Origin of the sequence: Lonsdalea britannica (assembly GCF_002111595.1) — a bacterium.
Classification (GTDB): Bacteria; Pseudomonadota; Gammaproteobacteria; order Enterobacterales; family Enterobacteriaceae; genus Lonsdalea; species Lonsdalea britannica.
In genome coordinates this window covers 1-97080 of record NZ_LUTN01000018.1, presented here as the reverse complement: position 1 = coordinate 97080, position 97080 = coordinate 1, and the positions used below count along the sequence as shown (strand labels likewise).

The window sequence follows — 97080 nt, the reverse complement described above, 5'->3', positions numbered from 1 at the left end:
ATTAAGGATGCACTGGATAATATCTGATTCGTAGGGCCCGAACTCGTCAGGCAAGTGTAATGAGAATCCTTCTGCATCCGGCAGAAACATGGAGGTTGTTTCACCATCCTTGATAAATCCTTCTTTTTCCAGATGCTTGAATATGGCAGAGGATATCTTGAACCCCAGCATGTCATCTGTCATCGCGCCATGAGGATCCCGCTTCATCAGCTTGGCAAATTCATTGAGTCGTAGCTGTCCGATGGCTACGCCCGCGTCTTTGTATTCGGCTTGCAGATTCTGAGCGAACGTAGCATAAGATTCGTTAGCCACCACCGTAAGCTGTGCAATGCTGCGATCGGCAACACGCTCATAGCCTTTTACTGTTTTCGCTACCGGCAGGCGCAGACCACGCCCCAACGTCTGCCGACGTTCCGTTTCCGCGCCCATTTCACGCAGCGTACAAATCTGAAACACGTTGGGGTTGTCCCAGCCTTCACGCAATGCAGAGTGGCTAAAAATAAAGCGAACCGGTTCATCGCCGTCCAGCAGACGCTGCTTGTCTTGCATAATGAGTTTGTAGGCATCGTCATCTTTCGCCGTTGTACCGGACGAATCCACAGCGGTCGTTCCGCCACGCGTTTTCAGTTGGGAAAAATACGCCAGCCGTAATTCACAAGGGTCCTGCGGCAGCAATTTTTGGTAAAGGTTCGATTTGTTACGTTCTTCCCTGAACACCTCATCGAACCACTTCGTGAACTCGCCGTTTGCGTCTTCGTTGTTCACCCCATCGCCGAGAAAACTCGCCACCTTGTCTACGAAAAACAGACTCAATACTTTAATCCCATACGGGCGTAACATCGCTTCCTTGCGCATATGTTCACGCACGGTTTCCCGAATCATCTCTTTGTAAATTGCGCCCGTTGCTCCCCCAAGAGACTCACCTTCGTACAGCAGACTCCCGTTCGGCGTCAGTTCAATACTGGCCGGGTTACCGAACGCGGCGATGCTTAAAGCATTAATACGCCAGCCAGCGTAAGCAGGATTTCCAGTGACGTCGGACAATTCCTGATGCGGTTTGACCTTTTTGATACCACGAGTGATGGATCCATCAGCCTTACGACAAGCCAGTTCAAGTTTCGCGGCTTTCGTGTCTTTCACTTCTATCAGCTTGACGTATGGCGCCACGTCCGCGCCATTTTGAGCAACTTCCGCTACGACGATCTGTTTCACTAAACCAAGATCGTGCGCGTCAACCGGATCGAGCCGATAGACCAGATTTCGCCGCTGCTTGTGCGTGGCCGAGTAGCGCAGCGTGAATATAGGATCGAGTTCGCCCACTGCGGACTGCGATAGCCGTGATTCCATATTCTGAGGTTCATCCATAATAACCACGGGATGCGAGCCTTTCAGGTAATCCAGAGGACGCAATCCATTGAGTTTGTCACGCTGCTGGTGGATGATGCGCGTATTCTTGTTACCGCGTATCGCATCGATCGTCATCACCAGTATTTGCACGCTGGTTGCAGTAGCAAAGGCCTGTACTTCCTCGGCTTTGTCGCCGCTGTAGACACTTGCGTCGAAAGGCTGCGCCGGATAGAGGCTGCGGAAGTGCTCGCACATAAGGCGAATACTGGTGTTCACGCCTTCGCGGATGGCGACGCTGGGAACCAGAACAATAAACTTGGTGAAGCCATATTTCTTTGCCAATTCGAAAACGGTACGCAGATAAACGTAAGTTTTACCCGTACCGGTCTCCATTTCGATGTCGAAATCCAGTTTATCATCAACAAGTTTTCCACATACCTCCAGCCCGTTGCGATCCTGTACCGCTTGTAAGTTAGCAAGGATAGTGCCTTCATCCAGTACCAGATGATTGCCGATAGCGCCAACCTCCTCTTCAATGCATAAATCCAGCTCCCCCTCCCGGCTGACAGCGCTGCCACGCAAGGCAATCGCGATCTTGTCGGCCTCCTTTGGCTGACCATCGAACAAATCCACCACGGCGTTGATGGCATCAAGCTGATATTGCTGATGCGAATCAAATTGAAAGCCCATATTTTGAGAATGACTGTTCATCACGCGGTCCTCAGCTCAATACCTTTGCTCCTGGCATATTGAGCAATATTGGTTTTCAATTCATCGTCGCCGTGGAAGGCATCCTCCAAAATGATCAGGCGCGTAGGTTCGGCATTCACCAGTTCCCGCAATTGTTCCAATGAGGGTTTGGTTCGCTCGTTTAAGTAGGCCAGCAGACGCGGCTTGTCGGCATCGCCAGCGATGGCATGGATGTCCAGCCCGGCGATAGTCTGTATGCTGAGATGTTCGTTCAACGAATAGCCAAGTTTCAACAGCAGCTCAGTAAGCAGATCATCGGGACTGGCATCATCAACGCTACTACCACGCAGGTCGAGCAAATGCTGGGTTAGCTTGTCAGGTTCGATATCGCTGGTGACGCGCCATTTGGTGAAATTGGTGTCCGTCAGCTTATAGGCGCGGAAGCCGGTATCTATATTGCTTTCTGCAACATCGGATTTTATTTTCTCGCCCGCTAGTTCGATACGCTTGCGTGAGATATCAGCAATAGTGGCAAAGCCTGCCTTGCGCGCTTCTGAAGCTTCAGGCGTAGGTTCTGGCAGTTGTACCATGATAAAACGACGTTTGCCGTTGTCTTCAGCATTAAGCTGCATTACGGCATGAGCGGTGGTGGCACTGCCAGCGAAGAAATCCAGTACAGTAAAATTATCTTCTTTTGAAGCTATAGTGAGAATGTGCTCAATTAACCGAACAGGCTTAGGACTATCAAAATAAGCTTTATCATCAAATAGAGCTTTTACTTCCTGTTTAGCTTCTTGATTATGCCCTACATCTGAATGCATCCAGATAGTATTTGGTCTAAGTCCATCTTGAACCTCAGAAAAGAAAGTTTTGAGCCTTGGTGTACCACTCCCCTCTTTACCGAACCAAATGCGTTTACCTCTCACCAGCTCGTCGAATTTTTGTTTACTTACGCTCCAAAAACGCCCATCTGGGGGTGGGCAAACTCTACCACTAGGTGTAGTTATGTCATAGCGAAGCTTATCTGTACCTGATTTAGCAGATAAAACAACAGAGGTCCAAATCCCTCTAGGGTCGTTATCAGGATTCGAGTAACCGGCTGGTATTTCCTTTCCCCTTGGAAGTAAGTTCAGTACCCACGAATTTTCAATACGTGTCAGAGAGCTCGACTTTACATAGCACAATATATGATCATGCATTGTGGAGAAGTACCTAGCATCATTCGAACGACTAAACTTTTTTTGCCAAATTATATTTGCAACAAAATTATCCTCACCAAAGACCTCATTGCAGAGTTTCTTGAGATTATCCGCCTCATGATCATCAATACTAATAAAAATCACCCCATCATCAGCAAGCAGATTACGGGCTAATTTAAGGCGCGGATACATCATGTTCAGCCAGTTGGTGTGATAACGCCCTTCGGTCTCGCTGTTGGTGGAAACTTTCTTACCTTCCTCATTCACCTGCCGCGTCCACTCCAGATAACTGTCCAGCCCCTCCTTGTAGTTATCGGGATAAACAAAATCCTTGCCAGTGTTATAAGGGGGATCGATGTAAATCAGTTTGATCTTGTTGTGATAGTGTCGTTGCAGGATCTTCAGTACCTCAAGGTTGTCTCCCTCGATAAACACATTCTGCGTCTTGTCCCACTCTTTCGAATTGGCGAAGTCTGGTTTTAGGGTAGCGGTAGTCGGTGCTTGCGCGGCACGCAGCGCGCGCTTTTTGCCCGGCCAGAACAATCCAAAGCGCTCGCTACTGTCAGCCACATCTTCGGCCAGCAACTCACGGAGTTTTTCAACATCCAGCTTGCCATCAGCAACAGCTTCAGGAACCATTTCGGCAAGCTGACCAGCCAGTTCGGTGCGGAAATTCGGGGTAGTGTTCGGGATCTCAAAAAGGTCGTTGCTGAGATCGGAAAGTGGGGAACAACACTCATCCTGTCTGCGTTCAGCCAGAGCATCAATACTGTAACTCGATTCAGCATTTTCAATATGCCCATAGCCATGCCTAGCAATACGTTTATTTGCCATACTTATAATCCGATATGTGTAGTGTTTGTTGCACTGGCCTAAAGCAAGGCCTTCAAATTTGATACCGCATTCTTTTTCAAGCTATGTCTTTAATTAAAAACTGTTTTCTACGGCTTGTTGGTGAGTCACACAAAACTCAATGAACTCATCACAGATACTTTTATCCATATGGGCCATTTGGTACATATGATAAAATCGGTCATCGCTGACCAGTCGATAACGTTTAACGATCCTTTTCAAGGCTTCTGGGCTAAAGATATGATCAAATTCCACTTTGGAAAAAACAGTCGCTAACCCGCCTTTTACAGAGAATGCATTTTTAACGCCCAGCGTGGTACTGATGTTATTAGCCAGATAGCTCGCTAACAAAATACCTTTATTGACGCACTCAGTGATCTCGCTTTTTTGAATATTGCTCAGCCTTTCATACACGACCCCGGCGCGAAAACCATCCCGGCTGCCATAGACCGTCACGTCATCCTTATTTTCAAACAGCTCTATTTTATTAACCTGTTGTTTAAATGCCTCATAGACCTTCCATCGCGAAATAAAGATATTGGATGGCATAGGCACCCCGATCACTTTATGGCAACTCACCGTTAAAGATGAAATAGATGGATTGGCGAAGGTGTAGTCCAACCGGTCAGGAAAATCTTTATCCTCGATAAACAGCAAAATAAACCCACCCAGCGCGGCATCTAAGTGCAGATAAAAAGGGCAACTTTTCTCTTTTAATGTATTGATAACACGGTTGATATCATCGTAGGCCGACGTAATGGTTGTTCCCGCCGTCAGGACGACCACCAGTTTTTCATTCTCGGTAATACGTGCTGCAAGGTCGTCGATATCAATACTTCCCTCTTGCGTCGTTTTTATCACTTTGACGTTATTAAACTTAAGCATGGAGCCAAATTTGGGGATACTGTAGTGCGCCTGGTCGGTGAATATCAGGGTGGCGTCTTTATTCAATGCCATCCCCATCCACATGCCCTGAAGATTACCAATTGATGACCCTTCCCCGACATACCCCCATGTTTCATCTTTATTTAAATTTAACCACCCCGACACTAATTCAACGGCGGCTCTTTCTTCGCTCATCGTATTAGGAAGCGGGCAAACTTCTTCTTCATAACAATCACCCAGATTATTGGTCAATCGATGCAGGGCGTCTATCGTCCTATCGGAAATATTCAACCTCCTAAGATTAACCTGAATGCCAGTGTAATGCTTAACAGGATCATTATTCATATTTAATAGACCACATCTCGTTTACTAAATAGGGAAAAAGTATAGTCCGTTAAAATAAACCCATATTTAGAACACAAGCTAATCGTGATGAAATAGTGAATGACATGATCTGAAGAACGCATAAAGATAATGATGGCGGGGAAAAAGAAGGCGGCATTTTAGCTTTTGAATTCATACGCTACCGTGTTTACACGACATCCCCTTCGTAATTTAAAGGATGGAATGACGTGAAATAAGAAATTGATATGGATAAATACTTACCTTGTCGATAAACCCCATGTCATTGCAGTGACAAAAAGAGTGCGGCGATCCTCTTACCGCTCAGAGATAACCGGTCAGTAAAGAATACGACGCCGCTCCCGCTCTAGGGGATAGGTTTCTCCACGTCCGCGCGTTTCAACAACCTCCCCCGCCGCTGGTGTACGCGGCCCTGCTCATAACTCACCACGCCATTGACCACCACCAGATCAATGCCCGGCGCGATTCGGCAAGGATCGCTGTAAGTCGCGACGTCCTGGATCGTCGCCATATCGACCAGCACGACATCAGCGAACGCCCCTTCCCTCACCACGCCGCGATCTTGCAGCCTAAAACGCGCGGCAGACAGCCCCGTCATTTTGCGCACGGCCTCGGGAAGCGCAAACAGCTTTAAATCCCGGCAATAATGCGCCAGTACGCGTGGAAAGGTTCCCCACAGCCGCGGATGAGGATTGGGATCGTTGGGCAGCCCGTCCGAGCCCACCATCGACAGCGGATGCGCCAGGATCTGGCGCACATCGTCCTCGCTCATCATGTGATAGATCGCCCCCGCCGGACGCAAACGCTCGGTGGCCTCCCACTGATCGACGCCCCACTGTTCGGCGATCGCGTTGAGCGTCTGGCGGGCCATCTCCGGATGGGGATCGGACCAGGTGATGAAGATCTCCATCTTGCCGTCGACGCGCCAGGCGTCCAGCGTGGTTGAGCTGGCCGAATAGGGATAACAGTCGCAGTTGCAGGATTGCTCGTCAGCGGCCTTTTCCAGCGCGGCCAGCGCCAATGGCGCGCGCCCCCAGTTGCCCGCACCCGCGCATTTAAGGTGGGAAATCACCAGATCGGCGCCCGCCCCTCGGGCGGTGCTGAACGACTCCTGCAACGAATCCAGCAGGCCGTGATGTTCGTTGCGCATATGCGTGGTATAGAGCGCGCCGCGCGCGCCGACGATATCCACCAGACGCTGCATCTCCGCCATCGGCGCCTGCTTCGCATTGGTGTAAGCCAGCCCGGAGCTGAGGCCGATGGCGCCCGCGTCGAGCGCCTTTTCCAGCGTCTCGCACATCCGATCCAGCTCGGATGGCGTGGCCGCGCGATCGAAGCGATCCATCACGTTGGCCCGCAGCGCCGTATGGCCGATCAACGCCGCCACGTTGACGCTGGGACAGGCGCATTCGACGGCGTCGGCATAGTCATCGAAGGTCGGATAAATGAACGCGTCTTCGCCCCCCAACAAATTCATCGGGTCCGGCGGCGCGCCCGGCAGTATCACCGGCGATGCGCTAATCCCGCAGTTGCCGACGATGACGGTGGTGACGCCCTGCGAGATCTTCGCCAGCATGTCTGGCGTGCGGATGACGTGCGTATCGTCATGCGTATGGACATCGATAAATCCCGGCATCAGGCAGCGGCCGTCGCCTTCGATCGTCCGCACGGCGTCATGTCCGGCCAGCGGCCCAATCGCTGCGATCCGATCGCCGCTGATCGCGACGTCAGCGATATAGGGATCATTGCCCGTTCCATCGACCACGGTGACGTTCAGGAACAGCAGATCGTAGGCCATCGTCACATCCTCCGTCCGGCGGCGAAGTCCCATCCCTTACCGGGGACCGCTCCATCAGTTGCTGGGTATAAGGCTGCTGGGGATGAGCCAGCACATCGGCCGCCGGCCCATATTCGATAACCTGACCGTACTGCATGACCAGCACATCGTCGCAGACCTGAGCGGCCACGCGTAAATCGTGGGTGATGAACAAGATGGCGACCTGCATGCGTTCCTGAATGTCCGCCAGCAGTTGCAGCACCTGCGCCTGTACCGACACGTCGAGCGCAGAGACCGCCTCATCGGCGACGATGACATCCGGCTCCATCGCCAGCGCGCGGGCAATCGCGATACGCTGCCGCTGACCGCCGGAAAACTGATGCGGAAAGCGGTCGATGGCGTCCACGGGCAGCCCGACCAGCTCCAACAGTTCTTGCCCTCGCGCCCAGGCCTGCGCGAACGGCACGCCGAAATTCACCGGTCCTTCCACCAGACTCCGGCCAATGCTCATGCGGGGATTCAGCGACCGGTTCGGGTCCTGAAACACCATCTGGATCCGTTTGCGATGCGGTTTGAGCCCTACCGGCGTCAGCTCGGAGATATCTTTGCCGGTCACTCGCACCGCGCCGCAGGTCGGCGTCAGCAAGCGCATGACGCAACGCGCCAGCGTGGACTTGCCGGAACCGCTTTCCCCAACAATCCCCAGCGTACGGCCGCGCTTGAGCATAAATGACACATCGTGCACGGCCCGCGTACCTTGCCGCCGTTTCCGAAAGAGTGACCACGCGCTGCCCGCCGCAGGATAGGTTTTACCCAGCTCGACGACGTCCAGCACCACCTGTGCGCTGGCGGCCTCGCGCCGCGCCGCCCGGGGAGCCAGACTCGGCACCGCCGACAGCAAAGCCTGGGTATACGCTTCTTGCGGCGCCGAAAGCACCTGCTGTACGCTGCCGGACTCCACGATATGTCCCTGACGCATCACGCAGACACGGTCGGCGATATCCACCACCACGCCCATATCGTGTGTGATGAACAGCACCGCCGTACCGTGCTTCTGCTGTAACTCGCGGATCAGTTTGAGAATTTGCTGCTGGGTCGTGACGTCCAGCGCGGTGGTCGGCTCGTCGGCAATGAGCAGACGCGGTTCTAGCACCAGCGCCATGGCAATCATGATGCGCTGACGCTGGCCGCCGCTCAGCTGATGCGGATAGGCTGCGTACACTCGCTCAATGTCCGGCAGATGCACCTGAGACAGCGCGTCCATGACCCGCGCCTTACGCGCCTGAGCGTTCAGATCCGTGTGGGTCTGCAACACTTCGTCAATCTGCCGCCCGACCGTCAGTACCGGATTGAGCGCGGTCATCGGCTCCTGAAAAATCATCGCCATGCGGCTGCCGCGCAGCGCTTTGAGGCGACCGTTGCTGACCTGCAACACATCTTCGCCATCCAGCAGGATCCGTCCGCCGGTCGCGCTCAGCGCGCCTTTGGGCAACAGCCCAAGGGTCGCCAGCGACGTCACCGACTTGCCCGATCCGCTCTCTCCCACCAGGCAGACCGTCTCTCCCGCCTGAATCTCGAATGAGATGCCTTGCAGGATGGGCGCGCCCTGCGCCGTATTCACGCAGAGGTTTTCTACGCGCAGAATATCTTTCCGGTCTTCGCTCATGCGGCTCCCCTTTTCTTCAGGCGCGGGTCGAGCGCATCGCTCACCGCATCGCCCAGCAGGTTGATCGACAGAATACACAGCGACAGAGCCAACCCGGCCCACAGCACCAGCGAAGGCTTAAGCTGGAAGTACACGCGCCCTTCGGAAATGATGTTGCCCCAGGTCGGGATCTCCGTGCCGATGCCCGCGCCGAGGAACGACAGGATCGCCTCGGTGAGGATGGCGGAAGCGCAGATATAGGTGCTTTGTACGATAAGCGGCGCCAGCGTGTTCGGCATCAGATGCCGGGTGAGCACCTTGAACGTCGAGGTACCCATCAGCACCGCCGCCTCGACATACGGCTCTTCGCGAGTCGACAGTACCCGCGAGCGCACCAGACGCACCACCTGCGGGATCTCCGGCACCATGATCGCGACCATCACGGTCCAGATACCGGCGCTGCTGAGGGAGACGATCGCGATCGCCAGCAGGATACCGGGGATCGCCATCAGGCCATCCATCACACGCATCATCAGCGCATCAATGCCGCGGAAATAACCGGCCAGCAGGCCCAGCGGCAGGCCGATCACCACGCTCATCACCGTGACGCCCACGCCGACGATCAGGGAAATCCGCGCGCCATAGACAATGCGCGAAAACAGATCGCGTCCGTAGGCGTCCGTCCCCAGCCAGAATTCCGCGCTGGGCGGTTTCAGGCGCATGGCCGGCGACAGCGCGACCGGATCGTGAGGGGCGATCCAGGGCGCGAAGATCGCCATCGCGACGATGAGCGTCAGGATCACCAGCGCGATCGCCGACGTCAGCGGCATGCGCGGCAGTGTGATCCATCGGTATCGGGGCGCGGGCAGGGTCAGAGAATCAGGTTTGCTCATAGCCGGGCCCTCAGTAACGAATGCGTGGATCGCTGATCGCATAAGACAGATCGATCAACAAGTTGATGACGACATACACCCCGCTGGTCAGCAGGATCATGCCCTGAATCACCGGATAGTCGCGCGCCAATACGGCATCGACGATCAGCCGTCCCAGCCCCGGGATGTTGAACACGCTTTCGGTCACCACGACGCCGGAGATCATCAGCGCGAAGCCGGTGCCGATCACGGTGAGGATCGGGATCATCGCGTTGCGCAGCGCGTGCCGGAACAGCACGTGGATCTCCGCCAGCCCCTTGGCGCGCGCGGTACGGATATAGTCTTCGCCCAGAACTTCCAGCACGCTGGCCCGGGTCATGCGCGCCACCAGCGCGATGTACACCGACGACAGCGTCAGCGCCGGCAGCACGATGCGCTGGGCGAAAGGCCCCACGCCGCGCGTGATACTGCTAAATCCCTGCACCGGGAGCCACCTCAGCTCAAGCGAAAACACCGTGATCAAGACATAGCCGATGACGAACACCGGCACCGAAAAGCCCAGCACCGAAGTCGACATCACCAGATTGTCGATCCAGCTGCCGTGCTTCCATGCCGCCAGTACGCCCAGCGGCACGGAGATTAAAATGGTGAAGGCGATCGCCACCAGCGCCAGACTCAGCGTCGGCTCCAGCCGCTGGCCGATCATGGTCAGCACCGGCGTGTGAGCCATCAACGACGTGCTGAAATCGCCGCGCAGCAGCTGTGAAATCCACACGAAAAACTGCTGATACAGCGGCTGATTCAGACCCAGACTTTCGCGGATCGCCTCCAGTTGCTGCGGGGTCGCCATGTCGCCGGCGATGATCGCCGCCGGATCGCCCGGTGACAGCCGCAACAGCAGGAAAACAAACAACGCGACCACCAGCATCACCGGGATCGCCGCCAGAACGCGGCGAATGAAGTAACCAAGCATAGGGACCTCCGAAGGCATTAATCACACAGTAATCAGTCGCTTTTTTCGACGTTCCAGAACACCGTGGACGGCCCTGTCATCAGGTGGCTGATGCGGCTGCTCCAGACCGCCACATCGTAGAACTGGCCGAGCGGGATATAGCTGACCTGATCCATCGCGTGTTTCTGGATGTCTACCGCAATCGCTTTCTGTTTGGCGGGCTCGGTGGCGGTAGCGAACGCCACGCGCAGCTCGTCCATTTTTGGATCGGTCGGCCAGCCGAACCAGGCGCCCTGCCGTCCGCCGCCGTCCAGCATCGGGTTCACCACCGGGTTCCAGATGGTTTCCGCGTTCCAGTAGGTAAAGAACAGGTTCCATCCGCCTTGAGCCGGGGCGTTCTGATTCGCCCGGCGCGAAACCAGAGTCTGCCAGTCCATCGGCTGCAAAGAGACGTTGAAACCTGCCTTGCGCAAGGCCTGCGCCACCACCACCGGCTGCGGCGCCTGGCTGGGAACATCGGTCGGCTGCATGATCACTACCGGCGTGCCGTCATAACCCGCTTTCTTCAGTAGCGCCTTGGCTGCTTCGATGTCTCCGCCTTTGAGCAACGACTCGCCGCCCGCCTGCGTCTCCAGCGCGGTGCCGCAGCCAAACACGGAGGCGCACAGCTTGAAGTATTCCGGATTGCCCACCAGCGCATCGAGCACGTCTTTCTGGCTCATCGCCAGCATCGCGGCGCGGCGAATATCTGGGTTATCGAACGGAGGATAGAGGAAGTTCATACGCCCGCCGGTCAGCGATCCGAGCTTGCTCAGCACCCCGGACTTCAGTTCCGGATTGGCCTGCACCATCGGCAACAGATCGATCGGCAGTTGTTCGATGAAGTCGATATCGCCGGAGGAGAGCGCGTTGATCGCCGTCATACGATCCGGCATGTTGATCCACTCCACCCGATCGACCTTGACCACTTTGCCGCCTGCAGTGCCGCTGGCTGGCTCTTTACGCGGTACGTATTGCTGGAACTTCTCGTAGACCACGCGGTTACCGGGATCGAATTCGCTGGCGACGAACTTATACGGGCCGGAACCGGTGTAATCGGTGATCATCTTGCCGTCAGGCGTATTGGCGACGCGCTCCGGCATCATGAAGGCCGCGACGGAGGAAGGTTTGGCTAACAGTTGCAGCACATAGCCAAACGGTTTGGACAGCGTCAGGACGATCGTTTTGTCATTGGTGGCGGTGATGCCGGAGGTGTACTTCATCATCAGCTGACCGCCCACGTCGTAACGCGCCCAGCGCTTGAGGGAAGCGACGCAGTCCGCGGCGGTCACCGGTTTGTCGTCATGCCACAACAGACCGTCGCGTAACGTGAAAGTATAGGTCAGGCCGTCGGGAGACACGGTCCAGTCGGCCATCTGCGGTTTAGGGACCTGATGCTCATCCATGCCGATCAGCGTGTCGTAAATCATGTAGCCGTGGTTACGCGTGATCTGGGCCGTGGTCGCAATAGGATCAAGCACGCGCAGGGAGGAGGACATCACCGCGTGCAGCGTTTTCTCCGCAGCCAGCGAGGACGTGGAAAACAGCGCGGCGCTCAGGCCGATCGGCAACAGCAGAGAGGCAATCAAGGAACGGGATGGATACTTTTTCATTCTCAACACTCCTTAAAAGGGCAACGAATGGTGTCGGGACTTGCTGTGTGGTCACGTTAAAAGAGAGCGGTTTGCCGGAAGCCGTGGCCTGCCGCTCGGTTATGTCAATGCGCTCAGCGCATGGTCGATATAGAGACGGCGTAACCGCTGGGCCAGCGGCCCGGGTTTACCGTCGCCGATTGGCTGGCCGTCCAGCGTCACCACCGGGTATACAAACGAGGTGGAGGAGGTAATGAACGCTTCGGCGGCCTGTTTGACTTCATCCAGCGCAAAGGCGCGCTCTTCGAAACGCAGCCCTTGCGCCTTCAACAACGCGAGCAGGGAACCGCGCGTGATACCGGGCAGCAACGCGTGCGACAGCGCCCGCGTGACCACCGCGCCATCGCGGGTCACGATGAACGCATTGTTGGATGTGCCTTCGGTTATCCAGCCGTCTTTCACCAGCCAGGCGTCATCCGCGCCCTGCGCGCGCGCCTGCTCTTTCGCCAGACACGGATACAGCAGCTGCGTGGTCTTGATGTCGCAGCGTCCCCAGCGCAGATCCGGCAGGCTGATGATGTTCATCCCGCGCTCCGCCATCGGGCTGTCGATCACGGCTTTCGCCTGTGTATACAGCACCACCGTCGGCGGCGTTCCTGCGGGCGGGAACTGAAAGTTGCGATCTTTCACCCCGCGGCTGACCTGCAAATAGATGAGCCTTCCTGCAAATCATTGCGGGCGATCAGCATGCGATGGATCGCCAACAGCGCGGCGTCATCCAGCGGGAGCGTCAGTGACAGCTCGCTCAGCGAACGGCGCAGACGGGCCAGATGCAGTTCTGCATCCACTAACCGGCCTTGCAGCACGGCGGTGACCTCGTAGATCGCGTCGGCGAACGTGAAGCCACGGTCAAAGATCGAGATCTTCGCTGCGTTCTCCGGCACAAACTCCCCGTTCAGGTATACGGTGCGCATGGCTTAGTCTCCAGGTCAGGAACGCTCAACGCCGGTCTGGCGGGTGATGATGCCGTAGTGTTCGATGCGCCGGTGACGGGCAAAGTCGAAGATCGTGGTTTTGCCGAACTGGCACAGATCCATGTCGCAGCGATGCACAATCAGCTCATCATCCTGTCCCTTGGCGCGCGCCACGACAAAACCGTTCGGATCGATGATCGCGCTGCCGCCCATCAGCGGAAAACCATCTTCCACCCCGGCCTTGGCGACGCCGACGACCCAGGTGGCGTTCTGGTAAGCGCCGGCCTGCATGCACAGCTCGGAATGGAACAGGCGGTGTTCTTCGCCCTCGCCGCGATTCTGCGAGTTCACCGACGGCGTGTTGTAGCCCAACGTCACCAGCTCAACGCCCTGCAATCCCATCACACGGTAGGTTTCAGGCCAGCGACGATCGTTGCAGATGCACATGCCCATCACCGTGTTCTGCGTTTCCCAGGTGGGGAAGCCGAAATCGCCCGGTTCGAAATAGCGCTTTTCCAGATGCTGGAAGTCACGCTGGGTGTCGAACTCGACGTGCCCCGGCAGATGGACTTTGCGATATTTGCCGACGATGTTGCCCTGGCGATCCGTCAGGATCGACGTGTTGTAATGATGGCCGTCCGGCGTCAGCTCCGCATAACCGAAGGTGATAGCAATGCCGTGTTCGCGGGAAAAATCAAACAGCGGGCGGGTCGCGTCGTTCGGCATTTCACGCTCGAACCAGCTATCGACCTCCTGCTGATCTTCCATGAACCAACGGGGGAAAAAGGTGGTCAGCGCCAGCTCGGGGAAAACCACCAGCTCACAGCCTTGCTGCCGGGCCTGCTCCAGTAGCGCCAGCATGCGCTGGACCACGCTTTCTCTTGAGTCGCTTTTTTGGATCGCCCCGAGCTGGGCGCCGCCGATAACGATGTCTCGCATGCCGTATTCCTCCACAAGACCGACCCGATGTCGGTCACCATTTACAGTGTGTAGGGCCATTGTGGGAGCTACGGCAGCCCCTGTCGTATGCCTATTTGTCGGTAGGGATTAACCTGATGTTAATCCAGGTTGAACAGGTGAAAACCGCCCTCTTCCAGCGTACCGCGCAGGTTGTCGACAAAGACCTGCGCAAACTGTGCCAACGGCTCACGCCGCAGGTGAACCAGACTGATCGTCAGGCGTTCTTCGTTGAGGATCGGCAGCACCGCCATCCGCTCAGAGCCGGAGGCACGGAAAGAGATCTCGTCGACGACGGAGAAACCGGTGCCGTTTTTTACCAGCGCGCAGGCGTGATGCGGAGAGTCGACGTCGATGCTCGGCCGGTAGGGCAAGCCCACGCGTTCGAACGCCTGCTTCATAAAGCTGTGGAAGGGGGTATCGGCGGCGTAACCGATGAAGGGCGTCTCCGCCAGCGCGTCGGGCAGCTCATTGGCCGACACCCGCGTCAGCGGATGATCCGCCGGGCACACCACCATCACCCGGATATAGCTCAGCGGCACCGCGCGCAGATTGGGGTGATCGATAGGAAACAGAGAAATGCCGAGATCCGCCTGCTGGTCGAGCAGCCTGTCGCGCAGCAGGACATGGCGCAGACATTCCAGGCTGACGAGAATATCTTCGTTGCACCGTCGGAAGGCAGCGATGGCGTCAGGCACCAGCTGATGCCCCAGACTGGGGCTGCTGGCGATGCGCAATACGCCGTGACGTTGCTGAACCAGATTGTGCAGCGTGGTGTTGACCCGCTGTATATCGCGGTAGACGGACTCGACGTCACTGAACAGGCTGCGCGCCTCAGGAGAAGGGTACAGGCGCCCTTTGACCCGTTCAAAAAGCTGGAAGCCGATCCGTGCCTCGGTATGAGACAACATGCGGCTGACGGCGGGTTGGGACACGTACAAGAGTTGAGCGGCGCCGTTGATCGAACCGGTGATCATCACCGCCCGAAAGACTTCGATCTGACGTAGGTTGAGCGACTGCATAGGCGAACCTCGTGGGCATTTCGGCGTCGTCGTCCCATCGAACGCTTAACAATAGGTTATAGAAAGTTAGCAATTTGTATGCCAAAGGGCCAAACGGGCCAAAAATCGCGCTGACAAGCGACGCCGGAGTCGCTATTAATAACCTTCCGCCATGTTGAAAAGGAGGCGCCCGCCGTGGCCATCCCACAAACGATCCTGCCGATCTTTCTCTTGATCCTGCTCGGCTACGCGCTGGCCCGCCGAGGCGCGCTCGATCCCCACGCCAATAAAGCGCTGGGCGTGCTGGCTTTCAAGCTGTTCATGCCGATGGTTCTGTTTACCGGCATGATCCATGCGCCGCTGCACGACGGTCTGAACACCACGCTGCTGGCCGCCTACTTCGTTCCCGCGCTGCTGATCTTCGCCGCGGTCAATCTCTTCGCCCACCGCAGTCTGGGTCGCCCGACGCCTTTCGGACTGACCGCCTCCTTTGGCAACAATGCCTTGATCGGCCTGGCGATGGTGGCGGGTCTTTACGGCAGCGAAGGCTGATATTGCTGTTTACCGTCCTCGCCGTACACAGCCTGCTGCTGTTCAGCGCTCAGAGTTTCTATGACAGTTTCGCCGGCAGCGAACCATTCAAGCCCGGTATTCTGGTCGCCAGCCTCGCCAACCCGATGATTATTGGCCTGCTGCTGGGGACGGCGGTCAATTTGTCGAACCTGACGCTGCCCGGCTGGAGCATGAAACTGGCGACCTGGCTGGCGCAGGCGGCGCTGCCCTGCGCGCTCATCGTGCTGGGCGCCAATCTCTCCGGCTACCAGTTACGTCCCAGCGCTCATGCCGTCGGCATCGCCGCCGCCAAGCTGGTGTTGATGCCGTTACTGGTGCTGCTGACCTGCTTGCTGCTCCACATTGACGGCATCCCGCGCGGCGTACTGGTGCTGATGGCCGCAAACCCTTCCGGCGTCAACGTGCTCGGCTTTGCCCGTACGCCCGAAGATATTCAGATCGGCAGCTCCGCGATTTGCCTCACGACTTTGCTGTCGATGGCGACATTGCCGCTGTGGATGTGGGTAGCGAGTCTGGGGTGAGCCGTCATGACACGCTCGGTGAACGGAAGACAATACGTTTGAAAACGCAGACGCGGCGAACCGCCATCAGCGCGGAGGCCGCAGGCGCTGAGAAGATGAAAAGTATTTAGGAACGGCGGGACTGACGACGGATCCGCAGGGCGACGACGCGCTTTGCCGCCGCCGCCCTAAATCCGAGCCGTCACAAAAGGAATCGACGGATGCGCGCTGCGTTCGCCGCGAGTTTATTAGCGGATGGGTTGAAGACCCAGATTTTCGCGCAGGGTCGCATGTTCATACGCTTCCCTGAACAAACCGCGTCGACGCAGTTCCGGGATCACTAACTCAACGAACAGATCCAGCTGTTCCGGCACCACGGCGGGCATGATGTTGAAGCCGTCCGCTCCGCCCTGCTCCAGCCACTGCTGAAAATCATCGGCAATATCCTCCGCCGTTCCGACGATCACGCGGTGACCGCGCGATCCCGCCGCAATGGCCGCCAGTTCGCGCAGGGTCAGATTGTCGCGTTTGGCGAGATCCGTCAGCAATTTGACGCGGCTTTGGTTCCCCTCGCCGAGCGGCGCTTCCGGCACCGGTCCGTCTAACGGATAGTCACTGAGATCGAGGCCAAACCGCGCCGACAGCTGGCGCAGACCGTTATCGATATCCACCAGCGCGTTAAGCTGCTGCCAGGTCGCCTTCGCCTCTTCGCGCGTACGCCCGACGATCGGCATCACCCCCGGCAGGATCAGCACCCGATCCGGATCCCGCCCCGCCTCAGCCACCAGTGCTTTCTGGCTCCGGTAAAACGCCTGCGCCTCTTCCAGCGAGGCCGAGGCGGTAAACACGACTTCCGCCGTGGCCGCCGCCATTTTCTGACCGTCGGCGGACGATCCGGCTTCGATAATCACCGGGCGCACCTGAGGCGAGCGGGTGATGTTCAGCGGTCCCTGTACCTGAAAGTGTTTACCGCGATGATGGATAGATCGGATTTTGTCGTCAGCGAAGTAGCGCCCGCTCTGTTTGTCCGGATCGACCGCCCCCTCCTGCCACGCGTCCCAGAGCTGAAAAGCGACCTCAAGAAATTCATGCGCACGTTCATAGCGGTCGGCGTGGACCGGCATGTTCTCCTCACTGAAATTTTTCGCCACGTCGTCGGAATAGGAAGTGACTACGTTCCACGCCACGCGGCCGCGGCTGATATGGTCAAGAGAGGCAAAGCTGCGGGCGAGCGTGAACGGATCGCTGAAGGTCGTCGATGCGGTGGCCGCCAGGCCGATGTGCCGGGTGGAAACCGCCAACGCCGCCAGCAGCGTTAGCGGCTCCAGCCGCGCCATCGTGGAAGGCAGCCGATGAATGGACGTCGCCAGCGCGTCGCCGACGAAAAACATATCGAACGTGCCCTCTTCGGCTTTTTGGGCAATACGAATCAACCAGTCGATATCCGTCGGCGAACCCAATGTCTCGCTGATGCGCCAGCCGCTAACGTGATGGCCCAGCGGCTGTACGAACAAACCGAGACGCAGTTGGCGAACGGGGGAAGAGTGCGGCATAACGCCTCCTTGTGGTACTGACGTTGGGTATGGAACGCGTGCGATGACGCGAATGACCGAGCAAAACGGATGATCAAAGAAGCGGCTATCGGACGGCCCCTTTCTACGATGGTCTTCGAAAGAGACGCTGCCCGTCCATCATGTTGTCTTGCTAGAGTAATGCGTTCTTTGCAGTGTTCAAGAGGGAAGATAGGACGAGAAAGGTTATCAAACGGTATTTTTAGGGAGTAAAACCGAGCCATTGCCCCCCGCATCATACTCGCCCCCACATTCGCCATGGTGGAGAGCGATAAATAGATCAATTTTTCATAAGGTTATATATTTATATCCGTTGATTATCCTATGCCGAGCCACAGCACTTAGCGCGCTATGCGCTGGCCTGTGGATATCTCAACTACCGCCTTGGGCTCAAAGATGAGGGACGAAAACATATAAGCGATAGCAGAACGTCCACCCGTCGTGCAAAAGGAGACATGTCTTCACGCCGGTTTGATTCAATGAGATCGGCGACAGGCCTAACGGTCAACTGAGCCACGGAAATGTCCATTTATTATTCCTCACATTATCGCTGTATCCCGCTGTCAGGGAGAGCATCGCCCCTTCCCCCCATGTGAATGCCGGGTATGTGGAAATTCAGGCTGACCGAGCGCACTTTAAGAAAAAACCCGCGATGCCCTGATTCGCGTCCCTTTTCTGTCTGTCCTCATGAGCATCACTTAACCGTCCTAAGCGCCATCAGTGCGTGAGGAAAACCACACATGATCTCCCTTTTGAATCACCCCTGCGCTTTGTTCACAGATTAATCGGCCAACGGTAGAACAAGCAGGGGGAAAATACCGATATCGGCGGGAGTGCATGGCATGGCGATGTCACCCATCAGCTTGACGAGGGAGGACGCTTTTTCATTGGCGGCAGGACGGCTCTGACGCGTGATGACAGGGGTTGCGCATCTCGGGGATAGGCCCTTTTCCACGGGTTACTCTGGCTCAGTATTATCTCTGCGGGTGGCTCTCGTTTTTTATCCATTTTATCCCCTCGCACCACTCGCTAGTTTCCCCATGTGGCGTGCGATCCATGAAGCGATTTTCACGGTGCTGACAGGCGAAAAGTTCGAGCGCAAAACAATAGCGCTCATCCTGCATTCATGTTTTCATACTCACCCTGACCTTTTCTTACCTTTTATTACATGCCACTTACACTATGGATGGGTGGTCTACGTCTGGGGATCAGAGTTTGAAAGTGAAGCATTTACGGAAAGCCACCGTTCTCGCCATGATTGTCTCCCTAACTTCCAGCTGTTCCAGCATGCACAATATGGGTCAATCCTACGGAACCGCCATTGGCTGCGTCGGCGGTGCGGCATTGGGCGGGGGTTTGACCTATCTCGTCACCCGCAACGCGGAAAAAGCCGTTGCCGGCGGCATTATCGGGGGCATCGCCGGTTGCGCGCTCGGCAATGTCTGGCAGAAACGCGAAAGAGCGTTGGCAGAGATTGCCGCCGATGAAAAAATCGCGATCCATACGGAAACGCTGAAAACCGATCCATCATCCGGCAGTGATACGGTGGGGATCGTCGCGCAGGTGGAAGATAGCGCCATGTTCCCGACGGGAAGCGCCGAGCTAACGCCCGACGGGCTGCGTCAGGTGAAAAAGATCGCCGCGGCGATGAAGGGCGGAGACGGCAACGAGGCCGGACTGCTACTGGTCGTGGGCCACACTGACGCCACCGGCAGCGCCAGCCTGAATCAGCGATTATCCGAGCAACGGGCGCGCAATGTCGGCCGTATCCTTGAGCAGGCCGGCATCAGCGCCAACCGCCTGTATTTTCAGGGTGCAGGGTCGTCACGGCCCATCGCGGACAACGAAACGGACCAAGGCCGCGCCGCGAACCGCCGGGTTGAACTGGTCGGACTCACGAGCGAAGCCCTGCTGAAACAACGTTTGCAGCAGGAGGGCAACAACCCTCGTTACCTGGAACACGGCACCGCCAGCACGGCGAGCGCCGTCGCGAAGCGTCCATCGGCAAACACGAAAACCGCTCCCCGCAAGGCAGAACCTGCCATGTCCATCCCCTCGACGCCATCCATCACCGCGACGGCGGCCCCTCGGCCCGCGAAAACGATTGAGAGCAAAAATTACGTCGATTTCGGCGGCGATGCGGTCAACGCCAGCTTGCCGAGTCTCGCGGCCAATCTTAAACCTCAGCATCGCGGCTTTAGCCTGATCGGCGAAGCTCACGCCAGCGTCATTGCCAAAAGCTGTATCGCCGACACGGTACGCGTCAGCGGCCAAGCCCGGAATCTGGCCAGCGGCAAACCGGTCGACGTCCATGAAACGCGGGAATATCTGCCGGGCATGAACGGACGCGCCTGGGCCGGGCTGGTGAACGGCCATCTGGTCACACTGTCTCCGGTGCGCGTATTGCGGGAAAACGTCAGCGTGACGGAAGATCCCAAAGTCTACATCACGCGTAACTATATGAATAACAACCATAAAGCCGATGCGCCGCTGAAAGCGGTCGCGAATGCGTGGGAAGGCGAAGACAACATTCTCTATCGCGTTTACCTCCAGGATGGACAGCAGCAAAACCTGTCCTGCATCGACCTGCTGGTCGCGAAAGACAAACCTAAAAGCCAGCAGGGGCAACTGTTCTACTTCGGTAACGGCGACAACAAAGAATATATGGCGGCCTACACGCCAGCACGCAGCTAATTTAAGGATAATGATATGGAATTATTTCAGACTATCGCCGAGGCCATTGCGACTTATAGCTACATTTTCTGGCCCCTGTTCGGGTTGATGGCGCTCACGCTGGTGGTGATCCGCTGGTGGAACAACGTCAGCTATTTTTTCCTCAATCTGGCCGCCAGCTTTCCGCTTATCGGCCATATCGCTCGCCTGTCGCGCAGCCATGAACCCCGCCGACCCGGCACCGGTAAGCAAGACTGGTATCCCTCGGAAGAAGCCCTGTGCGCCAAATATTACGCCTATCACCAAACCACCAGCCGCGACGCGAGCTTTTACCGTCGCTGCGTCGATTACCTCGATAAAGTCGAGGAGCGCGGACGCAAACCCACCGGCATCATTCTATGGCTGTGCAGCATCGCCTTGGTGATTCTGGAAGCCTTTATTTTCGCCTGGTGCTCTCCCCCTTCATCGCCAACAACATCTCTGCCAATCAGGCTGAGTTTTCCGCGCTGGTCATCTCTGTCCTGATCGGGGTGATTCTGGTGCCAGCCACCCATCTGATGGGGGCGGAACTGCACAAAAACACGCTGCTGAAAAAAATCCGCTACTGGCACTCCCAAGCGCGCCATAACAGCACCGCCAAAGACCTGATGACCAGCCACCGGATCACGCTGGAAAATAGCCGCGACGACGATAACGAACCGAACTACATCCAGATCCTGAACCGTATTAACCACAGCGTTCAGGTCAAGCCGCAATACTGGTGCACCGTCGTCGCGTTGGTCCTGATCACCACGTTCGCTTTTGGCGCCTATTTTATTCGCGCCTCAACAATTAATGCGATGGAGACCCAGGCCGTCAACGCCTCGCCGTTTAGCCAGAGCAGCGCAGAAAGCGGCGGTTCGCCGTTCGAGCTGCCTGCTGCCGCGGTCGAGGACAACCATGCTGCGGATAAACAGGCCGTCGCCGAAGTCGCCAGCAATCGCGTTTTCGCCTCGAAGCTGACCTTCATCATCCTCTCCGTGATTTTTGTGGGCGTGCAACTGATCGGGATCCTTATCGGGATCTTCCGCTCGTTCGCGGGTATTGACTCCGCCAAGGCTGCCAAATACATCGGTCATTTCAGCGGTTCGGATGAGTTCGCCGCCTACCATGCCGCGCGCCGCGAACGCGTAGAGCGCGATGCGCAGCAGAAGCTCGCCACGCTGCAAAACCGACTGATGATGCAACGGCAAAACGGCCGCAGCGAACCGCTGTCCCAGATGCCGACCTTTGACGACTACGTGCACGGCAAGCAATCAGCTCGCGAACACACCCCGCATCAGCAGAGCCATGAGCCAGCCCCGACAACCACGCCGCAGGCTGCGCCGGTCGTCGCCTCTCCGGCTCCCGAAACCGCCAGTCCGGTCGCGACCGCAACGTCTGATTCATCGCCTGCAACACCTGCGGCTGCCGAGCGCGGTGACAGCGCGCAGATTGAATCCCTTGGCGATCTGACCACGCTGAGCGCAGAAGAGCTGGCGCAGGTGTCGAAAGCACTGGGACTGTCTCTGGATGCGCTGGCGAGCCGCCAACGTGTACAGGCGATTCTCAACAAAGCGCGCGCCTAACAGAGAAGAGGAAGCTGCCATGAAACATTGCCTTGCCCTGCTGCTGTTGGGGCTCAGCACAGCGGTCGCCGCCGCGCCGCGTAACGATATCCCCAGCTGCTATGACTATGCGCATATGCCGCAGTATCGCCCGGCGGAAACCGGCCGGGAACTGGTCATCATTGTCGACCAAACGGTCACGGTGCCGCTCGAACTGAAGAAATCCACCTGGAATCAGGTGCTGCGTTTCGTGCAGCCGGGCGACCACATCATGCTGTATCAGTTCTCGGCGCTGCTGCAGGACAACTACATGAAGCGGGTATTCGACGGACGGCTGGAGATGCCGTTCACCGATCAGAAAACCCGCAACGGTATCGGCATGGACAGCCTCAAATCGCTGGACGGTTGTCTGGTTCAACAGCAGCAGTTCTTCGCCAAGACCCTAGGCGGACACATGGCGGCGAGCTTCGCCGATAGTCAAACCCGCATCGCCAAAAGCGAAATTCTCGATAGCCTGAAGCACATCGCCAGCGATCGGCAGCACAGTCCATCTTCGCAGACCACGGTTTTGCTGATCTCGGACATGTTGGAAAACAGCGATTTCGATAGCTTCTATCGCCAGCAGGCTATCCGTGAACTCTCGCCGAAGGATGAGCTGCAACGTGTCACGCGGCAAGGGCTGCTGGCGGACTTCGGCGGCGCCAACGTGTATGTCGCGGGCGCTGGCCTTATCGACATCAATGCCAAAAACAGCTATCGCTCGGGGAAAGTGTTGCAACAGTTGAAAGCCTTCTGGCAGGCCTATTTTGAGGCATCGAATGCCAAACTGATGGGCTTTGGGACGCCGGAACTGACTGTAGATCTGCGTTAATCGTCGTCCGGAAAGACGGCGGGGCGCTCCCCCTGCCGTCTTCTCTCCTTCCCCGTCGCGGTATCATTTATCCCGACGATAAATTATGCTTTTCACTACCGCTTTCTCGTCGCTCCCCTTAACCACTAAAAAAACGCTATGACGCCATCTTCCGATACCGCAGTAAAAACCCCGGCCGGTTCCGCTTCGGTGGCCGCCGTATTACGCTCCCCCTCCGCGCTCACCCGTGAGTGTCTGGCAGGATCATCACCGCGCTCGCGCTGATCCCCGAGGTGATCTCGTTTTCCGTCATTGCCGGCGTGGATCCCAAGGTGAGCCTGATCGCCTCCGTCGTACTGTGCCTCACGCTTTCCGTGCTGGGCGGCCGTCCTGCGATGGTGACCGCCGCCGCCGGTTCGGTCGCGCTGGTCATCGGCCCGATGGTGCATGCCCACGGCGTGGGTTATATCCTGCCCGCCGTCATTCTGGCGGGTATCATTCAGATTGTGTTCGGGCTCGTCGGCCTGTCGCGCATGATGCGTTATATTCCGCGTTCGGTGATGCTCGGCTTCGTCAACGCGCTCGGGATACTGATCTTTGCCGCGCAGGTGCCGCACGTGCTGGGCCAGTCGCCTGCCGTTTGGCTGCTGTTCGCGGCGACGATCGCAATTGTCGTCTTGCTGCCTTATCTGCTCAAAAGCGTGCCGTCGCCGCTGATGGCGATAGTGGTCATCACCCCCATCGCGCTGCTGGCCGGGCTGCATGTCCCGACCGTCGGCGATGCGGGACCGATGCAGGCCGGACTGCCGGGGTTCACCCAGCTGACGAAGCCGCTGAATCTGGAAACGCTGTCCATCATCTGGCCGACGGCGCTCAGCGTGGCGTTTGTCGGGCTGATGGAATCACTGCTGACCGCCAAAATGGTGGACGACATCACCGATACGCACTCCAGCAAACAGCGCGAGTGCTGGGGGCTGGGCGTCGGCAATATCCTGGCGGGCTTTTACGGCGGAATTGCGGGCTGCGCGATGATCGGTCAGACGGTCGTCAACGTGGAGATGGGCAAAGCCCGGAGCCGGATTTCCACCGTGGCCGCGGGGCTGGTCCTGCTGATTCTCGTGACCGGTTTAAGCCACATCATGGCGCAAATCCCGATGGTGGTGCTGGCCGGTATCATGATGATCGTCGCGTTAAAAACGGTGAACTGGCACAGTTTGCAGCCCGCGACGCTGCGGCGGATGCCGCTGTCGGAAACCCTGATTATGATCGTCACCGTGATGGCCACCGTGTGGACCGGCAATCTGGCGATTGGCGTCGCAGGCGGCGTGATCTTCGCCATTTTGCTGTTCGCCCGCCGCGTCGCGCATGTGATCGATGCCGAGCGGGAAGTCAGCGCAGATGGGAAGTCAGTGTGTTACCGCGTGAAAGGTCCGCTGTTTTTCGGCAGCAGCAACGATCTGTTCGAGCATTTCCAGTATGCCGAAGATCCGCAGCAGGTCACCATCGACCTCACCCTCGCCCAAATCTGGGACGCGTCCAGCGTGGCCGCGCTGGACGCCATCGAGAATCGCTATCAACGGTACAACACCCGCGTGTCGATTGTCGGACTAGATGCCCACAGCACCCACATGCATCAGCGTCTGTCAGGCCATCTGTAAGCGACACTGCGGCGTTGGAGCATGGCGTTGATGCGCCTGCTCCAGCGCATGCCTGACATTCTCCAGACAGTGATTCTTTTCGCCGTATTTCTCCTGAATACGGCGGCATTGCTTACGCATGTTTTCGTCTGTCATCACGCGGGTTAAATCGTCAGAAAATTTCTCCGGCAGACGGCTTTTGGCCTGAATCCCGCAGCCCAGTTGTTCGACCCGGTAGGCATTATCAAACTGATCGAACGCGCTGGGGAAAATCAGCTGCGGAACGCTCTGATAGAAGCAGTGCGAGATGGTGCCAATACCGCCGTGGTGTACCGCGGCCACGCAGTGACGAAGGCAGGACTCCAGATCGACCTCTTTTCTGACTAAAACCCCCGGCCTCACAGGGACATCGTCCGGATTCACCCCCACGACCAGACATTGCCGCCGCTGCCGCGTCACTTCGGCGATAACGGCATTGAAGAAGTATTCGTCGAACTGCAGCGACCAGCCCGGAGAGAACATCACCGTTTCACTTTCCAGAAAACGGGCCAGCTCTTCGTCGGCGGGCGCGTCTTGCGCTTCAAACAACGGCAGTCCCACGAGGTTGGCATTGCGCGGCCAGTCTGGCTGCGGATGGACGAACCACTCGGGAAACAGACAAATGAGCCCGTCCGCGGACGAGTGAACCCACTGCGACAGAATCCGTTTGATCGGTGGCAGGCCCACGCGCGATCTCTGCGCGTTGACCTCTGCGCAGAGCCGTTTATCCAACACCTTTTTTTCGAACAGGGAGACCATGCCTTTACGCAGCGGCATCGGGAGCTTGTTCGCCAGCGCCAGTTTTCCATGCTGCGGCAGGTTGTAGCACGACAAAAACGTCGAAGGCCCCACGCGTACCGGGAGCGTACAGCAGCCTTTCTTCTCCCCTAACGCTTTGGCGGAAAAAGACCAGAGCGACGTGAGCAGCACCGAAGAGCTATCGATGACCCTCTCCAACTGCTGATACATCTCCTCCTGCTGGTTCAGCATGTAGCGGCACAGGGTATCTAAGGCCGTTTTTTTGTCCCACAGCGCTCTTGAATGCACCCCTGCGATATATTCCTGGGTTGAGCCTACGCTAATAAAATTCAACCCGCGAGACTCGGCCAAACCTTTGAAATAAGGGTTGGTGCACAGAAATACCTTATGGCCACGTTTGGCCATGTGCTCGCCAATCAAAATAAAAGGAAATACATCACCCGACGATCCAAGGGTCGCCAAAAACACATTCATACGAACTCCTGCTGGTTAATAAAAATCTCTTCGAATATCGATTTCACCCCTAAAGAAGCCGCCTTACTCTCTAGGTCAAGAAAGTGACCGGCATCCTTCAGGGTATAGAATCGAGCATCATCGAGGTATTTATCAAGATTTCTGACCTCTTTAGCCGTGGTGTATTCATCCTTTTCGCCGTTAATAAATACGACCGGAATGGATATCTTGCTAATAAATTTTTCGTAGTCGTAATCCCTTAACATCAGGATTTGATCGAGGTGAAAACACGCCTGCCGATATTCATGCTCATCCAGATGAGCCACGTGGTTAAAATTGGTTCTTTTAAATAATCTCGGCAGGTATTTTCCCACCTCATTGTTCAACAGATTCGCTACCGCTTCGAACTCATGCTGATAAACGTACTCACGGGCTTGGAGAATATAACGTTCCATTTTTTCATTGATCGTCATAGAGAAAGCCGCGATCACAGCCATCTCAAGGATGTCATTGTTTTGTGAGGCAGCCATTAGCGCCCCAAGGCCGCCCCAGGAAACGGACATGATGATCTCAGGCCGATAACGTCTTATCAGGAAGTTGATAATATCCACCTCCTGTTCTTTCGTGATGATATCCAGTGAATTATTTAACGGCTTGGATTTACCGGCAAAAGGGAAATCGAAAAGAATCGTATTTACCTTTCCTTTTAGGTGTTTTACCCAAATAAGAAATGAAGACGATGTGGCTAATGCGCCATTGATAAAAATCGCTGTCTTTAGTTCCGGGTTGTATATGTTTTTATCAACATGGATTTTATAACCTTTATAAATGACGATCTCACTCTCAGATGCCATAGCTCTCTCCTCGCAATGTGTGCAAAATATGTCAATGAAATTATTGTTTTGAATAGGTAATGTAACGGTTGTATTTTAATATAATACAATAGTATTTTTAATTCTGCGCGATTCATGAATAAATATTTTAAATACAAGGCCATGTAAAATGAGATCAACGAAAATAAATAATTAAAAATAAGTCATTTTTATAAAAAATAAGGAGGCTAATAAACATTGGTTAATATTCAATGTGTTCCTCTATATATGCCTATTTCACTTAGCTAAATAAATCGAAATAAACGTGTTATTTGGTCAAGGAAATAAAGGAATTAAGCCCCCCATCCATATCATTCTATTGAGCTTTGGTCGCATAACCTGTCGCAGAAGAACGTCTGGCCTTTTCGCGCAAAAAGAGAGGGTAAAGACATTTTTGACAGCACTGTCGTCGTCAGTGGAGACGGCGTAACGGAACGCGGCTTAAACGAGAGCTGACGACGTCGTCGTCCCTCCTACGCTCGCAACGTCACGACGCCCCGACGATGTCGTTTAGAACGGATATGATGCGATGCGATAGAGGCACCTTCCTTAGAACATCGGGCAGAGCGTTGCCTTCCTCGATTTACTAAAGAACGCTCACCTTTCATCGCCGTTTTTTCGCGAGCCATCACGGTCTGATATTAAATAATCGTGATAATAATTCGCATGCAATTTAATAAAGAAAATAACAGGAAGTGTGTCAAGTCCAAGGGGGATTTTAAAAATTAAAAATGGAAGGTGATGATTAATATAGGGGAAATGTCATCCCTGACAGTTTTGTTATTAGAGTTAGTTTTTTATTATTAAAATAGCCAGGCATATTCCTGATTTTTTAACTCGATGAATCAGTTGTAATTAATAACCATGGACTTCACTCCGGGTTCGAGCGTTGTCGTTTTCACATAACCAATATTCTGAGGTAAAATATTGGACTGCGATTGGTTATTTACCTGAATTACCTGGTTTTTCCCAGCGCGGAAGCAGCTAACCGCGATGTGCTGGGCATCTGGGACCACTTCACAAGGAGACTCCACAATCGCTCCCCGGAAATGAATAACGCCAGAGTCAGCAAACGTTTTTGGCAAAACCATTATAAAGATAACGGGTAATACGATTTTGAAAAAAGAATGAATGTGTTTCATGGTGCGTTCCCTATTTGTGTTGGCGAGTCTGTATAAACGGTATTATTTAATAAAACTTTAGTGGGTAAATCAGTTATTTTTCGAATTGAGCCTAGATTTACACTCTGCTGACGCGAATAGGTTAAATTGGTAAATAATTATATTAATTCATTTCCACCAAAGACGGCCCTTATCCCAAAAACCTATAAAAAATAGCACTTGAAAATACGATTAAATCTAGGGATAAAATATTTAAAAACGAGAACTCGATCGTATTTATTTTTAATAATAGCGACTCAGTTATAACAGCAGCAAATTGATAGAAGAAAAAGAAGCAATGCAATGTTACCCCCGTAGGTCCGACGAAAAAGCCCGTGGTGACGATGCCCTCGTATTGGGCATGAAAGTGCCTGTATGAGGCGATTCATTGATTAACGGACGTTCTTTCTGGCCGATACAGGTCATCACTGTTCAGCACGCCTGTATCGCTGTTTCTGGCAGGGGGTTTGGCCGACCATAATGTCAGTCGCTTTTGCTCCATCATTCTTTTCAGCTCTGATATTCCCCCCCAATCCCTCCGTTCTGCATTTCACGGGGATTAACGAGTAAATGTGCCGATAAAAGAGATATCGATCTTCGGCGTCAGCGATATGACTCAAGGCGTTAAACACGCTCAAACGCGTAATAAGGCGAAGAGAGGGGCTATTCAATGCCAACGGCTAGAGGAAAAATGGAGGCCTCAGAGGGCCGTTTTGTCGCTCGGTGGATAACGGCGGGAGGTTAGCTCAAGACTTAACGCGGTTTGCAACCCTGTGACACGCCCCTTAGGCCACGTCTCTCGCGATCCCTTATCAGACGTGTTGACCCCTAAGAACCAACAAGACTAAAGATCTCGCGACGCGTTGGATACAGACGAAAAAAAACCGCCCAGCCAAGCTGAGCGGTTCTTCAGACACAAACACAACAAGGATATTGTTTACGGCGCCCCAGCGCCGTACAGACGGTTATGCCGACTGCGTTCTGATCAGGTAATCAAACGCGCTCAGCGAGGCTTTCGCCCCTTCGCCGGTGGCAATGATGATTTGCTTGTACGGCACGGTGGTGCAGTCGCCCGCCGCGAAGACGCCTTTAACGCTGGTTTCGCATTTCGCGTCGATCTCGATTTCGCCGATGCGGTTTCTCGCCACCGTCCCTTCCAGCCATTGGGTGTTCGGCAGCAGACCGATCTGAACGAAGATCCCTTCCAGAGCCAGCTCGTGTTCAGTTTCGCTAACGCGATCCTTATACGACAGTCCGGTCACTTTCTGGCCGTCGCCTTTCACTTCCGTCGTCTGCGCGTTAACAATGATATCAACGTTCGGCAGGCTACGGACTTTATCCTGCAGCACGGAGTCTGCTTTCAGTTCAGGCGCGAATTCCAACAGCGTCACATGTTTCACCACGCCAGCCAGGTCGATGGCCGCTTCGACGCCAGAGTTACCGCCGCCGATGACCGCCACGTGCTTGCCTTTAAACAGCGGGCCGTCACAGTGCGGGCAGTAGGTCACACCACGGGTGCGATACTGATCTTCGCCCGGCACATTCATATTTCTCCAGCGAGCGCCGGTAGAGATGATGATGGTGCGAGACTTCAGTACCGCGCCGGAGGCAGTTTCAATCTGATGCGGCATGCCGGGCTCGGCACCGGGGATCAGCGCCGTCGCGGTCTGCGCGTCGATCACATCGACATCGTAGTCATCGACGTGGCTCTTCAGCGCGGTCGCCAGTTTTGCGCCTTCTGTTTTCGGCACGGAAATGTAGTTTTCAATGTCTACGGTATCCAGGATCTGGCCGCCGAAACGTTCGCCCATCAGACCGGTGCGGATCCCTTTACGCGCAGAGTAGACGGCAGACGCCGCTCCGGCAGGGCCGCTGCCGATGATCAGGACGTCGTAGACCGAACGCTGGTTCAGCTGTTCAACCTGCTTAGCGCTGGCGCCGGTATCGATCTTGTTGACGATTTCGCTCAGGGTCATACGACCTTGGCTGAAGTGTTCGCCGTTCAGGAACACGGTCGGAACGCCCATGACGTTACGGCTCTCGATTTCGTCCTGGAATACGCCGCCATCGATCGCGCTATGAGTGATATTCGGGTTCAGCACTGACATCAGGTTCAGTGCCTGAACGACATCGGGGCAGTTGTGGCAAGACAGCGAGTAGTAAGTTTCGAAATGGAACTCGCCATCCAGACCGCGAATCTGGTCCAGTAATTCCTGGGATTCTTTAGACGGGTGCCCGCCCACCTGTAGCAAGGCCAGCACCAAGGAAGTAAATTCGTGTCCCATCGGTACGCCGGCGAAACGCGGACCGCTCTGAGAACCCGGATTGGTAATAAGAAAAGAGGGTTTACGCACTGGCAGGTCGTTGTTTTCGGTGAAACTGACCTGTGCGGATAATCCGGCGATCTCAGTCAGCAACTCTCTGACTTCAGAAGATTTTGCTGAGTCATCCAGCGTCGCGACTAACTCAACAGGTTTGGTTAATTTTTCCAGGTAGGCTTTCAACTGGACTTTCATTGTATTGTCGAGCATTGATTATCCCTCAGTGCGAAAAAAATCGGGTGCTGAGCACCCGATAAAAACATCAATAGAGTATTAGCGAGAGCAGGCTTAGATTTTGCCGACCAGGTCCAAAGACGGAGCCAGAGTCGCTTCACCTTCTTTCCATTTGGCAGGGCAAACTTCACCCGGGTGAGCGGCAACGTACTGTGCGGCTTTCACTTTGCGCAGCAGGTCGGATGCGTCACGGCCGATGCCTTCAGCGGTGATCTCAACTGCCTGGATGATGCCCTGAGGATCGACGATGAAGGTACACGGTCTGCCAGGCCTTCAGCTTCACGCAGGTTTTCGAAGTTACGAGTCAGCTGGCCAGTCGGGTCGCCGATCATGGTGTATTTGATCTTGCCGATGGTTTCTGAGCTGCCGTGCCACGCTTTGTGCGTGAAATGAGTATCGGTAGACACAGAGTAGATTTCTACGCCACGCTCCTGGAATTCGTCGTAGTAATCAGCCACGTCGCCCAGTTCGGTCGGGCAGACAAACGTAAAGTCAGCCGGGTAAAAGAAGAACACACTCCACTTACCTTCAATGTCTTTTTCAGTAACTTCGATGAACTCACCGTTTTTGAAAGCCGTGTTTTTGAATGGTTTAACTTTGGTGTTAATTACTGACATCACTTTATCCTCATGCGTGTTGGTATGGGGCTAAAGTACAGAAGTGCGCCGTGACGGGCTAATGCGTTGTCGTTATCGAATCAATAAGCGATACCTTGCATGATAACGATGCGTCGTGATGGGAAATGGGCTGAGGGGAGCAGGATACCGTGCCGAACCGCGGCACAGAGCCGCTTCGGCACGGTATTCATTATTAGGAATGTCCTCGCGGGACCGGGCGTGTCGCTTATGATTTCGCCAGTTCAGTGGTGCGTTTGACCGCCGCCAGCACGCTACGCTGCAGCCCGGCGGCAAAGTCGCTGTTGTTCAACTCGTACAGACCATGCATACCAACACCCGCCGGCGAGTTATTGATGTCCAGCAGCTGGCGCGGATGTTTGCCGCTGATATTGAGCATCGCGACCGCACCGACCAGATTTTCATAGGCGACCTGCGTCGCCTGTTGGCGTGGCAACCCGGCCAAGACACCGGCATCGACCAGCGACTCGATGAAATAATAGACGTAGTTAGGACCCGCGACGCCGAAGCCGGTAAAAATATCCAGCAGCCGCTCTTCCAGTAGCATCACCTTGCCAAAGCTTTCGAGGAATTCGCAGAGCGGCGCTTCTTCGACCTGTGAGTTCAGCACCGCGCCGCTGTAACCGTAGCCGGTATCCGTCAGCGTATTCGGGATCACGCGCGCAATGGGGCGTGTTTCGCCGAGCTGTTCGGTCAGGGTCGCCAGCGTGACGCCAGCGATGATGGACACCACTGTCGCCTCGGGTGCCGCGTGCTGACAGATGCGAGCAGACACCGCGGCGATATCATCCTGCGGGCGAACGCCCACCACGATGTAGTCGGCTGCAGCCAGCGCGGCATCCCCACTCAGGGATGATGTCAGCTGGTAACGTTCCGTGAGCGTGGCGATCCGTGAGGCGTCGATATCCTCCAGCGTCACAGCATCACGCGCCAACTTGCCGCTGTTCAGCGCCGCCCGAATAATGGCTTCCGCCATTTGCCCTGCCCCGATAAAGTGAATTTGACTCATGATTTTCCCCTAAAAATGACGTAACAGATTCTGTGTGATTAACGGGCGCGTGGCCCGAAGCGGCCCGATTCCCTTTTTACCCGACCGCAGACAGGGCTCGGCAACATCCGCCAACGTCGTCTAATGGCCCAGAACGTTGCCCATTCAAACGGTCTTTCGGTCATCCAGTGAAGCGGTGCTTTGTTTTGCGCGGTATCACTGTTTGGCGCGCGCCGCTTTCTCAGCAAAGAGACACGCCCATCGTCAACGACGTGGGCACCAATAAGCTAAACGAAAGCATCAACTTTTCTTTTGTGGCTATTTCATGGCCGCGATAGTTCTGCGATGGAATAAAGCAAGACCGCTTATCTTTGTATATTTTGGCGCATCACCCCTAAAGGCGCTTTATTCGGGATGTTCCCGCAGAGATTATTTAAAATGATCTAATTTTCCGAAATAAATACGCGCCAGCCCTTCTTTTGTTACCGCGATAGCGTGATCGGCGCTGAGCGAAACATGTTTTTCCATTAGCGCCGCGCCGCGTTCAATATCACGCTGACGCAACGCATCGATAATACCGATATGTTCATCGTAGGCATTATTACGACGGCTGGGCGTTTCCAGATCGATTCGGCGGAAAAAGCGGATCAGGGAGTTCAAACTCTCAAGCGTTTCGTACAGTCGACGGTTACGCGTGATGCGGGCAATAGCCAGATGAAAAGCTTCATCGTCCTCAGCCACTTTGGTCCAATCCGAGATGGTTTCCGGGTCTGGAAGCGCCCGGCAGCTCTCTTCCCAAATCGCCGCCGTTTGTTCTATTTCTTCCTCGCTGGCCCGCTGGCAAGCCAGTCGGAATGCAGCCTGTTCGACAATCGCGCGCATTTCATAGAGGTCGTGTACACCTTCGGGCGTAATGTCGCGAGAGTAAAAACCGCGGTTGGGGACGAAGCTCATAAAGCCATCCTGCGCCAGACGATTCAGCGCCTCCCGGACCGGCGTGCGAGATACGCCCAGACGCGCAGCCAGCTCAACTTCGTTAATTCTTTCGCCCGGTTTAAAGTGATAATCGATCGCCAGCGCTTTCACCGCTTCATACACTTTTTCCACGCTGTCCGCACTGCGCACTGTTTTCGAACTCACCGGCACGTTATTTCCTCTCGACAGCCGACACGGGGTTGGCACGGGATTTTAATGATTCATTACCGTATTCGGGGATGAGCGCCCTATTAAGTACGGCGTAAATGAGCTTAATTGAATTGATAACATGCCTGAATTCATAACACAACGGCGATGTGCATACACCTCTATCCACACCTAAAACCAAGAATGAAAATACAATCCCAACCTTGTTAATAACGAGAAACAGAAAATAAGGCGATAATGATGAAACAATGAAATCTTGCACAACGGTGAATCTACATGCACCAATCTGAAGCAATTTCGTACAGAACAACGGTTTTATTCCATCTATTTATTATCTATTCGTATTCCGTATAAATAATAAAGGTCCCGTTTCTCTCTTTGAATTTATAACGTGACTCCTTGTTATTACTGTAAATATTATTTATCCGAAAGAAAAATGGCTTCCCGCTTTCCCGCCGAAGCTCGTTTTTCGACCGGGGTGGCATAGCAATTGCTCCAACGTTTCTGGCAAAGTGTATTCACTTCATCATTCACTATGTCATTCACTTGGTGAAGCCCCGGATTGCGGGGTGTTCCGCCCTGACGGTGGCAGTCTCAAAATATTAATAACAACGCCAGGGATGAAGCCCACTACAGCTCCGCCTTATTGATGATTCCGACCAGGAGAAACAGGTATGACCGTGCATTTTCGTCAGGCTTTCTTAGCTTCAGCGCTGCTCGGCGGCGCACTCTTCGGCGCCACCCTGCCCGCACAAGCGGATGTGACCATCGGCGCTATTCTGCCGCTGACCGGCGTCAGCGCCACTATCGGCGAAGACATGCGTCGGGGAATCGAATTAGCCGTGGATCAGGTTAACGCGCACGGCGGCGTTAACGGTCAGAAACTGGCTGTGATTATTGAGGATTCCGCGGGTAGTCCGGTCACCGCGCTTGATGCCGTACGCAAACTGACGCAGGTCAACAACGTGCCGCTGGTCGCCGGGGAGTTCTCCTCCAGCGTCACCCTCCCTGTCGGGCAATATCTGGTGAAAAATCAGCGCGTGCATATCAATATCACCTCTTCCAGCACCGATATGCGCAACGTGGGTAAATACTCCTATAGCGTGATCGGCCTGGCCGACCTGGCGACGCGATTCTCCGCCAAAGACGTGTATGAGATGGGCTACCGCAAAGTGGCGTTCGTCGCCCCCAATGGCGCCTACGGCCAGAGCATGCTGGATCAGTTCAATAAAGATTTTCAGGCGCTGGGCGGCAAAGTCGTCGCCAAAATGCTCTACACCGGCGGCCAGTCCTCCTACCGCCGCGAGCTAAGCCAGCTCTCACGCGCCAAACCGGACGCCTACGTCTACACCACCTACGGTCAGGATGCGGTGGTGCTCAACCGCGAATCCTACGAGCTGGGTTTGAACAAAACGCCGTGGTACGGCATGTATCTGACCATGAGCACCGCCAACACGCCGGCAGAGTACATTGAAGGCCGAGTGGGGATGGAAGTCGCCGGTACTGGCGATCAGGGGCAAGGTTACATTGACCGGTTTAAACAGCGCTATGGTACTGCGCCGCAGTCCGCCTACAGCAGCTATGCCTACGACAGCATCACGCTGGCCGCCGCCGCGATCAACAAAGCGGGCAACGCCGACCCGGCAGCATTGCAGGCAGCCATGCAGAGCATCGCGCCGCATTTTGACGGCGTGACCGGACCGCTGAATCTCGGCGCCGATAACCAGCGCCAGACCCAGCCGTACAAAAAGGTCAAAGTCGTTAACGGTATTCAGGAACTGCGCTAAGCGTTAGTGGGCGTTCGCGCCCCGGTTCCCTTTCAGGAAGAGTCTATGCTTCAGTTCATTCTCGATACCTTGCTCCGCACTGCGGACCTGGCGCCCATCGCGCTCGGCCTGAGTCTGGTTTACGGGCTGGTGCGGTTCGCCAACGTGGCGCACGTGCAATATGCGATGGTGGGTTCCTTCATGACGGCCGCGCTGCTGCGGATCGGCTGTCCGTTCCTGCTGGCTATCCTACTGGCTAGCGTACTGACCGGTGCGATGGCGACGCTGCTGCATCATGGGATCTTTCGTCGCCTGGCGCAGTCCGGGCCGGCAAGCGCCATGATCGGATCGCTGGCCGTATCGATGATCCTGATCGCCCTGATTCTGGGGATCGCCGGATCGTCGCCCGTCAGCTACAACCTGCCGCTCAGTCCGACGATCTCGCTGGCCGATAGCTTCGTTTCCCGTAACCAACTGTGGACGCTGGGCGTCACAATGGTGTTGCTGGTCGCCTTCGGCGCGCTGCTGTTCTATACCTCGCTCGGACGCTCCATTCGGGCTCTGGCGAGCAACCGCGATCTGGCCGCCGCATCGGGCCTGAACGCCGATGCGCTGGTGCATACCGTCAATTTCATCGCCGGTACGCTGGCAGGACTCGGCGGCTCCATGCTGGCGCTTAACTCCAGTGCCTATGTTAATCAGGGCAGCGATCTGCTGCTGCCGATTCTGGCCGCCGCCATTCTGGGCGGGCTGGGTAATCCGCTAGGCGCCGTCTTCGGCGCGCTGCTGATTGCGGCTACCGAAACGCTGGTCACTAACCTCGACTTCGGCTGGCTATTCGGCAGTGAACTGGTGTTCATCCCCGTCACCTACATCAATGCGGCGTCGTTCGTCATTCTGCTGCTGGCGCTGCTGCTGCGTCCTTACGGCCTGTTTAACCGGGAGGTGCGCCGTGTCTGATTTCCTGCTCCATCTTATTAGCATCACCGGCATCTACGCCTGATTGCGCTTGCGCTGAATATCCAGGCGGGCTACGCTGGACTGCTCAACTTCGGCCATATCGCCTTTGTCGGTATCGGCGCTTACTCCGCCGGAATTGGCGCTCGGTTGGGGCTTTCTTTTGTCGAAGCCAGCGCGTTCGGCATGGCGCTTTCCCTGTTGATCGGCGCAGGCATGTCGGTGCTGGGCCGCCAGCTGGCAGCGGATTACTGGGGAATTGCCACCCTGGCCGTCGCCGAGATCATTCGCACGATCGCGATCAATGAAGACTTGCTGACCGGCGGCGCGCAAGGACTGGGCAACATCGTCCCAGCATGGTCCACCGGCTCTACGCAGGGCGACGGACTGATTTTCGCCGTGGTGATCCTGTTGTCCGTCGCGTTGGTGGCAATCATCTCCCATCGGTTGGGTAAAAGCCGCTTCGGCCGGGCGCTACGTCTGATGCGCGAACAGCCTCAGCTGGCGACATGCATGGGCTATCACCTGCAATGGCTGAAATGCCGCACGCTGATGTGCAGCGCGGCGATCGCCACCGCCGCGGGGATCCTGATGGCCTATTACACCAGTTACGTTAGCCCCGATTACCTTCTGCCCTCCGAAACCTTCCTGATCTGGAGCATGGTGATGATCGGCGGTATCGGCAATGTCGCGGGCGTGCTCTTGGGCGTTCTGGTCGTCGAATGCCTGTATACCTTCATTCCTTTCGCCAAAGACCTGTTTAATATCGGTTCCGATATCACCGGCGCGCTGCGTCTGGGCACGGTCGGCGTTATTCTGCTGGCCTGCCTGCTGTGGCGTTCCGGCGGATTGCTGCCTGAAAAATTAAGGAAGGTGCCGTCATGACGCCACTGATGCAGATCGAGAATGTCAGTAAAGCCTTCGGCGGTAACCGCGTACTCGAGGGCGTCAACGTTACCCTGCATCAAGGAGAGATCCTCGGTCTGCTGGGGCCAAACGGGTCAGGAAAAAGTACGCTGCTGAATGCGATTTCAGGATTCACCCCGATAGATGGCGGCGCTATTCACGTCGCCGGGCAACGTATCGATAAGTTGCCGACGCATCGCATCATTCAGTCCGGTGTTGCACGCACTTTCCAGCTCCCCGCTATGCCGCAAAAAATGACGGTGATGGAAGTGGTGATGACGGCGGGCACGCGGCATCACGGTTTCTGGAGCAGTCTGCTGTCGCTACCGGCGACTCGACGCGCCGAACAGGCAGACCGCGCCAAAGCGCAGGCGTTGATTGACGCGCTGCTGCTTAATCCCGTCCGCGACCTGCCCGCCGCAGCGCTGTCCGGCGGTCAAAAAAAGCTGCTGGGCATCGCCTGTGCGCTGATGGGCGATCCGCAGATTCTGATGCTGGACGAGCCGATGGCTGGCGTTCACCCCAACCTGCGACGGGATATTGTGGAGACGCTACTACGTTTGAATCGCGAGGGGCTGTCGCTGGTGATTATTGAACACGATATGCACTTCATTCGCGAGCTGTGCCAGCGCTGTATCGTACTGGATCGCGGGCACATCGTCGCCAGTTGCCATCCGGACGAGTTGGCGAATAATCAGCAGGTGCTGGACGCTTATCTGGGCCGCAGCGCCCAGACTCAACAGGAGGCCGTATGATTACGTTGCACGACGTCGTGGCTGGCTATACCCCCGGCATCGACATCCTTCAGGGCATCTCCCTGCAGGTGGATAACGCGGAAATCGTCACGCTGCTCGGCCCCAACGGCTGTGGTAAGTCAACCTTGTTGAAATGCATCGCGGGCTACCTGACGCCACGCGGCGGGCAGATTCTGTTGGACGATCGTGACGTGGGCAGAATCCCGATCCATCGCAAAGTTCGTGAGTGCTCACTTGGCTTTGTGCCCCAGACGGACAACGTCTTCAACAACCTGACTATCAAGGAAAATTTGCAAACCGGCGGTCAGTTTCTGCCGGACAGACAGCGCCGACAGCGAATGGAAGAGCTGTGCGAACGCTATCCGTTGCTGCGCAAGAAATGGCGCGCAACGGCATCGGCGCTTTCCGGCGGGGAGCGTCAGATATTGGCGCTGACTCGCGCCTGATGCCCCGGCCCGCAACCCTGCTGCTGGACGAGCCTTCCGCCGGGCTCTCGCCCAAAATGCTGACGGATGTCTTCGACGCCATTCAGGCAATTCGTCGGGAAGAGAACGTAGCGATATTGATGGTGGAACAGAATGCCATGGAAGCCCTGCATATCTCAGACCGGGCCTATGTGCTGGCGTTGGGAAAAGTCGCACTGACAGGCAACGCGAGCGAGCTGCTCAACGATCCACGTATGCGAGAGCTGTATCTGGGCGGACGCGCCGCGTAGCGTTCCTGAAACAGGCTGATGATGTAAGGCTCATAAGTAAGTGAGCATTCACTAAAAAAAACAGGCGGAACCGAAGTTCCGCCTGTTTTGCATCTCTTTTTCGAATAACGGCTTTCGCGAGGTCACTCCGCCTCTGGCGAATTGAAAGCCTGAAGCAGCGCGTCGTAGCCCTCACTGCGCGGCGCGTCACGCAGCGGACGAGCCCGCGCGACGACAATCTCCTCTGACTCGGGATTCGCCTGCAACAATGCCATCGTCTCATTGATAAACACGTCCAGCGGCATCGCCCGCGGATCGTGCCCTTGCTCACCCTGCAAACCTGTCTGCACCCAAGGCGGGATCACCTCTATGACCTGCACCGCGGTATCGCGCAGCTGAAAACGCAGCGATTGCGTATAAGAGTGCAGCGCGGCTTTACTCGCGCAGTACGTTGGCGTGGCCGCCTGCGGCATAAACGCCAGTTCGGACGTCACGTTAAGGATCGCCGCACGGGGTTGCTGAAGCAGATGCGGCAACAAAGCGGTGGTCAGGTAAATCGGCCCCAACAGATTGGTGGATATCGTCTCCTGCACCGTCTGCCAGTCACGTTCGGTCACCTTTTCCCGCCGCTGGATTCCTGCGTTATTGATCACGCCATTCAACGTGGGAAAACGCGCCGTCAGCTGCTGGACGAAAGCCGCCACGCCGTCCGGAGAACGCTGGTCAAGCGCGAGATACGCCATGCCCGGATGGGCAGAGGCGACCTCGCGCAAACGGGAGACGTCGCGCCCGGCAATGACGATCTGGTTGCCCGCGCGATGAAAGGCTTCCGCCAGTCCGCGACCTATCCCAGAACCACCGCCGGTGATTAGCAACGTGTTCCCCGTCATCTTCATCGTCGACTTCCTTCGAGCGTGCCGTTATCCATTATTGGTGATAAATAAACGTGATCACATCCTGCTCTCGCAGTTGATACGTCCCGCTAAAGCGCCGCCCCCTCGGGAAGTCGGGCGACAGGTCGCACAACAGTTCCAGAGTGAAGGTGTGCCGGACGCTGTCCAGCGTCACAAGTTTGACATCCAGAAAATCAAAATAGTGTTTCACCTGCGGATACAGCGCCTTGTACAAACTCTCCTTGGCGGAGAACGCCAGCGTCAGCAACGTCGAGAAACGACCGGGGAACGTCTCATGCAACCAGTCGAACTCTTCATCGTTGATGATCCCCGGCCACAGGCTGTTCGCCCGCTCCTCGCTCATGACCGTCTCGACATCCAATCCGACGTAGGAGGCCGTATCCTGACGCATATGGGCCGCGCAGAGCGCGCAGTCTGCGTTATGGCTCAACGACCCAACGATAAAGTCGGGCCACTGCGGCGAACGATCCTCGCCGTTTTTCAATGTGTATCGCTCAACCCCCAGGCGTTCGAGCACCCGGCGGGCGAGATGACGTCCGGCCAGATACTCAGCCCGACGCTTAGGCACTGAGCGTGCAATTTCTGCTGTAAAAGGAATCCCTGCGCGAAAGAACAAATCATCACGATAAGTCCGCAGGGAAAAATGACAGCGCGCCCCTACCCCAGGGTAAATAGCGTCGCTGTCAGCCTGGCGGAACGTAACCCACTCGATATCTTCTATAAAAACAGAAAGCATATTCTTTAACTCTTCAAGCGGAACATAGCGCATGTGCCACTAGTTCACAGTACAGAGAAGCAGCGGCGCTACCTCCCTGTAAAACACGACTCACAAAGCCAGAAAGAAACCGGCGATACTGGCGCTCATCAGATTCGATAGCGTCCCTGCCGCAATGGCTTTCATTCCGAAGCGGGCAATGTCCGGACGTCTATTCGGCGCCATGCTGCCCAAACCGCCAATGAGAATGGCAATAGAGGACAAATTGGCGAAGCCGCACAGTGCAAAAGAGACAATCGCTTTCGTGTGTGTAGACAGTACCTGTAAACCGGAGGCCGCAACCACATCGTCAGGTTTGAGGTAGGAGCTCAAATTCAAATAGGCCACAAATTCATTAACAACCAGCTTCTGACCGATGAATGAACCTGCCACCGTTGCTTCACTCCACGGCACACCGATCAGGAATGCCACAGGTGCAAAAATCCAGCCAAGAACCAGCTCCAGAGACAGCTGCGGATAATCGAACCAGCCGCCAACACCGCTGAGGATACCGTTAAGTAAAGCAATCAAAGCGATAAAAGCCAGTAACATTGCGCCAACATTTAGCGCCAATTGCAAACCTGACGCCGCACCGCCCGCCGCCGCGTCGATGACATTGCTCGGTTTTTGTTCTTCACCGTCGAAATGTTGAACCGTATCACGGTCATGCGTCTGTTCCGTTTCCGGCATGATCAGCTTGGCAAACAGCAGGCTGCCCGGCGCGGCCATAAAGGAAGCGGCGATCAGATACTCCAGCGGCACGCCCATCTGCGCATAGCCCGCAAGAACGGAAACGGAGATAGAGGCCAGCCCGCCGCACATGACGGCAAAGAGTTCGGACTGCGTCATGCCCGCAATGTAGGGACGCACCACCAATGGCGCCTCGGTCATGCCGACAAAGATATTCGCGGTGGCGGAGAGAGATTCGGTGCGCGACGTCCGCAACAGCAGCTGTAGGCTGCCGCCCAGCAGACGAACGACCCACTGCATGATGCCGAGGTAATACAGCACCGCGATAAGGGAAGAGAAGAACACAATCATCGGCAGTACCCGCAGCGCAAAGACAAAACCGCCGCCGCCGAAGATCTCGAACATTTTATCCGAGGCCAGGCCACCGAACATAAAAGCGATCCCGTCATTGCCATAGCCGATGACGTTACCTACGCCGGAAGTGATACTGGCAAGAACCTGTCGGCCCAGGGGAACATATAGCGCCAATACGCCAATACAGATCTGGATCAAAAAAGCGCCGACAACCGTGCGAACGTTTATTGCCTTACGGTTATTAGACAGCATGATTCCGACCAGGATGAGTACGGCCATCCCCACCAGACTCATTAATATTTCCATGGAAAATCCCTTTAGTAGAGAAAGTAATAAATAAGAAAGCCTATGCTACTGCCAGGGTGCGCCCCTTCTCTTTAGAAAACTTAACAAACGAAGAAGTTGGGCGATAAAAGGCCTATCGGCAGCAACCAACGATGCATACAACATTAAATGAATAAAAACGTCAAATATTCTGAAATATTGTATATTTTGGGATAAAAGTGCATTATTTCTCCTCTTTCTACCCACTATTCATCACGTTACCTATTGTCATAAAACAATAAAACGTCATCTAACGGCAGTGGGTAGAGTGGGTCAGAAGAAGAAAATGGATAAGTCTGGCGGGAAGAAAAAAGGACTATTCCGGCATTATCGAACCGGATGTTAATTTTTTTATCATTGATAACATGTGATTAGGATTTACCCATCGTTCTAACGCGCCGATTATTCGTTCAAATTTGAAATAAACGTCGCGAATTCGCCGCCAGGGCCGTGACGAGCTCCATCGGCATTTCCTTCCGCAGTTCACACAACGACGCAAATACGTCGCGTATACGTTCCGGCCGATTGGGCGAACCCTGATGACCCGATACGGGCATATCCGGCGCATCCGTTTCCAACAGCAGGAATTCCAACGGCAATTTCGCTATCGTTTGACGTGTTTTGCTGGCGCGCGGATAGGTGATAGTGCCGCCAACGCCGATATAAAAACCCAGCCGGATAAACACCATCGCCTGCTCATAGCTACCTGAAAAACCGTGCACCACGCCCGTGCGCGGCAGAGGGCACCGCCGAAGTATCGCCGCCAAACGATCATGTGTCCGCCGGGAGTGCAGGATCACCGGCAGATCGTGACGACGAGCCAGCGCCAGCTGTTCGCCGAGAAAATGGCACTGGCGATCGAACTGGGGATTATCCATATAGAGATCCAACCCCATCTCGCCGACCGCGACTACGCCTTCCCGATGCGACTGCAACCGGGCGTCCAGCAACGCTAAATCCTTTTCGTCATGACGATCGATATATAACGGATGCAATCCCAGCGCCGCATGCAGGCCAGGCCAACGTTGGGAGAGTTGAAGGATAAGATCGAAGTGATGGGCGTCCACCGCGGGAATGATGATATCGGTGATGCCCGCGTCCTGAGCGCGTCGCACGCTGTCAGACTCGTCATTCAAAAACAAAGGAACGTCAAAATGGCAGTGGGTATCTATCAGCGGACCCGGCGCGTCAGAGCGCAGGTCGGTCTGGCTGGCGGTCAGTTCAAAACCCGGCATAAGCAAATACGACCTCCATGCGGAATGAGAGGCTGTGAGGATAGCAGTTACTCGCCCATCGCGACATGTGCCTGCAACAGACCGGGCCACCGGCCTTATATCGAATGGGAGCCGCCATGAACGCAGCGCAAGGCGTCGCCCCGAGGGATGACGCGAAAAGACAGGCGAGCCTTTCCGTTAAATACAAAACCGGCCCGCACATCCTTGTGGATGCCGGGCCGGCGGTTGATAGACGTGATACAGCACAGACTCCACATTCACGTCCTTAGCGACACCTACAGACTGCTATCGCTATGGACGCCTGCGTCCCATGAAGAGACTGATCAGGAATAGAATGATACCGATCACGAAGACGATTTTAGCTGCACTCGCCGCGACACCCGCCAGTCCGCCGAAACCCAGCGCGGCGGCGATCAGCGCGACAATCAGAAAAATAATACCCCAACGAAACATACGCTCTCCTTCAATATCGGGTGATTAAAGTGATGTTGTTGCAGCCAGCGTCTTAGAACGCAACGCGGCTATCCGACGGGGCAGAACCATGAGCCCGAAACCGCGCTCATTGGTCTGATGGCGCCGAAGCCGCCCTGAGCGAAGATACCGTCGGTGAGTCGTCCTGACAGGCGCGGCGGCGAGATAGCCGCCGCGCAGATGTGATCGCGGGTTACCCGAGGAACGGCATAACCCGGAGTCGGAGCTGAATTAGGATTTCACCGTCAGGTCATTCTTGACGCTTTTGACCCCTTCAACAGCCTTGGCCAAACTTTCCGCCTGAGCAGACTGTGCCGCCGTCGATACCTGACCGGTCAGCTGCACAATGCCGTCATGCGTTTCAACTTTGATGTGGCGAGACGGAACGATGCTGTCCGCCAGGAATTTCGCTTTGACTTTGCTGGTGGTTACCGTATCTCCGGCATAAGCGCCGACTGTCTGGGAACCTTTTTCATCTTTGACCTGCAGCTTATCGCTGACGGACTTCACGCCCTCGGTCTTGCTCGCGATGCTGACCGCGTGCGCGGAAAGATCCTGGCTTGCGACAAAACCGCTCAGGGTTACGACGCCTTTAGATGTCGCGACGGAGATGTCTCCGCTATCAATGGTTTTATCTTCCAGCAGCGCGCTTTTCACTTTTGCGGTGACCGTGCTGTCATCCAGATAATTCCCTGCAGAAGTCATGGAGCTATCGACTTTCTGTCCGGTGGTATCGGCCACGTTCTTCACTTTCTGGCTGAACGTTTCTTCTGCCATCGCCTGACCGCCCAGCAACATAGTACCCAGAACAACGGCCATTACTGATTGTGCAATCTTGGTCTTTTTCATCTAGATCTTCCTTTTTGTTGCCACTACCACTGTTCCACTGCACGGGATGTGCTCATAAAGAGTCAATCACGGGGCTAGCGCATCGTAGCCGGCATCGGCTACCGAATAGATTGTCATGCCGTAAATTACCAACACTTCAATACAACCCGCTGCCTCTCGTTAAATTAACAGTGAAACAAACTAGAAATATCGTACACACTGTTAACTATAGCTGACTGCGGGTAAAAACCCAGGCAACGTGATGAAAAAGACAGCAATTTCGAGAGATTCGGATTTGTCCGTGCGGTAAATCAAGAGCTGACGCCGGGGATATGGGGGATAATTATCTGAAATATAATAATAAAATAGCAAAAAGCCAGGCGTGAGCCTGGCTTATGTCATCTGCGTAAATCTTAAGCAGAATATTAATGTTCGCGTGTTTTGTGGAACTGTACGTCAGGGTAACGTTCCTGAGTCAGATTCAGGTTGACCATCGTGGGGGCGACATAGGACAGGTTGTCGCCGCCATCCAGCGCCAGATGCTGCTCATTCTTACGCTTAAACTCTTCCAGCTTTTTGACGTCGCCGCATTCTACCCAGCGCGCGGTGGAGACGTTGACCGACTCATAAACCGCTTCCACGTTGTACTCCGTCTTCAGACGGGCAACGACCACATCAAACTGCAGTACCCCTACCGCGCCCACGATCAGATCGTTATTGATCAGCGGACGGAATACCTGCACAGCCCCCTCTTCGGACAGCTGAACCAATCCTTTCAGCAGTTGTTTCTGTCTCAGCGGATCGCGCAGGCGAATGCGGCGGAACAGTTCCGGCGCGAAGTTCGGAATACCGGTGAACTTCATGTCTTCGCCCTGCGTGAACGTATCGCCAATCTGGATGGTGCCGTGGTTATGCAGGCCGATAATGTCGCCGGGATACGCTTCTTCCACGTGAGAACGGTCGCCCGCCATGAAGGTCAGCGCGTCCGCGATCGTCACATCTTTGCCGGTCCGTACCTGACGCAGCTTCATACCTTTCTCATATTTACCCGACACGACGCGCATGAAAGCAACGCGGTCGCGGTGTTTCGGGTCCATATTGGCCTGGATCTTGAAAACGAAGCCGGAGAATTTTTCTTCCGACGCGACCACTTCACGCACGTTGGTTTTACGCGGCATCGGCGTCGGCGCCCAGTCGACCAGGCCGTCCAGCATGTGGTCCACGCCGAAGTTACCTAGCGCGGTGCCGAAGAAGACCGGCGTTAAATCGCCGCTCAGGAAAGCCTCTTCTTCGAACTCATTGGAAGCGCCCTGTACCAATTCCAGCTCTTCACGCAGCTGGGCCGCCAGTTCTTCGCCGACCGCGCTGTCGAGCTCAGGGTTATCCAGCCCTTTGATAACGCGCAGTTCCTGGATGGTATGCCCCATCCCGCGCTGATACAGGTAAGTTTCATCTTTATAAAGGTGATAGACCCCTTTAAACAGCTTGCCGCAGCCGATAGGCCAGGTGATGGGCGAACAGGCGATGTTCAGCTCGCTTTCCACTTCATCCAGCAGCTCCATCGGATCGCGAATGTCGCGGTCGAGCTTGTTCATAAAGGTCAGAATCGGAGTATCGCGCAGACGGGTGACATCCATCAGTTTGCGGGTACGATCTTCCACCCCTTTCGCGGCATCGATCACCATCAGACAGCAGTCGACAGCGGTCAGCGTACGGTAGGTATCTTCCGAGAAGTCTTCATGCCCCGGGGTATCCAGCAGATTGACCAGGCTATCCCGATACGGGAACTGCATCACGGAGGTCGTGATGGAGATACCACGTTGTTTTTCCATTTCCATCCAGTCGGATTTGGCGTGCTGGTTAGAGCCGCGGCCTTTTACCGTACCGGCGGTCTGGATCGCCTGTCCGAACAGCAAAACCTTTTCCGTGATGGTGGTTTTACCGGCGTCAGGGTGGGAAATAATGGCAAAAGTCCGTCGTTTCGAGACTTCGCGGGCAAATTCACTTGGAGACATGTTGTTCAGGCTTCTTCAGGTTAGCACCCGGCGTCAGCATCAGATCGCAGCGATGTCACGTCAGGCAGAGCGGAAATCAATCGTTAAGCGGGGCATTTTCTCTGATTTACCGGTCATAAACAATCGGTGACTGAAAGACGCGCCTTTTCTTTGCCGTTTATCGGCCCCACGGCGGTGAACGAGCCTCTCGTCAGCAGCGCCTCCCACAGCGCTCACGGTGGGAGACGTTTTTATGAAGCATGGCGCAAGATTGAGGAGCCCGCCTGCGCTCAGCGACGAGCACCGGGCTCGTGCGGCGTCTCGCCACTTTCGTCATCGTTATCCGGATCGTCGTCCTCCACCGGCGTATTGGCAGTCAACAGATAGGGCGACTGCTGCCAGCGGGAACGGCGGTGCTGCAACAGCGTCCGCGCGAGAATGATGCCAATGGCCAGCGCCAGCAGGATCATCAACCTAAGAATATTGGTCGTGTTATCGACCTGTTTGGCTTCGGTCGCCAACACGTGGGTATCCAGCGTCACGCGGAGGAAGCCAATCGGCCCATCTTTACCGTTGATCTGTTCGACCAGTTGATGGTTGAAGTAGCTACCGGCCCGGTTGCCATCCAACGCCAACCGATCGCGTAACGGGATCTGCTCCCCGGCCCGCGATATCAGCGTGCCGTCCAGCGCATAGATGCCCGCGTCCAGAATCCGGCTGCGGTCGGTCAGATTGCGCAACACGTCGTGGATCCGCTGGCTGTTGTCATCATTACCTTCCAGCAACGGGGTCAGGCTAAACGCAACCTGACGGGTCAGCGTCCGCGTCAGCTCTTCAACTTGTTCAGAGCGCGCCATTTGGTGACTGAGGCTAAAGTACGACGATCCCTGCATAAGGATCACCAGCAACGCCAGACAGATCAGCACAATAGCCGTACGATGTAAGCGAAATTTCAACCGAGCCCGAACCATGGGAACACCTGAGCGATTTGGAGAGTTTCATGTTGCCAGAAGCGTTGACGATAGGATAGCTTGTTGCGTTGTTTTATCATTGTCCTCTTTATGACCGTTCTACGTCGTCAACACAACACCCGCAGGAAAGGATTTACCCCATGTCGAACCGTTTGACCTATCGCGATCTGCCCGTTGAGATCAATTGCTGGCCCAATTTGCCGCTGTCACTCAGCGGTGACGAAGTCATGCCGCTGGACTATCGGGCGGGCAACACCGGCTGGCTGCTCTACGGCGACACGCTCGACAAAAACGCGTTATCCCGTATGCAGCGCCTGCTGGATGAACCGATGGTCATCGTGAGCGCCTGGAGCGTAGGCGACTATCAGGTCGTTCGACTGGCGGGCATTCTGACGCCGCATATCGCCGAGTCCGCGCACACGCTGGGGCTGGACGTGGCCGCGATGGGGAATCACCCCACCCTGCGCTCGCCCGGTTTGCTGGTCATGGATATGGACTCCACGGCGATCCAGATCGAGTGCATTGATGAAATCGCCAACCTGGCGGGCGTGGGCGATCAGGTGGCGGCGATCACCGAACGCGCGATGCAAGGCGATCTCGACTTCTCTTCCAGCCTGCGCGAACGCGTAGGCACACTGAAGGGCGCCGATGCGAATATCCTGCTGCAGGTGCGTGACTCGCTCCCGCTGATGCCCGGTCTGGAACAGATGGTCAAACAGCTGCAGGAAGCCGGTTGGCATCTGGCGATCGCCTCCGGCGGATTCACCTTTTTCGCCGATTATCTGCGCCAGAAACTGAATCTGGTGGCAGCGGTCGCCAATACCATGGGCATGCGCGATGGCAAACTGACCGGCGACGTGGAAGGCCCGATCGTCGACGCCCAATATAAGGCGGACACCTTACGGCAATTAGCCGACAAGCTGGAGATCCCCCTGGAGCAGACGATCGCCATCGGCGACGGCGCCAACGATCTGCTGATGATGAAAGCCGCAGGACTCGGGATCGCCTATCATGCGAAACCCAAGGTCTATGCGCAAACGTCCACCAGCATCCGCTATGCGGACCTGACCGGCGTGCTGTGTATTCTCAGCGGCAGCCTGCGACACGAACAACGTTAAATAAAGAAGTGAGGTAAACCGTGGCAAAAGCCGCTAAACGCGCCTTTGTCTGCAATGAGTGCGGCGCTGATTATCCGCGCTGGCAGGGGCAATGCAGCGCCTGCCAGGCCTGGAATACCATCACGGAAGTCCGTCTGGCGGCCGCGCCGTCGTCAGCACGCAGCGACCGCTTCGCCAGCTATGCGGGCGACAGCGCCGGGGTCAGCAAGGTACAGAAACTGTCGGACATCAGCCTCGAAGCGCTTCCTCGCTTCTCCACCGGCTTTCAGGAGTTCGACCGGGTGCTGGGCGGCGGCGTCGTGCCCGGCAGCGCCATTTTGATCGGCGGCAACCCCGGTGCCGGTAAAAGTACCCTACTGCTGCAAACGCTGTGCAAACTGTCCGAACAGATGAAAACCCTGTACGTGACGGGCGAAGAGTCGTTGCAGCAGGTCGCGATGCGCGCGCACCGGCTCGGCCTTCCCGCCCAGAATCTCAACATGCTGTCGGAAACCAGCATTGAGCAGATCTGCCTGATCGCCGAGCAGGAACAGCCGAAGCTGATGGTAATCGACTCCATTCAGGTGATGCACCTGTCCGATATTCAGTCCTCGCCGGGCAGCGTGTCTCAGGTGCGTGAAACCGCCGCCTATTTGACCCGCTTCGCCAAAACCCGCGGAGTGGCTATCGTGATGGTCGGCCACGTCACCAAAGATGGGTCGCTGGCGGGGCCAAAGGTGCTGGAGCACTGCATTGACTGTTCCGTGCTGCTGGACGGCGACGCGGACTCTCGTTTCCGCACGCTGCGCAGCCATAAAAACCGTTTTGGCGCCGTCAATGAGCTGGGCGTTTTCGCCATGACGGAGCAGGGTCTGCGTGAAATCAGCAATCCATCGGCCATTTTCCTGAGCCGAGGCGATGAGATCACTTCCGGCAGTTCGGTGATGGTGGTATGGGAAGGCACGCGGCCGCTGCTGGTGGAAATTCAGGCGCTGGTGGATCACTCCATGATGGCCAATCCCCGGCGGGTGGCGGTCGGACTGGAGCAGAATCGCCTGGCGATCCTGCTGGCGGTACTGCATCGCCACGGCGGCCTGCAGATGTCCGATCAAGACGTGTTCGTCAACGTGGTGGGCGGCGTAAAAGTGACGGAAACCAGCGCCGATCTGGCGCTGCTGCTGTCGCTGGTCTCCAGCCTGCGCGATCGCCCGCTGCCGCAGGATCTGGTGGTCTTCGGCGAGGTCGGTTTGGCGGGCGAGATCAGGCCGGTGCCGAGCGGACAAGAGCGGATCACCGAAGCGGCCAAACATGGCTTCAAGCGTGCAATCGTCCCCTTCGCCAACATGCCCAAGAAGCCGCCAGCCAACATGCAGGTGTTCGGCGTTAAGAAGCTGGCGGACGCGCTCGCCATTCTGGATGATCTGTAACGGCAGATAGCTTTGGATCATGACCCGGCCCCTGTGGTATTTTGTTTAGTAAGCTAAACAAGGAGCGCCGGATCATGTCACCATTCGATTACCTCAAATCGGCTATCAAACAACAGGGATGTACCCTACAGCAGGTTGCCGACGCCACCGGGATGACGAAAGGCTACCTTAGCCAATTATTGAACGCCAAAATCAAAAGCCCCAGCGCGCAGAAGCTGGAAGCGCTGCACCGCTTCCTGGGGCTGGAATTCCCCTACCATCAGAAAAGCATCGGCGTCGTGTTCGGTAAATTTTACCCGCTGCATACCGGTCATATCTATTTGATCCAGCGCGCCTGTAGCCAGGTGGACGAACTGCACGTCATCATGGGGTTCGACGAAGAGAGGGACCGCACCCTCTTCGAACACAGCTCCATGTCGCAGCAGCCGACCGTCAGCGACCGCCTGCGCTGGCTGCTGCAAACCTTCAAATATCAAAAAAATATCCATATTCACGCCTTTAACGAAGAAGGTATGGAACCCTATCCGCACGGCTGGGACGTCTGGAGCCAAGGCATTAAAAAATTCATGGCGGAAAAAGGTATCGAACCTAACTTCGTCTACACCAGCGAAGAGCAGGATGCGCCCCAGTACAAGCCCCATCTCGGGATCGACGCCGTACTGGTCGACCCGAACCGTTCCTTTATGAATATCAGCGGCTCTCAGATCAGACAGAACCCGTTCCGCTACTGGGAATACATTCCCACAGAGGTGAAACCTTTCTTCGTTCGTACCGTGGCGATTCTGGGGGGCGAGTCCAGCGGAAAATCAACGCTGGTCAATAAGTTGTCCAATATCTTTAACACCACCAGCGCCTGGGAATACGGCCGTGACTACGTATTTTCGCATCTGGGCGGCGACGAGATGGCACTGCAGTATTCCGACTACGATAAAATTGCGCTAGGCCAGGCCCAATACATTGATTTTTCAGTTAAATATGCCAACAAAGTGGCATTTATCGACACCGACTTCATCACCACGCAGGCATTTTGTAAAAAATACGAAGGTCGCGAGCACCCGTTCGTTCAGGCGCTGATTGAGGAATATCGATTCGATCTGGTGATTTTGCTGGAAAACAACACGCCGTGGGTGGCGGACGGTCTACGCAGTCTAGGCAGCACGGCGGATCGCTCGGAGTTCCAAAATCTCCTCAAGGAGATGCTGGCGCAGAATAACGTCGACTATGTCTATGTCACCGAATCGGACTACGACAGCCGCTTTCTGCGCTGCGTGGAGCTGGTGCAGAACATGCTGGGACACGACGGCCGCAGCATGAACTAAACCCAGCATGCCTTACGTCGGCCAGCGCCACTCGCGGGACGGCGTGAGGATTTCCGGGAGCGGGACGTCCCAATGGGCTGCCGGCACCTGCTCCACCTGCTGACAATCGTGAGCCAGACCGATCGGATAAGGCCCGCGCGCCTGCCAGTGTTCCAGCGTGCGATCGTAGAATCCCCCGCCCATCCCCAGTCGCTGTCCCTGATCGTCGAACGCCACCAGCGGTGTAAACAGAATATCGAGCTGGTGAGTCGGCAACACCTGACGCACGTCTAATCGCGGCTGCAAAATATTCAGCCGGTTAAGCGTTAGCGGCGTGTCATGTTCATAGCACAGGAACAGCAACTGACCGGCGCTGAACGGATGCAGAACGGGAAGGTAGACCTGCTTGCCCTGACGCCAGAGCGCGTCAATCAACGGAGCGGTATCCAGTTCGCCATCAAATGAGAGATACGCCGCTACATGTCGGGCTTGCTGAATTCGGGGATGATCGATAATGCGTTGCGCCGCCTGTTGAGAGAAGCTCGCCTGCTGTTCGGCGCTAAGCGCGCGGCGACGTTGGCGTATACGCTGACGGAGGGTCTGACGGTCAAGATCGGCGGAGCGATCGGCAGAAGAAGTGAGCGTCTGCATATCGGGTATCGGCCTGTTGGAAAGGATGTAAGAAAAAGGAAGGAATCTCCGAGATGCCGCCGCAGGCTGTAACCCTTGAACCCTTGGTTCAAGGTGAACGTCACGTCGCAGTTTTTAGGCTTCTCGGACGGACCGAGCATGCGCACCAACCACAAGCACAACATTCTGTTGGTTGTAAATATCGGCTCAGGGGACTGGCCCGCTGGCAAACATCTCAGAGAAATTTTATTCGTTACTCGCTGTTACCCTAACATGTCTAACAGCGTTTTGTTACCCGTAATCCCCAACCTCTTTACCAAAATGCGCACTTATTCAAACTGGGCATCCTGACGGTCGGTAATGCGGCCTTGCTCCAGCAGCGCCTGTTCAATGGTCTGCTGCAGCATGCGAATCCGTTGTTCCATATTGGAGGCATAGTCACGGGTTTTTGTCCGTTCCTGCGCCAGCTCATGGCACACATTGAGCGCGGCGATAAAGACCAGCTGCTCCGTGTTTGTGACTCTAGTGCGAACTTTGAGATCTTGCAACCGCTGGTTAAGATCTTCCGCAGCCTGATTCAACGCATCCTGTTGTTCTGGCGGACAATTCACTCTTAACGAACGGCCAAAAATTTGAATATCTACCGGTTGTGCAGACATGCCACCTTCCTGCCCTTGTGTCGTTTCGCACCCGCGCGGATTGATTACCTGGCGCTGCCTGGCAGCCTTTCCAGGTAAAAAGCGGGCGCTACTATATATACCCCAAATAGAAGATACAAGCCCTTTCTGGTATAGCAACGGAGCTTGGTGGTAGCATAACACGAACTCCCCGCAACGACGATGAATGCGCATGTCTATAGAGAACAAACTCCCTGGCTATGAAGCCACTGAACAACTACTGAAACAGCATCAGGTCGCCCTGACGGCAGCGGAAATGCACGGCCTGATCAGCGGCATTTTATGCGGCGGCAATCACGACGACAGTTGGAAAACGCTGGTGTCGGAACTGACCAACGACGGCCTGTCATTCCCCCAGGCGTTGGCTCAGCCGCTGCTGGAGATTTACCAGATCACCCGCAGTACGCTGGACGATGAAGGCTTCATGTTCCAGCTGTTCCTGCCGGACGATACGCAAGACAATGTGACCGTTTTTGAACGCGCCGACGGTCTGGCGGGTTGGGTCAACCACTTCCTGCTCGGCCTCGGCGTAGTGCAGCCGCGTCTGGAAAAGACGCAGGGCGAACTGAAAGAGGCGATTGGCGATCTGCGCAACATCGCTCAGCTTGGCTATGACGAAGATGAAGATCTGGAGCAGCTGTCCCAGTCGCTGGAAGAAGTCGTCGAATATGTGCGGGTTGCTGCCATAATGTGTCATAACGAGTTCACTCATCCGGTGGTAACCGCCCCCGAACAAAAGCCGACGCTGCACTAACGTTCGGCTATCCGCCTTACAGGTCAGCGCCCGGCGCTGACAATTCAGGAGCAGGTGATGAATCAACAAGAATATCTCCGTCGACGGCAGGCACTGCTGGAAAAAATGGCGCCTGCCAGCGCCGCGATTATTTTTGCGGCCCCCGAAGCGCAACGTAATGCCGACAGCGACTACCCCTACCGGCAGAGCAGCGATTTCTGGTACTTCACCGGCTTTAATGAGCCTGAAGCCGCGCTGCTGCTGGTCAAGAGCGATGAAAATCATCACCACAGCGTCTTGTTCAACCGGGTCCGCGATATCAACGCCGAAATCTGGTTCGGACGCCGTCTGGGACAGGATGCCGCCCCAGCCAAACTGGGTGTGGATCGCGCGTTGCCGTTTGAAGAGATGGGCGAACAGCTGCATCTGTTGCTAAATGGACTGGACGTGGTTTACCACGCGCAGGGCCAGTACCGTTACGCCGACAAACTGGTGTTCGCCGCGCTGGAAACGCTGCGTGAAGGCACGCGTAAAGGCTACTCCGCGCCGTCGACGATCACGGACTGGCGCCCGTGGGTGCATGAAATGCGTCTGGTTAAGTCGCCGCTCGAAATCGACCTGCTGCGACGCGCTGGAGAAATCACGGCGCTGGCCCATACCCGCGCGATGCAAACCAGCCGTCCCGGTCTGTATGAGTATCAGCTGGAAGGGGAAATTCACTACGAGTTCACCCGCCACGGCGCTCGCTACCCGTCATACAACACGATTGTGGGCAGCGGCGAAAACGGCTGCATTCTCCATTACACCGAGAACGAGAGCCAGATGCAGGACGGCGATCTGGTGCTGATCGACGCTGGCTGCGAGTACCAGGCTATGCGGGTGACATCACCCGAACTTTCCCGGTTAACGGAAAATTCACGGCGCCTCAGCGCGCAATTTACGACATCGTGCTGGCCGCCGAAAAACGCGCCATCGAGCTTTATGGTCCGGGACGCAGCATCCGTGAGGTTAATGAAGAAGTCGTCCGCATCATGCTACAGGGCCTGCTGGATCTCGGTATTTTGCACGGCGACATCGACGAACTTTATACCGCCGAAGCGCACCGCGACTTCTATATGCACGGCCTGAGCCACTGGCTGGGTCTGGATGTCCATGACGTCGGCGATTACGGCACCGGCGATCGCGGACGCATCCTGGCGCCGGGCATGGTGCTGACGGTAGAACCGGGCCTCTACATCGCCCCGGACGCCGACGTCCCGCCGGAATATCGCGGCATCGGCATACGCATCGAAGACGATATTGTGATTACCGCCAGCGGTAACGAGGTGTTGACCGCGGGCGTGGTAAAAGATCCGGACGATATCGAAGCGCTGATGGCGGCCGCGGCGAGCAACGCTTCATGAGTATCCTGATCGTCGGCGGAGGCATGGCCGGCGCAACTCTGGCGCTCGCGATCGCCACTCTGTCGCAGGGGAAGATCGCGGTCGATCTTATCGAATCCCGCGACCCCCAGGATCGCCAGCATCCCGGCTTTGATGCGCGCGCCATCGCCTTATCGGAAGGCACCCGCCAGCAGTTGGAAACGATCGGTATCTGGCCTGCTCTGGCGGATGCCGCCACGCCGATCAACACCGTACACGTCAGCGATCGCGGCCACGCGGGCTATGTCTATTTGCACGCCCGGGACTACCGAGTCGACGCATTAGGCTATGTCGTTGAGCTGCACGAAGCGGGCAAACGCCTGTTCTCACTTTTGGAGCAAGCGCCGGGGGTACGTCTCCACTGCCCGGCGACGGTGGTCAACGTCGAGCGCGATGCTAACGGCGCGACGCTGACGCTGGACAACGGCGACGCGTTGCGCGGACAGCTGCTGGTGGCCGCCGACGGCTCCCACTCTCAGCTAGCCCATGCTGCGGGGATTCGCTGGGAAGATCATCCTTATGAACAGGTGGCGGTCATCGCTAACATCACTACCTCGGAGCCTCACCGCGGCCGCGCCTACGAGCGCTTCACGCCGCATGGCCCGTTGGCACTGTTGCCGATGAGTCAGGGCCGCAGCTCGCTGGTCTGGTGCCACCCGCAGGCGCGGCAGGCCGAAGTGGATAGCTGGAGCGACGACGCGTTCCGGCGTCAGCTACAGCTTGCCTTCGGCTGGCGGCTGGGCGCGATGACGCACGTCGCGAACGCCACAGTTATCCACTCGCGCTGCGCACCGCAGAGCGCCACATTAGCCACCGGCTCGCGCTGGTCGGCAACGCGGTGCAAACGCTCCATCCTATCGCCGGTCAGGGTTTCAACCTCGGGCTGCGCGATGTGATGACGCTGGCGGAAACCGTCGTGACAGCCGTAACGCGCGGGGAAGATCCCGGCAGTTATCCGGTGCTGGATCGCTACGAGCAACGGCGTCAGCCGGATCGCCAGACGACCGTCGCGATTACTGACGGGCTGGTGAGGATCTTCGCCAACGCGTATCTCTCAATGGAAGTGGCGCGCAATCTGGGCCTGATGGCCATGAACAGCCTGCCCGCGCTGCGGGATAGTCTGGCACGCAGAACGCTAGGCTGGGTGGAACGATAACCGTCGCCGACGGCAACAACAGGAATTCACGCTTTATGCAATCATTCGACGTGGTAATCGCCGGCGGAGGCATGGTCGGTCTGGCGCTCGCCTGCGGGCTACAGGGCAGCGGGTTACGCATCGCCGTACTGGAAAAACAGCCGGTGAATGCCCCCGCCGCCCAGCAGGATCTGGCGCCGCGCGTGTCAGCCATCAATGCCGCCAGCGAACAGCTGCTGCGAAAGCTCGGCGTGTGGCAAACCATCGCGGCCCAACGCATCAGCTTATAACGAGATGTACGTGTGGGATCGGGATAGTTTTGGCAGCATTAGCTTCAACGGCGAAGAGACCGGTTTTTCCCATCTTGGCCACATCATCGAGAACGAGGTGATCCAACAGTCGCTGTGGCAACATGCGGAACGCGCGCGCGACGTCACTCTTATTGCGCCCGCGGCCCTAAAGCAGGTGGCGTGGGGGGAGAACGAGGCCTTTATCACGCTGGAAGACGGCAGCATGCTGACAGCGCGGCTGGTGGTCGGCGCGGACGGCGCGCACTCATGGCTGCGGCAACATGCCGATATTCCGCTGACCTTCTGGGATTACGGTCATCATGCGCTGGTCGCCAATATCCGTACCCAGCGTCCACACGAGTCTGTGGCGCGGCAGGTCTTTCACGGCGACGGCATGCTGGCGTTCCTGCCGCTCAGCGATCCGCATCTCTGCTCCATCGTCTGGTCTCTGCCGCCGGAACGCGCGCAGACCATGCTGGAAGCGCCAGCGGAAACGTTCAATTCGCAGCTGGCCGCCGAGTTTGATATGCGTCTGGGCCTGTGTGAGCTGGAAAGCGAGCGACAGTCTTTCCCCCTGACGGCACGCTACGCCCGTAGCTTTGCCGCACACCGACTGGTGCTGATGGGCGATGCGGCGCATACCATTCACCCGCTGGCGGGACAAGGCGTGAATCTGGGTTTTATGGACGTTGCCGAGCTGATTGCCGAGCTCAAGCGCCTCCAGTCTCAGGGCAAAGATATCGGCCAGTATCTGTATCTGCGCCGCTACGAACGTCGCCGCAAGCACAGCGCTGCGATGATGCTCGCCAGCATGCAGGGGTTCCGCGAACTATTCGCCGGTTCACACCCGGCCAAGAAATTGCTGCGCGACGTGGGGCTGAAGCTGGCGGATACCCTGCCTGGCATCAAACCCACGCTCGTACGTCAGGCTATGGGGTTCCACGACATGCCTGAGTGGCTGGAAGAGCAACGCTAATCCGCCTTCATACCTCCAGGAGCGTCTCTGACGCTCCTGAACGCTTTCGCCTTTCACCGGATTGACGCCCGACATATTGCAACGATGCTCAGCACAGGAATACACCGACCCGCCCCTGTTTTACCCGTAAACCGACAGAGAACCGATTAACGTTTTATCGAAGGAGCGTGACGGAGATAAAGGCGGGATAAAAATACCGCACAATAAAGCGGCGACCTTTTTTCAACATCATGTTAAAAGCGATATCGCTTATTTCTCATTACCGAAATAATATAAAAAAGCTATTTACATGATATTTCTGACTTAAAATATCCGGCTATAAAATAATAGTGGTTATATTTCTCAGGTGTTGCATTACACTAACTATATTGCGCCCTTCCATTAGCATTTCCGCTACACTATCAAAGCGTGACGGCAAGCAGATAATGTCGACACCTTTCCTAGGTAGGTATATGATTGCAAGCACATATAATCACAGATCTTCAGTTTCTGCCGGGGGGTTCCCAGCGGGGAGATCTGCCGTTTTCGTTCCCTGTTTTTGCGCCGTTATTGAGGAGAAAATAACATGCTGCAAGCGCGTACCGTTAAAGAGAAAGTATTACTGGCTATATTGGTCGGTATTATTGCGGGCATTATTTGTGCCATTACAAAATTCGGCTGGGAAATTCCTTTTCCACCCAGAACACCCGCACGTGATCTGACTAACCCGCCACAGGAATTGCTGCAACAGCTGGGTATGTCCTTTGAGCTTTCTCACATTAGCTACCTGTTCAATGGCAACCCGCGCCCGATCATGAGTTTCATCATGCACTTCGGTTTCTCAATCACCTTTACCGTGCTGTACTGTATCGCTGCCGAATTCTGCACCAAAATCAAACTGTGGCAGGGCGCATTCTACGGCCTGGTACTGTGGGTTGTGTTCCACGTCGTTCTGCTGCCGCTGTTCGGTACCGTGCCTGCACCTTGGGATCAGCCGTTTGCTGAACACTTCTCCGAACTGTTTGGTCATATGTTCTGCTTCTGGGTTGCTGAGCTTGCTCGCCGCGATCTGCGCAACCGTATGACACACCTGCCGGACGCTGGCGAAACGCGCTAATTCGCCGTTTAACGCCCGTACAATTCTGCCGCTACCCGCTCCGGGTAGCGGCATTTTTTTCGCCCCTCACCAACCGTTGTCCTGTCAAACGTCCAACAATGTATTGACGCAACGACTGTTTATCACCAATGTCTCAGCCGCCGTCGAATCACAACAACGACCCGTAAAATCCGCCCCTATAAATATATTGAAAAAAATTGACGTTAATTTACATACAAAGGACACCTAAGCGACTGGAAGTGTCTCAAATGGACTCTATGGCCAAGGACAATAAGGGTCACAAGAGACATAGCTTGTTAAAGCTGGCCATTCTGATGGCTGAATAACCTCGTATACATTTTGATTAAACCCCTTATTTTCATACCGCAAATTGAATCGGGGATATAACCAGACTCAATATCAGGGTATTTTCCATGCCGAACTAAACTGGCGAAAAATCGAGGACATTGCTATAGGTATATAAATATCGAATGCGTGCCATCGCAGCGGAAATACTGGCGTCGTTCTATATCATTAAAAAAATGATATAAATTTAAAAAAATAAGTGCAACATCAGGGAATATTAAACTCACCAGTGATTTACTCAAAAAATAAAAATAAATTAAATCAATAAGTTAAATACATAAATCCGATAAAAAATGGTCCCCGCGCCCAACATCAGCGCAGACCGGCCAGCTTACCTACACAGCTATTATTTAATAACAAGATGATTCCCTTTAATTAACTAAATTAATAGCCACCTCCATAAAAACAGCGATAAATCATAAGATAACCACTGAGGTAAATAATCTGATTTACGTTTTTTCAACTGGTGAATAACTCTTTTTTTCTTACAATCACAACACGTTATTTATTTTTATCAGCACGACGCCTCAAATTCAGGCGATATCCATAATCAGTCATTCGCCCCATGCTTTTCATTTTCGAGGTATGTATTACTGGGGAAAGTTAACGCGTGTCCACAAGCTCAACTGACATTCAATTTTTTTCACAGGAGAGACCTATTTTGACGACTTTGAAACCCTTGCTCGCCAAAAATCGCAGTTGGGCGCTGCAACGCCGCCAACGGCACCCCCACTACTTCAAACAGCATGTTTCGGTGCAGAAGCCACACTCGCTATGGATCGGCTGTTCAGACAGCCGCGTTCCCGCCGAAGTCCTGACGGGCTCCAGCCCCGGTGAACTGTTCGTGCATCGCAACATAGCCAACATGGTAAGCCACGAGGACGATAACTTCATGAGCGTGCTGCAATACGCCCTTGAATACCTCCGCGTCTCGCGCATCGTACTGTGCGGCCACTACTGCTGCGGCGGCGTTCAGGCGGCCATCGAATTACCGACGATGGCGCTGGATCAGGAAAACTCTGCGCTGTCTCGACGGATCACATCCCTGCGTTCGACGCTGCTCCCCCATCTGTCTGATCACGTAGGTCAGGGAAGAGAGGAAACGCCGGATGAACAGAGAAACCGGCTGGTCGAAGCCAACGTGCGCGAGCAGTTCACCCGGTTGGTCCATGCGCCGCCGGTAGTCAAAGCCTGGGAAGACGGCATGGAACTGAGCGTGTTTGGCTGCGTCTACGACCTGCATAACGGTCATCTGAAGGAGTTGATTCACCAGAGTCACGGGGAGGGCGCCGCATGAACCTCTCAACGCTTCGCCAAGATATCCCCGCCGGTATTGTCGTCTTTCTTGTCGCGCTGCCGCTCTGTCTGGGCATTGCGCAGGCCAGCGGGCTCCCCCCCTTTGTCGGCCTGGTAACCGGCGTCATCGGCGGTCTGGTGGTCACGCTGCTCAGCCCGTCGCGCTATGCCGTCAGCGGCCCGGCCGCAGGACTGGTCACGATTGTGTCCGGGGCCATTGAGTCGCTGGGTTCGTTCGCCGCTCTGCTGTTCGCCATCATGCTCTCCGGCGTGCTGCAATACCTGATGGGCATGGCCCGCATTGGACGTTTCATTTCAGTGGTTCCCAGCAGTGTGATCCGCGGTATGCTAGCCGCCATCGGCCTCCTGTTGATCATGCAGCAGATCCCGCTGGCATTGGGTTTTCCGGATGCAGAGCAGATGAGTTCGCTATGGCGCGATCCTTCCCTGCTGCCCTCGTTTAGCGCGCCTTTTGTCGCTCTCTCGGGACTACTACTGCTATGGTGTTGGGACCATCCCGCCATCAAACAGCACAAAATCTTGAGCTGGTTCCCCGGACCGCTGGTCGCCGTTCTCTTTGGCGGACTGTGCGCGCTTTTTGGCGATCGCGTTGTTGCCGATTTCGCCACCACGCTGCCGCGCATTCAGCTTCCATCCTTCGAAAATCTCGGCCAGTTGGCGGCTGAAGCCATCCGTCCTGACTGGCAGGTTTGGAACAACCCCACCGTTTACGTCGTCGCCGTCACGCTGGCGCTGGTCGCCAGTCTGGAAACGCTGCTCAGTCAGGAAGCCCTGAAGAAAATCAAGCCGCAGACTCCGCCGCCATCGCCGGATAAAGAGCTGCGGGCGCAGGGCGTCGGGAATTTGCTCAGCGGTTTTGTCGGCGGTCTGCCCATCACGGCGGTCATCGTGCGCAGTTCCGTCAACGTTAACGCAGGCGCGCGCAGCAAAATCGCCATCCTGTTGCACGCCGTCTTACTGCTGCTCAGCGTGCGTTACATGAGCCAGTTGTTGAACATCATTCCTCTGGCCAGCCTCGCGGCCGTACTGCTATATACCGGATACAAGCTGGCTGCTCCGGCCCTGTTTGTCTCTCAGTGGAAGAATGGCTGGCAGCAGTTTGCTCCGTTCATCATCACCATCGCCGGGATCATCGTATTCGGCATGCTCGCGGGGATTGGGTTGGGGATAGCCGCTCAGCTCGCCATCAGCAGCTATAAGAGCCACCGTAATGCGCTGCAGCTCACCCGCTACGGCAACCATTTCGTGCTGCGCTTCCAGAAGAACCTGACGTTCGTCCACAACCCGCATCTTCAGTCGCTGCTCAACAAGATCCCGTCTCATAGCGTGGTTATCGTCGAGCATGACAATGCGGACTACATTGATGCGGACGTCAAAAACATGCTGCTCGAGTTCCGCGAAGAGGCGACGCAACGCGGCATTCGTCTGGCACAGTGGCCGCTGTAATGCGATGAAGTTTCATGCTGTACGTGTGGTGCAGCGTTTTACATGCTCCTACAACCCGGGCCGTTCAGGCGGCCTGGGCTACCTACCCAGACTTCGCCGGTTCAAACGCAACCGTTGAGCGAAACCGTTAAAATAATAAGTCCGCAAATTATCCCTGCACGAATTGACATAAATCGGGAAAAAATAGATTAGGGTTTACTTTATGTCAGCCACATCATTATATTGGTGCATCAATAGGCTTTAGGCTTATTTATCATTACGCTTCGGCACGGATTCCCTCTATGGGCGTTTTAATAAAAATTTTTTAATTTAAAAAACGACCGTAATATTATTCAGGATGAAGTTATACATGAATCCTATCCCGCTTTTTTTTGTTTCTTTAGTCTTTATTGCAGACGGCCTGATGGTATTTTTGATCCCCATACTGGTCTATGCGGAAACCCAAAGTCTGACCTATTCGGGGCTCGCCTACGCCCTGTGGTGGCTGCCCAGGATTGTACTGACCCCGTTGCTGGGAGCCGGCATCGACCGCTGGGGCGTGCGTACGCTTTCCATTGCCTCGGATGCGGTCAAAGCGTTGGCCTGCCTGCTACTGTGCCTGGTGCTGCACTTCACACGGGACCCACTGATGTTATCCCTTTGCGCGGGGGTGTTCGGCACCGTCGTATCCGCGGGCAATGCACAAACCACCCTGGCGTTCGAGAAACTGATTGCCACCTTCAGTCGGAATGTGAATAAAGATGCCAACTTGCTGACCCGTGCGGATTTATTAGGCTGTGTTATCGGCCCGTTGCTCGGCATATTATTTTATGACTCAGGCTACATGACGATTTTATTTATTGCCGCCACCGGTTATTTAATCAATGCCTATTATTTTCTGACAACTCAACACCTCACTCTCGCCACAAAATCTACAACGGTCGCCACTCAAAATTTAATGCCTTCTTGGAACCTATTAAAAAGTCCACTTATTATTTTGATGTTATTTCTGGCGGCGGGAAATAATTTCTTCGCTGGATTAATGGCTTCCAGTGGTCCCGCTATTATCGAGACAAAAATGGCGCTGCCCATTGAATATTTCGGACTGGTTCAGATTTTTGCGGGTGCCGCCGGCATGGTCACGACAGGTATCTACGGCACCGGGATGCGACGTGTTAGCAAGGAGGGACAGCTGACGCTCGGCATTCTCATCATCACGCTGTCATCGCTTGCGCTCTCCCATACGATGGACAGACTGATACCGTTTATCACCTTTTACTCGCTGTGCATTGCCGGAAAAGTCTTCACCGATAACGTCATGCGTACGCTGCGTATTACCCTGATCCCTTCACGACAACTGGCTGGCGCCTCTTCGCTGATCGTCATGCTAAATCAGTCCATCCTGCCGTTCATGTGGCTGTTTCTGTTTATCGCTGAACATTATCACCTGCCTATTCAGGACTTTATGTACATTGCCGTGGTGATCTCTTTGCTCTCGGGGTTGGGGATCGTGCTGGGAATGCGTAAAATGCAGCAACATGCACATATCTCGTCATCGCAGACCGAATAGCGTCAGAGGCTCATCGTGACGAGCGCATGGACCTCACCCGGATAGACATATCCCCTATCTCTAACAAGGAGCTACCATGTTACGGAAAACGATGCTTCTCACCCTCGTGTTTTGTTGCAACGCCATCGCCGCAGGCACATCGCCGGTCGCCGATCTTATCAATCAACGACTCAGCTACATGAAGGATGTCGCCGCCGATAAAATGGCGCATCAGCGCCCCATCGAGGACTCAGGGCAGGAGCACAACGTGCTTGAAGTTAGCCTGCGTCAGGCGGAGAAAGATGGGCTGGATTGCGCTTCCACCGCGCCGTTCGTTCAAGCGCAGATGGATGCCGCCAAGGCGATTCAGTATCGCTACCGCGCGGACTGGCTCTCCTCTCCCGAGCTGAACTATCAACCGCTTCCGCTGGACACAGTTCGAGCCCGTTTAATCGATATCAACACGCAGTTGCTGCAACAAATTACCGTCATGTTGCAGCAGGACGGCAGTCTGCATCGACTGTCCTATGCGCAGTTCTCTCAGTCGCTTACGGATAAAAAACTGAGCGTCGGCGATAAAAAACGCCTCTTCACCACCCTGCAACAAATCCGCCTGCATCACTGATCGGCAAGGCGCGCGGTAAAACTCCGGCGCGCCATTTTCCCCGCCCATTTTCGCTATCACGCTGTGACGCCGTGCGCTGACGCCGCACAGTGAGAAAATCGTAATATCGAGGGTATTGAGGACGGGGAAGTCGGTCGCTTAGGGGACAGACGTCAGGACTTCCCCAGAACGTAAAACAGCGCCCCCGCAGAAGACAATGGAGCGGCAACCGCAATACCATTTCTCTACGAGGGCGCTGTATCATCCGTTGGCGACAGGCTGTCGACGGCGGTTTAGATAAGCTCGGCGAGAGGGGATGACGCCATTCCCTCATCACCGCCCTCCGTGACGACATCGACTTGGGTCAGATGCCGTCTCGAAGGCGTCGGCGGTCAATCGACCGCTCGGATCAGGCCGTTTTTTTCACGTTATCCTGATTCTGCGCACGCAGGAACGGCAGCAGGAACAGCGCGGACAGGCAGGCCGCGATGGAGATCACGACGAAGAAACCTGACCAGTGCCATTTTTCAACCACCTGCGCCACCGGGTAACCGGACAACGCCGCGCCCAGATAGGCGAACAGGCCGACAAAACCGGTCGCCGCGCCAGCAGCATCTTTATGAGAACACTCTGCCGCCGCCATGCCGATCAGCATCTGCGGACCAAAGATGAAGAAGCCGATAGCGAAGAAGCAGCCGGCTTGCAGCACGTAGCTGATGCCCGGCATCAACCACAGCGCGGCCACGGACAGGAAGATACCAATGGCGAAAATCAGGTTCATCGGACCACGGTTGCCGTGGAACAGTTTGTCAGAACCCCAGCCTGCGACCAGTGAACCGATAAATCCGCCCACTTCGAACAGCGCCAGCGCCGAGTTGGCCGTCATCAGGGAGTAGCCTTTCTCCTGCGTCAGGTAAAGGTTACCCCAGTCATTCAACGCCGTACGGACGATGTACACCAGCACGTAGGACACCGCCAGCAGCCAGATGTACTTGTTGGTCAGCACGTAGCGCTTGATGATCTGACGGTTGGTGAGGCCCTGACCTTCAGACTCCTGCACCAGCTCCATTTCGTCGTTACGCCATTGACCGACGCTAGGCAGGCCCATCGTGTTCGGCTTGTCGCGCAGTCTCCAGCACAGCAGCAGACCCAGCGTAATCCCGATGATACCAGGGATGATCATGCCGTAACGCCAGTTGAAGTGCAGGGAAATAAAGCCCACCAACAGCGGGATCAGCGCGCCACCGAAGTTATGAGAGGTGTTCCAGATCGCCCACCATCTTCCGCGCTCAGAGCGGGAGTACCAGCTGGTCAAAATCTTGGAGCACGGCGGCCATCCCCAACCCTGGAAGAAGGCGTTAATCATCCACAGCGCGCCGAACACCAGCAAAGAGGAGCTCAGGCCGAAGACGATGTTGATAACACCGGTCATAATCAGGCCAATCCCCATGAAGTAGCGCGGATTGGAGCGGTCGCTGATCATCCCGGAGATAAATTTGGAGCAGCCGTAAGTGATATAGAACAGCGTGCCCAGAATACCGATGTCCGACATGCTCAGACCCAAGTCGGCCACCATGGCGGGCATGATGAAGTTGAAGCTCTTGCGTGTGAAATAGAACGCGGCATAGCGACATACATGACCCACATCAATTGAATGCGCCAATATTTATAGGCGGCATCGATCTGGGCGCTGTCCTTCACCTGAGGGGCGTCAGGACGGCTTTTTAAAATGAACCACATGAAAACCTCGTTATACTGCTGTAGCGTTAGTGGCGCTTATGGTGCCTCGCGCGCGCTTGATCCGACCAAGCCAATGGCGCATAGAAACTAAGACTTTTTCCTAGTTTTGGGTATTTTTTCCGAAAATTGCGGGGAGGATCACAACCAGACGCGTTCCGCCTTCGTTACGCAGAGCGCATTCGCCGCCGATGGCGCGTACGCGATCTTGAATTCCGCGCAGCCCGTAGCCCGGTTTGACGCTCTCCACGTCCACGCCCCGCCCGTTATCCTGAATACTGACGCAGTACTGCCCGGCCGCATTCAACTGACCGCTCACGCCGATATGCGTCGCCTCCGCATGACGGCATGCGTTGGTCACGCCTTCCTGACACAACCGATAAAGAATGATCTTCAGCGTATCGTCGAGATGCGCGTCCGGGATTTGCCAGTCCAGCGAGGTCGTAATCCCTGATCGGGCGGCACCAGATCGCGTAGCAGCGCCGCCAACGCCCCAGACAGGGAAAGCGTACTGAGCGCGGCGGGCCACAGCTGCGCCAGCAGATCGTGAATACCGTCATACACCCGCAGGGCGTAGGACTCGATCGCCGATGCGCTGGAGAGCACCCGAGGCTCCTGCGTCAGTTTGCGGATAATGCCGGAGTGGGTACGGATTACAGTGATGGTCTGCCCAACCTCGTCATGCAGCTCGCGGGCGATCTTACGCCGGGTGTCCTCTTCCGCCGTCACCAGCGAACGGGCCAGTCGTCGATTCTCTTCCAGCCGGAGCGCCAGCTGATGATTCAGGTGACGTTGACGTTCAATGCCCGCGCCCAACAGCATACCGGTCAAACTCTGCGCCAGCAGCGACAACAGCAGATCGCGATGGGGGCCCATGCCGTGGGGTTCGGACGCAATCAGCACCACGCCGTTGAGCAAGGTCGCCAACAGCGCGCCCTGCCAGCCATAACGGTAGGACATGAAAACAATCGGGATCGCCAGACAAAACGGCGCGAAGCGCCGCAGTTCAACGTCATCGGCCTGACGCTGCAACCAGACGCTAAAAGCGAACAACACCAGATATCCGCCCAGATGATATAACCGCATATTCAACGGCTGATGGATCAACCCCGGCTCCAGCGGCGCCCAGCGCTGCCGGGACAAATATTGCCAGATAAGCAGACAGGTCGGCGCGACCGTCAGTCCGCCGCTCAACCCCAGCAGCAGCGGTTGCACGGGAGCCGCGCCCATCACCAGCGACCAAATCACCGCCTGCAACGCCGCCGCCAGTACGACGACGGCACCCTGTTGCAACGGCCACCGCCACTCCGCTTCACTCTGCAAGGAGCGCTGTAGCCACCCGGCCGTTAACCGTAATAGCGCCAGACACGCCGGCAACGTGCACAGCAGCGCCCACAGTTCAGCGCTCGCGCCAAACTGCTGATACAGCACCCACAGCATCACGGCTTCCGCGAACAAGATCCCGCTCCAGCATCGACGCGGCGTTTGCAGCAGCACACCGACCCGCAGGCCGAAGGGGAACAACATCACGGCTTCCAGCGGGTTGGCGACCAGCGCGGTGCCGATCCCCCACAGGCAAAACCAGGCGGCGGCATAGAGGAAGAAAATGGAAACGGCAAAAATGACGCGCTGCATCAGTACCCCAACATGCGCTGCGCCAGCTCGACGTTATTGTTGACGCCCAGTTTGGCGAACAGGTTGGCGCGATGAACGTGTACGGTCTTCGGGGATAGTCCCAGCTGCAACGCGACCTCGCGCACGTCGTGTCCCTGCGCCAGCAGCATGGCGACTTCGCCTTCGCGACGCGTCAACGGGTCGACCTGCGAGCGCGTCAGCTGGCGGGCGATCTCCGGCATCAGATAGACGCCGCCCTGACCCACCGTGCGCACCGCCGTCACCAGATCTTCCGGATGACAACGTTTGGACAGAAATCCGCGCGCGCCCCGCTCCAGCGCCAGCTCGACCATCGCCGGGTTATCGTGCATCGACAGCATAATCACCGCCAGCCCGTAGGGCAGGTCGGCCAGCAGATCCAGCCCGCTTTCATCAGGCATAGAGATATCGCAAATACAGATATGCGCTTGTAGCCCCGGCAATCCCTTGCGCGCTTCGGCGGCCGAGCTGAACTCGCCCACGACGTCGATATCCTCTTCCAGCGCCAACAGCTGCACAAATCCTGAACGCACGATGTAATGGTCATCAATGAAGACAACGCGGTAAGTCATATCAGGCTCCGGGGAATGAACGGCAAGGCGGGGATTATACATAATGCCCGGCGCAGGCCACAGTACCCACTCATCTCACTGCCGCCCAGTCGAGCCCCCCCTTTATAGAGCGACTTCGACCCGCTCCTTAGAATTATCCCTTCGCCTGAAAGATATGCTGGCGATGGTAGGCCATTTGCGCCATGTCCGGCGGGAATTCACTCGGAAGACGGAGAGACTGCCCCTCGTACTGTGCGAAGTAGATCTCGCTGACCGGGCTTTTTTAGTTTTTTGATTCGGGGAGAAAGCTGTAGCTCTAATGCCTCGTTAAAGGTGATCAGCCCGGTATCGAAGGCTTTGTCGTGCAGATTGGACAGGCACAGGCCGTTGCTGGGATTCAACCGGTGCTCCTCCGCCGTTTTCCACGGTCGAATATGGCTGGCCACCAGCAGCATCGGTTCGTCCAGACCGGTGACGCAACAGCGTTCGCCGTAAGCCCCGAGCACACGCTTGCGGAACAGCTGTTGGCCGATGCGCGTTTTCACTGACGTCAAACGCTCCCCACCGCGAAAATCTTCCGCCGCTTCTACTTCCTGCGCCTGTGAGGTGATCGTCGGCGAAGTGAGACTCGCCACGGCCTGCTCACACTGCTGTTCGAAACGCACCGGATCGCCGTTCATCTCCTGCCACAGCGCACGGTCGGCCTTGGATGCCCCGCGCAGGCCGGTCCGTCCGGAGTCGATGATAAAGGGATCGAGACTCGCCAGATTGACCAGCTTCATCGCCAACGCCGAAGGGGTCCGATTCAGCAGGGCGGCGTAACGGATAATGTCCGGATTGCGCGAATGCAGCTTGCCGAACGGCAATTGACTATACAGCGTGAAGGCGACCAGCAGTTGGTCCCGAGTCCAGGGTTGGGTAGCAGCCATGGGCATTCCATCAGATCGTGAGTGTATGAAGTTACGCGTAACGCCAACTATGCCAGGCCGAACGAAAAAAAGCATGCGTGCGTCGCGCTGGATCATCGCCGCCCGCTGCGCTAACGTCATGTCAGCCCTTTAGCCGCTAACCCGAGATAACATGCCGAATCTGCACCGTTTTTCGTTTCGTTCCCCACTGCATATGCTGGGCCTGCTCGCCGTACTGGCGCTGGCGGGCTGCGCCGAGAAAGTCGCCAAAACGCCTGCGCCGCGTCCGGCGGATATCCGTGCGCAGCTGCTGACGCTGATGCCTCCCAACGTGAGCGATCGACAGGCTGGGCGGAAGATACCGCCGCCGCCTTCACCGCGCAGCAGCTTGACCCAAGCCCGGAAAACCTGTGTTCCGTTATCGCCGTCACCGAACAGGAATCGACGTTCAAAGCCGACCCACAGGTGCCCGGCTTATCAAAAATCGCCTGGCAGGAGATTAACCGTCGCGCCGAACCGCTGCATATTCCGGCGTTCCTGGTGCGCACGGCGCTGTCGATCACCTCGCCCAATGGCAAAACCTATAGCGAGCGTTTGGACAAAGTCCGCAGCGAGAAAGAGCTGAGCGCGATCTTTGACGACTTCATCGACATGGTGCCAATGGGGCAGCAGCTGTTTGGCCGTCTCAACCCGGTACGCACCGGCGGGCCGATGCAGGTCAGCATCGCGTTCGCCGAGGCCCACGCCAACGGCTACCCCTATCCCATCGACGGCACCGTGCGTCGGGAAGTCTTCAGCCGTCGCGGAGGCATGTACTTCGGCATCATGCATTTGCTGGGCTATCCCGCCAGCTACACGCAGTCGATTTATCGCTTCGCCGACTTTAACGCAGGCTGGTATGCCAGTCGCAACGCGGCGTTTCAACAGGTGGTGAGCCGCCTGAGCGGCATTTCGCTGGCGCGGGATGGCGATCTGATTAACTACGGGTCAAACAAGGCCGGCGCCACCGAACTGGCGGTGCGCTCCCTCGGGAAACGCCTGAAACTGAGCGACAGCGCGATCCGCCGAGATCTGGAGAAAGGCGATACCGCGGCCTTCGAAAAAACCGACCTTTACCGAAACGTCTATGCGCTGGCGGATCGCTCGGCGAGCGGCAAAGCGCCGCGTGAAATGCTGCCGGGGATCTCGCTGGAAAGCCCCAAGATCACCCGTAAACTGACCACGGCATGGTTCGCCAAACGGGTGGATGAGCGACGCCAGCAGTGTCTGCGTCGGGTGAAGTGAGTCCGGAAACGGCCCGGATGGGTTGAATGGGGAAGCGATATTCACGACAGAGGCCGACGTTGCAGCATAGGCTATCCGGCTCAGAATACGCTCGCTCCGGGGAGTCATCGGTTATCGCGACACAGAGCCGCCATCGGTTTTAATGCATGACGAAAAACGCGCCGCCCCCGGCTTTGCCGGGGACTGACGCGCTGTCGTTCACATCGTGAGGAAAGATTACTGGTTGTCCTGCTCGCGGGTCATGCCTTTGCCGGAGGACCAGTGCATCGCCAGCTTCTGCGCCGCCTTCACCTCATCCGGCTGCATCCCCTCTTCGAGCGCGTTACGGGCATTCATCGCGTTCACCATGCCTTCAGTCGCCGCCAGCGAGAACCAGGCGTAAGCATGAATACGGTTGCGCGGCACGCCCAGTCCTTCCTGTCGCATCGTGCCCATACGGTACTGCGCCATGCGGTTGTTGGCGGCAGACGCCTGCCGATACTGCTTCACAGCCTCGGTGTAGTCCTCTTTGCCGCCCAATCCCAGACGCAGCATCTCGCCATAAGCGAGCTGCGCCTGTACGTCGCCCTGCGCCGCCGCTTTAGCGAATTCGGCGCGAGCATGCACAAGATCCCCCGACTGCTGGTAGTAAAGACCCAGCTCATACTGCGCTTTCAGGAAACCTTTAGACGAGGCGATCTGGAAGTACTTCACTTTTTGGTCCGCATTCGGCGACAGAACGCCAAGCTGGTAGTTGGCTTCCGCCGAGCCGCCCGCCGCCGCCTTTTGCAGCAACGTTTCTCCCCGCGCTTTATCAAGCGGCAATTTATCGCCGGTCAAATACGCCATGCCCAACCACAGCTGAGCCTGCGGTTCGCCGCCCTCCGCGGACTTGCGATACCACTCGATCGACTCCTGGCCTTGCGTGTGTTGCGCCATCCAGCACTGCGCCTGCGGCTGTCCTGCCTGCGCCGCTTTGTAGTACCCGCGCTCAGCCATGTCGCCGCGCTGCGTCACGCCCTGCCCTTTCTCATAGCGTTGCGCCAGCTGATACTGCGCGTCCCGGTTGCCCTGTTCGGCCGAACGTTCGAACCAGCGGATCGCCTCTTTGGCGGAGTCCGGATGCGCCGCGTACCACTCCGCCATCTCAAGCTGAGCTCCCGCATGACGCTGACCGGCGGCCGCTTCAAACTCGTCCATACATTCCGGCGCCAGCTTGTTTTGATGCCGTAATTTGCACTGCATCCCCAGACGATAGTTGGCCTCGCTATTGCCGAAATACGCCGATTTGTGCCACCAGCGTTCGGCCAACGGAATATTTTTGGGTTCGCCCAGTCCCTGCTGATACCAGTCGGCGACCTGTAGCGCCGCCGTCCCGCGCAGGTCGCTGCTCGCGCTCAGTCGCCCCTCCTGCTCCGCCGCCTTCTGCATCCAGCGCATCGCAGCCGGATAGTCCGGTTTGGCGGCCAGTCGTCTCGCCAGCTGATATTGCGCCGTCCCGTTGCCCTCGGAGGCGACGCGCGTCAGGTCTTGCTCGGACAGCGACGACACCGGGGTGCCGCACGCCGTAAGACACCCTGCCGTCAGGAGTAGAACCGCTGTTTTACGCATCATCATTTCGCTTTTACCGTCAATAGATCGCCGCGCCCGGCGTCCGCCACGCGGTACGCAAGAGACGCGGCCTCAATGCCTGTGGGCCGTCAGCTGCCCGTATTTTTCTGCTTGAGTTTGAATAGCCGGATACTCAGCGCATCCAGCTCATTTTCCATCCGCTCCAGCTCGCCGGGATTGACCGTGCCTCGTTCCGCTTTCTGGGTTTCCAGCTGCTTCAGCCTCAGGGTGAACGGCGTACCGGAAAGCAGGTTTTTCTGGATCTCGTAAAACTGGGATTTCAGGTAGGAGATGCTGACCGTTTTACGCTGCTGCTCCAGTTCCTGCAGCTGCTTCAGCATACCGTCCACGCGAGCCTGAGCGTCCAGATAGGCGGGTGACGACGCCGGGACGTCCTGACGCAACGTGAGCGACTCCTGCCACTGACGTCCCATCTCTTTGACGGCCAGCGAGTCGGGATAAAGCATCTGTAACGAGTTTTTCAGGTTCTCGCCGTATTGATAGACCGAGAGCGGCGAGGCATGTTTGATCTGATCCAGCTGGGCCTGATAACGCGCGATGACCCGCCCTTCCATTCCCTGTAACGTCTGTTCGCCCAGCGAGATGCGCACCTGGCGGATATCGTTGTAATCGAGGATGTTTGGCAACGCCTGAGCAGGCTGCATCAGCAGCTCGACCGCAGCGTTTTTACGCTCCTGCATCACGTGCCAGCCAAAGACCGCCGCAACGGGCAGCGCACAGCTCAGCAGCCCGCAGGCAAACCAGAACCACGCCGGTTTATGCTTGCGTCGCGCTTCGATCTTCAGCACGGTCGGTTTGACCTCGCCTTTTTCTCTCCCGACCAGAATGCTGCCGGTCGGCAGCGCCTGCTGATCGCCTGCGTTCGTCGAGCCATCGCCGTCCGACTTGAAGTACACCATCGGCGGGATCTGCATGTCCTGCTTTCTGATCTCCTGATCGTCGGAGACGATCACGATCTCCGTCTCATCGAACAAATGGGTATAGCCCTCGATGAAGTGAACCAGATTTTCGATACGCGGAACGCGGCTCAGACCAACGTTGTGCAGCTTCTCGCTGATCAGCTGTAGCGAACGTTCGCAGCGATAAATCAGCCGACGATCTTCCTGACTGATGGCATAACCCCGGATCACATCGCTGACGCGGGCGATAAACCAGTCGATCATTTCGATGCGAGCGCGATCCTGATGCACCGGCGGCCAAAAGTTGTCCCACTGGGTCACAATCAGGTTGGCGAGAAACTCGCAGCCTTCGGTAAAACCATTCAGCCCCTGCAACCGTGACCGCGCGAGGACGAAATACACGGCGGTCTGCAAATCCACGCCGTGCTTTTCAAAAATGATACCCGCCATTCGATGGATTAAGGCCCAGTCGACTTCCGGCCGGGATGCGTGGCTCAGCTTATTGATTTCGATGCGTAATGTTTCGTATTCGGGCAGCATTCGCGGATCGCGACCGACCGTCAGAGCCTGCTGTGCGTCTTGCATAGTGATGAAATCCATTCAACGGGGGCGCCAGCGCCCCCTCAAACATTAATACAGTGATTCAGGCAGTTGGAACTGGCTGAACAGACCACCGGCGAACGGGTTATGGCTGGCGTCGGTGTAAACGCGATAGGACATCGTTCCCTGATCGACGGCGAACTGCACGTCGAACGTGTTGTCGTTGACCTGCCTCAACTCGCCCGTATTGATCAGGCGGAACATCGCCCACGGTCCGATATAGCTCAGGCTACGAGGCGAACGTTCGCGGTTGTCCGGCACCAGCGTGATTTTGCTTTCCGCACCGTCGCGCATGTTGTTCGGCCAGACCAGCGGCGTTTTCTGACGACGGCCGTGGGAGTACTCCAACAGCTGTCCGTCGAGATTCAGTACGCTGCGACGTTTGTTCGCGGTCAACTCGATAGGCTCCAGCACGAAGTGCACCTCCAGCCCGCCCTGCGCATTGAACAGGGTTTTGCGGATGCGATCGGCGCGCTCCAACTGCTTGACCAGCTCGGTCTGCAAGGTCGTGTTCACGTCGCCGCTTCCCTGTCCTTCGTTCAGGATGGACTTCAGGTTAGCCTGATAGAAGCTGTCCAGCGTGCCGCCGGGAGCAAAGAAGCGCTCCATTTCCGACAGCGCCACATCCTTGTCGGACTCAGGATTGAACGGGTAGCGATCCGCCAGCTGATCGTTGAACGGCGTCACCACTTTGTCCTGCCATTCCTGATTCAGCGAAGACATCGCCAGATCCATCACCAGATGCGAACTCTGCTCGGCGATCTGCCCGACCCAGCGATCCAGCGGCGTCGGCAGGCTGCGCGCGTACTGTTGCAGAGCGAAGGCCGGATCGGCGAAGCGGTTGGTCTGACGCAGCTGCATCGCCTTGAGCGCCGCCTGACCCGGATCGCCCGCATTCACGATCTGCTCCAGACTGTGGTAGAACTCCGTCAGCTTCTGATTCACTTCCTGGATCAAGGCGACCTGATCGCCACGACCGCTCAACGTCGAGTTGGTAGTCATAAACGTACGGCTAATACGCGCATTCATGACCTGCGCCGGATCGTGGTCGTTATCCGACAGCTTGCGGGCGCGGGTATTGTCGTTCAGTGCCGCGATCACGCGTTGGAAAGGCTGATCGTTACCGGTGATGGCCGTCAGCACATCCAGCGCCTGCTCCGGCGTTTCCAGCGGCTGCACGTCCAGACCCGCCAGCACTTTCTGCCACTGGTTGACGTAGTCGGTGATATAGCGATCGTTGACCTGACGCTGGATCTCCCTGCGGTCTTCGTCGCTCAGATAGACTTTCTCACGCTGGCCCAGCACCCACGCATCCAGCGCGGCCAGATCGAACAGCGTCTTATCCTGTTTGACGAAATATTCGCTGAAGCCCGCATTGGTCAGCAGCCGCGGCACCGCGCCCGCTTTGTCATTGCGCAGCGTGAAGACGGTATCGAACACCGGCCCGACTTCATCGCGCATCATCATATCCGGCGGCAGCACGTCGACCGATTTGGTCACCAAACTCTGGTAGATGCGTTGGAACATCGGCAGTTTACTCAGCTCGCGCTGCGCGTCGGCGATAGGCATCCGGAACGGTTCGAAGGCGGCGATCGCCTGCGCATCTTTCTGCTGACGGGCCTGATGCCAGTCGGTGTGCTCCAGCGCATAGTCCAGGTGCTGCATCAGATGTTCCTGCACCTTGCCCTGACCGGGGAACGCCCGCTGCCAACGCTGTCCCATGTACTGCTCGACCACCGATTTGTTGCGGCCGGACGCATCATCGATCATCCGCATAATGCGCAGGATCGCCAGCTTCTGCTCGCTGCCTTTGGGAGCCTGATTCAGATCGTCCTGCAATCCCTGCATGACCGCCGGCAGGAAACGCTGGCTCAGGAGTTGCAGATAGGTGCCTTCTACGAAAGGACCGATCTTATCGCCCTGATACAGCCCCATTTCCGACAGTACCGGCGTTTTCTCGCGATAGTCACCGAACGACAGCGTGGCTTCGCGAATCAGGTTAAGACGCGGCAGTTGTCCAAAACCGAAGCTTTGGTTCTGCTGTCCCGCCAGCTCGGTGGTGTCCGTAAACGCCTGCGCCTTGTTCAGCACATTGCGCCCGGCTTCTTCGTTCAGCCGATAGTAGTGATGCCAGCCAATCACCAGCAGCGCGGCGAGTACGCCCATGCACCCCATACCGATGCCGATACGGCGGCGGCGATAAAGGCTGTGCAGGCGGTTTTCCCCGGCCAGATGCGCTTCGGGGAAGATGACGCCGGAGAACAGGCGTTTCACGAAGAAGGTGTTGGATTCGCCTTTCAGAGCGGAATTGACCGGCTCCGGCAGCTGATAGCGGAAGGTCGCCGCCTGCGCGAAGGCATCGAACGGCACGCCCTGCTGATAAACGGAACACGCGTAAACGCCGCGCACCAACAGCGGTTTGTACTCTTCCGGCGTAATCGCGTCGGCAAGGATCTCTTCGACGTAGTCTTTCAACCCGGCCAGCTGACGCGTGAAGCTGAACAGCGCGCTGCGTTGTTCGCTGGTGAGATTGGAGAGCATGTTGTCAGGCAGATTGTCGTTCAGCGCGGACACCCATTTGTCCCAGAACGCATCCAGCTCTTCCTGCCAGCCTTTACCGGCGCTGCCTTTCAGATCGAAGGTCACCCCGAGGATGGACTGACGCGTTTCCTTATCCAACTGACGGTAGGCGATGTCAAAGCCGCGCAGCATATCCAGCTTGGTGAGCGCGACATAGATCGGCAGCCGGGTATTCAGCGTGGTGGCGATTTCCTGAATGCGTCCGCGGATCAGCTGCGCGTAGGCTTTACGTTCCGGCACGCTGGCATGCGACAGCCAGGCCAGATCCAGCGTCAGCACCAGACCGTTCAGCGGCTGACGCTTACGATTTTCGCTCAGCCATTTCAGCAAATGCGTCCACAGACGTTCATGTTTGCGTTCGACCGGTGCCAGATCGGGATTCGACGGCGCCATCATCTGACCATCGGGATCGAAGATAATCGCGCTTTCGCCTACCCAGCAGTCCACTTCCTGACCCGCGGCGAAGTCTCGCAGTTCGGCATCCAGATGCGGGTTGAGCTTGTTCGCCTCGTTGGCGCGGTGAATCAGGCTGCTTTTACCGCTGCCCGGCAGACCGATCGTCAGGTACCACGGCATCTTGTAGAGAATGCCCGCCCCCAGATGTTCGCGCAGCGCCAGCAGCCAGCGATCCAGAAACGCCTGCTGTTTGTCGACGAAGATCTGTTGAGGATCGTGTTCGGCGATCTTCTGTTTTTGTTGCTCCGCCCGGATATGGCGTACGCGACGCCACAGCCGCCAGGCGCTGATGCTGAAACCCAGCCAGAGCCACAATAGCGTGAAGACGATGCGTGACCAGATCGTATCCAGCGGCCGCGTGTCGAATACATGCAGTCGCGGGCCAAGCCACCAGGCCAGCGCCAACACGACAATCCAGAGCACGATCCCCAGCATGACCCAGGAGAGCTTTAGCTTCGGCAGCTGTTGCCGCAAAAAGGTAATGATTGTTTTAAACATAAGTGACCATTCACTCCGAATGTCTTATTTTGACCACGAGGTTGCAAAGCGCTCAAGGCGGCTAACCAGTCCCGGCTCCCACTGCGACAGTCCCAATCGCTGGGTTTCTTGCCACAAAGCGTGGTAATGCTGTGTTGCTAACGTCTTCATTCCTTCCTCCGCCAGCAGATCCGCTAAGATCAGCTGGGCGTAAAAGCGGCCTCGGGGCTCTTTCATCTTGGCCATTTTCTTATCCAGCAACGTCATGGCGGCATTCAGGCCTTTTTCCGCCCGACATTTCGCCGCCTCGCTCGCCAGATCGTCGGACTGCCCGGACGACTCGCTGTTCGCCTGCCCGGCATCCACCCATTCCCGGCAGGCGTCGGTCAGGAACGGCGTACCATCGTTGAACGTGAGTTCGCGCAGAGTCGGCAAACGCGTCAGAAAGGCATGCAGCTCATCGGCGATGGCCGAGGCCGCCGCGTGACAGCCGAGCTGAGCGGCGATCTGCGCCGACAACATGTGCCCTTCAAACCAGTACGGCGCCAAGACCAGACTCTGCTCGACGCGCGCCCACAGCGCGTTGTCCGCCTGCCCCATTGCCGCCTTATAGTCGTCCACCATATCCGCCGACATGGGGGCCAGCTGCGTGGCATTGCCTTTCGACGTCAACGGCGGCGTGGTGATGCCGGACCAGATGGCGTGACGGCGCAGACGGTATCCCACCGGGGTATCCGCTTGCTGTTCCACCAACAGTTCCGCCACCTTGAGCTGCGTTTGCCGCCAGGCGCGATCGTCCGAGTGGTTGATGTCCACCGACGGCTTCGGCTCCGCCTGACTGGACGAAGACGATGCAACGCTGGCGGTCGCCTGCGCGCGCGGCGGCGGCTCATTCGCCTTGACCTGCTCAGCGCGACGGCTCTGAGCGCGGCGCAGACTGACCGTCAAATCGTCAAACAGCGCGTTGCCCGGCGCGACGGCGGACCAGCGCTGAGCGAACTGCTCCGACAGCGTCGACAGCTGGCTTAACTCGGCGACCGAGGCACTTTCGGCGACGCGCGGCAGCACGCTGTCGAAACGCTTGGCGGCCTGCGTCATCAACCGGGTTTTCTGCAACGTGTTCTGCGGCCAAGCCGTCGTCCAGTAAACATTCACCCAGTCGTCCAGCAGCATCAATGCCGTCGCGAACGGCGTCGCTTTCGCCGGATGCTGTAAACAGCGCAGCAGCTGGACGAGAACGCGCATGTCTTTGGTCCGCGTTTCGAGCAGCGTGAGGCACTGCTCCGCCACCGCGTTAATATCCACCTGGCTGTGGGCAAGCGAGCCCAGCTTCACCATCTCGGTTTCGACGTCTTCCCAGAGAGGATCGTCCGCCGGAACCGCGCCGCTGACCCGGTCTACCGGCAGAGGCGTCAGCAGCCGCTGACACGAGGGATGAGAGTGGATTGCCATGACCTGTTCTCCTACCACCGACATTGCTGACGTAGCGGCTTCAGGGCGTCGCCCAGACCGGAGAGATCGACCTGCACCGTTCTGCCGCGATCGTCCGACAACAGCAGCTCGCGATGGCCGATCCAGCGTTTAAGCTCTTCGATGGCAGGCAGACCGCGACCGAACTCCAGCAGCATCCCACGGTTGCGGACAAACCAGTTGTCCGCCGTCGGTTCGCCGTCGATGCGCGCCTGAATTTGCTCTCCCGGCCACGCGTTATCGAGCTGTAAGCGCAAATGCGTAATGGCGCTGGAGCAGGAGATGGTCAACGTGCCGCCCTCAACGGCGCGGCGCGTCAGCGTCTGACTGTCCGAGGCCTCGTCACGATTCAGAACAAACCCGTCGCGACCCGCGTTATTCGCGCCAAGAGTGTGCCAGTCCGCCGCCGGACGCTCAGACGCGCCGGAAGACGGGGCCGACGTTCTGCCGATGGCGTCGTAGCAGGCCAACCTCACCTGCGGCACGGTTTCCTGACTGCACTGCTGCAACAACCGCTCCCAGTGGGGATCGGGCGCGGTCGTCGCCGACACCAGCAGCGGCAACAGGGATAAAATACTCATCAATTCACCTCCAGCTTCTGGCACTTGTGGTCCAACGTCCGCTTTGGAATGTTGAGACTTTCCGCTACCAGTAAGCGATTTCCCTGGAAATAGCGCATACGCTCGGCGATCACCGCCGCTTCATACTGCTGCGTAGCCAGACGCAAATCCCGGATATGGTTGTAGCCGTCTTCCAACACGATGCGCGCGTTGTCGAGGCGCGTTTTCAGCTCCGGGGGCAACACGTCCAGCGTAATTGCCTGTCCCGCCGGGGTATTGGCGCAGGCGACTTCCAGCAGGTTCTTGAGTTCGCGAACGTTGCCGGGGAAGTCATAATCGATCAGGTGTTTGAGAACGATGCGCGGCAGCGCGCTGAACGTTTTGCCTTCCTGACGACCGAACTGCGCAATGAAATGATCGCAGAGCAGCGCGATGTCATCCGGCCGTTCCCGCAGCGGAGAAACCTGGATCGCGCACTGGCAGAGGCGGTGATACAGATCCTGCCGAAAGCGCCCTTCGCTGACATACTGCTCCAGCGGCTGATGCGTCGCCGCAATGATGCGAAAGTCGGAGTGGCACTCTTTATCGCCGCCCAGCGGCCGGAAGGCATGCGTTTCCAGCACGCGCAGCAGCTTGGCCTGCATGATCATCGGCATGTCGCCGACCTCATCCAGGAACAGCGTCCCGCCGTTGGCCTGCGCCACCAACCCGTCTTTATTACTCTGCGCGCCGGAAAAAGCCCCTTTCTGGTAGCCGAACAGCTCGCTTTCAATCAGATTTTCGGGGATCGCGGCGCAGTTGATAGCGATAAACGGTTTGTCAGCGCGAACCGAACACTGATGCAGCAGACGCGCCACCACATCTTTACCCGCGCCGGTTTCGCCCTGGATCAGCACCGACAGATGGTGATGCGCGGCCTGAGCAATCTGCTGATGCAGCCGTCGGATCGCCGTCGACTGACCAATAAGCGAGGTTTCCAGCAGCTTATCTTGCTGTCGCTGAAGCTCCCCTTCCCCTTTGATCTGACGCAGTGAGTCGCGCAGCACGGTCTGCTCGCGGCGGCTGCGGCCCAAATCCCGCAACAGAGCAAGCTGATGCGTGAAAATGCGCGCCAGCAGCGGCAGTTCATCTTTCTCATGCCACTCCCGCAGCCTGGCGCCGCTGTCGAACAGCGCCAGAACGCCGACGGATTTGCCGTTCTCGCCGTTGACCGGCAAGGCGTGCAGACCGCACTGCGCCCCGCTTCCGCCAGCAGTCCGCGAAACGCCGCGTGCTCGACGCGCGCGCCGCCATACAGAGAGTCCCAGGTTCTCACCTGGTTTTTGTGCAGCACGTAGGCCAGGGGATGGCTGAAGTCACCGACATCCAGCGTCAACGACACCGGTTTGCCGTGAATCCATCCCTCGCAGGTTAACTGCCGCCCGCTGATATCCACCAATCCCAGAAGAGCGCCGCTCGGCTGCCAGCGATCCCGCAGGGTCTCCAGCAACCAGTCGCAGAGTTCGGCCTCATCGCGAGGCCGGGTCAGCGAAAGCGCGAATTCGAGGGCTTGCTGCATAGTCAGCCCTCCACCTCTGAAACAAACTGGCCGTCATTCACGCTGAAGCGGATGCGCGCAATGGCATCGCCTGCGGAGATACGTTGCAGCAGTTGCAACGATACCGGCGGCAACAGGTGACCGTCGATCACGGACTCCAGCATGCGCGCGCCGTTTTCGCTGCGGTTAGCCAACCGCAAGATCTCTACCGGCACGTCGTCGTCGATCACCACGTCGGCGCCGAAGCGCGCTTTCAGCAGATTGACCAGACGCGACAGCTTGCCGTGGACGATATCGACCAGCGTATCCTGCGCCAGCGGCAGGTAAGGAATGACTTCCATACGCGCCAGCAGCGCCGGTTTGAAGAAGCCCGCCAGTTCGGGATAGAGCGCATCCAGCAGATCGTCCTGCCGGTCGGCGTAATCCACGATGGTCTGGAAGCCCAGGTTGGACGTCAGGAAGAAGACGACGTTCTTACAGTCGATCAGCCGACCTTCGCCATCCGCCAGCTCCCCTTTGTCGAAGGCTGATAGAACAGGTTCAACACGTCAGGATGCGCTTTTTCGACTTCGTCCAGCAGCACGACCGAGTACGGTTTCTGGCGGATGGCTTCCGTCAGAATGCCGCCTTCGCCGAAGCCAACGTAGCCCGGAGGCGAGCCGATCAGGCGAGACACGGTGTGTTTCTCCTGATATTCCGACATGTTGATGGTGGTCAGATAGTTGCGCCCGCCGAACATGAGGTCGGCGATCTGCAAGACGGTTTCGGTCTTGCCGACGCCGCTCGGGCCGACCAACAGGAACGCGCCCAGCGGACGGCCGGGACGACGCAAATCCGCACGCGCGGTCAGCAGATGTTTGTGCAACTGGGCAATGGCCAGATCCTGCCCTTTGATATTCGCGCCGAGGTGCGTCGGCAGCTGGGTGACGACATCCAGTTCGCCCTGCGAAATACGGTTCAGCGGTACGCCGGTCCATTCGGCGATCACGGCGGCGACCTGTGATTTATCGACATGCGCGGAGACCAGAATGGCGTCTTCCTGCAAGGCGGCCAGCGCCTGTTCGCGCTCGGCCAGACGCTGCGCGGCATCCGCCAGCGACAGGGTTTCCTCGCCCAGCGTCACTTCATCCGCCAGCTCGTCGGCCAACAGCGCCGCGCGCAGTTCGATCACCTGACTCACCAACGCCTGCTGAGCTTGCCAGTCGGTATTCGCCGCAGTCAGCGACGCTTCATCGTCCTGTTGAGCCTCGCGCAGCGACGCCAGTCGCTCTGCGTTGTCGCCCAGACCGATACGGGTCTGCCGCTCAAGCTGAAGAATTTCCTGCTCGCGCTGGTGCAACTGATTCTGCAAATGGCTGATAGCGCGCGGCGGCGTGGTCAGGTTGATGGCGACGCGCGCGCAGGCGGTATCCAGCACGTCGATGGCTTTATCCGGCAGCTGACGACCCGAGATATAGCGCTCAGACAGCTGAGCGGCGGCATGCAGCGCCGCTTCGTCGATCAGAACGCCGTGCGCTTTCTCATAAATGCTGCGCAGACCGCGCAGGATCACGGTGGCTTCTTCCGCGTTCGGCTCGCCCACTTTGACCATCTGGAAACGGCGCGACAGCGCGGCGTCCTTTTCGACGTATTTTTTGTATTCGCTCCAGGTCGTTGCCGCGATGGTGCGCAGTTCGCCGCGCGCCAGCGCCGGTTTGATCAGGTTGGACACGTCCAGCCCGCCCGCCTGATTGCCCGCGCCGATCAGCGTGTGAGCTTCGTCAATGAACAGAATGATCGGCTGAGGCGAGGTTTTCACCTCCTGCATCACGCCTTTGAATCGTTTTTCGAACTCGCCTTTCACGGCGGCGCCCGCCTGCATCGCGCCTAAATCCAGCGATAGCAGCTCGACGTTGCGCATTTTCTCAGGCACCTGATCCGCCACGATGCGCAGCGCCAGACCTTCGATCAGCGCGCTTTTACCGACGCCCGCTTCCCCCACCACGATGGGGTTGTTTTTGCGACGGCGCGACAGGATATCGATCATCAGATCGATCTCTTTATCGCGGCACAGCACCGGGTCCAGTTTGCCCGCGCGGGCCTGTTCGGTGACGTTGTCGGTAAAGCGAGCCAGCAGCGACGCATCACCCTGAGGCGCAGATGCCGCGCCTCCCGCGGTGCCGCCGGTCGTCGACGACACGTCCGTTTCCGCAGAGTCTTTCACCCACTCGTCGAACTGCTGACGCAGCAGTTCCCGGTTGACCTTCGCCAGCGATCGCGTGACCGCACCGGCGAGGTAGCGATTGGGGGTCATCAGCAGGACCAGCAGCAGCACGCCGCTGCGCAGCGTCGCGTGTTGCATCTCGGCGGACGCCAGCAGCCAGCTGTCCTGCAGCCACTCAATCAGCAGCGGCGAGAACGAGGGATAGCCCTGATCGTACTCTTTATCGACGCCGGACGGCTGGAGCAGCTGCGTCAGCTCATCCACATCCACCTCGGCGCGCTTGAGGATCTGGCGCATATCGCTGAGCGGCGTGTCCAACATTTTCAGCAGCAGGTGCTCGACCCGGATTTCCGCGCCCTGGCAATTCACACACAGGGCCGCAGCCTCTTCCAGCATGTGTCGACAAATCGGATTGAGCCGTTCAACCAACACCGGCAGTTCTATTCGAATCAACGTGTGATCTCCTATCTTATTGTAATAATTCCCCCAGCTGACGAAGCACGTCCTGGGTCTGATTGCTGAGTTGATAGTGATAAAGACCGAAGATCGCCGCTAACACCCCGCTGACGCATAGGAACAGCGTGAAGAGCGAAATCTGCCTGCGCATCCGGTAGCCGGACGCCTGCTGGCCCAGATCGAGATGGAATACGGACGGCGTTTCTGTCGGTTCCGGATGCAGAATTTTGTGCAGTTTGCGAACAATCGCTTCGAATTCGTCGCGGCCCTGCGTCATTACGCGGTAGCGGCCCTCGAATCCCAGGCACAGACAGAGATAGATGAACTCCAGAATGTCCCGATAATGGACCGGATCGGTTTGTAGCTTGCCAAGCAGCACAAACACCTTCTCTCCGCCCCAGGTTTCGTTGTGGAAACGGGTCAGCAGGGAATGTTCCGACCATACGCTCTGGCTGCCCCACTCGCGGCCCATGACGGCCTCATCGATATAGGTGCAGAGAATGTAGCGAAACGACAAAATGACGCCGTTTTCATAGCCGTGCGTGATCAGTTCCTGCTCGATAGCCTGAATTTCCGACACCACTTTCTGATACAGCTCGGGCACCTGGTCGTACGCCGACAGATGTCGCACGCGTTCCACCATGCCCAGCAGCGGCGTCACGGCGTCAATCATGGGGTTGATGCTCTGGCCGCGTAGCCGAAACCAATAGTCTGAGTCCATATCCAGCTGTTGGGCGTGGTCGTACAGTAGGTCGCCCAGCAGCTCATTGCGGATAACATCGATCGTCATCTAGCTCTTCCCCCGGTAATTAGCTACGAATAGCCCAAAGCTGCATATCCAGATCCGGGAAATCCCCGGCAATATGAAACGCCAGCGTGTTGTCGCCCACCAGCATCTGCCAGGCGGCGCTCTGCCGATCCAGCTGGAAATAGCTGTAGCCGGCGTGGTAAGGCAGCTGACGCGGCGCGACCGGCAGCGGCAGCAGCGGCACGCCCGGCAGCTGCAGGCTGATCAGTTCGCGGATCTTGTCGCTGGACGCCACTTTGGTCTGCTGCAACAGCTGTTTGCGCAGCTGCTCCTGCGGCATTCTGGCGCGTACCGCCAGGACGAAGTCGGCGCTGGCCATCAGCTCGCTGTCGCCGACCATCGCGATCATCACGCCGTACTGATGCTTACGCAGCTGTAGCGAAACGGCGCGCGGCGACAGCACGGTGCTCAGCGCCTGACGGAACGCCATCATCAGCGGCTCAAAGCTGCTCTGCTGGTCATCGTGGCGATAGGCGGGAAATTCCGGCGGCAGGCGGGATTCGTCCGTGAACGTCATCAGTTCGCCGCAGACCTGTACCAGCGCTTCATGCAGACGCTCCGGATGCAGCGTGCCCATTCGCGCCAGATGCGACAGCAGCGGCTGCGCACGGTTGAGCAACTGCAACATCATGAATTCGGCGACGTCGGCGACGCCCTGCTGTCCCGGCGCGGCGATGCGCTGCGCCAGACTGCGGGCGCGCTCGGCCACCAGCCCGGCGGACTCGCCGAGAAAGCGTTTGAGCGTCGGGATCGCGGAGATGCTGATGCTGCACGGCATGAAGTTCGGGTCTAGCACCAGGCCGCCGTCCGGACGTTTATCCAGAATCTGGGCGATAGCCAGCGAGGCGTAGGCGCTGCGGTCGTCGCGTTCCAGCATCAGGCGCAGGCTGACCTGCCCCACTTCCAGCGACACCACATCGCCGCCTTCGCTGTGCAGATCGCGCACGTCGTGGCGGTGCGCATGCAGACGCGTCGCGACCTGTTGACCGCCGTGGTTCACCTCGCTCACGCCGCTGACGGACAGCGGGATCGCCAGATAGACCTTCTGGTTGACGACCGACGCATCGGTGATCTCCAGCGGCTGCGGCAACGCATCATCGCTCGGAATATTAAAGACGGTGCCGTCCGGCATAATCCCGGTGGCGGACACCAGCGCGATACGCCCGAAGTTCAGATACTCTTCGTTGATGGTCAGCGACTGTAGGCCATAGAAAAAATCGCCCATCGCGCTCAGGCGAGCATGCAGGGTGTAATCCGTATGCCTTTGCTGCTGTTGAAAATGCTGAGGTTTGATGAATAAACCTTCACGCCAAATAATCCGATTTCGGCTCGACATAGCTATTCTTCTTCTTTTTGGAGTTCGACTTCATCCAGACGCAGATGCACGAGAATCTGATAGGCCCGTCCGGTATTTTTCACTTTGATGACCTTGCGCCATTCGGCGCTGTCGGGATCGGCATAGCGAGCAACGACGCCGATATAACGGATCTTTTCATCCAGCTTGACCGGCGGCAGATACTTGAACTGCCCCGGCAGCAGGGTGTAGTCCTGGTGGTCGATGTAATTCTTGCCCAGCGATTTTTCCAGATCGGCCGTCACCTGGTCGTAGTCCGTCGCCAGCAGCTTGGAGTCCTCCGACAGCATGACGATCTGGAACTCAATCGGCGCCGCTTCCCCACTCTCGTTGGGGTTCACGTCCGGCTCGGCAAGCAGGCTGAACCCGGCGGTTGAGGGCTGGCTATCGTTGCTCCCCACCTGAATATCCGGGTTCATCGCAACGTCAGCCATCTTGCCCATTGTGGTACAGCCTGAAAGCAGCAGTAATACCCCGGAAAGCAAGAATGTCCGCAGCATCAGATTAACTCCTGTTGCTCACGGACGACGCGGTCGTAGGCCTGGGAATACACCTGCTGGAACAGCTTCTGGAATCCCTGCTGGCGTTCGGACGTCAGTTCGCGGAAGTAGTGCTGATACATAGACCAGGCCCAACCGTCATCCATCGGGTTTTGCTCGCCGGAACGGCGATAATGTTCGAAGCGTTTGAGCAGAACGTCAGGCGAGAACGCCTGCAAAATGCTGTCCAGCGCGGTCGCGATGGCCTGCTGGTTGGCGACGTGGTGAATACGCACGTTGCGCAGGACCTCGTCGACGGCGGCCGGCGCGGACAGGTGCACCGGGCTTTTCTCCTCGGCGAACAGCAGCGCCAGCGTGTCGTGGTAGTCCAGACTCAGGCGCAGCGGGTTATCTTCAATCGGACGCAGATGTTTGTCCGACAGCGCCGCCTGATCGGCCTGCAGCTTCAACAGTCCTTCAATCATGGCGCGCAGCGTTTTTCCCATTTCTTCCAGGAAGTTGCTGAGATGCTGATTGTTGCCGATGTTCAACGTCTGACCGAGGCCTCGCATCAGCGGGGCCAGCGCGTTTTGATCGATGTTGTCGCCACCGGTCAGCGAATCAAAACGGTCTTGAATAGCGGGTAGCTCGAGAAATTCCTGGTCCATGGTGCCCTCAGCGGCTGAAGAAGAAGTAGATGAAACACGAGTCGTGGTGGAGAATTCGGGTGTTCCCCGCGTCTCCTGAGTAAGGAATGCGTTTGCGCCGGTTTGCTCCTGCTGCAACGCCAGCAGCGGATCGCTGGCCGGAGACGGCGAAGACGTCTGTTCGGTATTTTCGGCGGCCTTTTCCTGAGCGAGCCAGTCATCCAGCTCATTCTCCGAGCGATTACCGATGATCTGCGCCAGTTCCGGTTCCGCGCTGACTTTGCCCAGATATACCCGCAGCCGGAACGGCCCGACCGTCAGTTCGTCGCCCTGATCCAAAAAGACTTTTCTTGAGCGTCCAATGGGCGACGTCGCGCCATTGATAAAGGTCTGGCCGCTGAGATCGCACAGGCAGAAGCGTCCGTCATGGACTTCAATGCGCGCATGTTCAGGCAGCACCGCGCCCAGCCGATCTTTCAGTTTCCAACTATCCTGCTCCGAGGAGCCCAGCGTGCCGCCGCCTTGATGAAACTGGTATTGAACCTGGGAGTTGCCTTCCAGCTGCTCACTGTTCAGCACAACCAGAGAAAGTTGTTGATTGAGTTCGTTCACGATTACTCCTGCACGCAAATAGTCACATCAGGCTCGCTCGGCGGCTCGCCGAGAAAGCTGCTCCATCCCAAACGAGCGCTCTGCTCATGCCCCAGGCGAAGCCTTTCGCTTCTCCCAAACCAAACCCCAACCGCAAGTCCCACGCGCACTGGTCGCGCAGGATGAAAGACACGAAGCGCACCAGTGGCTGAAAATGCTCGCCGTTAGGCAGAAACTGCAAAAACTGCGCGAAGCTCAGATTGCTGATTTTCAGCAAAAATTTGCCCGCGCAGTCGTTAACCTTGTCGCCAATGACGAAGTCATTGCCCATCATGGAGTTGGCCATTCCCAACCGATTTTGCTGATCCGCGTGAATCGGCACTTTGCGCGCCTGCCAGGCGATGACATCGACCATCTCCAGATCGAAACAGTGCGCGACCAGACCAGCCACCACTTCCGGCGAGCGACTCGGGCTCGCCAGCATCCCCGCGTACGACAGCATTTTTGCCCGGTTGACAGGCAGGCTTTCGCGTACCGCGTCATTGCCCAGCCCCACCAGCGCGAACATCAGCCGCGAAAAGCCGTCTTCCCCTTCGTCCTGAAAACGGACGTGGTAGCGGTATTTCCGCCAGATACGGTGCAGCAGCGTCAGCAGGCGGTGGTGGAAGAAATCCAGAAACGCGCCCAGTTTCTGTTCACCCTGCGCATACTCCCAGGCCAGATCGTCCAGATAGTAGCCGGGCATCGGCGACTGGCTGCCATGCAGCCCCATGAAGGCGACTTCCAGTACATGGCCCTGCGTTTCGTCCTGCGTAATGCCTTGTATATCGCTGCTGTGGAACCCCAGGGACGCGGTGGATTTGAACCGTATGCGTTCCTGCTCGGGGCGGTAGTCCAGCCCCCGTTCCTGATCCACGCCCTCCAGCTGGTTGACGAGTTCAACCAGCTGGAAAAAATTGAAGCGCGGCGCATCATCCCGAAACATCACATCATGGAGTGCTGACCTATCTGGACTGGCCATTTGTAGCGCTCCTTGTTATCAAGGTTGATGATTTCCAATAGATGGAAGGCGTTGACACTGGCGTAAAGCGAGAAGAAATGCGCCAGTACGGTGCCGAACAGATACAGCTCGCCCTCGCTGGCAAAGGCGGACTGATACACGGACAGCACCGACTTCAGTCCACGCACCGGCATGCCGCGGATCAGCCGGTCTATCGGCGTGGTTTCAATCGACTCGATCCCGGCCAGACGCTTACGAGACGCCTGCTCCGCCTGTTTATCGTGCAATGCCGGGAAGTCATACGTCCGCAAGATCTGCACCAGCGCATCGCGGCGCAGCAGCGAGACATAGTTCAGCGACAGGTTGGAGATCAGCGTCCAGTGCAGGCTGCCGTCCAACGCGGGACGCAGCGGCCGGGTTGGACGGATAATATTTCTGAACGTCGCGAACGACGGCGAGCTGCCGGTTGTCTTGCAGACCGCGCCGACAGGCAGCTGCGATGCTTTGGAGCGGTTGGTACAGGTCAGCGAGACCGATATGGATTCATCCATATCGACCGCTTCGGTTTCATCGCCGCGCACAAACGACAGCGCATGTTCGAAACCGTCGCCGCTGACCGCTTCGCGCACACGGGTGCGGTAGTACAGGGCCAGACGGCCCTTCGCGCGCTCAATCTGATGCTGGAAGCTTTCAAACGGCTGATACTGACGCGGCTCGCCGCGCGTGCGCCCCATATGTCCTTCGATCCACCCTTCGACTTTGTCCACCGAGAAAATCTCGTAGGCGTCCGCATGTCGGTAACTGGCCTTGAGCGGATATTCCGTCTGGCGGCCGTTGAGGTTGATCGGCTCGCTGTCATGCTGGAACAGGTTGATCGCCGGTACGCAGTTCAGCATGAAAGAGTCAGGACGGATTTTGAGTTCCGCAGGCAGCGGGCAGGCAAAGCAGAAGTGAATTTTGAAATCAGTGACCGACAGCGGCTGGTTCGGCCAGTCGGCGCCGGAAAGCTGGAAGAACAGGAAGCTTTCCGGGAAGCAGAAAAATTCCTGCAGAATACGGTAGCCGGAGTAGACGTTGCTCGGGTAAGGCAGCAGTGCGTCTTCCCGTTCGAAGCCGATCGTTTTTAACGTACTGGCTTCTTGTCTGAATCGTTTCCCATCGATTTCAAGCTCGATGTGGGAGAGCTTGCTGGAGAGCCAGAAATAGAGCTCGTAGGCGGTATAGCTGTCGCCTCCCAGATAAAAACGCAGCTTGTCCAACTGCAATTCGTTGAGCAGCATCGGCCCATGCAGATTGAAGTCCAGGCTGATTTTGGAGAGGTCGTTACCGCTTTGTACGCTGATGTCGCGGATATCCGCGGGATACACCCAGGCGTCATGACAGGTCTGGAAATGGCATACGACGTCGTCGACCGGCTGGCTATCCAGCATACAGCCGCGGCTGATTAAGGCTGGTCGCGCAATGGCTCCAGGGATCACTGAGAACTGCATGATGGTCATGCTGGGAACCGGACGGAGATAGTTCGGCCAAAGCATGCCCAGCAGCCCGTGGGTCAATTCAGGAAATTCATCCTCAATTTTTGCCCGCAAACTTCCCGTCAGAAACGCAAACCCCTCCAGCAGCCTCTCGACGTCCGGATCGGTGGTTTGTTCTGATAGAAAACGGGTAAGTTCAGGGTGGGCATCGGCAAACTGGCGTCCTTGCAGACGCAGGTAAGCTATTTCATCCCTGAAGTAGTGTTCCAGAAGCATAGTTACGTCATTCTATAATGTCGGTGACTGTCCATATGGATATTGAAGGAAGTGACCTGCTCCAACTGTTCCAACCGTACGTGTGCTGTCACCTGAAACGCCATTTCGAGCGGGCTAGATTGATAGTCGTTGGAACTGACTTCGACGTGAACAATGCGCGGTTCGTACTGGCAAATGCATTGCCGTATCGCCTCACGTATCCGACCACGTATATCTGCTCCGCCCTGCGTCGCGTCATTAAAATCAATGACGCCGAGATCAGGCGCACTGCGACAACTTCCCGGACGCGTATTGAGCACCTGGTCGAGTTTGCGTTTCACCGACTCGACCAGGCACTCCAGCTCGTCCTGAGGCGAAGAACTGCGACGTTCTTCGCCCCGGATACGATCGAACAGGCTGGCGGCACTCCCTCTATCCCACGAAGAGAGAGAGGCCATCAGGTATTATTCCTTGTCCAAACGTCCCACCAACGACAGTTCAAAATTCGCCCCCATGTACTTGAAATGAGGACGTACGGACATCGCGACCTGGTACCAACCCGGTTCACCTTCAACATCCAGAACCTTGATCTGAGCGGCACGCAGCGGGCGACGGCTACGAACGTCTGCCGGCGGGTTTTCCTGATCGGCAACGTACTGTTTGATCCAGCCGTTCAGTTCACGTTCCAGATCCTGACGTTCTTTCCAGGAACCAATCTGTTCGCGCTGCAGCACTTTGATGTAGTGAGCAAGACGGTTGATAATGAACATGTATGGGAGCTGTGTGCCCAATTTGTAATTTGTTTCCGCGTCTTTCCCTTCTTTGGTGTTCGGGAACACCTTCGGTTTTTGCACCGAATTGGCAGAGAAAAATGCAGCATTATCACTGTCTTTACGCATGGTCAGAGTGATGAAGCCTTCCTCTGCCATTTCGTATTCGCGACGATCGGTGATCAGAACTTCCGTCGGGATCTTGGCCTGCAGCTGACCCATCGCTTCATAAACGTGTACCGGCAGGTCGGTGATCGCGCCACCACTCTGCGGACCGATGATGTTCGGGCACCAGCGATATTTCGCGAAGCTGTCCGTCAACGCCGTTCCCATCAGATAGGCCGTGTTGCCCCACAGGTAGTGATCGTGGTCGACACTGATATCTTCTTTGTAGTTAAACCCTTTGATCGGGTTTTCTACCGGGTCGTACGGCAGGCGCGCCAGGAAACGCGGTGCAGTCAAGCCAGATAACGGGAGTCTTCAGATTCGCGCAGAGAGCGCCACTTGGTGTAAGCCGGACCTTCGAAGACGGATTTGAGGTCTTTGATCGTCGGCAGTTCGGTGAAGCTATCCACGCCAAAGAACGTCGGATCAACCGATGAAATAAACGGGGAATGGGCCATTGCGCCCACTGCGCTCGTGTATTGCAGCAGTTTGATATCCGGAGAGCTTTGCGTGAAGGCATAGTCACCGATGACCGCGCCGATCGGCTGTCCGCCGAACTGGCCGTAACCGCTTGAGTAGACGTGCTTATAGAAACCGGACTGGGTGATTTCAGGCGCGAACTCAAAGTCGTCCAGCAGCTCCTGCTTGGTGGCATGGAGCAATAGAATCTTGATGTTTTCACGGAAATCAGTGCGATCAACCATCAATTTCAGCGAACGCCAAGAGGATTCCAGTTCCTGAACTTCCTCAGCGTGCAAAATCACATCGACCTGCTTGCTGAGCTTTTTGTCCAGCTCAACGATCATGCTATCCACCAGCGCCTTGTTGACCGGCTCGCTGGTATCGCCACTGTCCAGAATGTTTGAAATCAGTGCGGCGATACCCTGCTTGGCGACGCTATAGCCTTCATCGACAGGTGTGAGCCGGGCTTGGGCCATGATCTCATCAAGCAAGGAAGGAGCGGCACTGTCTGCGCCCGCCTGTACTTTCTCTTCTACTACTGACATGTTTGTTTCCCTTCTCGTCAATCCAACGTATTACTCAGCAGGTTTCACCAGATCCAGCTCTTTCAGCAGCTGTTCCCGCGCATCTTCGCTGGCCAGCAGATCCTGCAGACGATTACGGAATGCTGGGATGTTGCCAAGCGGTCCCTTCAGCGCAACCAGCGCTTCACGGAGATCTAAAAGCTTCTGCAATTCAGGTACTTGTTGAGCAATACGATCGGGGGAGAAATCGGCAAGCGATTCGATGTTCAGCTTTACAGGCAGGTCATCCTGGCTCTCTTCTTCCAGGCGATTAGGCACGCTGAAATTGAGTTCCAGTTTGGATTCTTTCATGACGGAAGAAAAATTGTTCTTATCGATCGATACGGTGGAACGCTCCTCAATCGGCGTTTCTTCCGTACGACCCTTCATATTACCAACGACCATCAGGGTCAGCGGCAGTTCAATTTCGCTCTGCTGTCCCCCAGTTGCGGGTACATATTTGATATTAATACGTTCCTTTGGTGCAACGGATGCACCATCAATTCCTTTTCCCATATTCGCATACCAGGTTTAGGCCCTGACTGGCCAGAAAACACATGGTCGATTCCTTCCAGGGTACGTCCGAGATTAATTAGAACAACACTGTTCGGATAAGAAAAATAAACTATTTTCCGTTTATCGACCGGTGATATTACCTAAGTAACTGGATATAACCAATATTACTTCCGCTTGGTATATCCATTACCAAATAGTAAAAAAGCAGTTAGCTTCGAGTTAATTGAACGGTATAGAACTAAATACTGACGAGGCGATGATACACACACCTGTAACAGGTGGTCAATAATAATATTATTCTGTATTGATAAAATAAAAACATCTATAAAATCATGGATATAAAAAAATTTTCAGAATCAAAAAAGGGAATAAATCAATAAAAAACCAAGTTTTTCAAACATAAGAAAAAGCCACAATATTGCGCTCTAAACTTTAATTAATATCGTTACGGTCACCATGGTTATTATTTCAATGCGACTAATATCTCGAGGTTACATGCCATAAAAATGAACACAATGCGCCGTAAACAGTAGCGTTAGACGGCTTTGAGCGGGATCTGGAGGATTATCACTCACTTAAGCATGAGGACTAAATCAATCAAAAAAGAACATCAGAATGAGATGAAAAAATGAAGGAGGCCCATCCAGCAAATACCGCGATCCCTTACAGGATGATTGTTATCTAATAATACCAGTTGAGTTCGCAGGCTTAATTATTCTATTAAACACGGCATCCCCCGCAACACCATTAACATCTCCATCACTAAATTCAAGAGAATAACAAAGATTCGATAACGCACTGAAAACCGATTATATGCTGACAATATTGCTTAGTGCGGCCCTACCCCTCGTCTTATGACTGTCAGCGATTTTAATACCATTAAGGAACAAGATATTAGATAAAGCCACACAAAATGTTCGCAATTTTGGATAAATAAAATATTTGGGACTAATAACCATTCTGTAAAAAACAAAAACCAGAACGGTGTAAAAAACAAACGATGAGATAATGTCGAATGACGGGTGGCCTGTCCGGGAGTGTTTTTATAGGGCTGAAGATAGGAAGATCACATCATCAGAGAAGATGATATGGGGAGATAAGGCTTGGGCAGCAGGGTGGATCAGCCAAGCACGTGATATTCGCCAGCGTTCATGGCGATTATCGAAGTGAACGCCGCCTCATCGCATCACGCACTACAGGCCAGGCTCCTTACCTGCGTGACGCACGCATTGATATACACTCCGGTAGCAGAGTCGTAGCCGATGACTGCCCGCAACACATCATTCATAATATTTTATCGACGGTTTTGATTGACAGGTTTCAGCGTAAAAGATCGATTCAAGCAGTCGCTGATGGCTGTCATTCCTCTCGGCAGTAAAAACGTCCCAAACTAAGCGGCTTTCTCGCGCAGCTTAGTGTTACGGGCTACAACGTCGGTCAGCACCATAGTCTGAAGGTCAACTCATCATCAAAGTGCATTGCTCATCATCTTATTCACTCCCTCAGTTAAACATTTATAGACGAAAACGACAGAGGTAAGTCAAACGGACAAAACTGCAGAGCTGGAGGATGGCTATTACAGCTGGGGATGAACGTGACAGGCTGATTGCGGACATAAAAAAAGCCACCCTGGGGTGACTTGATTTTCATACTGATGGTGCGAAATCCGGACTCGCACATAATGACTAATCCTTTGATTTAAAATCAGTAAAAAATAACATTTAGATAATGTACCAACATCGATACAACACATTAAATCGTTAATTTTGGAACTCTAATCGGGGCAAGAGTTACCTGTAAAATGCTCGACATCGAGCGTATCTCTGGCGCTATGTATCAATCACATCCATTGTCGTTATGCAAAAACAGGCATAGGCCTCTTCCCACGAAACGTGTCTTTCACCGAAGATCATTAGTTTACCAATTGCAGATAGCGTTTCTTATAGACAGGATTGCTCGCCAGTTCTTCCAGCCCCATGTTCAGTTCTTCAACAGGTAACACGCAGAATTCAGGATACTGAGCACCGTAACGTTGGATATCCTGCTCTATACATTCCTGCACAAAGCGCTTTAAAACAGTAACGTCGGCGCCTTTTTCTCTAACAATTCAAAAGTTGTCGTAGATATGACGCACCAGTAACTCATCCACTGCACGTTCCACATTACGCATACTTGCAGCCGTTCTACGCATCATCGAGATCAATTTTCAGCCTGGGTGCTGGCGATAGTTGCGCAGGGAACAGCCCTCACTACTTCGCCTTTCTTTGTTAAAGGCATTACCAGTGAGCTAATAGCACGATTTTCCGCAGCCTCAAGCAAATCCGTTTCCATCAGTGGACAGCCCCTGTCGAATATCTGACTAAACAGCTGATTCGTTAGCCGGAGGCTATAGTAAATAATCCATTTGTGACACAATTCCGTAGCAAGAAATCAGATGGAGCCGATTTTGTGGAACACGAACAGTTTATGCAGTATGGCCGTGGGTTAGGATTGTGGCAGAACCCACGAGAAAATATTAAGCCTAAACCAACAAGTTATTTCAAAGATGAGCCTGTTTATCTAACGCCACCAAAAGGTGAGTGGGTTGAGCCGATTCAGGAATGCAAAAAAGAGCATAATCCATTAGAGAATGGTGTTTTTATCTGGACGGAGATTAAGGGGACAGGACACACTTTTGTATCTGTTCACGAGCATAACAATGCTTCTGTTTTTACCTATGGCCGTTTTGGTCGAAGGTCTGGTATTGCTGGCGCTGTTGGTGATGGTATTCTTAATTTTTTGCAATTTGAAGATGCTAGAAAATACTATCGAGAAGAATTGTACCAAGAAGAAGCCAAGGTTTTTATTATTACAGATGCGGATCCAGTTATTGCAAGGATGTACTTTGAAAGGTTATGGAATTCAGGAAGCAAAGTTAAAGAGACCGTAAAGATGGGGGATAGCACTAAACGAAACGGTAGAACAATAGATCAATATGATGTGACAGGCGTGAACTGTACAACCCATGCAACAAAGGGCATTAAAGTGGCAGGGACAAAAGTCTTTCGTGGGGGGTATACAATTAACTCTCAGATTAATGTTGATTATGAAGAGGATTTTGCAATACCAGTATCACTGCGGCGGTATTTAGATAAAAAAGCAAGGATAAATCCATGCTTGTTGTTGATATGACAAGTGAGTTTAAAAAACAGTACCCTAATATTGATAATTATCAACCAATAAGTGAAGATGCCATTATGCGCGGAGTATCTGAGGTTATTTCTGGCATAGGTAATATTTCGCCTTATTCCGGTGGTACTGTCGGTGGGTTGTTTGAGGGTACTTATGATGTTAACAAGTAAGAGTAAATTTTTTATTCGATGGTTTAGTATTTTCATAGTTTGTTTTTTTTATTTTTTTAGTATTGCCTTTGTTTCTTTTGGGTATATTCAGGATAATGAAAGGATGGTTTTTTTATCTGATAAAACAGTGTCCGTTGAATATCATTTTGCGATATTAGCCGATATGAGAGGCGCTATGGATTCAATGCGCTCAGTTGTGTTGATTGGTTTTCCGATTAGTGTGATATTGATCCTTCTAATTTTTAAAAAAATTAGATAAGTGATTTGGACTGCCCCTGCCACGGTAGCCATCCGCCTACGCCTGTCACAGCGGGTTCATCAACCGTTAAGGTTGATGGTCTTCCATTGGCTCGACAAGGCGATCCTCTGGCTCCGCACGGGCACAACCGCATCATTAGCGGTGGTTCATCCAGTGTCTTTATTGACGGCAAACCCGCTGCACGTACGGGAGACGCCGTTAGCTGTGGCGGTGTTATTATCGGCGGTGGAAGTGTGGCGATTGGGTAACTGGCTGTAGTGCTTATGCACCATCCAGACGCTGGGAGCATATTGGCCGAAAATCCTTTTCCACTCAGGACGAACCAATAACGACAGGAGTGTTGATGTATCAATATGTGGCTTAAATTGTAAGCACACCTGTTTTAGTTCCACGCACTTTTTGAGATTTCCGTTTTTTCAGCCATCAGCCGGTATTCTTCCGGTGTCAGGTTATTCAGGGATTCATGGGGCCGCTCACTATTATATTCAGTCAACCAGCGCTCTGTGATTTCCCGTTGTCAACGCCAAGCTTTATGACCGTTTTTCGCCATTTTTAATGCCCGCTATTTGATCATTTTTGCTGACCGCTTTCTGCCATTTCATCTTCATTGATTGGCATTGCGTTTTTAGCCAGCACACCCGCTTTGCGCTTTTCTTTCAATCGGTAGCTTTCTCCTTTGATATTCAATGTGGTTGAGTGGTGCAACAGTCGATCCAGGATCGCAGTTGCCAGTACGTTATCTCCGAACATCTCTCCCCAGTCTGCGAAGCCTTTGTTGGACGTCAGGATGATGCTCGCTTTTTCATATCGTCGGTTCAGGAGCCGGAAGAACAGACTGGCCTCCTCTCTGGTCATTGGCAGATAGCCTATTTCGTCCAGGATCAGCACCCGCGCATAACTCAGTTGTTGCAGCTGCCGCTCCAGCCGGTTCTCCTGCTTCGCTTTCATCAGCGTGGCTACCAGTCTGTCCAGCGGCATGAACAGCACCCGATGACCTGCATCCGCAGCCTTCACGCCGAGAGCAACGGCCAGATGGGTTTTCCCCACACCGGGTGGCCCCAGCAGGATCACGTTCTCGCAGCGCTCCACGAACGCCAGCCCGGCAAGCTCCCGGACGACCTTGCGATCGATACCTGGCTGGAAGCTGAAGTCGAACTGCTCCAGCGTTTTGACCCACGGGAAGCGCGCCTGCTTCAGTCGGGATTCCATTCCGCGCTGATGTCTGCCGTTCCATTCCTGCTGTAGCGCCATGCACAGGAACTCACGGTAGTTCAGCTCTTTTTTGACCGCCTGCTCCAGCAGGCTTTCAACGTGGTAGCTCAGGTGCTCCATTTTCAGACGCCCCAGCAGTGCTTCAAGCTCATGCATCACAGCAACTCCTCATAGGTACTCAGTGGGCGATGTTCCACCATGCTGACCTGCTGCCAGAGCGGAGCATGATGTTCCGGTACTGTCTGCCAGCCAGATGATGCTGAACAGAGTCGGTGTGACGCCACCTGCTGATCATTACTGTAGATCCGTAGCTCATCATCCAGCGAGATCCGTATCGAGACCGGCTGTCCACACAGGGTTTCGGGAACACTGTAACGATTGCCACCCACCTCGATATAGCTATCCCATGACACATGGCGGATGTCGAAGTAGCTGGTATCGAAGTCGCTCCCCGGCAACGGCTGAAGGTGCTCTTTTTCCAGCGCGAAGCGCTGTTCCGGTGTCTGCCTGAACTGGCGAAGCTCCCGTTTGTCAGCAACATCGGCCATCCAACGCTCCAGTTGCTGGTTAACGTGGGCGAAGCTGTCGAACCTGCGATACCGGACAAAAAAGTTCTCCTTGAGATATTTCACCATCCGCTCTACTTTGCCTTTGGTTCTTGCCCTGCGCGGGCGACAGGCCCGTGGCAGGAAGTCATAGTGGTCGGCCAGCAGCAGGAACCCGGAGCTGAACACCACTTTCCCGTTGTTATTTTTCAGCACCGCGGCTTTCTGGTTATCAACCAGCACGGTTTTAACACTGCCACCGAAGTAGCGGAAGGCACGGACCAGTGACTCATAGGTATGTTCAGCATCCTGCTTTGGCGCGGCGAAGACATGGAAGCGACGGGAGAACCCTAGCGTGTTAACCGCGAAGTTAACTTTGCATCGCTGCCCTGCGATCTCTACCTCAACTTCGCCCCAGTCGTGCTGAAGCTGGTAGCCGGGTTGGGTTTCAAAGCGGACTGTTTTCTTCGACGGCCGCATTTTGCGTTTGGGCTGGATGTAATAGCGCAGCATGGAACGTCCACCGGTGTAACCCATTGCTTTGATTTCAGCGAGGATGACCTCGCCATTCCAGACATTCTCTGCCAGTCGCGTGTCGATATAGTCCATGAACGGCTTCAGTTTGGCCATTTTGTGGCGCGTTTTTCTGGCCGGTGGTTCAGGGTATTTAAGATACCGTCTGACGGTGCGCTCAGAGCACCCCACCTGAGTCGCAATATCGACGATGTACGCACCTTGCCTGCGCATTTGCTTTATCATGTAAAAGTCCTCTCTGCTCAGCATGTTGATGTCCTTTCTGGTGTGAGAACCTCAAGGAAACAACATGTTGGGTGGAGCGGACAATCCAAATGGTGAATTACTGTCTTATATCATTGGCGCTAACA

At 56.0% G+C, this 97080-nt stretch carries 66 protein-coding genes, 1 other RNA gene and 16 pseudogenes; 28 read left to right on the top strand and 55 right to left on the bottom strand.

Going from position 1 to position 97080, the window contains the following annotated elements:
* From AU509_RS14570 to AU509_RS14520, 11 genes and pseudogenes are all read right to left on the bottom strand, one after another.
* Nucleotides 1-2058, bottom strand: a 2058-nt coding sequence (locus tag AU509_RS14570; RefSeq protein ID WP_094118683.1) for a DEAD/DEAH box helicase family protein, incomplete at its 3' end; no start/stop codon positions are given.
* A complete protein-coding gene (locus AU509_RS14565; protein WP_094118682.1) occupies nt 2058-4070 on the bottom strand; it encodes a site-specific DNA-methyltransferase in 2013 nt (670 codons plus the stop codon). The genes AU509_RS14570 and AU509_RS14565, both read right to left, overlap by 1 nt.
* Nucleotides 4071-4163: 93 nt before the next feature.
* A complete protein-coding gene (locus AU509_RS14560) occupies nt 4164-5318 on the bottom strand; it encodes an aminotransferase class V-fold PLP-dependent enzyme (RefSeq protein WP_094118681.1) in 1155 nt (384 codons plus the stop codon).
* 364 nt (nt 5319-5682) lie between these two features.
* Nucleotides 5683-7134 carry an N-acyl-D-amino-acid deacylase family protein gene (locus AU509_RS14555; RefSeq protein WP_094118680.1) on the bottom strand — a complete coding sequence of 484 codons (1452 nt, stop codon included), beginning with the start codon at nt 7132-7134 and terminating at the stop codon, nt 5683-5685.
* A complete protein-coding gene (locus AU509_RS14550) occupies nt 7079-8779 on the bottom strand; it encodes an ABC transporter ATP-binding protein (RefSeq protein ID WP_139824059.1) in 1701 nt (566 codons plus the stop codon). The genes AU509_RS14555 and AU509_RS14550 overlap by 56 nt, the downstream gene beginning before the upstream one ends.
* Nucleotides 8776-9651 (bottom strand): ABC transporter permease, encoded by an 876-nt coding sequence (locus AU509_RS14545; protein WP_094118679.1) that lies wholly within the window; start codon nt 9649-9651, stop codon nt 8776-8778. Before AU509_RS14545 ends, AU509_RS14550 begins: the two co-directional genes overlap by 4 nt.
* A gap of 10 nt (nt 9652-9661) precedes the next feature.
* The gene (locus AU509_RS14540; RefSeq protein ID WP_094118678.1) at nt 9662-10603 is read right to left on the bottom strand and encodes an ABC transporter permease; all 942 of its coding nucleotides are present in this window, start codon (nt 10601-10603) and stop codon (nt 9662-9664) included.
* A gap of 32 nt (nt 10604-10635) precedes the next feature.
* Nucleotides 10636-12234 carry an ABC transporter substrate-binding protein gene (locus AU509_RS14535; protein ID WP_094118677.1) on the bottom strand — a complete coding sequence of 533 codons (1599 nt, stop codon included), beginning with the start codon at nt 12232-12234 and terminating at the stop codon, nt 10636-10638.
* A gap of 99 nt (nt 12235-12333) precedes the next feature.
* Nucleotides 12334-13187: pseudogene (locus tag AU509_RS14530) on the bottom strand (D-amino-acid transaminase).
* 15 nt (nt 13188-13202) lie between these two features.
* Nucleotides 13203-14126, bottom strand: coding sequence for an N-carbamoyl-D-amino-acid hydrolase (locus tag AU509_RS14525; RefSeq protein ID WP_094118676.1), 924 nt, complete (start codon nt 14124-14126; stop codon nt 13203-13205).
* 119 nt (nt 14127-14245) lie between these two features.
* Entirely contained in the window at nt 14246-15166 is a 921-nt protein-coding gene (locus tag AU509_RS14520; RefSeq protein WP_085653393.1) for a LysR family transcriptional regulator, read from the bottom strand.
* 174 nt (nt 15167-15340) lie between these two features.
* Between AU509_RS14520 and AU509_RS18805 the strand changes: the two genes are divergently transcribed.
* A complete protein-coding gene (locus tag AU509_RS18805) occupies nt 15341-15697 on the top strand; it encodes an AEC family transporter (protein WP_254901596.1) in 357 nt (118 codons plus the stop codon).
* A gap of 2 nt (nt 15698-15699) precedes the next feature.
* A complete protein-coding gene (locus AU509_RS18800; RefSeq protein WP_254901595.1) occupies nt 15700-16239 on the top strand; it encodes an AEC family transporter in 540 nt (179 codons plus the stop codon).
* A gap of 227 nt (nt 16240-16466) precedes the next feature.
* On the opposite strand, the gene AU509_RS14510 is transcribed toward AU509_RS18800, so the two are convergent.
* Complete coding sequence (locus tag AU509_RS14510) at nt 16467-17771, bottom strand: LLM class flavin-dependent oxidoreductase (RefSeq protein WP_094118675.1); 1305 nt, start codon at nt 17769-17771, stop codon at nt 16467-16469.
* Between the two features lie 1314 nt (nt 17772-19085).
* On the opposite strand from AU509_RS14510, the gene AU509_RS14505 reads away from it, so the two are divergent.
* The 4 genes and pseudogenes from AU509_RS14505 (at nt 19086) to AU509_RS14490 (ending at nt 24556) form a co-directional block, all read left to right on the top strand.
* Nucleotides 19086-20483: an OmpA family protein gene (locus AU509_RS14505; RefSeq protein ID WP_244201014.1), complete on the top strand. Its 1398-nt coding sequence runs from the start codon at nt 19086-19088 to the stop codon at nt 20481-20483.
* Between the two features lie 377 nt (nt 20484-20860).
* Nucleotides 20861-22069, top strand: coding sequence for a hypothetical protein (locus AU509_RS14500; protein WP_254901594.1), 1209 nt, complete (start codon nt 20861-20863; stop codon nt 22067-22069).
* Nucleotides 22070-22088: 19 nt separating this feature from the next.
* Entirely contained in the window at nt 22089-22919 is an 831-nt protein-coding gene (locus tag AU509_RS14495; protein ID WP_094118673.1) for a hypothetical protein, read from the top strand.
* Nucleotides 22920-23057: 138 nt separating this feature from the next.
* Nucleotides 23058-24556: pseudogene (locus AU509_RS14490) on the top strand (SulP family inorganic anion transporter).
* Here the strand turns inward: AU509_RS14490 and AU509_RS14485 are convergent.
* The 7 genes and pseudogenes from AU509_RS14485 to AU509_RS14455 all read right to left on the bottom strand — a co-directional run bounded on the left by AU509_RS14485 (nt 24542) and on the right by AU509_RS14455 (nt 33136).
* Complete coding sequence (locus AU509_RS14485; RefSeq protein ID WP_094118672.1) at nt 24542-25807, bottom strand: glycosyltransferase; 1266 nt, start codon at nt 25805-25807, stop codon at nt 24542-24544. The pseudogene AU509_RS14490 and the gene AU509_RS14485 overlap by 15 nt on opposite strands.
* Nucleotides 25804-26640, bottom strand: coding sequence for an alpha/beta fold hydrolase (locus AU509_RS14480; RefSeq protein WP_094118671.1), 837 nt, complete (start codon nt 26638-26640; stop codon nt 25804-25806). The genes AU509_RS14485 and AU509_RS14480 overlap by 4 nt, the downstream gene beginning before the upstream one ends.
* Before the next feature lie 863 nt (nt 26641-27503).
* Nucleotides 27504-27800 carry a type 1 fimbrial protein gene (locus tag AU509_RS14475; protein WP_085653402.1) on the bottom strand — a complete coding sequence of 99 codons (297 nt, stop codon included), beginning with the start codon at nt 27798-27800 and terminating at the stop codon, nt 27504-27506.
* A gap of 983 nt (nt 27801-28783) precedes the next feature.
* Nucleotides 28784-30349: an alkyl hydroperoxide reductase subunit F gene (gene ahpF, locus AU509_RS14470; RefSeq protein WP_085653146.1), complete on the bottom strand. Its 1566-nt coding sequence runs from the start codon at nt 30347-30349 to the stop codon at nt 28784-28786.
* Between the two features lie 78 nt (nt 30350-30427).
* Nucleotides 30428-30990, bottom strand: a pseudogene (ahpC, locus tag AU509_RS14465) (alkyl hydroperoxide reductase subunit C).
* A gap of 226 nt (nt 30991-31216) precedes the next feature.
* Nucleotides 31217-32017 (bottom strand): pyrroline-5-carboxylate reductase family protein, encoded by an 801-nt coding sequence (locus AU509_RS14460; RefSeq protein WP_094118670.1) that lies wholly within the window; start codon nt 32015-32017, stop codon nt 31217-31219.
* Nucleotides 32018-32425: 408 nt separating this feature from the next.
* The gene (locus AU509_RS14455; RefSeq protein WP_244201011.1) at nt 32426-33136 is read right to left on the bottom strand and encodes a GntR family transcriptional regulator; all 711 of its coding nucleotides are present in this window, start codon (nt 33134-33136) and stop codon (nt 32426-32428) included.
* Nucleotides 33137-33813: 677 nt separating this feature from the next.
* On the opposite strand from AU509_RS14455, the gene AU509_RS14450 reads away from it, so the two are divergent.
* From AU509_RS14450 to AU509_RS18790, 6 genes and pseudogenes are all read left to right on the top strand, one after another.
* Complete coding sequence (locus AU509_RS14450; RefSeq protein WP_094118668.1) at nt 33814-34926, top strand: ABC transporter substrate-binding protein; 1113 nt, start codon at nt 33814-33816, stop codon at nt 34924-34926.
* 45 nt (nt 34927-34971) lie between these two features.
* Nucleotides 34972-35865, top strand: a complete 894-nt coding sequence (locus AU509_RS14445) for a branched-chain amino acid ABC transporter permease (RefSeq protein WP_094118667.1) — start codon at nt 34972-34974, stop codon at nt 35863-35865.
* Nucleotides 35858-36747 (top strand): annotated as a pseudogene (locus AU509_RS14440) (branched-chain amino acid ABC transporter permease). The gene AU509_RS14445 and the pseudogene AU509_RS14440 overlap by 8 nt, the downstream one beginning before the upstream one ends.
* The gene (locus tag AU509_RS14435) at nt 36744-37523 is read left to right on the top strand and encodes an ABC transporter ATP-binding protein (RefSeq protein WP_094118666.1); all 780 of its coding nucleotides are present in this window, start codon (nt 36744-36746) and stop codon (nt 37521-37523) included. Before AU509_RS14440 ends, AU509_RS14435 begins: the two are co-directional and overlap by 4 nt.
* Nucleotides 37520-37969: an ATP-binding cassette domain-containing protein gene (locus AU509_RS18795; protein ID WP_254901593.1), complete on the top strand. Its 450-nt coding sequence runs from the start codon at nt 37520-37522 to the stop codon at nt 37967-37969. Before AU509_RS14435 ends, AU509_RS18795 begins: the two co-directional genes overlap by 4 nt.
* Complete coding sequence (locus tag AU509_RS18790; protein WP_254901592.1) at nt 37969-38238, top strand: ATP-binding cassette domain-containing protein; 270 nt, start codon at nt 37969-37971, stop codon at nt 38236-38238. Before AU509_RS18795 ends, AU509_RS18790 begins: the two co-directional genes overlap by 1 nt.
* Before the next feature lie 122 nt (nt 38239-38360).
* Here the strand turns inward: AU509_RS18790 and AU509_RS14425 are convergent, their stop codons facing one another.
* From AU509_RS14425 to AU509_RS14390, 8 genes are all read right to left on the bottom strand, one after another.
* Nucleotides 38361-39113: an SDR family oxidoreductase gene (locus tag AU509_RS14425; protein WP_094118665.1), complete on the bottom strand. Its 753-nt coding sequence runs from the start codon at nt 39111-39113 to the stop codon at nt 38361-38363.
* Between the two features lie 31 nt (nt 39114-39144).
* Nucleotides 39145-39867, bottom strand: coding sequence for a 4'-phosphopantetheinyl transferase family protein (locus tag AU509_RS14420; protein WP_094118664.1), 723 nt, complete (start codon nt 39865-39867; stop codon nt 39145-39147).
* Nucleotides 39868-39957: 90 nt separating this feature from the next.
* Nucleotides 39958-41235, bottom strand: a complete 1278-nt coding sequence (locus AU509_RS14415) for a NupC/NupG family nucleoside CNT transporter (protein WP_094118663.1) — start codon at nt 41233-41235, stop codon at nt 39958-39960.
* Between the two features lie 428 nt (nt 41236-41663).
* On the bottom strand, nt 41664-42488 hold the full coding sequence (locus AU509_RS14410) for a TatD family hydrolase (RefSeq protein WP_085653132.1): 825 nt from the start codon (nt 42486-42488) through the stop codon (nt 41664-41666).
* 291 nt (nt 42489-42779) lie between these two features.
* A complete protein-coding gene (locus AU509_RS14405) occupies nt 42780-42941 on the bottom strand; it encodes a DUF1328 domain-containing protein (protein WP_085653131.1) in 162 nt (53 codons plus the stop codon).
* A gap of 249 nt (nt 42942-43190) precedes the next feature.
* Nucleotides 43191-43808 (bottom strand): molecular chaperone OsmY, encoded by a 618-nt coding sequence (osmY, locus tag AU509_RS14400; protein ID WP_094118662.1) that lies wholly within the window; start codon nt 43806-43808, stop codon nt 43191-43193.
* A 404-nt stretch (nt 43809-44212) separates the two neighbouring features.
* Nucleotides 44213-45802: a peptide chain release factor 3 gene (gene prfC, locus AU509_RS14395; RefSeq protein ID WP_094118661.1), complete on the bottom strand. Its 1590-nt coding sequence runs from the start codon at nt 45800-45802 to the stop codon at nt 44213-44215.
* A gap of 269 nt (nt 45803-46071) precedes the next feature.
* Nucleotides 46072-46752: a YtjB family periplasmic protein gene (locus tag AU509_RS14390; RefSeq protein ID WP_094118660.1), complete on the bottom strand. Its 681-nt coding sequence runs from the start codon at nt 46750-46752 to the stop codon at nt 46072-46074.
* 140 nt (nt 46753-46892) lie between these two features.
* On the opposite strand from AU509_RS14390, the gene serB reads away from it, so the two are divergent.
* The 3 genes from serB (at nt 46893) to nadR (ending at nt 50595) form a co-directional block, all read left to right on the top strand.
* Complete coding sequence (gene serB, locus AU509_RS14385) at nt 46893-47870, top strand: phosphoserine phosphatase (RefSeq protein WP_094118659.1); 978 nt, start codon at nt 46893-46895, stop codon at nt 47868-47870.
* A gap of 20 nt (nt 47871-47890) precedes the next feature.
* A complete protein-coding gene (gene radA / locus AU509_RS14380) occupies nt 47891-49276 on the top strand; it encodes a DNA repair protein RadA (protein WP_085653126.1) in 1386 nt (461 codons plus the stop codon).
* Between the two features lie 74 nt (nt 49277-49350).
* Nucleotides 49351-50595: a multifunctional transcriptional regulator/nicotinamide-nucleotide adenylyltransferase/ribosylnicotinamide kinase NadR gene (gene nadR / locus AU509_RS14375; RefSeq protein ID WP_085653125.1), complete on the top strand. Its 1245-nt coding sequence runs from the start codon at nt 49351-49353 to the stop codon at nt 50593-50595.
* A 12-nt stretch (nt 50596-50607) separates the two neighbouring features.
* On the opposite strand, the gene AU509_RS14370 is transcribed toward nadR, so the two are convergent.
* The 3 genes from AU509_RS14370 to zapA form a co-directional block, all read right to left on the bottom strand.
* Nucleotides 50608-51225, bottom strand: a complete 618-nt coding sequence (locus AU509_RS14370) for a 5-formyltetrahydrofolate cyclo-ligase (protein WP_085653124.1) — start codon at nt 51223-51225, stop codon at nt 50608-50610.
* A 41-nt stretch (nt 51226-51266) separates the two neighbouring features.
* Nucleotides 51267-51449: non-coding RNA, 6S RNA (gene ssrS, locus AU509_RS14365), on the bottom strand.
* A gap of 84 nt (nt 51450-51533) precedes the next feature.
* The gene (zapA, locus tag AU509_RS14360) at nt 51534-51863 is read right to left on the bottom strand and encodes a cell division protein ZapA (protein ID WP_026739504.1); all 330 of its coding nucleotides are present in this window, start codon (nt 51861-51863) and stop codon (nt 51534-51536) included.
* A gap of 190 nt (nt 51864-52053) precedes the next feature.
* On the opposite strand from zapA, the gene AU509_RS14355 reads away from it, so the two are divergent.
* The 9 genes and pseudogenes from AU509_RS14355 (at nt 52054) to AU509_RS14315 (ending at nt 62793) form a co-directional block, all read left to right on the top strand.
* Entirely contained in the window at nt 52054-52635 is a 582-nt protein-coding gene (locus AU509_RS14355) for a YecA/YgfB family protein (RefSeq protein WP_094118658.1), read from the top strand.
* Between the two features lie 57 nt (nt 52636-52692).
* A pseudogene (gene pepP, locus AU509_RS14350) lies at nt 52693-54017 on the top strand (Xaa-Pro aminopeptidase).
* Nucleotides 54014-55191, top strand: a pseudogene (gene ubiH / locus AU509_RS14345) (2-octaprenyl-6-methoxyphenyl hydroxylase). Before pepP ends, ubiH begins: the two co-directional pseudogenes overlap by 4 nt.
* Nucleotides 55192-55226: 35 nt before the next feature.
* Nucleotides 55227-56436: pseudogene (gene ubiI, locus AU509_RS14340) on the top strand (FAD-dependent 2-octaprenylphenol hydroxylase).
* Between the two features lie 568 nt (nt 56437-57004).
* Entirely contained in the window at nt 57005-57532 is a 528-nt protein-coding gene (locus AU509_RS14335) for a YagU family protein (protein ID WP_085652811.1), read from the top strand.
* A 1006-nt stretch (nt 57533-58538) separates the two neighbouring features.
* Nucleotides 58539-59174, top strand: a complete 636-nt coding sequence (locus AU509_RS14330; protein WP_085652807.1) for a carbonic anhydrase — start codon at nt 58539-58541, stop codon at nt 59172-59174.
* A complete protein-coding gene (locus AU509_RS14325; RefSeq protein ID WP_085652806.1) occupies nt 59171-60640 on the top strand; it encodes a SulP family inorganic anion transporter in 1470 nt (489 codons plus the stop codon). Before AU509_RS14330 ends, AU509_RS14325 begins: the two co-directional genes overlap by 4 nt.
* 349 nt (nt 60641-60989) lie before the next feature.
* Entirely contained in the window at nt 60990-62189 is a 1200-nt protein-coding gene (locus AU509_RS14320; protein ID WP_085652805.1) for an MFS transporter, read from the top strand.
* A gap of 76 nt (nt 62190-62265) precedes the next feature.
* Nucleotides 62266-62793 (top strand): chorismate mutase, encoded by a 528-nt coding sequence (locus AU509_RS14315; RefSeq protein WP_094118657.1) that lies wholly within the window; start codon nt 62266-62268, stop codon nt 62791-62793.
* A gap of 388 nt (nt 62794-63181) precedes the next feature.
* On the opposite strand, the pseudogene uhpC reads toward AU509_RS14315, so the two are convergent.
* The 4 genes and pseudogenes from uhpC to AU509_RS14295 form a co-directional block, all read right to left on the bottom strand.
* Nucleotides 63182-64512, bottom strand: a pseudogene (gene uhpC, locus AU509_RS14310) (MFS transporter family glucose-6-phosphate receptor UhpC).
* 100 nt (nt 64513-64612) lie between these two features.
* A pseudogene (gene uhpB, locus AU509_RS14305) lies at nt 64613-66144 on the bottom strand (signal transduction histidine-protein kinase/phosphatase UhpB).
* Nucleotides 66144-66734 (bottom strand): transcriptional regulator UhpA, encoded by a 591-nt coding sequence (uhpA, locus tag AU509_RS14300; protein ID WP_085652801.1) that lies wholly within the window; start codon nt 66732-66734, stop codon nt 66144-66146. The pseudogene uhpB and the gene uhpA overlap by 1 nt, the downstream one beginning before the upstream one ends.
* A 133-nt stretch (nt 66735-66867) precedes the next feature.
* Nucleotides 66868-67642: pseudogene (locus tag AU509_RS14295) on the bottom strand (HNH endonuclease).
* Between the two features lie 151 nt (nt 67643-67793).
* Between AU509_RS14295 and AU509_RS14290 the strand changes: the two are divergent.
* Nucleotides 67794-68905, top strand: a pseudogene (locus tag AU509_RS14290) (DUF1615 domain-containing protein).
* Between the two features lie 216 nt (nt 68906-69121).
* Here AU509_RS14290 and AU509_RS14285 read toward each other — a convergent pair.
* The 18 genes and pseudogenes from AU509_RS14285 to AU509_RS18780 form a co-directional block, all read right to left on the bottom strand.
* The gene (locus AU509_RS14285) at nt 69122-70501 is read right to left on the bottom strand and encodes a tetratricopeptide repeat protein (protein ID WP_244201010.1); all 1380 of its coding nucleotides are present in this window, start codon (nt 70499-70501) and stop codon (nt 69122-69124) included.
* Between the two features lie 83 nt (nt 70502-70584).
* On the bottom strand, nt 70585-72000 hold the full coding sequence (locus AU509_RS14280; protein WP_094118684.1) for a VasL domain-containing protein: 1416 nt from the start codon (nt 71998-72000) through the stop codon (nt 70585-70587).
* 45 nt (nt 72001-72045) lie between these two features.
* Nucleotides 72046-75549 (bottom strand): type VI secretion system membrane subunit TssM, encoded by a 3504-nt coding sequence (gene tssM / locus AU509_RS14275; protein ID WP_094118656.1) that lies wholly within the window; start codon nt 75547-75549, stop codon nt 72046-72048.
* Between the two features lie 24 nt (nt 75550-75573).
* Nucleotides 75574-76980: a type VI secretion system protein TssA gene (gene tssA / locus AU509_RS14270; RefSeq protein ID WP_457920374.1), complete on the bottom strand. Its 1407-nt coding sequence runs from the start codon at nt 76978-76980 to the stop codon at nt 75574-75576.
* 11 nt (nt 76981-76991) lie between these two features.
* Complete coding sequence (vasI, locus tag AU509_RS14265; RefSeq protein ID WP_085652797.1) at nt 76992-77579, bottom strand: type VI secretion system-associated protein VasI; 588 nt, start codon at nt 77577-77579, stop codon at nt 76992-76994.
* Nucleotides 77579-79116 (bottom strand): annotated as a pseudogene (locus tag AU509_RS14260) (sigma-54 interaction domain-containing protein). Before AU509_RS14260 ends, vasI begins: the two are co-directional and overlap by 1 nt.
* Before the next feature lie 2 nt (nt 79117-79118).
* A pseudogene (tssH, locus tag AU509_RS14255) lies at nt 79119-81751 on the bottom strand (type VI secretion system ATPase TssH).
* 16 nt (nt 81752-81767) lie between these two features.
* Nucleotides 81768-82544: a type IVB secretion system protein IcmH/DotU gene (gene icmH, locus AU509_RS14250; protein ID WP_085652794.1), complete on the bottom strand. Its 777-nt coding sequence runs from the start codon at nt 82542-82544 to the stop codon at nt 81768-81770.
* A 19-nt stretch (nt 82545-82563) separates the two neighbouring features.
* Entirely contained in the window at nt 82564-83898 is a 1335-nt protein-coding gene (gene tssK / locus AU509_RS14245; protein ID WP_085652793.1) for a type VI secretion system baseplate subunit TssK, read from the bottom strand.
* 2 nt (nt 83899-83900) lie between these two features.
* Nucleotides 83901-84416, bottom strand: coding sequence for a type VI secretion system lipoprotein TssJ (gene tssJ, locus AU509_RS14240; RefSeq protein ID WP_026739480.1), 516 nt, complete (start codon nt 84414-84416; stop codon nt 83901-83903).
* The gene (gene tagH / locus AU509_RS14235; RefSeq protein WP_085652792.1) at nt 84416-85654 is read right to left on the bottom strand and encodes a type VI secretion system-associated FHA domain protein TagH; all 1239 of its coding nucleotides are present in this window, start codon (nt 85652-85654) and stop codon (nt 84416-84418) included. Before tagH ends, tssJ begins: the two co-directional genes overlap by 1 nt.
* A gap of 2 nt (nt 85655-85656) precedes the next feature.
* Nucleotides 85657-86654: pseudogene (gene tssG / locus AU509_RS14230) on the bottom strand (type VI secretion system baseplate subunit TssG).
* Nucleotides 86618-88384 carry a type VI secretion system baseplate subunit TssF gene (tssF, locus tag AU509_RS14225; protein WP_094118655.1) on the bottom strand — a complete coding sequence of 589 codons (1767 nt, stop codon included), beginning with the start codon at nt 88382-88384 and terminating at the stop codon, nt 86618-86620. Before tssF ends, tssG begins: the two are co-directional and overlap by 37 nt.
* Nucleotides 88385-88386: 2 nt before the next feature.
* Nucleotides 88387-88821: a type VI secretion system baseplate subunit TssE gene (tssE, locus tag AU509_RS14220; RefSeq protein ID WP_085652790.1), complete on the bottom strand. Its 435-nt coding sequence runs from the start codon at nt 88819-88821 to the stop codon at nt 88387-88389.
* A 6-nt stretch (nt 88822-88827) separates the two neighbouring features.
* Nucleotides 88828-90305, bottom strand: a pseudogene (tssC, locus tag AU509_RS14215) (type VI secretion system contractile sheath large subunit).
* Nucleotides 90306-90335: 30 nt separating this feature from the next.
* The gene (tssB, locus tag AU509_RS14210; RefSeq protein ID WP_085652788.1) at nt 90336-90839 is read right to left on the bottom strand and encodes a type VI secretion system contractile sheath small subunit; all 504 of its coding nucleotides are present in this window, start codon (nt 90837-90839) and stop codon (nt 90336-90338) included.
* 1912 nt (nt 90840-92751) lie between these two features.
* A complete protein-coding gene (locus tag AU509_RS18785) occupies nt 92752-92901 on the bottom strand; it encodes a hypothetical protein (RefSeq protein ID WP_244201009.1) in 150 nt (49 codons plus the stop codon).
* A 137-nt stretch (nt 92902-93038) separates the two neighbouring features.
* Nucleotides 93039-93170 (bottom strand): hypothetical protein, encoded by a 132-nt coding sequence (locus tag AU509_RS18780; RefSeq protein WP_254901591.1) that lies wholly within the window; start codon nt 93168-93170, stop codon nt 93039-93041.
* Nucleotides 93171-93287: 117 nt separating this feature from the next.
* Here AU509_RS18780 and AU509_RS14200 point away from each other — a divergent pair, with 117 nt between their 5' ends.
* From AU509_RS14200 to AU509_RS14190, 3 genes are all read left to right on the top strand, one after another.
* On the top strand, nt 93288-94010 hold the full coding sequence (locus AU509_RS14200; RefSeq protein ID WP_244201008.1) for a hypothetical protein: 723 nt from the start codon (nt 93288-93290) through the stop codon (nt 94008-94010).
* Nucleotides 93992-94180 (top strand): hypothetical protein, encoded by a 189-nt coding sequence (locus AU509_RS18775; protein WP_244201007.1) that lies wholly within the window; start codon nt 93992-93994, stop codon nt 94178-94180. The genes AU509_RS14200 and AU509_RS18775 overlap by 19 nt, the downstream gene beginning before the upstream one ends.
* Nucleotides 94181-94435: 255 nt before the next feature.
* Complete coding sequence (locus AU509_RS14190; RefSeq protein ID WP_094118653.1) at nt 94436-94687, top strand: PAAR domain-containing protein; 252 nt, start codon at nt 94436-94438, stop codon at nt 94685-94687.
* Between the two features lie 134 nt (nt 94688-94821).
* Here AU509_RS14190 and AU509_RS14185 read toward each other — a convergent pair.
* The 3 genes and pseudogenes from AU509_RS14185 to istA form a co-directional block, all read right to left on the bottom strand.
* A pseudogene (locus AU509_RS14185) lies at nt 94822-94953 on the bottom strand (integrase core domain-containing protein); the annotation flags it as partial.
* A gap of 56 nt (nt 94954-95009) precedes the next feature.
* Nucleotides 95010-95807 (bottom strand): IS21-like element helper ATPase IstB, encoded by a 798-nt coding sequence (istB, locus tag AU509_RS14180; RefSeq protein ID WP_094118651.1) that lies wholly within the window; start codon nt 95805-95807, stop codon nt 95010-95012.
* On the bottom strand, nt 95807-96979 hold the full coding sequence (gene istA / locus AU509_RS14175) for an IS21 family transposase (RefSeq protein ID WP_094118650.1): 1173 nt from the start codon (nt 96977-96979) through the stop codon (nt 95807-95809). Before istA ends, istB begins: the two co-directional genes overlap by 1 nt.
* Nucleotides 96980-97080 lie beyond the last annotated feature (101 nt).

Excerpts from the sequence above, each read along its gene's own strand:
- AU509_RS14420 (WP_094118664.1), bottom strand. The coding sequence starts at position 39,867 with ATGCTTTCTGTTTTTATAGAAGATATCGAGTGGGTTACGTTCCGCCAG.
- AU509_RS14445 (WP_094118667.1), top strand. The coding sequence starts at position 34,972 with ATGCTTCAGTTCATTCTCGATACCTTGCTCCGCACTGCGGACCTGGCG.
- AU509_RS14565 (WP_094118682.1), bottom strand. The coding sequence starts at position 4,070 with ATGGCAAATAAACGTATTGCTAGGCATGGCTATGGGCATATTGAAAAT.
- tssB (WP_085652788.1), bottom strand. The coding sequence starts at position 90,839 with ATGGGAAAAGGAATTGATGGTGCATCCGTTGCACCAAAGGAACGTATT.
- AU509_RS14415 (WP_094118663.1), bottom strand. The coding sequence starts at position 41,235 with ATGGAAATATTAATGAGTCTGGTGGGGATGGCCGTACTCATCCTGGTC.
- zapA (WP_026739504.1), bottom strand. The coding sequence starts at position 51,863 with ATGTCTGCACAACCGGTAGATATTCAAATTTTTGGCCGTTCGTTAAGA.
- AU509_RS14390 (WP_094118660.1), bottom strand. The coding sequence starts at position 46,752 with ATGGTTCGGGCTCGGTTGAAATTTCGCTTACATCGTACGGCTATTGTG.
- AU509_RS14550 (WP_139824059.1), bottom strand. The coding sequence starts at position 8,779 with ATGAGCGAAGACCGGAAAGATATTCTGCGCGTAGAAAACCTCTGCGTG.
- AU509_RS14315 (WP_094118657.1), top strand. The coding sequence starts at position 62,266 with ATGTTACGGAAAACGATGCTTCTCACCCTCGTGTTTTGTTGCAACGCC.
- tssA (WP_457920374.1), bottom strand. The coding sequence starts at position 76,980 with ATGGCAATCCACTCTCATCCCTCGTGTCAGCGGCTGCTGACGCCTCTG.
- vasI (WP_085652797.1), bottom strand. The coding sequence starts at position 77,579 with ATGAGTATTTTATCCCTGTTGCCGCTGCTGGTGTCGGCGACGACCGCG.
- AU509_RS18795 (WP_254901593.1), top strand. The coding sequence starts at position 37,520 with ATGATTACGTTGCACGACGTCGTGGCTGGCTATACCCCCGGCATCGAC.
- AU509_RS14370 (WP_085653124.1), bottom strand. The coding sequence starts at position 51,225 with ATGCAGACGCTCACTTCTTCTGCCGATCGCTCCGCCGATCTTGACCGT.
- AU509_RS14405 (WP_085653131.1), bottom strand. The coding sequence starts at position 42,941 with ATGTTTCGTTGGGGTATTATTTTTCTGATTGTCGCGCTGATCGCCGCC.
- tssK (WP_085652793.1), bottom strand. The coding sequence starts at position 83,898 with ATGTCGAGCCGAAATCGGATTATTTGGCGTGAAGGTTTATTCATCAAA.
- AU509_RS14540 (WP_094118678.1), bottom strand. The coding sequence starts at position 10,603 with ATGCTTGGTTACTTCATTCGCCGCGTTCTGGCGGCGATCCCGGTGATG.
- AU509_RS18775 (WP_244201007.1), top strand. The coding sequence starts at position 93,992 with ATGCTTGTTGTTGATATGACAAGTGAGTTTAAAAAACAGTACCCTAAT.
- AU509_RS14285 (WP_244201010.1), bottom strand. The coding sequence starts at position 70,501 with ATGATGATGCGTAAAACAGCGGTTCTACTCCTGACGGCAGGGTGTCTT.
- AU509_RS14535 (WP_094118677.1), bottom strand. The coding sequence starts at position 12,234 with ATGAAAAAGTATCCATCCCGTTCCTTGATTGCCTCTCTGCTGTTGCCG.
- nadR (WP_085653125.1), top strand. The coding sequence starts at position 49,351 with ATGTCACCATTCGATTACCTCAAATCGGCTATCAAACAACAGGGATGT.
- AU509_RS14280 (WP_094118684.1), bottom strand. The coding sequence starts at position 72,000 with ATGCAAGACGCACAGCAGGCTCTGACGGTCGGTCGCGATCCGCGAATG.
- AU509_RS14495 (WP_094118673.1), top strand. The coding sequence starts at position 22,089 with ATGAAACATTGCCTTGCCCTGCTGCTGTTGGGGCTCAGCACAGCGGTC.
- uhpA (WP_085652801.1), bottom strand. The coding sequence starts at position 66,734 with ATGACTTACCGCGTTGTCTTCATTGATGACCATTACATCGTGCGTTCA.
- AU509_RS14505 (WP_244201014.1), top strand. The coding sequence starts at position 19,086 with ATGGGTCAATCCTACGGAACCGCCATTGGCTGCGTCGGCGGTGCGGCA.
- istA (WP_094118650.1), bottom strand. The coding sequence starts at position 96,979 with ATGCTGAGCAGAGAGGACTTTTACATGATAAAGCAAATGCGCAGGCAA.
- AU509_RS14480 (WP_094118671.1), bottom strand. The coding sequence starts at position 26,640 with ATGGCATCTGAGAGTGAGATCGTCATTTATAAAGGTTATAAAATCCAT.
- AU509_RS14500 (WP_254901594.1), top strand. The coding sequence starts at position 20,861 with ATGGCTGTGCAGCATCGCCTTGGTGATTCTGGAAGCCTTTATTTTCGC.
- AU509_RS14450 (WP_094118668.1), top strand. The coding sequence starts at position 33,814 with ATGACCGTGCATTTTCGTCAGGCTTTCTTAGCTTCAGCGCTGCTCGGC.
- AU509_RS14560 (WP_094118681.1), bottom strand. The coding sequence starts at position 5,318 with ATGAATAATGATCCTGTTAAGCATTACACTGGCATTCAGGTTAATCTT.
- AU509_RS14510 (WP_094118675.1), bottom strand. The coding sequence starts at position 17,771 with ATGCCGCACTCTTCCCCCGTTCGCCAACTGCGTCTCGGTTTGTTCGTA.
- AU509_RS14325 (WP_085652806.1), top strand. The coding sequence starts at position 59,171 with ATGAACCTCTCAACGCTTCGCCAAGATATCCCCGCCGGTATTGTCGTC.
- tssJ (WP_026739480.1), bottom strand. The coding sequence starts at position 84,416 with ATGCTGCGGACATTCTTGCTTTCCGGGGTATTACTGCTGCTTTCAGGC.
- AU509_RS14320 (WP_085652805.1), top strand. The coding sequence starts at position 60,990 with ATGAATCCTATCCCGCTTTTTTTTGTTTCTTTAGTCTTTATTGCAGAC.
- AU509_RS14410 (WP_085653132.1), bottom strand. The coding sequence starts at position 42,488 with ATGCCGGGTTTTGAACTGACCGCCAGCCAGACCGACCTGCGCTCTGAC.
- ahpF (WP_085653146.1), bottom strand. The coding sequence starts at position 30,349 with ATGCTCGACAATACAATGAAAGTCCAGTTGAAAGCCTACCTGGAAAAA.
- icmH (WP_085652794.1), bottom strand. The coding sequence starts at position 82,544 with ATGACGATCGATGTTATCCGCAATGAGCTGCTGGGCGACCTACTGTAC.
- AU509_RS14460 (WP_094118670.1), bottom strand. The coding sequence starts at position 32,017 with ATGAGTCAAATTCACTTTATCGGGGCAGGGCAAATGGCGGAAGCCATT.
- tssE (WP_085652790.1), bottom strand. The coding sequence starts at position 88,821 with ATGGCCTCTCTCTCTTCGTGGGATAGAGGGAGTGCCGCCAGCCTGTTC.
- tssM (WP_094118656.1), bottom strand. The coding sequence starts at position 75,549 with ATGTTTAAAACAATCATTACCTTTTTGCGGCAACAGCTGCCGAAGCTA.
- istB (WP_094118651.1), bottom strand. The coding sequence starts at position 95,807 with ATGCATGAGCTTGAAGCACTGCTGGGGCGTCTGAAAATGGAGCACCTG.
- AU509_RS14545 (WP_094118679.1), bottom strand. The coding sequence starts at position 9,651 with ATGAGCAAACCTGATTCTCTGACCCTGCCCGCGCCCCGATACCGATGG.
- AU509_RS14520 (WP_085653393.1), bottom strand. The coding sequence starts at position 15,166 with ATGCAGTCGCTCAACCTACGTCAGATCGAAGTCTTTCGGGCGGTGATG.
- prfC (WP_094118661.1), bottom strand. The coding sequence starts at position 45,802 with ATGTCTCCAAGTGAATTTGCCCGCGAAGTCTCGAAACGACGGACTTTT.
- AU509_RS14425 (WP_094118665.1), bottom strand. The coding sequence starts at position 39,113 with ATGAAGATGACGGGGAACACGTTGCTAATCACCGGCGGTGGTTCTGGG.
- serB (WP_094118659.1), top strand. The coding sequence starts at position 46,893 with ATGTCGAACCGTTTGACCTATCGCGATCTGCCCGTTGAGATCAATTGC.
- AU509_RS18780 (WP_254901591.1), bottom strand. The coding sequence starts at position 93,170 with ATGGAAACGGATTTGCTTGAGGCTGCGGAAAATCGTGCTATTAGCTCA.
- osmY (WP_094118662.1), bottom strand. The coding sequence starts at position 43,808 with ATGAAAAAGACCAAGATTGCACAATCAGTAATGGCCGTTGTTCTGGGT.
- AU509_RS14555 (WP_094118680.1), bottom strand. The coding sequence starts at position 7,134 with ATGGCCTACGATCTGCTGTTCCTGAACGTCACCGTGGTCGATGGAACG.
- AU509_RS14475 (WP_085653402.1), bottom strand. The coding sequence starts at position 27,800 with ATGAAACACATTCATTCTTTTTTCAAAATCGTATTACCCGTTATCTTT.
- AU509_RS18790 (WP_254901592.1), top strand. The coding sequence starts at position 37,969 with ATGCCCCGGCCCGCAACCCTGCTGCTGGACGAGCCTTCCGCCGGGCTC.
- AU509_RS14525 (WP_094118676.1), bottom strand. The coding sequence starts at position 14,126 with ATGCGAGACATCGTTATCGGCGGCGCCCAGCTCGGGGCGATCCAAAAA.
- AU509_RS14435 (WP_094118666.1), top strand. The coding sequence starts at position 36,744 with ATGACGCCACTGATGCAGATCGAGAATGTCAGTAAAGCCTTCGGCGGT.
- tssF (WP_094118655.1), bottom strand. The coding sequence starts at position 88,384 with ATGCTTCTGGAACACTACTTCAGGGATGAAATAGCTTACCTGCGTCTG.
- AU509_RS14485 (WP_094118672.1), bottom strand. The coding sequence starts at position 25,807 with ATGAATGTGTTTTTGGCGACCCTTGGATCGTCGGGTGATGTATTTCCT.
- AU509_RS14355 (WP_094118658.1), top strand. The coding sequence starts at position 52,054 with ATGTCTATAGAGAACAAACTCCCTGGCTATGAAGCCACTGAACAACTA.